This window comes from Ideonella flava (assembly GCF_051857595.1).
Taxonomy (GTDB): Bacteria; Pseudomonadota; Gammaproteobacteria; order Burkholderiales; family Burkholderiaceae_C; genus Ideonella.
Genome location: NZ_JBPZHD010000002.1, coordinates 559,860 through 671,455 on the forward strand (window position 1 = coordinate 559,860; position 111,596 = coordinate 671,455).

Annotated in this window: 106 protein-coding genes (2 of these 106 cut by a window edge); 49 read left to right on the forward strand and 57 right to left on the reverse strand. The window is 68.6% G+C overall.

What is annotated here, in order from left to right:
* Nucleotides 1–437, forward strand: the 3' portion of a protein-coding gene (locus ACS5PM_RS06265; protein ID WP_439386621.1) for a LysE/ArgO family amino acid transporter. It extends 196 nt beyond the left edge of the window; only the last 437 of its 633 coding nucleotides appear in the window; its start codon lies beyond the left edge, outside the window; its stop codon occupies nt 435–437.
* Nucleotides 438–449: 12 nt separating this feature from the next.
* Nucleotides 450–914, forward strand: coding sequence for an SRPBCC family protein (locus ACS5PM_RS06270; RefSeq protein ID WP_439386623.1), 465 nt, complete (start codon nt 450–452; stop codon nt 912–914).
* 7 nt (nt 915–921) lie between these two features.
* Here the strand turns inward: ACS5PM_RS06270 and ACS5PM_RS06275 are convergent, their stop codons facing one another.
* On the reverse strand, nt 922–1,833 hold the full coding sequence (locus ACS5PM_RS06275; RefSeq protein ID WP_439386625.1) for a hypothetical protein: 912 nt from the start codon (nt 1,831–1,833) through the stop codon (nt 922–924).
* 141 nt (nt 1,834–1,974) lie between these two features.
* Between ACS5PM_RS06275 and ACS5PM_RS06280 the strand changes: the two genes are divergently transcribed.
* The gene (locus ACS5PM_RS06280; RefSeq protein WP_439386627.1) at nt 1,975–3,120 is read left to right on the forward strand and encodes an NAD(P)/FAD-dependent oxidoreductase; all 1,146 of its coding nucleotides are present in this window, start codon (nt 1,975–1,977) and stop codon (nt 3,118–3,120) included.
* A 75-nt stretch (nt 3,121–3,195) separates the two neighbouring features.
* Complete coding sequence (locus tag ACS5PM_RS06285) at nt 3,196–4,182, forward strand: NADPH:quinone reductase (protein WP_439386629.1); 987 nt, start codon at nt 3,196–3,198, stop codon at nt 4,180–4,182.
* A gap of 9 nt (nt 4,183–4,191) precedes the next feature.
* Here the strand turns inward: ACS5PM_RS06285 and ACS5PM_RS06290 are convergent, their stop codons facing one another.
* On the reverse strand, nt 4,192–4,401 hold the full coding sequence (locus tag ACS5PM_RS06290) for a DUF3606 domain-containing protein (RefSeq protein ID WP_439386631.1): 210 nt from the start codon (nt 4,399–4,401) through the stop codon (nt 4,192–4,194).
* Between the two features lie 189 nt (nt 4,402–4,590).
* Here ACS5PM_RS06290 and ACS5PM_RS06295 point away from each other — a divergent pair, with 189 nt between their 5' ends.
* Nucleotides 4,591–5,286, forward strand: a complete 696-nt coding sequence (locus ACS5PM_RS06295) for a dienelactone hydrolase family protein (protein ID WP_439386633.1) — start codon at nt 4,591–4,593, stop codon at nt 5,284–5,286.
* A gap of 57 nt (nt 5,287–5,343) precedes the next feature.
* On the opposite strand, the gene ACS5PM_RS06300 is transcribed toward ACS5PM_RS06295, so the two are convergent.
* The 7 genes from ACS5PM_RS06300 to ACS5PM_RS06330 form a co-directional block, all read right to left on the reverse strand.
* On the reverse strand, nt 5,344–7,377 hold the full coding sequence (locus ACS5PM_RS06300; RefSeq protein WP_439386635.1) for a sensor histidine kinase, YfiR-like protein-associated: 2,034 nt from the start codon (nt 7,375–7,377) through the stop codon (nt 5,344–5,346).
* Nucleotides 7,374–7,982, reverse strand: a complete 609-nt coding sequence (locus ACS5PM_RS06305) for a TOL_0243 family YfiR-like periplasmic protein (protein ID WP_439386637.1) — start codon at nt 7,980–7,982, stop codon at nt 7,374–7,376. Before ACS5PM_RS06305 ends, ACS5PM_RS06300 begins: the two co-directional genes overlap by 4 nt.
* 11 nt (nt 7,983–7,993) lie before the next feature.
* Nucleotides 7,994–9,892 (reverse strand): TOL_0244 family TonB-dependent receptor, encoded by a 1,899-nt coding sequence (locus ACS5PM_RS06310; RefSeq protein ID WP_439386639.1) that lies wholly within the window; start codon nt 9,890–9,892, stop codon nt 7,994–7,996.
* A 230-nt stretch (nt 9,893–10,122) separates the two neighbouring features.
* Complete coding sequence (locus ACS5PM_RS06315) at nt 10,123–11,328, reverse strand: M48 family metalloprotease (protein WP_439386641.1); 1,206 nt, start codon at nt 11,326–11,328, stop codon at nt 10,123–10,125.
* Between the two features lie 129 nt (nt 11,329–11,457).
* The gene (locus tag ACS5PM_RS06320) at nt 11,458–11,796 is read right to left on the reverse strand and encodes a PRC-barrel domain-containing protein (RefSeq protein WP_439386643.1); all 339 of its coding nucleotides are present in this window, start codon (nt 11,794–11,796) and stop codon (nt 11,458–11,460) included.
* A gap of 128 nt (nt 11,797–11,924) precedes the next feature.
* Nucleotides 11,925–12,701 (reverse strand): exodeoxyribonuclease III, encoded by a 777-nt coding sequence (gene xth, locus ACS5PM_RS06325; protein ID WP_439386645.1) that lies wholly within the window; start codon nt 12,699–12,701, stop codon nt 11,925–11,927.
* Nucleotides 12,702–12,717: 16 nt separating this feature from the next.
* Nucleotides 12,718–13,602 (reverse strand): LysR family transcriptional regulator, encoded by an 885-nt coding sequence (locus ACS5PM_RS06330; protein ID WP_439386647.1) that lies wholly within the window; start codon nt 13,600–13,602, stop codon nt 12,718–12,720.
* Nucleotides 13,603–13,679: 77 nt separating this feature from the next.
* Here ACS5PM_RS06330 and ACS5PM_RS06335 point away from each other — a divergent pair, with 77 nt between their 5' ends.
* The gene (locus ACS5PM_RS06335) at nt 13,680–14,114 is read left to right on the forward strand and encodes a DoxX family protein (RefSeq protein WP_439386650.1); all 435 of its coding nucleotides are present in this window, start codon (nt 13,680–13,682) and stop codon (nt 14,112–14,114) included.
* 45 nt (nt 14,115–14,159) lie between these two features.
* Nucleotides 14,160–14,768 carry a glutathione transferase GstA gene (gstA, locus tag ACS5PM_RS06340; protein ID WP_439386652.1) on the forward strand — a complete coding sequence of 203 codons (609 nt, stop codon included), beginning with the start codon at nt 14,160–14,162 and terminating at the stop codon, nt 14,766–14,768.
* Nucleotides 14,769–15,506: 738 nt separating this feature from the next.
* Here gstA and ACS5PM_RS06345 read toward each other — a convergent pair.
* From ACS5PM_RS06345 to ACS5PM_RS06395, 11 genes are all read right to left on the reverse strand, one after another.
* Nucleotides 15,507–17,378, reverse strand: coding sequence for a putative bifunctional diguanylate cyclase/phosphodiesterase (locus tag ACS5PM_RS06345; protein WP_439386654.1), 1,872 nt, complete (start codon nt 17,376–17,378; stop codon nt 15,507–15,509).
* A 61-nt stretch (nt 17,379–17,439) separates the two neighbouring features.
* Nucleotides 17,440–17,931 carry an SRPBCC family protein gene (locus ACS5PM_RS06350; RefSeq protein WP_439386656.1) on the reverse strand — a complete coding sequence of 164 codons (492 nt, stop codon included), beginning with the start codon at nt 17,929–17,931 and terminating at the stop codon, nt 17,440–17,442.
* Entirely contained in the window at nt 17,903–18,271 is a 369-nt protein-coding gene (locus ACS5PM_RS06355; RefSeq protein WP_439386658.1) for an ArsR/SmtB family transcription factor, read from the reverse strand. The genes ACS5PM_RS06350 and ACS5PM_RS06355 overlap by 29 nt, the downstream gene beginning before the upstream one ends.
* 32 nt (nt 18,272–18,303) lie before the next feature.
* Nucleotides 18,304–19,953 carry a rhodanese-like domain-containing protein gene (locus ACS5PM_RS06360; protein ID WP_439386661.1) on the reverse strand — a complete coding sequence of 550 codons (1,650 nt, stop codon included), beginning with the start codon at nt 19,951–19,953 and terminating at the stop codon, nt 18,304–18,306.
* Nucleotides 19,954–20,096: 143 nt separating this feature from the next.
* Nucleotides 20,097–21,314, reverse strand: coding sequence for a hypothetical protein (locus tag ACS5PM_RS06365; RefSeq protein ID WP_439386663.1), 1,218 nt, complete (start codon nt 21,312–21,314; stop codon nt 20,097–20,099).
* Between the two features lie 210 nt (nt 21,315–21,524).
* On the reverse strand, nt 21,525–22,079 hold the full coding sequence (locus ACS5PM_RS06370; protein ID WP_439386665.1) for an SRPBCC family protein: 555 nt from the start codon (nt 22,077–22,079) through the stop codon (nt 21,525–21,527).
* A complete protein-coding gene (locus ACS5PM_RS06375; protein WP_439386667.1) occupies nt 22,070–23,272 on the reverse strand; it encodes a vWA domain-containing protein in 1,203 nt (400 codons plus the stop codon). Before ACS5PM_RS06375 ends, ACS5PM_RS06370 begins: the two co-directional genes overlap by 10 nt.
* A 70-nt stretch (nt 23,273–23,342) precedes the next feature.
* Nucleotides 23,343–24,257 (reverse strand): AAA family ATPase, encoded by a 915-nt coding sequence (locus ACS5PM_RS06380; protein ID WP_439386669.1) that lies wholly within the window; start codon nt 24,255–24,257, stop codon nt 23,343–23,345.
* An 836-nt stretch (nt 24,258–25,093) separates the two neighbouring features.
* Nucleotides 25,094–25,882, reverse strand: a complete 789-nt coding sequence (locus ACS5PM_RS06385; protein ID WP_439386671.1) for an FAD binding domain-containing protein — start codon at nt 25,880–25,882, stop codon at nt 25,094–25,096.
* Between the two features lie 13 nt (nt 25,883–25,895).
* The gene (locus ACS5PM_RS06390; protein WP_439386673.1) at nt 25,896–28,247 is read right to left on the reverse strand and encodes a xanthine dehydrogenase family protein molybdopterin-binding subunit; all 2,352 of its coding nucleotides are present in this window, start codon (nt 28,245–28,247) and stop codon (nt 25,896–25,898) included.
* A gap of 13 nt (nt 28,248–28,260) precedes the next feature.
* The gene (locus ACS5PM_RS06395; protein ID WP_439386851.1) at nt 28,261–28,722 is read right to left on the reverse strand and encodes a (2Fe-2S)-binding protein; all 462 of its coding nucleotides are present in this window, start codon (nt 28,720–28,722) and stop codon (nt 28,261–28,263) included.
* A gap of 248 nt (nt 28,723–28,970) precedes the next feature.
* Between ACS5PM_RS06395 and ACS5PM_RS06400 the strand changes: the two genes are divergently transcribed.
* Nucleotides 28,971–29,969 (forward strand): XdhC family protein, encoded by a 999-nt coding sequence (locus ACS5PM_RS06400; RefSeq protein ID WP_439386675.1) that lies wholly within the window; start codon nt 28,971–28,973, stop codon nt 29,967–29,969.
* A gap of 12 nt (nt 29,970–29,981) precedes the next feature.
* On the opposite strand, the gene ACS5PM_RS06405 is transcribed toward ACS5PM_RS06400, so the two are convergent.
* The 4 genes from ACS5PM_RS06405 to ACS5PM_RS06420 all read right to left on the reverse strand — a co-directional run bounded on the left by ACS5PM_RS06405 (nt 29,982) and on the right by ACS5PM_RS06420 (nt 33,358).
* On the reverse strand, nt 29,982–30,674 hold the full coding sequence (locus tag ACS5PM_RS06405) for an alpha/beta fold hydrolase (RefSeq protein ID WP_439386677.1): 693 nt from the start codon (nt 30,672–30,674) through the stop codon (nt 29,982–29,984).
* A 22-nt stretch (nt 30,675–30,696) separates the two neighbouring features.
* Nucleotides 30,697–31,677, reverse strand: a complete 981-nt coding sequence (locus ACS5PM_RS06410) for a hypothetical protein (RefSeq protein WP_439386679.1) — start codon at nt 31,675–31,677, stop codon at nt 30,697–30,699.
* Nucleotides 31,677–32,213, reverse strand: a complete 537-nt coding sequence (locus tag ACS5PM_RS06415) for a GNAT family N-acetyltransferase (protein ID WP_439386681.1) — start codon at nt 32,211–32,213, stop codon at nt 31,677–31,679. Before ACS5PM_RS06415 ends, ACS5PM_RS06410 begins: the two co-directional genes overlap by 1 nt.
* A gap of 626 nt (nt 32,214–32,839) precedes the next feature.
* Nucleotides 32,840–33,358 carry an Lrp/AsnC family transcriptional regulator gene (locus ACS5PM_RS06420; protein WP_439386683.1) on the reverse strand — a complete coding sequence of 173 codons (519 nt, stop codon included), beginning with the start codon at nt 33,356–33,358 and terminating at the stop codon, nt 32,840–32,842.
* Nucleotides 33,359–33,494: 136 nt separating this feature from the next.
* Between ACS5PM_RS06420 and ACS5PM_RS06425 the strand changes: the two genes are divergently transcribed.
* The 4 genes from ACS5PM_RS06425 to ACS5PM_RS06440 are packed head-to-tail and all read left to right on the forward strand — an operon-like array spanning nt 33,495 to nt 39,752.
* A complete protein-coding gene (locus ACS5PM_RS06425) occupies nt 33,495–34,511 on the forward strand; it encodes a 1-aminocyclopropane-1-carboxylate deaminase (RefSeq protein WP_439386685.1) in 1,017 nt (338 codons plus the stop codon).
* Between the two features lie 6 nt (nt 34,512–34,517).
* A complete protein-coding gene (gene mdeB / locus ACS5PM_RS06430) occupies nt 34,518–37,196 on the forward strand; it encodes an alpha-ketoglutarate dehydrogenase (RefSeq protein ID WP_439386687.1) in 2,679 nt (892 codons plus the stop codon).
* Between the two features lie 49 nt (nt 37,197–37,245).
* On the forward strand, nt 37,246–38,226 hold the full coding sequence (locus ACS5PM_RS06435; protein WP_439386689.1) for a Bug family tripartite tricarboxylate transporter substrate binding protein: 981 nt from the start codon (nt 37,246–37,248) through the stop codon (nt 38,224–38,226).
* Between the two features lie 2 nt (nt 38,227–38,228).
* The gene (locus tag ACS5PM_RS06440; RefSeq protein ID WP_439386691.1) at nt 38,229–39,752 is read left to right on the forward strand and encodes an amidase; all 1,524 of its coding nucleotides are present in this window, start codon (nt 38,229–38,231) and stop codon (nt 39,750–39,752) included.
* A gap of 682 nt (nt 39,753–40,434) precedes the next feature.
* Here the strand turns inward: ACS5PM_RS06440 and ACS5PM_RS06445 are convergent.
* The gene (locus ACS5PM_RS06445) at nt 40,435–41,565 is read right to left on the reverse strand and encodes a substrate-binding domain-containing protein (RefSeq protein WP_439386693.1); all 1,131 of its coding nucleotides are present in this window, start codon (nt 41,563–41,565) and stop codon (nt 40,435–40,437) included.
* A 202-nt stretch (nt 41,566–41,767) separates the two neighbouring features.
* Between ACS5PM_RS06445 and ACS5PM_RS06450 the strand changes: the two genes are divergently transcribed.
* The 5 genes from ACS5PM_RS06450 (at nt 41,768) to ACS5PM_RS06470 (ending at nt 46,133) form a co-directional block, all read left to right on the forward strand.
* Nucleotides 41,768–42,244, forward strand: a complete 477-nt coding sequence (locus ACS5PM_RS06450) for a 4Fe-4S dicluster domain-containing protein (protein ID WP_439386695.1) — start codon at nt 41,768–41,770, stop codon at nt 42,242–42,244.
* Between the two features lie 22 nt (nt 42,245–42,266).
* Nucleotides 42,267–44,114 carry an aldehyde ferredoxin oxidoreductase family protein gene (locus tag ACS5PM_RS06455; protein WP_439386697.1) on the forward strand — a complete coding sequence of 616 codons (1,848 nt, stop codon included), beginning with the start codon at nt 42,267–42,269 and terminating at the stop codon, nt 44,112–44,114.
* Nucleotides 44,114–45,391, forward strand: coding sequence for an NAD(P)/FAD-dependent oxidoreductase (locus tag ACS5PM_RS06460; protein WP_439386699.1), 1,278 nt, complete (start codon nt 44,114–44,116; stop codon nt 45,389–45,391). The genes ACS5PM_RS06455 and ACS5PM_RS06460 overlap by 1 nt, the downstream gene beginning before the upstream one ends.
* Before the next feature lie 161 nt (nt 45,392–45,552).
* Complete coding sequence (gene thiS, locus ACS5PM_RS06465) at nt 45,553–45,807, forward strand: sulfur carrier protein ThiS (RefSeq protein ID WP_439386701.1); 255 nt, start codon at nt 45,553–45,555, stop codon at nt 45,805–45,807.
* Between the two features lie 20 nt (nt 45,808–45,827).
* The gene (locus ACS5PM_RS06470) at nt 45,828–46,133 is read left to right on the forward strand and encodes a hypothetical protein (protein ID WP_439386703.1); all 306 of its coding nucleotides are present in this window, start codon (nt 45,828–45,830) and stop codon (nt 46,131–46,133) included.
* 4 nt (nt 46,134–46,137) lie between these two features.
* On the opposite strand, the gene ACS5PM_RS06475 is transcribed toward ACS5PM_RS06470, so the two are convergent.
* Entirely contained in the window at nt 46,138–46,617 is a 480-nt protein-coding gene (locus tag ACS5PM_RS06475; protein WP_439386705.1) for a GNAT family N-acetyltransferase, read from the reverse strand.
* Entirely contained in the window at nt 46,607–47,008 is a 402-nt protein-coding gene (locus ACS5PM_RS06480; RefSeq protein WP_439386707.1) for a VOC family protein, read from the reverse strand. The genes ACS5PM_RS06475 and ACS5PM_RS06480 overlap by 11 nt, the downstream gene beginning before the upstream one ends.
* A gap of 77 nt (nt 47,009–47,085) precedes the next feature.
* On the opposite strand from ACS5PM_RS06480, the gene ACS5PM_RS06485 reads away from it, so the two are divergent.
* Complete coding sequence (locus tag ACS5PM_RS06485) at nt 47,086–47,496, forward strand: nuclear transport factor 2 family protein (protein WP_439386709.1); 411 nt, start codon at nt 47,086–47,088, stop codon at nt 47,494–47,496.
* Nucleotides 47,497–47,509: 13 nt separating this feature from the next.
* On the opposite strand, the gene ACS5PM_RS06490 is transcribed toward ACS5PM_RS06485, so the two are convergent.
* The 10 genes from ACS5PM_RS06490 to ACS5PM_RS06535 all read right to left on the reverse strand — a co-directional run bounded on the left by ACS5PM_RS06490 (nt 47,510) and on the right by ACS5PM_RS06535 (nt 52,431).
* Entirely contained in the window at nt 47,510–47,890 is a 381-nt protein-coding gene (locus ACS5PM_RS06490) for a VOC family protein (protein WP_439386711.1), read from the reverse strand.
* Nucleotides 47,887–48,393, reverse strand: a complete 507-nt coding sequence (locus ACS5PM_RS06495; RefSeq protein ID WP_439386713.1) for a GNAT family N-acetyltransferase — start codon at nt 48,391–48,393, stop codon at nt 47,887–47,889. Before ACS5PM_RS06495 ends, ACS5PM_RS06490 begins: the two co-directional genes overlap by 4 nt.
* A complete protein-coding gene (locus ACS5PM_RS06500) occupies nt 48,390–48,860 on the reverse strand; it encodes a GNAT family N-acetyltransferase (RefSeq protein WP_439386715.1) in 471 nt (156 codons plus the stop codon). The genes ACS5PM_RS06495 and ACS5PM_RS06500 overlap by 4 nt, the downstream gene beginning before the upstream one ends.
* Before the next feature lie 44 nt (nt 48,861–48,904).
* Nucleotides 48,905–49,297 carry a DoxX-like family protein gene (locus tag ACS5PM_RS06505; RefSeq protein WP_439386717.1) on the reverse strand — a complete coding sequence of 131 codons (393 nt, stop codon included), beginning with the start codon at nt 49,295–49,297 and terminating at the stop codon, nt 48,905–48,907.
* Nucleotides 49,298–49,828 (reverse strand): 2'-5' RNA ligase family protein, encoded by a 531-nt coding sequence (locus ACS5PM_RS06510; RefSeq protein ID WP_439386719.1) that lies wholly within the window; start codon nt 49,826–49,828, stop codon nt 49,298–49,300.
* 28 nt (nt 49,829–49,856) lie between these two features.
* The gene (locus ACS5PM_RS06515) at nt 49,857–50,291 is read right to left on the reverse strand and encodes a GNAT family N-acetyltransferase (RefSeq protein ID WP_439386721.1); all 435 of its coding nucleotides are present in this window, start codon (nt 50,289–50,291) and stop codon (nt 49,857–49,859) included.
* 2 nt (nt 50,292–50,293) lie between these two features.
* Nucleotides 50,294–50,749, reverse strand: a complete 456-nt coding sequence (locus ACS5PM_RS06520) for a GNAT family N-acetyltransferase (RefSeq protein WP_439386724.1) — start codon at nt 50,747–50,749, stop codon at nt 50,294–50,296.
* A 15-nt stretch (nt 50,750–50,764) separates the two neighbouring features.
* Nucleotides 50,765–51,265, reverse strand: coding sequence for a DinB family protein (locus ACS5PM_RS06525; RefSeq protein ID WP_439386726.1), 501 nt, complete (start codon nt 51,263–51,265; stop codon nt 50,765–50,767).
* Between the two features lie 207 nt (nt 51,266–51,472).
* Nucleotides 51,473–51,973 carry a DinB family protein gene (locus tag ACS5PM_RS06530; RefSeq protein WP_439386728.1) on the reverse strand — a complete coding sequence of 167 codons (501 nt, stop codon included), beginning with the start codon at nt 51,971–51,973 and terminating at the stop codon, nt 51,473–51,475.
* A gap of 62 nt (nt 51,974–52,035) precedes the next feature.
* Entirely contained in the window at nt 52,036–52,431 is a 396-nt protein-coding gene (locus ACS5PM_RS06535) for a tautomerase family protein (protein ID WP_439386730.1), read from the reverse strand.
* A 229-nt stretch (nt 52,432–52,660) separates the two neighbouring features.
* On the opposite strand from ACS5PM_RS06535, the gene ACS5PM_RS06540 reads away from it, so the two are divergent.
* The 3 genes from ACS5PM_RS06540 (at nt 52,661) to ACS5PM_RS06550 (ending at nt 57,604) form a co-directional block, all read left to right on the forward strand.
* Nucleotides 52,661–55,534 (forward strand): ATP-binding protein, encoded by a 2,874-nt coding sequence (locus tag ACS5PM_RS06540; RefSeq protein WP_439386732.1) that lies wholly within the window; start codon nt 52,661–52,663, stop codon nt 55,532–55,534.
* Between the two features lie 67 nt (nt 55,535–55,601).
* Nucleotides 55,602–57,029 carry a M14 family zinc carboxypeptidase gene (locus tag ACS5PM_RS06545; protein ID WP_439386734.1) on the forward strand — a complete coding sequence of 476 codons (1,428 nt, stop codon included), beginning with the start codon at nt 55,602–55,604 and terminating at the stop codon, nt 57,027–57,029.
* 38 nt (nt 57,030–57,067) lie between these two features.
* Complete coding sequence (locus ACS5PM_RS06550; protein WP_439386736.1) at nt 57,068–57,604, forward strand: hypothetical protein; 537 nt, start codon at nt 57,068–57,070, stop codon at nt 57,602–57,604.
* 108 nt (nt 57,605–57,712) lie between these two features.
* Here ACS5PM_RS06550 and ACS5PM_RS06555 read toward each other — a convergent pair whose 3' ends face one another.
* The 4 genes from ACS5PM_RS06555 to ACS5PM_RS06570 all read right to left on the reverse strand — a co-directional run bounded on the left by ACS5PM_RS06555 (nt 57,713) and on the right by ACS5PM_RS06570 (nt 60,584).
* The gene (locus ACS5PM_RS06555) at nt 57,713–58,087 is read right to left on the reverse strand and encodes a PEP-CTERM sorting domain-containing protein (protein WP_439386738.1); all 375 of its coding nucleotides are present in this window, start codon (nt 58,085–58,087) and stop codon (nt 57,713–57,715) included.
* Between the two features lie 339 nt (nt 58,088–58,426).
* Entirely contained in the window at nt 58,427–58,717 is a 291-nt protein-coding gene (locus ACS5PM_RS06560; protein WP_439386740.1) for a ThuA domain-containing protein, read from the reverse strand.
* 17 nt (nt 58,718–58,734) lie between these two features.
* Nucleotides 58,735–60,105 (reverse strand): GAF domain-containing protein, encoded by a 1,371-nt coding sequence (locus ACS5PM_RS06565; protein ID WP_439386742.1) that lies wholly within the window; start codon nt 60,103–60,105, stop codon nt 58,735–58,737.
* Complete coding sequence (locus ACS5PM_RS06570) at nt 60,102–60,584, reverse strand: pyridoxamine 5'-phosphate oxidase family protein (RefSeq protein ID WP_439386744.1); 483 nt, start codon at nt 60,582–60,584, stop codon at nt 60,102–60,104. The genes ACS5PM_RS06565 and ACS5PM_RS06570 overlap by 4 nt, the downstream gene beginning before the upstream one ends.
* Nucleotides 60,585–60,705: 121 nt before the next feature.
* Here ACS5PM_RS06570 and ACS5PM_RS06575 point away from each other — a divergent pair, with 121 nt between their 5' ends.
* From ACS5PM_RS06575 to ACS5PM_RS06585, 3 genes are all read left to right on the forward strand, one after another.
* Complete coding sequence (locus ACS5PM_RS06575; protein ID WP_439386746.1) at nt 60,706–61,152, forward strand: cupin domain-containing protein; 447 nt, start codon at nt 60,706–60,708, stop codon at nt 61,150–61,152.
* A gap of 55 nt (nt 61,153–61,207) precedes the next feature.
* Nucleotides 61,208–61,642 (forward strand): ester cyclase, encoded by a 435-nt coding sequence (locus ACS5PM_RS06580; RefSeq protein ID WP_439386748.1) that lies wholly within the window; start codon nt 61,208–61,210, stop codon nt 61,640–61,642.
* A gap of 224 nt (nt 61,643–61,866) precedes the next feature.
* Nucleotides 61,867–63,084: an acyl-CoA dehydrogenase family protein gene (locus ACS5PM_RS06585; protein ID WP_439386750.1), complete on the forward strand. Its 1,218-nt coding sequence runs from the start codon at nt 61,867–61,869 to the stop codon at nt 63,082–63,084.
* Between the two features lie 31 nt (nt 63,085–63,115).
* On the opposite strand, the gene ACS5PM_RS06590 is transcribed toward ACS5PM_RS06585, so the two are convergent.
* A complete protein-coding gene (locus ACS5PM_RS06590) occupies nt 63,116–63,481 on the reverse strand; it encodes a YfeK family protein (protein WP_439386752.1) in 366 nt (121 codons plus the stop codon).
* Nucleotides 63,482–63,679: 198 nt separating this feature from the next.
* Nucleotides 63,680–64,675 carry a hypothetical protein gene (locus ACS5PM_RS06595; protein WP_439386754.1) on the reverse strand — a complete coding sequence of 332 codons (996 nt, stop codon included), beginning with the start codon at nt 64,673–64,675 and terminating at the stop codon, nt 63,680–63,682.
* 184 nt (nt 64,676–64,859) lie between these two features.
* On the opposite strand from ACS5PM_RS06595, the gene ACS5PM_RS06600 reads away from it, so the two are divergent.
* Complete coding sequence (locus tag ACS5PM_RS06600; RefSeq protein ID WP_439386756.1) at nt 64,860–65,753, forward strand: LysR family transcriptional regulator; 894 nt, start codon at nt 64,860–64,862, stop codon at nt 65,751–65,753.
* Nucleotides 65,754–65,845: 92 nt separating this feature from the next.
* Nucleotides 65,846–66,253: a RidA family protein gene (locus ACS5PM_RS06605; protein ID WP_439386758.1), complete on the forward strand. Its 408-nt coding sequence runs from the start codon at nt 65,846–65,848 to the stop codon at nt 66,251–66,253.
* Between the two features lie 142 nt (nt 66,254–66,395).
* Here the strand turns inward: ACS5PM_RS06605 and ACS5PM_RS06610 are convergent, their stop codons facing one another.
* Nucleotides 66,396–67,265: an NmrA/HSCARG family protein gene (locus ACS5PM_RS06610; RefSeq protein WP_439386852.1), complete on the reverse strand. Its 870-nt coding sequence runs from the start codon at nt 67,263–67,265 to the stop codon at nt 66,396–66,398.
* 131 nt (nt 67,266–67,396) lie between these two features.
* Here ACS5PM_RS06610 and ACS5PM_RS06615 point away from each other — a divergent pair, with 131 nt between their 5' ends.
* A complete protein-coding gene (locus ACS5PM_RS06615; RefSeq protein WP_439386760.1) occupies nt 67,397–68,272 on the forward strand; it encodes a LysR family transcriptional regulator in 876 nt (291 codons plus the stop codon).
* Between the two features lie 109 nt (nt 68,273–68,381).
* On the opposite strand, the gene ACS5PM_RS06620 is transcribed toward ACS5PM_RS06615, so the two are convergent.
* Together ACS5PM_RS06620 and tuf are read right to left on the reverse strand one after the other, a co-directional pair.
* Nucleotides 68,382–68,894, reverse strand: coding sequence for a hypothetical protein (locus tag ACS5PM_RS06620; RefSeq protein WP_439386762.1), 513 nt, complete (start codon nt 68,892–68,894; stop codon nt 68,382–68,384).
* A gap of 178 nt (nt 68,895–69,072) precedes the next feature.
* The gene (gene tuf, locus ACS5PM_RS06625; RefSeq protein WP_439386853.1) at nt 69,073–70,263 is read right to left on the reverse strand and encodes an elongation factor Tu; all 1,191 of its coding nucleotides are present in this window, start codon (nt 70,261–70,263) and stop codon (nt 69,073–69,075) included.
* Nucleotides 70,264–71,135: 872 nt separating this feature from the next.
* On the opposite strand from tuf, the gene ACS5PM_RS06630 reads away from it, so the two are divergent.
* Nucleotides 71,136–74,261 (forward strand): diguanylate cyclase domain-containing protein, encoded by a 3,126-nt coding sequence (locus tag ACS5PM_RS06630; RefSeq protein WP_439386764.1) that lies wholly within the window; start codon nt 71,136–71,138, stop codon nt 74,259–74,261.
* A 9-nt stretch (nt 74,262–74,270) separates the two neighbouring features.
* On the opposite strand, the gene ACS5PM_RS06635 is transcribed toward ACS5PM_RS06630, so the two are convergent.
* Nucleotides 74,271–75,194, reverse strand: coding sequence for a LysR family transcriptional regulator (locus tag ACS5PM_RS06635; protein ID WP_439386767.1), 924 nt, complete (start codon nt 75,192–75,194; stop codon nt 74,271–74,273).
* Between the two features lie 92 nt (nt 75,195–75,286).
* On the opposite strand from ACS5PM_RS06635, the gene ACS5PM_RS06640 reads away from it, so the two are divergent.
* From ACS5PM_RS06640 to dctA, 5 genes are all read left to right on the forward strand, one after another.
* The gene (locus ACS5PM_RS06640) at nt 75,287–75,958 is read left to right on the forward strand and encodes an RraA family protein (RefSeq protein ID WP_439386769.1); all 672 of its coding nucleotides are present in this window, start codon (nt 75,287–75,289) and stop codon (nt 75,956–75,958) included.
* A 37-nt stretch (nt 75,959–75,995) separates the two neighbouring features.
* The gene (locus ACS5PM_RS06645) at nt 75,996–76,982 is read left to right on the forward strand and encodes a Bug family tripartite tricarboxylate transporter substrate binding protein (RefSeq protein ID WP_439386771.1); all 987 of its coding nucleotides are present in this window, start codon (nt 75,996–75,998) and stop codon (nt 76,980–76,982) included.
* Between the two features lie 12 nt (nt 76,983–76,994).
* Nucleotides 76,995–77,633, forward strand: a complete 639-nt coding sequence (locus ACS5PM_RS06650) for a 4-carboxy-4-hydroxy-2-oxoadipate aldolase/oxaloacetate decarboxylase (protein ID WP_439386773.1) — start codon at nt 76,995–76,997, stop codon at nt 77,631–77,633.
* A gap of 26 nt (nt 77,634–77,659) precedes the next feature.
* Complete coding sequence (locus tag ACS5PM_RS06655) at nt 77,660–78,625, forward strand: Bug family tripartite tricarboxylate transporter substrate binding protein (RefSeq protein ID WP_439386775.1); 966 nt, start codon at nt 77,660–77,662, stop codon at nt 78,623–78,625.
* A 334-nt stretch (nt 78,626–78,959) separates the two neighbouring features.
* Nucleotides 78,960–80,294: a C4-dicarboxylate transporter DctA gene (dctA, locus tag ACS5PM_RS06660; protein WP_439386777.1), complete on the forward strand. Its 1,335-nt coding sequence runs from the start codon at nt 78,960–78,962 to the stop codon at nt 80,292–80,294.
* 279 nt (nt 80,295–80,573) lie between these two features.
* On the opposite strand, the gene ACS5PM_RS06665 is transcribed toward dctA, so the two are convergent.
* The gene (locus ACS5PM_RS06665; protein WP_439386779.1) at nt 80,574–80,999 is read right to left on the reverse strand and encodes a hypothetical protein; all 426 of its coding nucleotides are present in this window, start codon (nt 80,997–80,999) and stop codon (nt 80,574–80,576) included.
* Nucleotides 81,000–81,493: 494 nt separating this feature from the next.
* Between ACS5PM_RS06665 and ACS5PM_RS06670 the strand changes: the two genes are divergently transcribed.
* Nucleotides 81,494–82,663: an SMP-30/gluconolactonase/LRE family protein gene (locus tag ACS5PM_RS06670; protein WP_439386781.1), complete on the forward strand. Its 1,170-nt coding sequence runs from the start codon at nt 81,494–81,496 to the stop codon at nt 82,661–82,663.
* 116 nt (nt 82,664–82,779) lie between these two features.
* Here the strand turns inward: ACS5PM_RS06670 and ACS5PM_RS06675 are convergent, their stop codons facing one another.
* Nucleotides 82,780–83,214 (reverse strand): hypothetical protein, encoded by a 435-nt coding sequence (locus ACS5PM_RS06675; RefSeq protein ID WP_439386783.1) that lies wholly within the window; start codon nt 83,212–83,214, stop codon nt 82,780–82,782.
* A 1,179-nt stretch (nt 83,215–84,393) separates the two neighbouring features.
* On the opposite strand from ACS5PM_RS06675, the gene ACS5PM_RS06680 reads away from it, so the two are divergent.
* Together ACS5PM_RS06680 and ACS5PM_RS06685 are read left to right on the forward strand one after the other, a co-directional pair.
* Nucleotides 84,394–85,143 (forward strand): hypothetical protein, encoded by a 750-nt coding sequence (locus ACS5PM_RS06680; RefSeq protein WP_439386785.1) that lies wholly within the window; start codon nt 84,394–84,396, stop codon nt 85,141–85,143.
* On the forward strand, nt 85,140–86,645 hold the full coding sequence (locus ACS5PM_RS06685; RefSeq protein ID WP_439386787.1) for a hypothetical protein: 1,506 nt from the start codon (nt 85,140–85,142) through the stop codon (nt 86,643–86,645). Before ACS5PM_RS06680 ends, ACS5PM_RS06685 begins: the two co-directional genes overlap by 4 nt.
* Nucleotides 86,646–86,806: 161 nt before the next feature.
* On the opposite strand, the gene ACS5PM_RS06690 is transcribed toward ACS5PM_RS06685, so the two are convergent.
* The 7 genes from ACS5PM_RS06690 to ACS5PM_RS06720 form a co-directional block, all read right to left on the reverse strand.
* Complete coding sequence (locus tag ACS5PM_RS06690) at nt 86,807–88,099, reverse strand: hypothetical protein (RefSeq protein WP_439386789.1); 1,293 nt, start codon at nt 88,097–88,099, stop codon at nt 86,807–86,809.
* 585 nt (nt 88,100–88,684) lie between these two features.
* Nucleotides 88,685–89,500, reverse strand: coding sequence for a DUF2894 domain-containing protein (locus ACS5PM_RS06695; protein ID WP_439386791.1), 816 nt, complete (start codon nt 89,498–89,500; stop codon nt 88,685–88,687).
* Nucleotides 89,493–90,194, reverse strand: coding sequence for an OmpA family protein (locus tag ACS5PM_RS06700; RefSeq protein WP_439386793.1), 702 nt, complete (start codon nt 90,192–90,194; stop codon nt 89,493–89,495). Before ACS5PM_RS06700 ends, ACS5PM_RS06695 begins: the two co-directional genes overlap by 8 nt.
* Before the next feature lies 1 nt (nt 90,195).
* A complete protein-coding gene (locus ACS5PM_RS06705) occupies nt 90,196–92,469 on the reverse strand; it encodes a DUF802 domain-containing protein (RefSeq protein ID WP_439386795.1) in 2,274 nt (757 codons plus the stop codon).
* The gene (locus ACS5PM_RS06710) at nt 92,466–93,179 is read right to left on the reverse strand and encodes a DUF3348 family protein (RefSeq protein WP_439386797.1); all 714 of its coding nucleotides are present in this window, start codon (nt 93,177–93,179) and stop codon (nt 92,466–92,468) included. The genes ACS5PM_RS06705 and ACS5PM_RS06710 overlap by 4 nt, the downstream gene beginning before the upstream one ends.
* Before the next feature lie 142 nt (nt 93,180–93,321).
* A complete protein-coding gene (locus tag ACS5PM_RS06715; protein WP_439386799.1) occupies nt 93,322–94,134 on the reverse strand; it encodes a class I SAM-dependent methyltransferase in 813 nt (270 codons plus the stop codon).
* 80 nt (nt 94,135–94,214) lie between these two features.
* Complete coding sequence (locus ACS5PM_RS06720) at nt 94,215–94,562, reverse strand: hypothetical protein (RefSeq protein ID WP_439386802.1); 348 nt, start codon at nt 94,560–94,562, stop codon at nt 94,215–94,217.
* 424 nt (nt 94,563–94,986) lie between these two features.
* Here ACS5PM_RS06720 and ACS5PM_RS06725 point away from each other — a divergent pair, with 424 nt between their 5' ends.
* Both ACS5PM_RS06725 and ACS5PM_RS06730 read left to right on the forward strand, forming a co-directional pair.
* The gene (locus ACS5PM_RS06725; protein ID WP_439386804.1) at nt 94,987–98,019 is read left to right on the forward strand and encodes a hypothetical protein; all 3,033 of its coding nucleotides are present in this window, start codon (nt 94,987–94,989) and stop codon (nt 98,017–98,019) included.
* Between the two features lie 71 nt (nt 98,020–98,090).
* Entirely contained in the window at nt 98,091–98,450 is a 360-nt protein-coding gene (locus ACS5PM_RS06730; RefSeq protein ID WP_439386806.1) for a hypothetical protein, read from the forward strand.
* On the opposite strand, the gene ACS5PM_RS06735 is transcribed toward ACS5PM_RS06730, so the two are convergent.
* Complete coding sequence (locus ACS5PM_RS06735) at nt 98,437–99,627, reverse strand: helix-turn-helix domain-containing protein (protein ID WP_439386808.1); 1,191 nt, start codon at nt 99,625–99,627, stop codon at nt 98,437–98,439. The two genes, ACS5PM_RS06730 and ACS5PM_RS06735, sit on opposite strands and share 14 nt — an antisense overlap.
* 157 nt (nt 99,628–99,784) lie before the next feature.
* Here ACS5PM_RS06735 and ACS5PM_RS06740 point away from each other — a divergent pair, with 157 nt between their 5' ends.
* The 11 genes from ACS5PM_RS06740 to ACS5PM_RS06790 all read left to right on the forward strand — a co-directional run.
* Nucleotides 99,785–101,491: a PQQ-dependent dehydrogenase, methanol/ethanol family gene (locus tag ACS5PM_RS06740; protein ID WP_439386809.1), complete on the forward strand. Its 1,707-nt coding sequence runs from the start codon at nt 99,785–99,787 to the stop codon at nt 101,489–101,491.
* On the forward strand, nt 101,488–101,817 hold the full coding sequence (locus ACS5PM_RS06745; RefSeq protein ID WP_439386811.1) for a c-type cytochrome: 330 nt from the start codon (nt 101,488–101,490) through the stop codon (nt 101,815–101,817). Before ACS5PM_RS06740 ends, ACS5PM_RS06745 begins: the two co-directional genes overlap by 4 nt.
* Before the next feature lie 137 nt (nt 101,818–101,954).
* A complete protein-coding gene (locus tag ACS5PM_RS06750; RefSeq protein WP_439386813.1) occupies nt 101,955–102,962 on the forward strand; it encodes a transporter in 1,008 nt (335 codons plus the stop codon).
* Nucleotides 102,963–103,106: 144 nt separating this feature from the next.
* Nucleotides 103,107–104,042, forward strand: coding sequence for a non-homologous end joining protein Ku (gene ku / locus ACS5PM_RS06755; protein ID WP_439386816.1), 936 nt, complete (start codon nt 103,107–103,109; stop codon nt 104,040–104,042).
* Nucleotides 104,039–104,899, forward strand: a complete 861-nt coding sequence (locus tag ACS5PM_RS06760) for a tetratricopeptide repeat protein (RefSeq protein WP_439386818.1) — start codon at nt 104,039–104,041, stop codon at nt 104,897–104,899. Before ku ends, ACS5PM_RS06760 begins: the two co-directional genes overlap by 4 nt.
* A 16-nt stretch (nt 104,900–104,915) precedes the next feature.
* Nucleotides 104,916–107,468 (forward strand): DNA ligase D, encoded by a 2,553-nt coding sequence (gene ligD, locus ACS5PM_RS06765; RefSeq protein WP_439386820.1) that lies wholly within the window; start codon nt 104,916–104,918, stop codon nt 107,466–107,468.
* A 9-nt stretch (nt 107,469–107,477) separates the two neighbouring features.
* Nucleotides 107,478–108,164, forward strand: a complete 687-nt coding sequence (locus ACS5PM_RS06770; RefSeq protein WP_439386822.1) for an alpha/beta hydrolase family protein — start codon at nt 107,478–107,480, stop codon at nt 108,162–108,164.
* A 155-nt stretch (nt 108,165–108,319) separates the two neighbouring features.
* Nucleotides 108,320–109,171 (forward strand): alpha/beta fold hydrolase, encoded by an 852-nt coding sequence (locus ACS5PM_RS06775; RefSeq protein ID WP_439386823.1) that lies wholly within the window; start codon nt 108,320–108,322, stop codon nt 109,169–109,171.
* Nucleotides 109,172–109,282: 111 nt separating this feature from the next.
* On the forward strand, nt 109,283–110,215 hold the full coding sequence (locus ACS5PM_RS06780; RefSeq protein WP_439386824.1) for a DedA family protein/thiosulfate sulfurtransferase GlpE: 933 nt from the start codon (nt 109,283–109,285) through the stop codon (nt 110,213–110,215).
* 970 nt (nt 110,216–111,185) lie between these two features.
* On the forward strand, nt 111,186–111,479 hold the full coding sequence (locus tag ACS5PM_RS06785) for a hypothetical protein (protein WP_439386825.1): 294 nt from the start codon (nt 111,186–111,188) through the stop codon (nt 111,477–111,479).
* 4 nt (nt 111,480–111,483) lie between these two features.
* On the forward strand, nt 111,484–111,596 hold the beginning of the coding sequence (locus ACS5PM_RS06790) for a GTP-binding protein (protein ID WP_439386826.1). 442 nt of this gene lie beyond the right edge of the window; only the first 113 of its 555 coding nucleotides appear in the window; it begins with the start codon at nt 111,484–111,486; its stop codon lies off the right edge, out of view.

Consider the following 111,596-nt stretch of genomic DNA (forward strand, 5'->3'; position numbering starts at 1 on the left):
GCGTCACCACCCTGATCACCTGGCTATTGGGCATCAAGGCCTGGCTCGCCGTCTTCGGCGCCGCCTTCCTGCTGTGGCTCGCGTGGCGCATCGCCACCAAGCCGGTGCAGCGGCGCGACGCCGTCCATACGCCGCCGGGGACCCTGCTGCGCTTCGTTTCCACCACCTTCGTGCTGACGCTGTCCAACCCCACCACCATCCTGTCGTTCATGGCGGTGTTCGGGGCGCTGGCCGGTCGCGCGCCGGCCGCGTCGCCCTGGGCGATGGTCTGCGGCGTGCTGGTCGGCTCGGCCCTGTGGTGGCTGATCCTGGCCGGTGTGGTCGGTCTGCTGCGGGACCGGTTCGACGAGCGCTGGCAGCGGGCGGTCAACCTGATGTCGGCAGCCTTGCTCGCCGGGCTCGCGCTGTGGCAGCTGCTGCAGCTGGTCGCCGGCTGAGGCGGGGTCGCCATGCCACGCCACGTGCAGGCCAGCCACCGCATCGTCGTCGATGCGCCGGTGGACCGCTGCTTCATGTTCTTCACGCCGGCGGGCGAGGAGCGGTGGGTCGCGGGCTGGCGGCCGGACTACCTGCATCCCGCCGATGGGCGCACCGAGGCGGGCATGGTGTTCACCACCGGCCAAGGCCAGGAGATGACGATCTGGCTGCTGGCCGACTTCGACCGCAGCGCTCATCGCTCGCGCTACGTGCGTTGCACGCCGGGCTCGCGCACCGGCACGGTAGAGATCCGTTGCCAAGCCTTGGAAGGTGACCGGACCGAAGTCGAGGTGCGCTACACCCTTACCGCCCTCGGTGCCGAGGGCGAGCGCCCGCTCGAAGCCTTCGAAGGCGACGCCTTCGCCGCGATGATCGAAGGATGGGCGCGCGAGATCGAAGCGCGCCGTGGCGAATTGCTCGCCGCCGTCATCCCCTGACGGGCGATCACAGGTCCACGGGCGCGCCCGGCGCCTGCGCCAGGTTCATCTCGCGCCGCTTCATCGCCAGGTACTCCTGCCACGGCAGCTCGTGCAGCTGCTGGGGGTAGAGCTCGGTGGCGGAGAACCAGTGCTTCAGCCGCTGCTCGGCCTGCTGCGGGGCCGGCACCCCGAGCGTGTCGAGGAAGGCGTCGATGGCCAGGAAGTAGCGCATGGTGTTGCGCTCGGCGATGCCCTGCATGCCCTTGACGTACTGCGGGCTCCCGTCGCCGTCGCGGCCCACCACGGTGAATCCGACCTTGTGGCGGCCGGCGGTCGCCAGGTAGGCCTGGGTGGCCAGCCGCGCCGCCAGGCCGTTGGCATAGGAATACGAGAGATGGATGAAGCTGTGGCCCTTGTCCAGCGGCACGGCCTGCAGCGTCAGCCGGTAGTCGCGGGTGCCGAAGGGGCCTTCGTCGGCCTTCATCTGCACCGCCAGGTAGTCGGGCTGCGACACGAGCACGCGGTAGCTGAAGTCCACCGGAAAGGCGTCCTTGGCCGGCTGCTCGGCCTTGCGGCCGATGGCCACGTGCAGCGTCTCCTCCGGGGCGCGGCCGCTGGGCACGCACCGCTTCACGTTGAACTGCAGCAGCAGCATGTCGCACCAGTGATCCGCCGCCTGCAGCGCGCCTGAGAGTGTCGGAAAGCCGTGGTCGACGATCGAATAGACGTCGCCATGTGGTGCGTCGCTGGAGTTGTTGGCCTGCAGCAGCAAGGGCCGCTTGAACGGGCTGGCGGCCAGCGCCGGTTGCAGGCTCGCATGGCGTGCGTGGAGCGTCTGTGCATCCTGCGCCTGGGCGCTGGCGGGGACCAGTGCGCCCGCCATGCCGGCCGCCAGGGCCAGACCCTGGAGGAAGGCGATGAACCGTGGCTGTGTCATGTCGGACCCTCGATGCTCGGTGCTGCTCCAGCATAGGCAGGCGCATGGCCACCTACGGTCGGCCGCCGGCTTTCCTGCCTGTCGGACAAGGCCTCGGCGCCAAGGTTCCGCAGGCATGGCCGCGGCAGGAGAATCGGCGTGATGAACGACGCAGACGCCATCATCATCGGGGCCGGCATCGCGGGGGCCTCGGTGGCTTTCTTCCTGGCCGGACAAGGGACTCGCGTGCTGGTGATCGAGCGCGAGGCCCAGCCCGGCATGCACTCCACCGGCCGCTCGGCGGCGATGTTCTGCGAGGGCTACGGCTCGGCACAGGTGCAGGCGCTGACGCGCGCCAGCCGCTCCTTCCTGGCCGCGCCGCCGCCCGGATTCGCCCAGGCGGCCCTTTTGCGGCAGCGCGGCATGCTGACCCTGGGCACCGCGGCGCAGGCGGATGCCCTGCGGGGCCAGTACGAGGAACTGCGCCGCTTCGTGCCGCAGGCGCGCCTGCTCGATGGCGCGCAGGCTCAGGCCATGGTGCCAGTGCTGCAACCCGCCGCGGCGCAGGCCGGGCTGTTCGACCCCGGTGCCGCCGACATCGAGGTGCACGAGCTTCACCAGGGCTACTTGCGCGGACTGCGCGCGCGAGGCGGCCGGGTGCTGTTCGACGTCCGGTTGGAGGCGATCGAGCGCCGGTCTGGCGGCGGCTGGGAGTTGTCGGCGGGCGAGCAGCGCTTTCGCGCGCCGCTGGTGCTGAACGCGGCGGGTGCCTGGGTCGACCAGGTCGCCGCGATGGCCGGCGTGGCGCCTATCGGCATCCAGCCCCGTCGGCGCTCGGCCTTCCTCTTTCCCGCGCCGGCGGACGTCGCCACGGCCGACTGGCCGCTCGTGATCGGCGCCGACGAGGATTTCTACTTCAAGCCCGATGCCGGCGTGCTGCTCGGCTCCCCTGCCAACGCCGACCCGGTCGAGCCGCAGGACGTTCAGCCCGAAGAACTCGACATTGCGCTGGGCATCCACCGCATAGAGGAGGCGACGACCCTGCGCATCCGGCGGCCCAGCCACACCTGGGCCGGTCTGCGTTCCTTCGTGGCCGATGGCGACCTGGTCGGTGGCTTCGCGCCCGATGCGCCGGGCTTCTTCTGGGTGGCGGCGCAAGGCGGCTATGGCATCCAGACCAGTCCTGCCATGGGCGAGGCCTGCGCGGCGCTGGCGCTGGGCCGCCCGCTGCCGGCGGCGCTGCAGGACCAGGGGCTGGACGAGGCGATGCTGTCGCCGCGGCGCCTGTTTCCCTCCGCGCAGGAGTGAGTTCGCCCGGAGGGCCGCGCCGGGGCCAGGCGGCGGCGGATGATCGCTCCACCCCACGGCGCGAGGAGTCTCGCCATGCAAGCCGCCTACTACGAACGCACCGGCCCGGCGGCCGAGGTCCTGCAACTCGGCGAATGCCAGGATCCCCAACCGGGTCCCGGCGAGGTGCGGGTGCGCCTGCGCTGGTCGGGTGTCAACCCGGCCGATGTCAAGGCTCGGGCCGGGCTGCGCTCGTCGGTGATGGCCTTCCCGCGGATCGTGCCGCACAGCGACGGCATGGGGCTGATCGATGCGGTGGGCGAGGGCGTGCCGGCCGAGCGCCTCGGTGAGCGGGTCTGGGTCTGGAACGGGGCCTGGGGACGGGCATTCGGCACGGCGGCGCAGTACATCGCCCTTCCGGCCACCCAGGCGGTGCCGCTGCCGGCCGGCGTCCCGGATGAAGCTGGTGCCTGCTTCGGTATCCCGGCGCTGACAGCCTTGCATGCATGCCTGGCGCATGGTGGCGTGGCGGGCCGTTCGGTGCTGGTGCACGGCGGAGCGGGCGCGGTCGGTCACTATGCGGTGCAGTTTGCGCGGGCGCTCGGTGCGTGCCAGGTGCTGGCTACGGTGAGCAGCCCGGCCAAGGCGGCGCTGGCCGAGGCAGCCGGGGCCGATGTGCTGATCGACTACCGGCGCGAGGACGTGGCCCAGCGGGTTCGCCAGGCCACCCGCGGAGCTGGAGTGGATCGCATCGTCGAGGTCGACGTGGCTGCCAACGGCAAGCTCGACGCCGAGCTGCTGGGCCCGGGAGGCGAGGTGATGGTGTACGGCAGTGGTGCGCCCCAGTTCGAGCTGCCCTTCTATCCGATGATCCTGAAGAACGCCACGCTGCGCTGCTTCATCGTCTTCAACCTGACGCCGACGGCTCGCCGGCTCGCGGTGGACACGCTCACCGGACTGCTCTGCCGGGGCTTGCTGCGGCATCAGGTCGCCGAACGGCTGCCGCTGTCGGAGATCGCGCGGGCGCACGAACTCATCGAGCGCGGCGAGGCGCTCGGCAACGTGGTGTTGGCGATGGCCTGAGCGGCGTCTTCACGCCCCCGACTGATCGCCGGCCGCGGCGCCGGCTCCCAGGTAATCCTTGACCTTGTCGATGCGCGGCCCGACGGCCTTGACGGCCTGCTGGAGCGCCTCGTCGGTGGTGCCCAGCGCCTTGCTCCAGCGCTCGATGGCGGCCGGCGAACTCAGGTCGACCTGGGCTGTGGATTGAGGGTCTTCGGCGGCTTGGGTGGCGGTGTTCATGCCGGTGGACCGGCAAGGTGCGTTCCCAGGGCGCCGAGGGGTGCCCCGGCATGTCGTTTGCTGCCCAGCCCCATCCGGCGGCCCCGAGACGATGACCGCCTCCGACTCCTCCGGCGCGGTTGCTGGCGGAGGCTTTTCTTGCCGTCGCCTGGGGGCGCGGGAAGGCTTGACTGGAGCACTGAGCGAAGCATGAACGACCACGTCACCACCTTGCGTCCGGTCGCATCCGGCACGGTTCGGATCACGACCGGCCGGGTTCGTCTCGAGGCCGACCTGTGCGTCCCCGAGGGCGCTCACGGCCTGGTGGTGTTCGTCCACGGCAGCGGCAGCAGCCGGCTCAGCCCCCGCAATCGCCAGGTCGCGTCCCGAATGAATGCCGCCGGCCTGGGCACGCTCCTGACCGACCTGCTGACCCGGGACGAAGAATCCGTCGACCTGGACACCGGGGCCTTGCGCTTCGATATCGCGCTGTTGGCGCAACGCCTGATCGGCATCATCGACTGGCTGCAATCCAACGAGGCGACGGCCGGCCTGTCGCTCAGCCTTTTCGGTGCCAGCACCGGCGCTGCCGCGGCGCTGGTGGCCGCTTCGCGCCGGGCTGTCGCGGTGCGTTCTATCGTCTCGCGCGGCGGCCGCCCCGACCTGGCCGCCCACGCGCTGGGGGAGGTCGAGGCACCGACGCTGCTCATCGTCGGCGGCGAAGACGCCCAGGTGATCCTCCACAACCGCCGCGCCATGGCCCTGCTGGGGGGCGAAAAGGAACTCGTCATCATCCCCGGCGCGACCCACCTGTTCGAGGAGCCCGGCGCCCTCGACACTGTCTCGACGCTGGCCCGCGACTGGGTCCTGCGCCACCTGCCGGCTCGGGGCGAGGTGGCTTGCTGAATGGGTTGGGTCGAGGTCTTGTGAGACGCGGCCGATGGCTCACGAGCCCGACCGCCCTCAACGTTCGCGGCGACGCTGGGCGGACAACTCCAGGGCCTCGTCCAGCGCGTGGCCCAGGGCCGTGAGGTCCAGCGGCTTGGTGAGGTAGCGGAAGAAGCCGGCGGCCAGGCCCTTCTCGACAGCATCGGGCATGGCGTTGGCGCTGATCGCGATCACCGGGATGTGGGCGGTGCGCGGGTCCTTGCGCAGCAGGACCTGCGCTTCGGTGCCGCTCAGGACGGGCATGTTGTTGTCCATCAGGATCACGTCGGGCTGCTGCTGGCGGGCCAGGTCCACGCCGCTCTGGCCGTCGCCGGCGGTGAGCAGCCGCACTTCGGGCCGGGTGGACAGCAGGGCGTGGATGAGGTCGACGCTGGCCGGGTTGTCTTCCACGCAGAGCACGGTGGTGGGCTTGCCCGGCGCCTGGGGTGGCCTTTCATCGGGGCCGCCGGCCAACAGGGCCTGCGGCACGGTGATTGCGTCGTCGGCGGGCACCGCCGGCAGGTCGACCCAGAAGACGCTGCCCGCGCCCGGCGTGCTGCTCACGCCCAGCGTGCCGCCCATCATCTGCACCAGGCGTCGCGTGACCACCAGGCCGATGCCGGTGCCCTCTTGCGGGCCGCCCTCCTGGCCCAGGCGGTTGAAGGGCTGGAACAGGGCTTTCAGCTGGTCGGGGCGCATGCCGATGCCGGTGTCCTGCACCGACAGGCGCAGCTTGTCGGGCGGCATGGGGATGATGTCGACCACCACCGACCCGGCTTCGCGGTTGTACTTGACGGCGTTCGACAGCAGGTTCAGCAGCACCTGCTTGATCCGGGTGCGGTCGGCGCTCACCTGGGCGAGGCCGGCGTCGGGGAACAGCAGGCGGATGCCGCGCCGCTCGGCCGATGGCTGGATCAGCGAGTGGCATTCCTCCAGCACCTCGGCCAGGCGGATCGGCTCGATCGACAGCGTCATCTTGCCGGCCTCGATCTGCGCGAGGTTGAGGATGTCGTTGATGAGGCTCAGCAGGTGGTGGCCCGCCTTGACGATGTGCTCGAGGAAGGCCTTGTAGCGCTCCGGCGGCAGCGTGGCCAGGTCGGACACCGACAGCATCTGGCCGAAGCCGATGATGGCGTTGAGCGGCGTCCGCAGCTCGTGGCTCATGTTCGACAGGAATTCCGACTTGGCGCGGTTGGCCGCCTCGGCCGCGTGCGAGGCGAGGGCCAGTTCGGCGTTGGAGCGCTCGAGCGCGGCGGTGCGCTCGCTCACGCGCTGCTCCAGCTGCTCGTTCAGGCGGATCACGTCCTGCTGCGCGGCGCGGCGCTCCTCCACCTCGCGGGCCTTGTCCTGGTTGGAGATCTCCAGTTCGGCGGTGCGGCGCTGGACCTCGCTCATCAGGTCGTTGAAGGCCTCGACCAGGGCGCCGAGCTCGCCATCGTCGTGCTGCTCGACGCGGCGCGAGTAATCCTGCCGCTCGACGACCTCGCGTGCGGCCGCGCCCACCGCGAACACCGGCCGCAGCACCAGCCGGGCCAGGCGGCGCGACAGCAGCGCCGCGATCAGCATCGTCAGGCCGGCGACGAACAGGCCGATGACCGCATAGTTGAGCAGCCGGTCGTAGATCTCGTAGTCGGCCTGCAGGTAGACGGTGCCCAGGATCTCGCCGTGTTCGATGATGCGGCGCAGGACCACCAGACGCCGGCCCTCGACAATCGCTCCTTCGCTGCCCGGCAATGGCGGGAAGTCGTCCGTCGCGCCTTCGGCCAGGTAGCGGGCGAACACCGCGCCTCGCGTGGTGTAGATGGCGGCGGCACGCACCTTGGGCTGCAGGCGCAGCATGCCGAGGTTCTCTTTCGCGACGCGGACATCGTCGAAGGCGAGGGCCGGCGCGACGGTGCGTGCCACCAGCGCGGCCTGCGCATCCACGTCGGCCAGCCAGCTCTTGTGGTAGGCCCGCAGGTCGTAGGCCACCATCGCGCCCAGCGCCAGCAGCACCGCGCCCAGCGTCATCAGCAGGATCGCGAGCAGCACCTTGCGGCGCAGGGAGCCGCCACGCACGCGCCGGCTCATGGCGCCCCCCCGTTGACCTGGCGCGCGACGCCGAGCAGGCGGGCGCTGACGCGAAGGTGGTTGCGCTCGGCCGCCGCGGGCCAGACATCGAACTTGACCTTGTCGTCGACCACGACGAAGTTCACCATGCTGCCGCCGGGCGTCGCTGCGTCCTGCTCCGTCACGACGAGCACCGGCTGGTCCTTCAAGGCCGCCAGCGCCTCCGCCAGGCGCCCCGCATGCGTGCGGGCGACGAAGAGGATGTTCAAGCCTTGCGCAGCCTCCATGCGCTCGACGCGGCGCACCGTGATGGGCCGTCCGTTCACCGCCTGCCCGGCGGCCGCGGCCGCGACGGCGTCCACGACGGGCGCATGGCCCAGCACGCCTATGACGAAGCTGGCGTCGGCGGTGGTCCACGCCGTGTCGGGCCAGTCGACGTAGTTGCCGAACTTGCACAGGAACGCCGCCTTGATCCGGTACTCGGCGTCTTCGGCGCCCCAGCTGCGCTGCATCGAGCTGGACAGCATCAGCGCGAACAGCGCGGCCCAGCGAAGCGCCTGCCACGCCTGCGCTGAAGCCGCCGGCCGGCTGCGGGTGGTGAGGACGTGGAGCGGCGGCTGGTCCATGGGTGCTTGGGTCAGAACCGCCAGGCGGCCTCTATGCCCCACGCGCGGCGCACCTGGGTGCGGGTGGACACTTCGGTGAATTCGCCGTGTCCGCCGCCCAGGAGGTTGCGTCCGGTCAGCGCCAGGTCCAGCCCGGGCCGCGGCCGCCAGCCCACTCGCACGTCCAGGGTGGTGTAGGCCGGCACGTCCGGTGCCGTCAGCGCGCCGGTGTGGCGCAGGGCCAGGTCCAGCTCGACGGCACCGGGCAGGTCGAAGGCGTTGCGCAGGATCCACCAGTCCGGCGGGTTGGCGCCCTGCGCAGCGGCGAGGCCGGGGACGTCGACGCTGCCGGGCTCCAGGCGCAGGTCCTGCCAGAGCCGGCTGTAGCCGGCATGCATGCGCCAGTAGGGTGCGAGCTGCGCGCTGCCCCACAGCTCGACGCCATTCGTGCGGCCGCGCATGCCGTTGGCGAAGTACGCGTAGGGCACGGAAAAGTCGATCTCCTGCGTCCGCAGGCGCTCGTACTCGGCATGCCACAGCGTGGCCGAGACACTGGTTCCGGGCGCCGGCTGCCCGCGGTAGCCGAGCTCGAAGACCCTGGCGATCTCGGACTGGAAGCCCGGGCCGCCTCGCAGCAGGAAAGGCGGCTCGCCGGGCACGAAGGTGTCGTGGTCCAGGCGCGAAGGCGCGCGCACGGTGCGCGTGGCAGCGGCCCACAGCAGCTGCTGTGGCGCCCACTTCCAGGCCAGGCGCAGCGTGGGCAGGAACTCGGTCCCGGTGTAGTCGTTGTGCTCGGCGCGGGCGCCGATGGTCAGGTGCAGCGATTCGCCCAGGCTCAGCTCGTCCTGCGCGAACAGGCTGGCCCAGTCCTGCACCAGGCGGGCCGGCAGGAAGGCCACGTAGGGGCTGTTGTCCACGTGGTCCCACGCGCGCCGGACCTGCAGGCCCCAGACCGGGGCGTGGTCGCCCAGTCCGCCTATCGCGTGCTGCAGCTGCAGGTCGACGGTCGTCAGGCGGTCGGCGAAGGTCGGCACCACTTCGCGTTGTGTGTGGTCGACATAGGCCTGAAGCTGCAGGTTGCCGCCCTGGGCCAGCGGCTGCTCCCAGCGGCCCAACATATGCGCGCCCGACACGGTGATGGGCCCGAGCTCGAAGGCGACGCCGGTGGAAATGGTGCCCGGTGGCGGCTGGCCATAGCGGCCACGGTAGACGTCGGCTTGGAGCGTGAATCGCGCGCCTTCCCGGGCTCCGTCGGCGCGAAAGCCGACCTGCGTCAGGTGGCCCGCGTCGTCCTTGGCCTCGCCGGACTGGATCTCGCTGTGCTTGTCGTCCTGGCGCGTGGCGTAGAGCCGCCAGGCGATGTCATCGTGGGCACGGCCATGGCGTGCCGCCACGCGAGTGCCAGTCTCGCCGGCCTGGGTCGACAGCAGCGAGCCATCACTGGCCCTGGCGTCGCGGGTGATCACGTTAATGACGCCGTTGACCGCGTTGACACCCCACAGGGTGCTGCCGGGCCCGCTGATGACCTCTATCCGTTCGATGTCCTCGAGCATCACCTCCTGCACGTCCCAGAACACGCCGGAGAAGAGCGGCGAGTAGACCGATCGCCCGTCGATCAGGACCAGCAGCTTGTTGGCCGACGAGCTGGCGAAGCCGCGCGCGGTCACCGTGTAGTCGGCTGCGCTCATCTGGGCCACGTGCAGGTTGGGGGCCAGGCGCAGCGCCTCCACCAGGCGAGTGGCGCCGGAGCGGCGGATGTCGTCCGCGGTGATCACGTAGACGGAGGTGGGCGCGTCGGACAACCGCTCCGTTCGCTTCGACACGGAGGTGATCTCGATGTTGCTCAGCTCCTCGAGGCTGAGCGCCGCCAGGGAGCGGTCCGGCGCCGCGTGCGAGATCGCTGCGGTGAACGCTGCCGCGGCGACGGTCAAGCCAAGACGCTGTCTGCGCCCAACGCGCATACGGGGACCCTGCTGCTGTTGTTCGGTGGCGCAGTTCACACTGCGCTGCACCGATGCTACGCCGACGGCGCGAACAGCGTCCAGTGCGACACGGGCGGGAACGAGACGTTTCCGTTCTTGCGGCGCGGCACGTGTGCAAACACGTGCCGCGCGGTCAAAGGTGACCTTCCCGGTCATGGCCGGCATGGCCGGCCGCGGGCTCAGCGTTGTGCCGTCTGAGCCTGCTCGCGACAGGCTGGGGGTGCGTGCTTGGCCGCCAGGCCTTCGCCGGGCTCGCAGGTCCAGCTCACGTGGCCCGCATCGTCGGTGCCCGGGCTGAAGACCAGTTCGCCGTGGGGCGTGGAGACGCTCAGCACCATGTGCTCCGCATCCAGCTGAAGGGTCAGCTGACCGGCCAGCTGCGAAGGGACGCCGGCTTGATCCAGCGACTCGGGGATGGCGTGGTGCTGCTCGTAGTAGCGGCCCAGGGCCATGCGCGCGCCTTCGGTCGCGCTGTAGGCCTGCACCATCTTCGCGCGCACCGTGTAGTCCTGGTAGGCAGGCAACGCCACGGCCGCCAGCACGCCGACGATGTAGACGGTGACCAGGAAGCCGAAGCCCGCACCTAGCCGCCCGGCATAGGGCACGAAGGCGGCGAACACGTAGGCCAGCGGGTTGCGGCCGGGCATGGGGGACGATGTGCTCGACACCCGGGCGGCGCGCTTGGTGAGCCACGGATAGCCGGCGGTCAACTCATGGAACGACATCCAGAAGCCCGAGGACTCGCGGGCCTGCCTCAGGTAGGCGCCGACGTCGATCTTCTCCCAGCGTGACGGGCCCGCCGACAGCGCGGCCAACGCCTGTACGGCGCCGTCCGGCGAGCTGCTGCACGCCAGGCCGTGGCGATCGCAGGTGGATTCGCGCGCACGCGAGTAGGCCGCGCCCAGCAGCGGCAGCCACAGCACCGGCCAGCGCAACAGGTGGCCCTGCAGGTGCTTCATGCGCAGGTGGCCCAGCTCGTGGCCGATGTAGAAGCGCACGCCGTCGGCATGTTTGTCCATCGCGTCGACCACGTCGGACATGAGCACCACGAACTGCGCGCCCAGGAACTTGGTCGCGAAGGCATTGAGGCCGCCGTTGCCGTTGAGCACATAGGCCCGCGGGCGGCTCTTCATGCCCAGCCGATCGCAGCAGGCCACGAACTGGGCATGCAGGTCGGGGAACTGCGCTTCGGACAACTCCACCCCGTTGCCCTTGATGTGGGCGATCAGCGCCGACCGGGCGAACAGGTACAGCACGAAGCCCACGGCCAGCACCAGCAGGGCCACGCCGAAGGTGCCCACGACCAGGCCCAACCAGACCAGCACGCCCAGGACGAGCGTGATCGCGCCGAGCGTGCGCTCGCGCGGATAGACAAGTTCACTCAAGAAAGCCTCCCTCGGTCGATGAAAGAATTTTGAAGCGGCGAAGGTTAGCCGCTGCGGGAGCCGGCACCCCGGCCGGACAACCCGCGGCAGCGTCCTTCGCTCAGCATTTCGTGGAGAAGTCGACGATCGCTACCAGCCCAGGCCGTAGTAGTCGTAGACGGTGCGGCCGTAGTCCTCGCTGTGGTCGGGCGTCTTGTCGGCCGCGTAGCGCGGCGCCTTGTCGAGCTGGCCGGCGTCCAGCGGGACGACGTAGCCGTCCTTCTCGGTGTCGTAGGTCAGCAGGTTCCAGGGCACGGGATAGCGGTCGGTCCCCATGCCCAGGAAGCCCCCGAACTCGAGGGTGGCGTAGCGGACCTGCCCGGAGCGCTTGTCGACCACGATCTCATCGATCGAGCCGAGCTTCTCGCCGTCCGGGTTGTAGACGGCAGTGCCTTCGACGCGCTTGGACGAAATGACGGGGTTGCTCATCGCGGATCTCCTGCGGCGACCGGCGCAAGGGCGACGTGCCCCGCGTTCGCGGCGCCATGCCCTGTTGTCGCGCAGACCGCACGCAGGCGACATCGGACGCGGGCACGCCGGCTTGTAGGAGGATGCGGTCAGCCGAGCTCGACCCACACGGGAGCGTGGTCGCTCGCCTTCTCGACGCCACGCATCTCGCGGTCCACGCCGGCGGCCTTCAGGCGCTTCGCCGCCGCGGGGTTGAGCAGCAGGAAGTCGATGCGCAAGCCGGCGTTGCGCGGCCAGCGCTGGCGGAAGTAGTCCCAGAAGGTGTACATCGGCTGGCCGGGATGCAGCTTGCCGATGGCGTCCGTCCAGCCCTGGGCGAGCAGGGTGCGCCAGGCTGCGCGGGACTCGGGCTGGAGCAGCGCGTCGTCGAGCCAGGATCTGGGGTTGTAGATGTCGGCCAGCTCGTTGGTGGGCACGACGTTGAAGTCACCCGCCAGGATCACCGGCTCGGGCAGCTTGATGAGTTCGGCCGCCCGGCGATGCAGCCGCTCGAACCACGCGAGCTTGTAGTCGAACTTGGGACCCGGCTGGGGATTGCCGTTGGGCAGGTACAGGCAGGCCACCAGGATGCCTTCGACCGCCGCTTCCAGGTAGCGGCTCTGCACATCCTTGCCATCGCCAGGCAGGCCGCGCAGGACCTCCAGTGGCGTGCCTTCTCGCGCCAGGATGGCCACGCCGTTGTAGGCCTTCTCGCCTATCCAGAGGGCGCCGTAGCCGGCCTCCTCCAGCGCCGCGGCGGGAAAGGTCGCCTGCGAGGTCTTGATCTCCTGCAGGCAGACCACGTCGGGCGCGGCTTCGGCCAGCCAGGACTTCAGCACCGGCAGCCGGCCGTTCACGCCGTTGATGTTCCAGGTGGCGATCTTCATGCGCTTCTCCTTCGGGTCAAGGTAGCACGATGGCTTGCGCGAGGTGGGCGTAGACCGCAGAGATGCGGCGCAGATGGCGGGCTTCGGGATGGGTCAGCAGCCACAGCTCGGTCTCGGCATCCTCGAGCGGCTCGCTCAGGCGCCGCAGGTCCGTGCGCCCCTGCGCCAGGAACAGCGGCAGGATGCCGACTCCCAGGCCGAGAGCGACGCATTCGGCGACGGTGATGATGCTGTTGACGCGCAGTTGGGGCACGGCCTTGGGATGGTGGCGCTTGCGCCAGGTCACCGAGGGGTGCTCGGGCAGGGCATCGTCCACCGCGACCCAGTGGGCGCGACCGGCATCGACATCCGCGAGGCTGCGCGGCCCGCCGCGTTTGGCGCCGTACAGCGCGACGCGGAGCACGCCGAGCTGTTTGCCCACGAGATGCTGAGGCGGTCGCTTGGTGGCGCGCACGGCGATGTCCGCATCGCGCCGCGTCAGGCTCGCCAGCTCGTTGCCGGCGTGCAGCTCGTAGGCTAGAAGCGGATGCTGCTGCTGCAGGCCCTTGAGCGCCGGCGCGACGAGGCCATGGAGCACGCTGTCGGTGGTGGTCAGTCGCACGGTGCCGGCCACTTGCGCTGGCTGGGTCGCGATGGCCGAGCGCGCGCCCTCGATGGCCGCCTCGATCTGCTCGGCCTGCGCGGCCAGGGCCAGCGAGAGTTCGTTCGGCAGGTAGCCGGCGCGGGAGCGCTCGAACAAGAGCTGGCCCAGGCCACGCTCCACGCGCTGCAGGGTTCGGAACACCGTGGAGGCATCGACCCCCAGTCGCTCGCCCGCGGCTGCCAGCGTGCCGCCACGCGCCAGGGCCAGCACCGTCTCGAGATCGGCGGCTCCGATTTCGTATTGCGTTCGTGCATTCATGGTGTGCCGAGCTGCCAATTTTCATTTCAACATTGCAATCCTACAGTTCGCCTGCCCCATCCACCAGGAGACCTTCGATGAACACCTCGCCCTCGGATTCCACCCGCCTCGGGATCGCCCTGCTGCGCGTCAGCCTGGGCACGATGTGGATCTCGCACGCGCTGCTCAAGCTGCTCGTGTTCAGCCTGCCGGGGACGGCGGCGTACTTCTCTTCCATCGGGTTTCCCGGCTGGCTGGCATACCCCGTGTTCGCCGCCGAGATCGCCGGCGGTGCCGCTCTGGTGCTGGGCGTGTATGCGCGCCAGGTGGCGCTCGGCCTGGTGCCGATCATGGCCGTCGCGGCCTGGGTCCATGCGCCCAACGGCTGGGTGCACACCAGCGCCGGCGGCGGCTGGGAGTACCCGGCGTTCCTGATCGCCGCCTCGCTGGCGCTGTGGCTGCTGGGCGATGGCGCCGCGGCAGTGCGGCGCAGCACCCGATTCACCTGGACGCCGGCGCTGGACCTCCGCTGATCCCTCCCTCCCTTTTCTTCCACCGACCACTTCCAAGGAGTCACCATGAAGCTCTTCTACGCCCCCGGCGCCTGCTCGCTGGCCGTCCACATCGCCCTGCGCGAACTCGGCCTTTCCTTTGAAACCGTGAAGGTCGACCTCGCGACGCACACCACGGCCGATGGCCGCGATTACTTCGACATCTCGCCGCGCGGCTATGTGCCCATGCTGGAACTCGACGACGGCTCGCGCCACACCGAGGCCGGCGCGTTGCTGCAGTACCTGGCTGACCAGGGGCCCGGCCGCGCGCTGATCGGCGAGCCGGGCACGGCGCGGCGGCTTTCGGTCACAGAGTGGGTGACCTTCGTCGGCACCGAACTGCACAAGACCTTCAGCCCCTGGCTGTGGCACAAGGAAACCGCGGACTCGACCCGCCAGGCCGTGCGCGACAAGCTCGCCACGCGCTTTGCCGAGCTCGATGCGCGGCTCGCGCCACAGGACTACCTGGCCGGCGAATTCAGCATCGCGGATGTGTACGCCTTCACCATCGTCAACTGGTCGAACTTCCTCGGCATCTCGCTGAAGGCCTGGCCGCACCTGCAGGCGTACCTGGCCCGCGTGGCGGCGCGGCCTGCGGTGAAGGGGGCGCTCGTCGCTGAAGGCCTGGCGACGTAGTCACGCGCTGAGCCTGCCAAGAGGCGGCGCATGAGAGGCTTCGACAGGCTCAGCCCGAACGGACTGTGGTGCTCATTCCGAACGAACCCACCCCGTTCACCCTGAGCTTGTCGAAGGGCCGCGCAAAAGAGGCTTCGACAGGCTCAGCCCGAACGGAAGTGTGGTGCTCATCCCGAACGAACCCCCACCCCGTTCACCCTGAGCTTGTCGAAGGGCCGCGCAAAAGAGGCTTCGACAGGCTCAGCCCGAACGGAAGTGTGGTGCTCATCCCGAACGAACCCTACCCCGTTCACCCTGAGCTTGTCGAAGGGCCGCGCAAAAGAGGCTTCGACAGGCTCAGCCCGAACGGAGTGTGGTGCTCATCCCGAACGAACCCCCGCCCCGTTCACCCTGAGCTTGTCGAAGGGCCGCGCAAAAGAGGCTTCGACAGGCTCAGCCCGAACGGGAGTGTGGTGCTCAGCCCGAACGAACCCCCACCCCGTTCACCCTGAGCTTGTCGAAGGGCCGCGCAAAAGAGGCTTCGACAGGCTCAGCCCGAACGGGAGTGCGGTGCTCAGCCCGAACGAACCTCGCTCCGTTCACCCTGAGCCTGTCGAAGGGCCCTTGCGCACACACGCGGCTTCGACAAGCTCAGCCTGAATGGGTGTGTAGTGCTCAGCCCGAACGGGAGTGTGGCGCTCACCCCGAACGGCGTGTGGTGCCGGAACAGTGATCCGACACGCCCCCGACCCGTCAACGTCAGTGCCGATGCCCCGGCGCCTGCCAGTGGCGGAACTCCTCCACCGGGATGGGACGGCTGATGCAGTAGCCCTGGGCCATGTCGCAGCCGAGCGCGGCCAGGCGGTCGAAGGTGGGCTGGTCTTCCACTCCCTCGGCGATCACGCTGAGGTCGAGGTTGTGGGCCAGCTCGATGGTGGAGCGCACGATGGTCGCCGCATCCTTGTTGCGCGTCATGTCGGTGACGAAGGAGCGGTCGATCTTGATCGAGTCCACCGGCAGCTGGCGCAAATAGGACAGCGACGAGTAGCCGGTGCCGTAGTCGTCGATGGTCAGCGAGACGTTCAGGCGCTTGAGCCGGTTCAGCGTCTCCAGCGCGCCGGCCGGATCCTCCATCAGCGCGCTCTCGGTGAGTTCGAAGTCGATCCAGCCCGGCTGCGCGCCCCAGGTGGCCAGGGCGCCGCCGATGCGGTCCAGCAGGCGGGGGTCGCGCAGGTCTCGCACCGAGAGATTGACCGACAAGGGCTGGTGCATCCCATGCTCGCGCCAGGCGTAGCACTGGCGCAGCGCGGCATCGAGCACCCAGTAGGTCAGTGGCGTGATCAGGCCGGTGCTTTCGGCCAGACGGATGAAATCCCCGGGGTTGATCAGGCCCTGCCTGGGATGCTCCCAGCGCACCAGGGCCTCGGCGCCGCAGAGCGCGCCGGTGACCATGTTGAGCTTGGGCTGGCAGTACAGCTGCAACTCGTTGCGCTCGATGGCGCCGCGCAGGTCGCCCATCAGGGCGATGCGCTGCGCGCACTCGGTATCCAGCCCGCCGCGGAACAGCGACACGCTGCTGCCGGCGCGCCGTGCCTGGCCCAGCGCGATGCCAGCGCGGCGCATCAGCGAATCCGCGTCGGTGCCATGGCCCGGGAACAGGCTGATGCCCACGGCAGAGCGCGAATCCAGCAGCAGGCCGGAGACGTCCATCGGCTCGGCCAGGGCCAGCAGCACACGCTGCGCGAGCTGCGTCGCCACTTCGGCGCCGGCCCGCGGGAGCACCAGGCCGAACTCGCCTTCCGCCAGGCGGGCCAGGCGCTCCCGCTCGACGCCCGGCACCTGGGCCAGCCGCTGGGCGGCCGCCGTCACGAAGGCGTCGGCCTGCTGGTCGCCCAGGGCCTCGTTGATCTCGCGCAGGCGCTCCAGCTCGATGCGCAGCAAGGCGACCGGCCGGCGTTCGTCCTTGGCGACCGCGATGTCCTCGGCCAGTTGCTCGCGCAGCCGCACGCGGTTGGCCAGCCCGGTCGCAGCGTCCTGGTAGGCCATGCGCCGGATCGTCTCTTCGGCGGCTGCGGCCCGGGCGCGCATGCGCAAGGTCGCCATGCCGAAGGCGAGGTCCTCGGCGGCGTCCTCGAGCGGCATGCGCTCTTCCTCGTCGAAGGCGTCGGGCTCGGGCGCGCCTATGGTCAGCGCGCCGGTGACCTGGCCATCCACGCGCAGGGGCAGGGACAGCAGCGAGCCTATGCCCTGCCGCACCGAGAACTCGCGCCAGAAGCTGGGGAAGGAATCCTGCCGGACATCGTTGACCACCCAGGGCTCGCCGGTGCGGATGGCGGTGCCGGTGGCGCTGTGGCCTTCTTCGCTGTCGGCCCAGGTCAGCGACTTGAACTCGCCCTGGCCCTGCTCGAACCCCAGCTGGGCCAGCGTGGTGATGCTGCGCGCTTCGTCGTGCTCGGCGCGCACGACCATGGCGGCGCGGTAGCCGGCCACCTCGACGATCACCCGGCAGATCTCGTGCAGAAGGGTGGGTTCATCGTCGGCGCGCAGCAGCGCGCGGTTGGCCGCGCTGAGCGTGCGCAGGGCGCGGCCCAGGCGTTCCAGCTCGCGCGGCTTGGTGCGATGCGGCGTCATGGCGGCCCCCGGGGTAGCGTTCTGCCCAGTATAGGCAGCGCCGCCCGGGCCGCCAGGGGCTTCAGCCCCCTAGGGCCTGCGCGAAGGTTTCGAGCTGTGTGATGCAGGTGTTCCAGCCGTCGAAGAAGCCGAGCTCCTCGTGCCGGTCGCGCGTGGCCTGGTCGGGGTGCATCACCTGGGCGATGTAGCGGGTGCCTTCGCCTTCATCGGCCAGGGTGATGATGGCCGTGAAGGGCATCCAGGGCGTGCCGGGGCGCCAGCCGCCGACGAGCATGGAGCTGATGACGATGCGCTCCTGCGGCACGATCTCCAGGAAGCAGCCGGGGTTGTCGCTGGTGCCGCCGTCGGGGCCCTGCATGAAGGTGTGGAAGGCGCCGCCGGGGCGCAGGTCGAAAGCCTTGACCTCGGTGGTCCAGGGCTGAGGGCACCACCATTCCTTCAGCAGGTTCGGGTCGGTCCAGGCTCGCCAAAGCGCTGCGCGCGGCGCGCGCACGAGGCGGGAGATGACGAGATCCTGCGAGCTTTCAGCGCTGGCGGGGCGGTCGTTGGGCATGGGGGGATTCCTCCTGGTGGAGCCGTTCGGCGAATGCGGCCATGCGGTCGGAGCGGGTCTCCCACACGGCGCGCTGTTCGGCCAACCAGCGCTCGGCCCGGGTCAGGGCCTTGGGCACGAGGGCGCAGGTGCGCACCCGCCCGGCCTTGGCCGTGCGCACGAGACCGCTTCGTTCGAGCACCGACAGATGCTTCATGAACGAAGGCAGCGCCATCTCGAAAGGCGCGGCCAGCGCCGACACCGACGACGGCCCGCGGCCGAGTGCACCGACGATGGCGCGCCGGGTCGGGTCGGCCAGGGCGTTGAAGACCTCGGAGAGAGCGGCCTGTTGGTTAGCCATATGGCTAAGTGTATGCCCTCCTCCGCGAGGCATCAATAGACCCACACCTTCACATCCGGCCAGCCCATCAGGCGGAAGACGTAGTAGTCGACGGCGGCTTCGGCCGGGTCGTCGGCGAAGACCACGAGCCGGGCCTGGCGCGGCACGCCGGCCTTGTCGATCTTCGCCCACAGTTCGGACGCGGGCCGCGGCCGGCCGGCGCTGTCCAGCAGATCGGCGTAGGGCAGCGCCACCGTGCGTCCTTCGGGACGGCGAGACGGTGTGCCGCGGCCGGCGGCCACGTACACCGTGGGGTATTCGCCCGGCGTGGCTCGGGGGTCGCTCAGCACCAGGTCATCTCGCGGGTGAGGCGTGTAGCGGGCCGCAGGCACGGCGAAGTCCTTCGGGCCCGAAGGTGGGCCGACGCGCGTGGGCTCCTTGGCCAGTTCGCCTCCTCGCAGCGCCCATTCGTCCACCGAGTCCATCAGGACGGAGACCCTCGCGTGCCCGGCCTGCTCGAGTGCCAGGAAGGCCAGCGCCGCGCCGGGCGTGAGCCCGTTGTCGGACACCAGCACCACCTCGTGCGCCGGATTGACGCCGGCCGGGCCGAGCGCGGCGGCCAGGGCCTGCGGCTGCGAAAGGTGGCTGCGGAAGACGCTGGCGTCGATGTTGAGTGCGAAGGGCACGTGGCCCGCCGCATACTGCGCTGCAGGTCGCACATCGACGAGGTTGAGCTTGGACACGCCGTAGGCACGCAGCATCGGTGCGTTCCAGCCGACCAGCCACGCCGTGTCGCGCTGCAGCTGCGGCGCGTCGTAGGTCCAGAAGGGCAGGCCGCGGTCGTCGCGCAGCCATTCGAGCTGCGACTCGACGTAGAGCTTGGCGCGCTCATGGCCGCCGATGAAGCGCAGCGCGAACCACGGCACGCTGGCAGCGATGCCGCCGCCACAGTGGCTGTGCACCATCTCGTCGGGCTGGATGCCGAGGTAGCGGGCCATGCGCTGCACCTCGCCGGCCGGCTTGAAAGTCTTGTCGGCGTTGAAGAACTCGTCGCTGGGCATCAGCAGGGCGTTGGGCACGTGGCCGCCGCGCCAGAAGAACTTCTTCGCGCCGTAGTGGTAGTCGGCGTCGAGCGCGTCCACCACGGCCTGGCCGGAGCGGGCATCCGAAGCCGCCATGAACTCCGGCAGGCGCGAGCGCACCTCCTCGCGGACCTGGGTGACGCGGAAGATTCCGGCCGCGGGCGGCGGCGTGGCCTCCTGCGTCACCGCGCCGCCCTCGGCACGCCAGCGCGCCAATCCGCCGTCGAGCACGTACAGGTCGCGTTCCGGCACGCCGTGGTAGTAGAGGTCGTAGAACACGCGGGTGGCCATCGAGTCGCCGCCCTTGTCGTAGACGACGATAGTGCGGCCGGGACTCACGCCCCAGGACTGCAGGCGCTGCTCCATGGCGGCCGGCGTGGGCACGTCGGGGCCGTAGCGGTACAGGTCGACGCTGACAGCGCCAGCGATGTGGCCGGCGCGATGCTGCGGCGTCATCGAGGCATCGAGCAGCAGCACCTCGTCTCGGTGCGCCTGCAGCCAGGCCGGATCGACCAGGCGGCCACGCGGCGCCGGCTCGGCCAAAGCCGGCAAGCTCACCAGCGAGGCGAGCAGGATCAGCAGGCGCGACCAGGCGCGCAAGGGGGAGGCAATGGCCAGCATGAGGGGCTCCTGCGGCGGCCGGGATGGCCGATGCGACGCACTGTGTGCGCCGCAAGGGCCCCGTCGCCACCCTGGCGCGACGAGCCACGGCCCGCGGGCCGCGAGCCACGCTGCCGCGGGACGAAGCGCGGCTCAGCCCCGGCTCAGCATTGGATCAGCGCCGTCACCTCGCGCACCTTGCCTTCCTCGACGCGCGCCTTGGCCAAGCCGGGCGTGCAGCCTTGGCCGCCGGCCACGATCTGGTACCGGCCCACCGGCAGGCCGCCGGTGTCGAAGTCGCCGGACGGATCCGTCTGGCCGCTGCCGTTCTGCGGCCCTAGCCAGCTCACGCTCGCGCCGGAGTAGCCGGTGTGGACGCGGATGCCGCCCTGGCCGATGGCGGGGGCATCGAGCAGCACGGGCTGCCAGCTGGAGTCGATGTATTGCAGGCCGACGGCCCAGCGGTTGCCGCTCGCGTCGGCATCGATCGAGTTCAGGCTGGAGGCCAATTGCACCGGCGTCACTTCGCGCTCGGCGCCTTCGGGCCTCAGGCGCAGCACGCGGCCCTCGAAGGTGCTGGCCCAGGCCTTCTGGCCGACCGCCGTCACGCCGGTGAGCCAGGTGGCCAGGCCGGCGGCTTCCACGGATGTCCAGTCGCGCGCGCCGCTGTCATCGCTCCAGTAGGCGGTGTAGCCGCTGAAGAAGATCCACTCACCGACCTCGCGCGCGACCGTGCCGACGACCCACAGGCGCCCCGCGCCGTGCGCCAGCCCGGACAGCTGCAAGCCACCTTGCGGCGGTGGCACGGGAAGACGAGGAAGGATGTGCCATCCGCGCCCTTCGACGAAGCGCATCACGCGCGTCGTTCCCGCGGCCCACACGCCCTGGGCGTCGTGCACCACGGACGTCAGTTCGCCTATGTCCGGAGATTCTTGCGGCAACCATTCCGTGCCGTTCCATCGCAGCACCAGCGAGCTGCCGGGGACGCCGCCGCTGCTGCCCACCGCCCAGGCCTCGGTGACGGAGACGCTCGTGACCGCGTTCAGCCGATCACCGAGGTCGGGCGGCGAGGGGTTGGGCGTGGGCACGCGGATCCAGCCTTGGCCATCCCAGTGGTAGGCCAGGGTCCGCGCAGCCAGCGAGCCAATGTCATCGACGTGGCCGACGGCCCAGACATCGTGGGCGGCCAGCGCCGACACGCCGGCCAGGCGCGCCGACTGCGACTCGAAGTGCTTGCCCAGCGCCACCGGCGTCTGCAACCAGGCGCCGCCGCTCCAGTGCTGGGCATACGGCCGCGTGAGCACGGCGGTCGGTGGTTCGCCGGGGTTGTACGCGCCCACGGCCCAGACATCGTCCGGCGCGACGACCGCCACGCCGAACATCTGGGCGAGGGTTCCGGCCGGGGCCTCTGGGTGGTGCCCCAGGCGGCTTCGGCATGGACGACCGTGGGTGACGATGCGGCCAGGCCGATCAGACCGGCGGCCACCCAGCAACGCAAGACTTCGCGCATGGTCCCGTCCTTTTCCGCAGGTGCGGTGGTGCTTCGGACCCCGAAGCGATCAAGGCGAGCAAGCCGCGTGCCGGAAGGCGGCTCAGCTCCCGATCAGCCGCTTCAGCCAGGCCATGAAGCGGGCGATCGGGCCGTCGGGCTCGCGCCGCGCCTCGACCGGGGGCGAAACCGGCGCCGGCGCGGGCGCGTACTTCAGGACCAACGCGGCATTGAAGTTGGCGAAGAAGTCGGTCGCCATCTTCTGGGCCGCCATGTCGACCAGGCGCGAGCCGATCTGCGCGATCTTGCCGCCGACGCTGGCCTGCGCGGTGTAGTGCAGCACCGTCTCGCCGGGGCCGTTGGGCTCCAGGCGGACGCTGGCCTGGCCCTTGCCGTGGCCCGCCTGGCCGCCCTGGCCTTCGAAGTAGAGGATGTAGCTGGTGGGTGGCTGCAAGTCTTCGAGCCGAAGCTTGCCCTTGAAGCGGGCCTTGACCGGCCCCACCGTGGCCATGATGACGACGTCGAAGTGGTTGGGCTCCGCGCCCGGCACGATGGACTCGCAACCCGGAATCGCGGCCATCAGCATGGTCGTGTCGTTCAGGGCCTCCCAGGCCTGGTCCTGCGAGACGGGAAGGGCTTGCTGGCTGGTCAGTTCCATGGCGGGGTCCGGGCGGCAGAGGAAGAATGGGTGGACAGCAGGGTGGCCAGCTGTTCGAGGCTCGCCAGATTGTGGGCCGGCAGGAATTGATCCACATGCGGCCGCAGGGCCCGGATGCCGGCCGCCTTGGCCTCGAAGCCGGCGTAGCGCAGCAGCGGGTTGAGCCAGACGAGCCGGCGGCAGCTCTTGCCCAGGCGCTCGGCCTCGAAGCCGAGCTGGGCGACGTCGCCGCGCTCCAGGCCGTCGGTGACCAGCAGCACGGTGGCGCGGCCGCCGCCGAGCACCCGCCGCGCCCACTGGCGGTTGAACACGTGCAGGCTTTCGCCAATGCGCGTGCCGCCGGACCAGTCCTGCACCTGGCGGGCGACGGTGGCGATCGCGGCGTCCGGATCGCGCTGGCGCAGGGCGCGGGTGATGGGCGTGAGGCGGGTGCCGAAGACGAAGCTCTCGACCCGCAGCCCGCCCTGCTGCGAAAGCGCATGGGCGAAGTGCAGGAGCATGCGCGAGTAGCGGCTCATCGAGCCCGAGATGTCGGCCAGCACGACCAGCGGCGGCGGCTGCCGGCGCGGGCGCCGCCAGCGGACCAGGTCGGCCGCGTCACCGCCGCGGCGCGCCATGGCGGCCAGGCTGGCGCGCCAGTCGACGCGGCCCGGCCGATTGGAGCGGGCCTGGCGGCGGGTGGGCAGCGGCTTGATGAAGGTGGCCAGGCGGGCCACGAGGCGCTGCGCTGCGCGCCATTCTTCGGCGCTCATGGTCTCGAAGTCGCGATGGCGCAGCAGCTCGCGCTCGCTGGCGCTGAAGCTGGCGTGGATCTCCGTCTGGGTGGGGGGCGGTTCGGCGGCCGGCGGCGCCGCGCCGGGCGGAAAGAGGGCATCGGCGAGGCGTCGGTTCTCCTGCACCGGGGAGGTGGCGCCGCTGTCGCGCGCCTTCACGCGCGGCAGCAGCATGGCGAGCATGCGGCCGAGCAGGTCGGGGTCGCGCCAGAAGAGCTCGAAGGCGTGGTCGAACAGTTCGCGTTGCTCGGCGCGCGAGACGAAGCAGGCGGAGAGGGCGGCCTTGAAATCGCGCCGGGTCTGCAGCGGGCCGGCGCCGAGCGCCTGCAGCGCGAGCTGGACGCGATCGGTGCCCACCGGCACGCCGGCTTCGCGCAGGACGCGGGCGAAATGCATGACGTTGTCGGCGAGGTGATTCATGCGGGCACCCCGGGGCCTGAGACGGTCCCCGCCCAGCGTGAATGAGCCCTCGCGGGCGGCCGGGCGGGGCTCATCCCGTCCTGGCAGCCTGCTCCACCTCGGCCAGCAAGCGTGCCGCCTCGCCGCCTTGCATGCGGGCGATGTCGTCCTGGTACTTCAGCAGCACGCCGAGGGTGTGCTGCACGGTCTTCGGATCCAGCACGACCGCATCCAGCGCCATCAGGGCGCGCGTCCACTCGATGGTCTCGGCGACGCCGGGCAGCTTGTACAGGTCCAGCGCCCTCAGCCTCTGCACGAAGGCGACGATGGCCGCCGACAGCGCCTCGGGGGCGCCGGGCACGCGCCGCGCGAGGATGGCGCGCTCGCGGGCCGCATCCGGAAAGCCGACCCAGTGATAAAGGCAGCGCCGCTTGACCGCATCGTGGATCTCCCGGGTGCGGTTGGAGGTGATGACCACGATCGGCGGCTCGGGCGCACGCACGGTGCCCAGCTCGGGGATGGTGATCTGGAAGTCCGACAGCACTTCGAGCAGGAAGGCCTCGAAGGGCTCGTCGGCCCGGTCCAGCTCGTCGATCAGCAGCACCGGCGGGACGAGGTTGGTGCTGGCAATGGCCTGCAACAGCGGACGCTGGATGAGGAAGCGCTCGCCGAAAAGCTGCTGGTCCAGCCGGCCATCGGCGGCAGTTCCTTCGGCCTCGGCGATGCGGATCGCCATCATCTGGCGGGCGTAGTTCCACTCGTAGGCGGCGCCAGCCAGGTCCAGCCCCTCGTAGCACTGCAGGCGGATGAGTCGGCGCCCAAGCATTGCGGCGAGGGTCTTGGCGATCTCGGTCTTGCCGGTGCCCGGCTCGCCCTCGAGGAAGAGCGGGCGCTGCAGCTTGAGTGCGAGGAAGACGGTGGTCGCGAGCTCTCGATCGGCCACGTAGTCGTGGGCGAGGAGCTGCTGGGCGGTGGTGTCGATGGAGTCGGGCAGGGACGTACTCATGCTTGTTGACGTTCGCGGATTCGCGGCTTCCACCACTCTCCGTTTGCCCTGAACTTGTCGAAGGGCCTTGGCCCGCCGAAGGGTCCGAGCCTGTCGAAGGGTCGCGTGGTGCCAGGGGGCTTCGACAGGCTCAGCCCGAACGGATCCCCACCCCGTTCGCCCTGAGCCTGTCGAAGGGCCGTGCAGCGCCAAGAGGCTTCGACAAGCTCAGCCCGAACGGAGGGGAGCGGTTCGGGCATGACGGATCTGTGCCGAGTCCCCAAGGACCTGTGGCGCTTGGTACGAACCACCACCACCCATTCACCCTGAGCTTGTCGAAGCGCCATCACCACCAGTCCTATCCCCGGGCTTCGACAGGCTCGGCCCGAACGACTTCCTGTCCCGTTCGCCCTGAGCCTGTCGAAGGGCCATCACCACCAGTCCTATCCCCGGGCTTCGACAGGCTCGGCCCGAACGGCTTCCTGTCCCGTTCGCCCTGAGCCTGTCGAAGAGCCATCACCACCAGTCCTATCCCCGGGCTTCGACAGGCTCGGCCCGAACGACTTCCTGTCCCGTTCACCCTGAGCTTGTCGAAGCGCCATCACCACCAGTCCTATCCCCGGGCTTCGACAGGCTCGGCCCGAACGACTTCCTGTCCCGTTCGCCCTGAGCCTGTCGAAGGGCCATCCGGTGCCAAAAGGCTTCGACAAGCTCAGCCCGAACGGATGTGTGGTGCTCAGCCCGAACGGAACTGCGGTGCTCAACGCGAACGGAACTGCGGTGCTCAACCCGAACGGAAGGGCGGTGCTCATTCCGAACGGAAGCGCGGTGCTCGGCCAGTACGGATGTGTGGCGCTTCAAGAAGCAGCCACCGCCCGCCCCGCCAGCACCGGCACCAGCGCAGCCCTGTATTCCGCGGAGCCGTGCAGGTCGCTGTTCATGTCGTTCGGCGACACGAACACCCCGTTGCACGCCGCGGCATCCCAGTTCGCCTGCAGCTTGGCTTCGAGCGTCGTGACGCGGAAGGCGCAGGCCTTTGCTCCGGTGACCGCCACCCGCACCCCTGCCGGCCCCTTGCTGACGAAGACTCCCACGATGCAAAAGCGCGAGGCCGGCTGCTTGAACTTCTGCCAGCCCGCCCGTTCCGGCACCGGGAACTTCACCGCGGTGATGATTTCCCCGTCCTTCAGGGCCGTCTCGTAAAGCCCCTTGAAGAAGTCGTCGGCCGCGATGCTGCGCTGGTTGGTCTGGATGGTGGCGCCGAGCCCCAGCGCGGCCGCGGGATAGTCGGCCGCCGGGTCGTTGTTGGCCAGGCTGCCGCCGATGGTGCCTCTGTTGCGCACCTGGCGGTCGCCGATTTCCTCGGCCAGGGCGGCCAGGGCGGGGATGGCCTTCTGCACCTCCTTGGATGCGGCGACCTCGGCATGGGTCGTCATCGCGCCAATGGTCACCGTGCCGCCGGCCACCGCGATGCCGCGCAGCTCGGGGATGGCGCCCAGGTCGACCAGCGACTCGGGCGCCGAGAGCCCGAGCTTCATTGCGGCGAGCAGCGATTGCCCGCCCGCGAGAAACTTGGCGCCGCCCGCCGCGCCGGCCCGGGCCGCATCGGCCACCGAGGCGGGGTTCTGATAAGCAAAGCCTTGCATGGTCGCTTCCCTTTCAGCGGTTGTGCTTCATCGACTGCCAGACCTGGAACGGCGTGGCCGGCATGGGCACGTCCTTCACGCCTATCGCATGGCAGATCGCGTTGATCAGCGCCGGTGGCGAGCCGATGGCTCCGGCCTCCCCGCAGCCCTTCACGCCGAGCGGGTTGTGGGTGCAGGGCGTGCCCTTGACCGTCTCCACCGTGAAGGTGGGCAGGTCGTCGGCGCGCGGCATGGCGTAGTCCATGTAGCTGCCGGTGAGCAGCTGGCCCGAGTCCTTGTCGTAGATCCCGTGCTCCAGCATGGCCTGGCCAATGCCCTGTGCCAGCCCGCCGTGCACCTGGCCCTCGACGATCATCGGGTTGACCACGTTGCCGAAGTCGTCGCAGGCGGTGAAGCGGTCGATGCGCGTCACGCCGGTGGCCGGGTCCACCTCCACCTCGCAGATGTAGGTGCCGGCGGGGTAGGTGAAGTTGCTCGGGTCGTAAAAGGCGTTCTCGTTCAGGCCCGGCTCGAGCTTGTCGTGCGGGAAGTTGTGCGGCACGTAAGCCGTGAGCGCCACCTGGGCGAAGGGGATGGCCTTGTCGGTGCCGGCCACCTTGAACTGGCCGCCTTCGAACTCGATGTCGGTGTCGGCCGCCTCCAGCAGGTGGGCGGCGATCTTGCGGCCCTTGGCGATCACCTTGTCGACCGCCTTGACGATGGCGGTGCCGCCCACCGCCAGCGAGCGGGAGCCGTAGGTGCCCATGCCGAACAGCACCTTGCCGGTGTCGCCGTGCTCTATGGTCACGTCGTCCAGCGGGATGCCCAGCTTGTCGGCCACCACCTGGGCGAAGGTCGTCTCGTGGCCCTGGCCGTGGCTGTGGCTGCCGGTGAAGATGGTCACCTTGCCGGTGGGATGCACCCGGACCTCACCCGCCTCGAACAGGCCCGCGCGGGCGCCGAGCGCACCGGCCACGCTGGAGGGCGCGATGCCGCAGGCCTCGATGTAGGCCGAGTAGCCGATGCCACGCTTGAAGCCCATCGCTTCACTGGCCTGGCGGCGCGCCTCGAAACCCTTCACGTCGGCCAGCTGCTGCGCGCGGCTCATCGTCGCCTCGTAGTCGCCGGTGTCGTAGGTCAGGCCGACCGGGGTGGCGTAGGGGAACTCGTGGATGAAGTTGCGCCGGCGGATCTCGGCCGGGTCGAGCTTGAGCTCGCGCGCCGCTGTCTCGACGATGCGCTCGAGCACGTAGGTCGCCTCGGGCCGGCCGGCGCCGCGGTAGGCGTCCACCGGCGCGGTGTTGGTGAACACGGCGCTGACGGTGGCGCTGATCTTGGGCGTGGCGTACTGGCCGGCCAGCAGCGTCGCGTACAGGATGGTCGGCACGCTGGTGGAGAAGGTGGACAGGTACGCGCCGAGGTTGGCGGTGGTGTCCACCTTCAGCGCGAGGAACTTGCCATCCTTGTCCAGCCCGAGCTGGGCGGTGGTGACGTGGTCGCGGCCGTGGGCGTCGGAGAGGAAGGCCTCGCTGCGATCGGCCGTCCACTTGATCGGCCGGCCCAGGCGCTTGCTGGCCCAGACGATTGCGGTCTCTTCGCCGTAGAGGAAGATCTTGGAGCCGAAGCCGCCACCGACGTCCGGCGCGACGACGCGCATCTTGTGCTCGGGGATGCCCAGCACGAAGGCGCACATCAGCAGGCGCTCGACGTGCGGATTCTGATTGGCCACGTAGAGCGTGTAGCTGTCGCCGGCCCGGTCGTAGCTGGCATTGGCCGCGCGCGGCTCGATGGCATTGGGGATGAGCCGGTTGTTGCGGAAGCTCAGGGTGGTGACGTGGGGCGCGCTCTTCAGGGCCGCCTCCACGCCGGCTGCGTCGCCGATCTGCCACTGGTAGCAGCGGTTGTCGGGCGCCTCGTCGTGCACGGCGGCGCTGGCGTTCAACGCCTCGGCCGGGTCGACCACCGGTGGCAGCTCGTGGTACTCGACGTCGATGAGGGCTGCGGCGGCCTTCGCCTGCTCCAGCGTTTCGGCGACCACCAAGGCCACGCGGTCGCCCACGTAGCGCACCTTGCCGTCGGCCAGGATGGGGTGCTTGGGCTCCTTCATCGGCGAGCCGTCGATGGAGTTGATCAGCCAGCCGCAGGGCAGGCCGCCGATCTCCTTGAACTGCTCGCCGGTGAACACGCCCAGCACGCCGGGCGCGGCCTGGGCGGCCGAGGTGTCTATGGGGCCCAGCCTGGCATGTGCATAGGGTGAGCGGAGGAAGTACGCGTAGGTCTGGCCGGGCAGGACGATGTCGTCGGTGTAGCGGCCGGTGCCGGTCAGGAAGCGGGCGTCCTCGCGGCGCTTGACGCTCTGGCCGATGAAACCTTGGGGTGCGTTCATGGAGGGCTCCTGGTCACTTCATGGCCTCGGCGCCCTGACGGACGGCCTTGACGATGTTCTGGTAGCCGGTGCAGCGGCAGAAATTGCCGTCCAGGCCCTCGCGGATGGCCTGGTCGCTGGTGCAGTCGTGGTGCTTCACCAGGTCCACCGCGCTCATCACCATGCCGGGGGTGCAGAAGCCGCATTGCAGGCCGTGGCAGTCGTTGAAGGCGGTCTGCATCGGGTGCAGCGTGCCGTCTTCGGCGGCCAGGCCCTCGATGGTGGTCAGCTCGTGGCCGGCGGCCTGCACGGCCAGCATGTTGCAGCTCTTCACCGCGCGACCGTCGAGGTGGACGGTGCAGGCGCCGCACTGGGCGGTGTCGCAGCCGACGTGGGTGCCGGTGAGCTGCAGCGTCTCGCGGATGAACTGCACCAGCAGGGTCGAAGGCTCGACGTCGCGCGAGACCTCGCGCCCGTTCACCTTCAGCGTCAACATGGTCATGGAGGTCTCCTTGCGTGGGTCGATGGGGGTCCGCCGGCGGCGCTGGCGACCGGGGCGCTGCATCGAGGGTGGACTGCATCTTTGGGCAGCCGGATGCACGCCGCTCGCGGCCCTGGACACGTCCACTGTCCTGCAAGGGTCGGGGGGTGGCATCGGGGTTCACCCGCAGCCGGTGCGAGGCTGTTCCGGATCGGAACAGGCGGCCCCCTGCACAACCCGTTACCCTCGTCGCCATGGATAACGTGGACTTGAACATTCTTCGCCAGGTGGTCGCCTGGCGCGCCGCCGGCCACCGCGTGGTGATGGGTACCGTCACCCGTACCTGGGGCTCGGCCCCGCGGCCGGTGGGCTCGGTGGTGGCGGTGCGTGACGACGGTGCCATTGCCGGCTCCGTGTCGGGCGGCTGCATAGAGGACGACCTGATCGAGCGAACGAAAGCGCATGCCCTGGCGGCGACTGCGCCCCAGGTCGTCAGATATGGGGTCTCGGGCGACGAGGCGGCGCGCTTCGGCCTGCCCTGCGGCGGCACGCTGGAGCTGGTGCTGGAGCCGCTGGCCGAGCACAGCCAGGTCGAGGCGCTGCTCGGCCTGCTGCAGTCCGGAGCCCAGGTGCGGCGCCGGCTGGACCTGGCCACCGGCGCGGCGGTGCTGAGCGAGCCCGAGGGCGCGGACGTGGTGGTGCTGGACGAGCACGCCCTCGTCACCACGCACGGGCCGCACTGGCGGCTGATGATCGTCGGGGCCGGCCAGATGACCCACTACCTGGCCACGATGGCCCAGGCGCTGGACTACCAGGTCACGGTCTGCGACCCGCGCGAGGAGTACCTGCCCGCCGAGCCGCTGCCCGGCGTGAAGTACGTGCGCGACATGCCCGACGACGCCGTGGTCGCGCTGAAGCCCGATGCCCACACCGCCGTCATCGCCCTCACGCACGACCCCAAGCTCGACGACCTGGCGCTGATGGAGGCGCTGAACTCGCCGGCCTTCTACGTCGGCGCCATCGGCTCACGCATCAACCAGGCCCGCCGCAAGGACCGCCTGGCCGAGCACTTCGGCCTGAGCGAGGCCACGCTCGCCCGGCTGCACGGCCCGGTGGGCATCAAGAACGGGGCCCGCACGCCGCCGGAAATCGCGGTGAGCATCCTGGCGGAACTGACGGCGGTGCGCTATGGATGGCGCATCCCGGAGCCGGTGTTCACGGGCAGCAGTGATACGCATCCGCAGGCGGGGTGCGTGGTGTGAGGGGAGGGCTCTTCAGGGGCGCTCGATCGACGCCAGGAAGTCGCCTATGGCGCGCCCGGCGGCGGTCGGGTTGGCTTGCAAGAGGAAGTGCGGTCCATCGATCGACACGACCCGGGTCGACGGGAGTGTCTCGGAGATCAGCTTCGTGGCCGAAAGAGGAACCACGCGATCCTGCGAAGCCCTGAGGTAGAGCACGGGTACGCAGGCACTGGCGAGCGCCGCGGTCGCATCGACCGAAAGCACGGCCCTGAGCCGGCAACGAATCGCGCGTACCGACACTGAAGCCAGAGTGGACGCGATTGCGCAGCGCCAAGCCGCAGACGACATTCGACCGAGCAGGAGCCAGCCCAGCAAGCGGCTCGGCGCCGCACGGATGGGCAAGAAGGGAATCATCCAGCGGAATCCGGCCAGCGACGGAATCGGATTGCGCGCGAAAGTGGCACAAAGGACGAGACCGCGCAGGCCTGCCGGTGGCGATGCGGCGATCGCCATCGCAAGAGGGCCGGAGAACGACTCGGCCAGCAGGACGAATGGTTCTTCTGGAGGCAGCGCCTGACGAACCCACTGTTCCAGTTTGTCGTAGCCCATCGGCTCCTCGGCAGGGTATGCAACGACCTGTGTGGGATGGCCGGGCGCAAGCTCCTGGACCAGGGGCGAAAAAAGTCTTCCGGTGCCGTCGAGGCCGGGCAGCAGGACGATCTTCAAGAGGCTGTGCCGACTGTGGGGGTCATGCGATCTCCAGCTCGGGGCGAAGCGCTCGCGACTCGCGGTCGTGCAGTTCGATGACCTTCCCGATGTCGTCATGAACGACGCCGGAGCCCAGCGACTCGAGGAAGCGGCAGGCTGCAAAACCAGAGGCCGCCTGTTCATACCGGGCGATCCATTCGCGGCGCACAGGCATCCGCTCGGGAGCTACGGGCCATACCCCGGGGCGAGGGCGCATGTGAGCGGGGATGCCGATGCGCCAGGGCTTGGCCGTGAGCCGGGCGCGGAAGCAGTGCTGGTTCAGGCACATGCGGACGTAGACGGGGTCCGCTCCGACCGCGGAGAAGAACTCTTGAACCTCGGTATCCGAAGGATCAAAGGGGCGGTGCGAGGCCAGCAGACGGAAGCCGCTTGGCGTCTTGTAGATCCGCAGGTTCCATTCAGGGTGCTGCGCCAGGAATTCCGAGAACCTCGACCGGGCGATCTGCTCAGGGTCCCCTCTTGTTGCTCTGGAAATCCGAAGCACGGTCGAAGCGACTCGCGAAGCGGCCAGCGCGCAAAGCACGACCAGGCCCAGGACCATGCCCCAGCTTCGCGATTGCCAGGCGAGCAGTCCGGCAAGGAGACACGAGATCCCGAAGATGCGCCATGCCAGCCGCCCGTCTTCGGGATGTGAGAGATCCACATCCGCGAAGAGCGCGCGCGGCGTGTTCAGGCAGTGGGCGCCGTAGGAGTTGCGCGTGATGACCTCATCGCCGTGGCGATGGAGGACCTCTTCCCGGATCGGCACTCCGAAGGCGCCGTTGTAGGGTCGCTTGGGTTCGCGTCGGTTCAGGCGTTCGCCCGAGAGGATTCTTGCCAGCGCCTCTTCGGCCCGGGATTCCGCCATCGCGAGCGCATCGGATGCGCTGGTGGTCGACCAGCCGAAGCGTCGAACGGTGATCTGCCTTCTTCCCTCGCGATGCTGTTTCCGGGCTTCTGCCCAGTGGTCCGGAACGATCATCAAGGGACGGCGTCGCCGGACGGGCGGGACAGGCGATAGATGAAGTCTTCCGTGATCTCGCCATGCAGTTCCGCGCCTTCGCGTCGGAGCCGTTCGAACCCGCACTTCTCCAGCACCCGCACGGACGCCAGGTTGCGCGTGTCCACCGAGGCGAGCACCGGGACGCCCGGGTAGCGGGCCTGCAGTTCGTCGAGGAGCCAGCGCAGGCCATCCGTTCCCACGCCACGTCCCCACCAGGCTGGGACGATCTTGTAGCCCACCCAAAGCTCGCCGCTGGCGAATCGAGTGGCTTGCAAGGTGCCGATGCAGGCGTTGGCCGATCGCTCCCGGATCACCCAGTTGAGCCACACCTCGCCGCTGCCGGCCGGGGCGCCGGCGTGGAACTCACGGAAGGCGGCCTGGAGCCGTTCCAGCGAGCGTGGCGGCTTCTCTGGGATGAAGGGGTACAGGCGTGGATCCAGCAGCGCGTCGTGCAGCGCGACGGCGTGGTGTTCCTGCAGGGTTTCGAACAGCAGGGGCGTCGGGATACCGGGCATGGGTCGATTCTCGTTCGTCCGGGGTCCACCGGCCGCCCGCGCATGGGCTTCGACAGGCTCAGCCCGAACGGAGAGGAGCGCAGGGCCTCCCACCATCCGTCCGCCCTGAGCTTGTCGAAGGGTGCGCATGCACGAGGCTTCGACAGGCTCAGCCAGAACGGATCAGTGGTGCCCAGGCCGAGCCCCCACCCCGTTCACCCTGAGCCTGTCGAAGGGCCGCCTGCACGAGGCTTCGACGGGTTCAGCCCGAACGGAGAGGAGTGCAGGGCCCTCCCACCATCCGTTCACCCTGAGCTTGTCGAAGGCTGCGCCTGCACGAGGCTTCGACGGGCTCAGCCCGAACGGAGAGGAGTGCAGGGCCCTCCCACCATCCGTTCACCCTGAGCTTGTCGAAGGCTGCGCATGCGCGAGGCTTCGACGGGCTCAGCTCGAACGGAGAGGAGTGCAGGGCCCTCCCACCATCCGTTCACCCTGAGCTTGTCGAAGGCTGCGCCTGCACGAGGCTTCGACGGGTTCAGCCCGAACGGAGAGGAGTGCAGGGCCCTCCCACCATCCGTTCACCCTGAGCTTGTCGAAGGGCCCGTGTTCGCGAGGCTTCGACAACTCAGCGCGAACGGCGTGGAGCCTCAAGCAATCGGCAACTCCGTCGTCGAGAACACCTGCTTGAGGACCACGAAGGTGCGGATCTGGCGCACGCCCGGCAGGTAGAGAAGCTCCGCCGCATGCAAGCGGTTGAACGACTCGTTGTCCTGCGTGCGGACGACGACGAAGTAGTCGAACTCGCCGGTCACCACCAGGCATTCCAGGCAGCCCGGCACCTTGTGGACGGCTTTCTCGAAATCGGCAAAGGATTCGGGTGTCGACCGATCCAGCACCACGCCGATGACGACCAGCATGCCCAGGCCCAATTGCGCCGGGTCCAGCAGGGCGACGGTGCGGCGCACGAGGCCGGAGGCCTTGAGGCGCTCGGTGCGGCGCAGGCAAGCGGCGGGGCTGAGGTGGACCTTGGCCGCCAGCGCGACGTTGGACAGCGACGCATCGCGCTGCAGCGAACGCAGGATCGCGCGGTCCACGCGATCGAGCTGATTCACCTCTTCTGGAGTCTCCGTCTTGCGCAGAGAGTTTGTTGTGCGTTTGGTCGCCATCGTGCAATTCCAGGCCGGTATTCGTCGAATGGACCATGCAACAGGGCAGCAATGACCGAAAACATTGCAAGCACATTGCGTGGCGATGTTCCTAGGATAGCGGCACCAGATCACTACAGAGAACCGAGTCACCACCATGAACCTCGCCAAATTCGAGCGCCACCCCCTCACGTTCGGCCCCACGCCCATCCAGCACCTCCAGCGGCTCAGCGCCCATCTCGGCGGCAAGGTCGAGCTGTATGCCAAGCGCGAGGACTGCAACAGCGGCCTGGCGTTCGGCGGCAACAAGACGCGCAAGCTGGAGTACCTCATCCCCGAGGCGATCAAGGGCGGCTACGACACGCTGGTGTCCATCGGCGGCATCCAGTCCAACCAGACGCGCCAGGTGGCCGCGGTCGCGGCGCACCTGGGCATGAAGTGCGTGCTGGTGCAGGAGAACTGGGTCAACTACTCCGACGCCGTCTACGACCGCGTGGGCAACATCGAGATGTCGCGGATCATGGGCGCCGACGTGCGCCTGGACGCCGCCGGCTTCGACATCGGCATCCGCCCCAGCTGGGAGCAGGCGATGGAGGATGTGCGCCGCGGCGGCGGCAAGCCTTTCCCGATCCCCGCCGGCTGCTCGGAGCATCCACTCGGCGGCCTGGGCTTCGTCGGCTTCGCCGAGGAGGTGAGGGCGCAGGAGAAGGAACTCGGCTTCAAGTTCGACTACATCGTCGTGTGCTCGGTCACCGGCAGCACACAGGCCGGCATGGTGGTGGGCTTTGCAGCCGATGGCCGGGCCGACCGGGTGATCGGCATCGACGCCTCGGCCAAGCCGAAGCAGACGCGGGCGCAGATCCTGCGCATTGCGCGCCACACGGCCGAGCTGGTGGAACTGGGCCGCCCCATCACCGAGCAGGACGTCGTGCTCGACGAGCGCTACGGCGGCCCCGAGTACGGCCTGCCCAACGAAGGCACGCTGGAGGCCATCCGCCTGTGCGCGCGCCAGGAGGCCATGCTCACCGACCCGGTCTACGAGGGCAAGTCGGCCCACGGCATGATCGACATGGTGCGCCGCGGCGAATTCCCCGAAGGCTCGCGCGTGCTGTACGCGCACCTCGGCGGCGTGCCGGCGCTGAACGCCTACAGCTTCCTCTTCCGTAACGGCTGAAGCCGCATGGACGCCCGGAGCCCGGATGCCGGCCTTCTCGACGCGGACGAGGCCCGCGAGTGGTGCGACGCGCTCGACGGCATCCTCGCCGCCTGGGGCCCCGAGGCGGGCCCGCTTCAGGCCGGGGCCGTCCTCGACGCCCTGCTGGAGCACGCCCGCCAACGCAGGCTGCCCTGGCGCCCCCACGCCAGCACGCCCTACCTGAACACGGTGGGCCTCGACACGCAGCCACCCTACCCGGGCGACCTGCAGATCGAGCGGCGGCTGTCGGCCATCCTGCGGTGGAACGCGGTCGCGATGGTGGTGCGGGCCAACGCTGCCTATGGCGACTTGGGTGGTCACATCGCGAGCTACGCCTCCGCGGCCGACTTGTTCGAAGTGGGCTTCCACCACTTCTTCCGCGGGCCCGAGGCCCCGGCCGGCGCCGACCTCGTCTACTTCCAGCCGCATTCGGCGCCCGGCGTGTATGCCCGCGCCTTCGTCGAAGGCCGACTGGACGAAGGGGCGCTGCAGCACTACCGGCAGGAGATCACCGCGCGCCGAGGCGGCGGGCAGGGCCTGAGCTCCTACCCGCATCCCTGGTCCATGCCGGACTTCTGGCAGTTCCCGACCGGCTCCATGGGCATAGGGCCGATCAACGCGGTGTACCAGGCGCGCTTCATGCGCTACCTGGAGCATCGCGGCCTGGCGCAGACGGCCGGGCGGCGCGTGTGGGGCTTCTTCGGCGACGGAGAGATGGACGAGCCTGAGTCCATCGCCGCGCTCACGCTGGCCGCGCGCGAGCGTCTCGACAACTGCACCTTCGTCATCAACTGCAACCTGCAGCGCCTGGACGGGCCGGTGCGCGGCAACGGCCGCATCGTCGACGAGCTCGAGTCGCTGTTCCACGGCGCCGGCTGGAACGTCATCAAGTGCCTCTGGGGTTCGGAATGGGATGAGCTGCTGGCACGCGACCACACGCACGCCATCGCGCAAGCCTTCGCGGCCACCGTCGACGGCGAGTTCCAGACGCTGTCGGCCAACGACGGCGCGTTCAACCGCCGCAGCTTCTTTGCCAAGAGCCCGGCGTTGAGCGAGCTGGTCGCGCACCTGTCGGACGACCAGATCGATGCCCTGCGCCGCGGGGGACACGACCCGGTGAAGATCCATGCCGCCTTCGCGCTGGCGACCCAGACCCAGGGGCGCCCGAGCGTGGTGCTGGCCAAGACCATGAAGGGCTTCGGCATGGGCGCGCTCGGCCAGGGCCGCATGACCACGCACCAGCAGAAGAAGCTGGACGCCGACAAGCTGCTCGCGTTCCGTGACCGCTTCCAGCTGCCGCTCGGTGACGAGGAGGCGAGGTCGGCCACGTTCCTGCGGCCCGGCGCCGATTCACCGGAGCAGCGCTACCTGCAGGAGCGTCGCGCGGGGCTCGGTGGGAGCTTGCCGCAGCGCCGAGTCACCGCGGCGCCGCTGCCTGTGCCGGCCATCGCGTCGTATGCCTCCTTCGCGCTCGACGCCGACGGCAAGTCCATGAGCACCACCATGGCCTTCGTGCGCATGCTCGGCAACCTGCTGAAGGATGCGACGCTGGGCCCGCGCATCGTGCCCATCGTCGCCGACGAGGCGCGCACCTTCGGCATGGCGAGCCTGTTCCGCCAGGTCGGCATCTACGCGCCCTTCGGCCAGCTCTACCAGCCCGAGGATGCCAACTCCATGCTTTCGTACCGCGAGGACCGCAGCGGGCAGATGCTGGAGGAGGGCATCTCCGAGGCCGGCGCGGTGTCTTCATGGACGGCCGCCGCCACCAGCTACTCGACCCACGGCCTGGCCATGCTGCCGTTCTACATCTACTACAGCATGTTCGGCTTCCAGCGGGTGGGCGACCTGATCTGGGCGGCGGCCGACCAGCGTTCACGCGGCTTTCTCATCGGCGCCACCTCGGGCCGCACGACGCTCGGTGGCGAAGGCCTGCAACACCAGGACGGCACCAGCCACCTCGCCGCCGCGACCATCCCCAACTGCCGAGCCTACGACCCGGCCTTCGCCGGCGAACTGGCAGTGATCGTCGACCACGGCATGCGCCGAATGGTGGCGGAGCAGGCCGACGAGTTTTTCTACGTCACCGTCACCAACGAGAACGTCGACAACCCGAGCCTGCCGCCTGGCGTGCACGAAGACGTGGTGCGCGGCATGTACCTGTTCAAGCATGGCGGGCCGGGCGCTCGCCGGGTGCAGTTGCTGGGCAGCGGCGCGATCATGGGCGAGGTGCTGAAGGCCGCCGCGCAGCTCGAGGCCGAGCACGATGTCGCGGCCGACGTCTGGAGCGTGACCAGCTACGCCGAGATGGCCCGCGAAGGCATCGCCAGGGAACGTCGCTGGCGCCACGGCGAGGTGGAGCAGGTCGACAGCTGGTTCGAGCAGCGCCTGCGAGGCACCACCGGCCCGATCGTCGCGGCCACCGACTACGCGCGGGCCTTGCCCGAGATGGTGCGGCCCTTCGTGCCGCCTGGGCGCCGCTACCTGACGCTGGGCACCGATGGCTTCGGTTGCAGCGACACGCGTGCCGCGCTGCGTTCGCACTTCGAGGTCGACGCTGCGGCCATCGTGCAGGCCAGCCTGCGCGCCGTCGAGGAGATCGATCGAGAGAACCAGGCGCAGGCGCGAGACGGCCTGTCGCGAATCGCATCCCTGGCCGTGACCTGAGCGGTCGCGGCCAGCATCCTGTCATCGCAGCGAGAAGGTGAGCACCATCATGAGAGCGAAGCGCGTACTGGCCATCGTCCTGGCGGCCTGCGGGGCCTGGTTGGGGTTGATGCAGGAGGCGGCCGCCCAGGCCTATCCCTCGAAGCCCGTCACCCTGGTCATCCCCTTCCCGCCGGGCGGCGCCACCGACATCGTCGGCCGGCTGGTGGGCAAGAAGCTGGGCGACCGGCTGGGCCAGCCGGTGGTGATAGACAACCGGGCCGGGGCCGGCACCATCGTCGGCGCCAGCTTCGTGGCCAACGCGAGCAACGACGGCTACACCTTGCTGATCAGCTCCGGCTCGACGTTCACCGCCAACCCGGCGCTGCACGCGAAGCTCGCGTATGACCCGGTCAAGAGCTTCGAGATGATCGGTGGCGTGGCCCGCGTGTCGCTCGTGTTGCTGGCGACCCGCGACCTGCCCATCGACAACCTGAAGCAATTGGTGGCTACCGCGCAGAAGACGCCGGACAAGTACTTCTACGGCTCCTTCGGCAGCGGCACCACGGCCCACTTCGCCGGCGAGTTGCTGTGGAACGCGGTGGGCGTCAAAGTGCAGCATGTGCCCTACAAGGGCAGCGCCCCCGCCATGACCGACCTGATCGCCGGGCAGATCCCCTTGTCCATCGACACCGTGGCCGCTGCCTTGCCCCAGCTCAAGGCCGGCAAGATCAAGGCGATCGCGGTGACCGGCGCGACGCGGGCGCCTCAACTGCCAGACGTTCCCACCGTCGCGGAGAGCGGCTATCCCGGCTTCACGGCCGATTCCTGGCTGGCGCTGGCGGCACCGCGCGGCCTGCCGCAGGAGGCGCGAGCGAAGCTTCAGGCGGCGTTGGCCGAGGTGATGAGCGATGCCGAGGTCCGCAGCAAGCTGCTGGACAACGGCCTGCAGGCGGCTTACGAGCCCGCGGCCGCTGCGGCGTCGCGTGTCGACGAGGAGCTGCCGCGCATGCGGGCCATCGCGCAGCGGGCCAACATCAAGGCGGAGTGAACATGGCGATCGACGACACCCTGGTGTCCCTGTCCGCGGTCGAGCTTCGACGCCTGATCGGATCGAGGGAGGTCTCGCCCGTCGAACTTCTCGACGCCTGCATCGCCCGCATCGAGGCGGTCAACCCGTATGTCAATGCGGTCACCGCCACCTGCTTCGATCGAGCACGCGAGGAGGCGCGTGCCGCCGAGCGCGCCGTGCTCGATGGGCGCCCGCTGGGCCTGCTGCACGGCCTGCCGATGGGCGTGAAGGACCTGGAGGCGACCGAGGGCCTGCTCACCACGCTGGGGTCGGCGATGTTTCGCGGCCACGTGCCCGAGGCGGACAACACGCTGGTGGCCCGGCTGCGCGCCGCCGGCGCCATCGTCGTCGGCAAGACCAACGTGCCCGAGCTCGGCGCCGGCGCCAACACGCGCAATGCCGTCTGGGGCGCCACCGGCAATCCCTTCGATCCGCGGCTCAACGCGGGCGGATCTTCCGGCGGCTCGGCTGCGGCGCTGGCCTGCGACATGCTGCCCGTGTGCACTGGGTCCGATACAGGCGGCTCACTGCGGATCCCGGCGGCGCTGTGCGGCGTCGTGGGCTTCCGGCCGTCGCCGGGGCTGGTGCCGAGCTCGCGCAGGCTGCTGGGCTGGTCGCCGATCTCGGTCGTCGGGCCCATGGGGCGCACGGTCGCGGAGACCTGCCTGCAGCTGGCCGCATCCGCTGGCGTGTCCGACACCGACCCGCTCAGCTATCCGGTCGACGCGGCCTCGTTCGCGAGTCCACCCGCGCAGGACCTGGGCCGCTTGCGCATCGGCTGGACCGAGGACTTCGGCGTGTGCGACGTGGACGAGGGGATCCGCCAGTCCTTCCGCCGCAAGATCGCCGCGATGAAGCACCTGTTCGCCTGCTGCGACGAGCTGAGCTTCGACCTGGGCGACGCGCACCGCTGCTTCGACGTGCTGCGCGCCGAGGCCTTCGTGGCCAGCACCCGCGACGCCTACGAGCGCGACCCGTCGAGCCTGGGCCCCAACACCCGCGCCAACTTCGAGATCGGCGCCGCGATGAGCCTGCTCGACAGCGCCTGGGCGCAGGCCGAGCAGACGCGAATCCTGGCCCGGTTCCGCCGGACGATGGAGGGCTACGACGTCGTCCTGTCCCCCACGACGCCGGTGTCGCCCTTCCCGTGGACGACGTTGTACGCGGACACCATCGCTGGCAAGGCTCAGGCGAACTACTACCAGTGGCTCGCCCTGACCTATGTCGTCACGCTGACGACCTTGCCTTCGCTCAGCCTGCCGTGCGGCGTGGATCACGCAGGCATGCCTTTCGGGCTGCAGATGGTGGGCCGCTTCCGCGGGGACCTGGAAGTGCTGTCGGCCGCTGCGGCGATGGAGCGGGCATTCGCGCCGTCCGACGAACTCCGCCGCCCGCGTCCGGTTCTCGATCGGCTGGGGCCGGTGGTTCCGTCGTTGACCTCCATCGTCACCTCGCCTCCCGTGTGGGGCGGCGGGCCGAGCGCGGGAGCGGTGGCGGCTGCTTGATGGCCTCATCGGATGAATGAGCCTTCGACAGGCTCAGGCCGAACGGGAGGGTGCGTTCGGCCGGACCACCTCCACCCCGTTCGCCCTGAGCCTGTCGAAGGGGGACGCGCCGTGTCGACCCCCGTTGAACAAGAAGCCTTCGACAGGCTCAGGCCGAACGGATGGGAAGTGTTCGGCGGGCCGAGCGGATGGATGAGCCTTCGACAGGCTCAGGCCGAACGGGGAGGGTGCGTTCGGCCGGATCACCTCCATCCCGTTCGCCCTGAGCCTGTCGAAGGGGAACGCGCCGTGTCGACCACCGTGGAACAAGAAGCCTTCGACGGGCTCAGGCCGAACGGATGGGAAGTGCTCGGCGGGCCGAGCGGATGAATGAGCCTTCGACAGGCTCAGGCCGAACGGATGGGACGTGCTCGGCGGGCCGAGCCTTCGACAGGCTCAGGCCGAACGGGGAAGGTGCGTTCGGTCGGATCACCTCCACCCCGTTCGCCCTGAGCCTGTCGAACGGGAACGCGCGGCGCCAAGTCCGTTGGACAAGAAGCCTTCGACAGGCTCAGGCCGACGGATGGGAGAGGTGTTCGGCGGAGTGGCGCGCGAGGGCGGCAATCTCTACCCCGTTCACCCTGAGCCTGTCGAAGGGCCCAGCGCGCAAGGTTTCGACAAGCTCGGCGCCCAACGGAGTCCGTCAGCGTCCCGACACCGCCCGCGCCCTCTTCGCCGTCCTGTAGTGCCACCACGGCAGTGCGCGAGTGAGTGAGAGCACCTCGCCCGGCCGATCGGCCGGCTCGTACCCCGGCAGATCCGCCAGGAGCGAAGGCCAGGCGCGAGCGGCGAGCGCCCCGCGCAGCTTGGCCACGGCCGGGTGGTCGAGAGCGTCTTTCAGGCACACGAGGAAGTAGTCCTCCTCGATCAGCGGGACGAAGCCCAGCCCGTAGGCCGCGGCGGCCGCTTCCAGCCCCAAGCCGGCATCGGCGTCGCCGCTGGCGACGACGGCTGCCACGGCGTTGTGGCTGTCCTCGGTCGTGCCTGCCACGGCGTTCAAGGCGCCCTCCGACAGATCGTCCCGCGCCATCAGGTAGTCGCACAGCAGGCGCGTGCCGGAGCCCGGCTGGCGCTGGACGAACCGGGCCTTCAGCGCTGCCACGCCCGCCAGGTCGCGCAAGCTCAGCGGATTGCCGGCGGCCACGATCAGGCCCTGCGTGCGACGGCTGCAGCCGATCAGCTTGTGGCGGCCCGGCTTGAGCAGTGTCTTCAGGGCCGAGGCGAAGAGCTGGTGCCCTTCGGGCAGTCGCGGCACGTGAAACCCGGCCACCAGGCAGCGCCCCTCGGCCAGGGCCCGCAGCGCGTCCAGGCTGCCCGCGAAACGCAGGTCGATGTGCAGGCGCTCGGTGGCGCTGGCGTGGTCGCGAAGCAGCGGCAGCGCGAGGTCGTGGCTGGCGTAGACGGTGAGCACCTGCTGGCTGCCGTCCAGCGCCTCGCCCAGCACCCGCTCCAGCTCGGCGCGCAGGGCCTCGATGTGCGGGGTCAGACGCGCGCGGGCGCGGGCCTCGGCCCAGAGCAGGCGCTCGGCGAAGGGCGTCAGGCGCGCGGGCTGGCCGCGGTTCCAGTGCACCAGGGGCTGGCCGAGGACCGTCTCCCAGTGCTTGAGCGAACCCCACACATGGCGGTAGGACGCGCCCGTCGCCCGGGCGGCATGCTGGATGGAGCCGTGCTCGTGGATGGCGCCGAGCAGGTCGAACAGCGGGTTCTGCAGCGCGGCGCCGCGCTGGTCCCGGGATTCGAAGCTGTACTGGAGGTGGACGCCGCGGGTGCGCATCGCAGGGGCCGGAAAAGGCCGGTCGGACGGGGGAGGGCCGACCATAACCGATGGCTTCGAGCGTCGCTTTGTCCCATCCTGGAACAAGCCGGCGCCCGGTGGCGCCCTTGTGCGGGTTAGGCCTAGGTTTCCCGACGGCACGGCTATGAAGATGATTGCATAGGTGGGTGCCACCACAGCCACGCCAAAGGAGGCGGACGCCATGCAGAAGAGTCTTCACATCAACCCCGACAAGTGCACGGGGTGCCTGCAGTGCGAGATGGCGTGTTCGTACGAGAACTACGCCGTCTTCGCCCCCGCCAAGTCGCGGATCAAGGTGTTCGACTTCCACGAGACGGGGCGCAAGGTGCCCTACACCTGCACGCAGTGCGACGAGGCCTGGTGCCTGCACGCCTGCCCGGTGGAGGCCATCACCATCAACGCGCTCACCGGCGCCAAGGTGGTCAACGAGACGACCTGCGTCGGCTGCAAGGTCTGCACCATCAGCTGCCCGTTCGGCACCATCAACTACGTGCAGGAGACCGGCAAGGTGCAGAAGTGCGATCTGTGCGGCGGCGAGCCGGCCTGCGCCAATGCCTGCCCGACGGGCGCCATCACCTACGTCGATGCCAACTGGACGGGCCTGGACCGCATGCAGGCCTGGGCCGACAAGCTCGGCAACCAGCCGTCGGCGTCCTGAACCCGGCGAAGGAGAAAACATCATGTCCTGGGCTGGAAAGATCCTCCGCGTCAACCTGACCGATGGCACCGTCAAGAGCGAGCCGCTCCGCATGGACTGGGCCAAGCTCTACCTCGGCTCGCGTGGCCTGGCCACCAAGTACTTCGTCGACGAGGTTGACGCACAGGTCGACCCGCTGTCGGCCGCCAACAAGATCATCTGGGCGACCGGCCCGTTGACCGGCACCATGGCCTCCACCGGCGGCCGCTACACCGTGGTCACCAAGGGCCCGCTGACGGGCGCGATCGCCTGCAGCAACTCCGGCGGCTACTGGGGCGCCGAGCTCAAGTGCGCCGGCTGGGACATGGTCATCTTCGAGGGCGCCTCGCCCAAGCCCGTCTACCTCTACGTGAACGACGACGTGGCCGAGCTGCGCGATGCCTCGGCGCTGTGGGGCCACAGCGTCTGGGAGACGGAGGAGACGCTGAAGAAGCTGCACCAGGATCCGCTGCTGCGCATCTCCAGCATCGGCCTGGCGGGCGAGAACGGCGTGCTCTTCGCCGCGGTGGTGAACGACCTGCACCGTGCCGCCGGCCGCTCCGGCGTGGGCGCGGTGATGGGCAGCAAGAACCTCAAGGCCGTCGCCGTGCGCGGCACCAAGGGCGTCGGCAACATCGCCAACCCGATGGAGTTCATGAAGGTCACGGCCGAGAAGAAGAAGATCCTGGCCGAGAACGGCGTCACCGGCCAGGGCCTGCCGGCCTACGGCACGCAGGTGCTGATGAACGTGATCAACGAGATCGGCGCGCTGCCCACCCGCAACCACCGCGACGTGCAGTTCGAAGGCGCCAAGGACATCTCCGCCGAGGCCATGGCCGCGCCGCGCGCCAGCGACGGCAAGAAGCACCTGGTGACCAACCAGGCCTGCTTCGGCTGCACCATCGCCTGCGGCCGCATCAGCAAGATCGACAAGACCCACTTCACGGTCGAGAACAAGCCGCAGTACTGGGGCGCCTCGGGCGGCCTGGAGTACGAAGCGGCCTGGGCGCTGGGCGCCGCCAACGGGGTGAACGACCTCGAGGCGCTGCAGTACGCCAACGTGCTGTGCAACGAGCAGGGCATGGATCCGATCAGCTTCGGCGCCACCATAGGCGCGGTGATGGAGCTGTTCGACATGGGCGTGCTCACCAAGGAACAGCTGGGTGTGGAGGCGCCGTTCGGCTCGGCGCAGGCGCTGGCGCAGTTCGCCGAGATGACGGCCCGGGGCGAGGGCTTCGGCAAGGAGATAGGCCAGGGAAGCAAGCGGCTGACCGCCAAGTACGGCCATCCGGACCTGAGCATGAGCGTCAAGGGCCAGGAGTTCCCGGCCTACGACTCGCGCGGCATCCAGGGCATGGGCCTGGCCTACGCCACCAGCAACCGCGGCGCCTGCCACCTTCGCGGCTACACCGTGGCCAGCGAGGTGCTGGGCATCCCGGTCAAGACCGACCCGCTGAGCGCCGAGGGCAAGCCCGAGCTGGTCAAGGCCTTCCAGGATGCGACGGCCGCCTTCGACTCCGCCGGCATCTGCATCTTCACCAGCTTCGCCTGGACGCTGGCCGACGTGGCGCCCCAGGTGGCCGCCGCCTGCGGCGACGAGTTCACGCTGGAGAACATGGAGAAGATCGGCGAGCGCATCTGGAACATGGAGCGCGACTTCAACAACCGCGCCGGCTTCACCGCCAAGGACGATTCGCTGCCGCCGAGGCTGCTGAACGAGCCGGCCAAGACCGGCCCCGCCAAGGGCCTGGTCAACAAGCTGCCGGAGATGCTGCCCAAGTACTACGCCGCGCGCGGCTGGACGCCTGAAGGCGAGCTGACGGAGCAGACGCGCACCCGGCTGGGCCTGTGATGAAGCACGTCATCCTCGGCGCCGGCCCGGCCGGCGTGATCGCGGCCGAGACGATCCGCAAGCACGCGCCGCAGGACGAGATCGTCGTCATCGGCGACGAGCCCGAGCTGCCGTACTCGCGCATGGCCATCCCCTACCTGCTGATGGGCCAGATCGGCGAAGAGGGCACGCACCTGCGCCGCGGCGGTGCGGCCCACTTCGACCGGCTCTACGTCACGCTCAAGCAGGGCCGGGCGACGCAGGTGGACACCGCCGGCCGCCAGGTGATCCTGGACGATGGCAGCGGCGTGCCCTACGACCGCCTGCTGATAGCCACCGGCTCCTCGCCGGCCACGCCGCCCATCCCGGGCATCGACGGGCCCGGCGTGCACCCCTGCTGGACGCTGGAGGATGCGCGCGCCATCGCGGCGGCGGCCACCCCGGGTGCGCGCGTGCTGCAGCTCGGCGCCGGCTTCATCGGCTGCATCATCATGGAGGCGCTGGCGGCGCGCGGCGTGAAGCTCAGCGTGGTCGAGATGGGCGACCGCATGGTGCCCCGCATGATGGGCCCGACGGCCGGCGGCATGATCAAGCAGTGGTGCGAGGCCAAGGGCGTGGCCGTGCACACCGGCGCGCGGGTGGAGGCGGTCGAGCGCCCCGGCCCCGACGGCGCGCCCATGGGCGTGCGCCTGTCGACGGGCCAGCTGCTGGCGGCCGACCTCGTCATCAGCGCCACCGGCGTCAAACCCAACATCGGGTTCCTGGAGGGCTCGGGCGTGCGTTGCCTGGTGGGCGTGCTGACCGACGAGCACCTGCAGACCAGCGTGCCGGGCATCTACGCGGCCGGCGACTGCGCCGAGGCTTTCGACAAGGTGAGCGGCAAGACGATCGTGAGTGCCATCCAGCCGAACGCGGCCGAGCAGGCGCGGGTGGCGGCGGCCAACATGGTCGGCAAGCCGGCCCCGCTCAAGGGCGTCACCCAGATCAACGTGCTCGACACCCTGGGCCTGATCTCGGCCAGCTTCGGCCACTGGGAGGGCGTGCCGGGCGGGCAGCAGGCGGAGCTCACCGATGAAGCGGCGGGGCGGCACCTGAGCCTGCAGTTCGACGGCGACCGGCTGGTGGGCTGCAACTCGGTGGGCTGGACGCAGCACGTGGGCGTGATGCGCGGCCTGGTCGAGGGGCAGGTCCCGCTCGGGCCCTGGAAGGACAGGCTGATCGAGGATCCAACGCTGTTGATGCAGGCCTACCTCGCCTGCGCGCAGGCGCAGGCCGAGCGCGGCCACCTGAAGGCATGAGAGCCTGAGAGTCCTTCGCTCATGCCCGCTCATCACGCCAAACGGCACCTGCTCGTTGTTGCAAATGCTCGCCATAGCCCAAGCTATGGCGAGCATTTGCGCCTAGACCAGGCACCGTTTGACGCGCTGCTCGGACACGCCCGAAGAACTCTCAGGCTCTGATGCACATCACCTTCAAGCTCTACGCCAGCCTGACCGACTACCTGCCGCCGGACCGCCGGCCCGGCAACGTCATCGAGCTCGATGTGGCCGAGGGCGCGAGCGTGGCCGAGGTCATCGCGCCCTTCAGCCTGCCCGTCAAGATGGTGCACCTGGTGCTCATCAACGGCCTGTTCGTGCCGCCCGAGGAGCGCACCAGCCGCGCGCTGAAGGAAGGCGACGTGCTGGCGATCTGGCCCCCGATAGCTGGCGGCTGACGCGGGTCCATGAGGGCTCGATGGCCGAGGTCCACCCGAGCTTCGAGCGCGAACACGGCTGCACCGAGGCCGACTGGCTGCGCGATCTGCCGGGCGCGGTCGGCCTTCACCGTCTGCTGCTCCCCTGCCCCGGCGAGGCCGAGGTGGTGCTGGAGGACGGCGGCACCCTGAGCTTGCGATGGCAGCCGCTGCCCGATCGCCGCATCGCGCTCATCCGGCTGCCGCGGATGCAGGTGCGCTACGCCTTCAGCGATGCGGTGCCGGCCGAGGCGCGCGCAGCCTTCATGCGACTTTTCGACCTGCACATGCGCCGCGGAGGCGGCTGAGGGCTCAGGCCGCGGCCTGAAGCGCCTTGCCGAGGCAGATCGCCTCGGGCCGTCCCACGTAGCGCCCGAAATTCGGGATGGGCCGATAGCCGTGCCGCTCATAGAAGGCGACGGCCCGCTCGTTCACCTTGCGGGTCTCCAGCCAGACCTCGCGGTAGCCGAAGTTCATCGCCTGCAGCTCCAGGAAAGCCAGGACGGTGCTGCCCACGCTCTGGCTGCCGGGCACCGCGAACATGCGCTTCAGCTCGGCGATCCCAGGCTCCAGCGGCCGGAGGGCCCCGCAGCCTACGGGCGTGCCATCGGCCGACCGCGCGATGGCGAAGCAGGCCCTGTCGACCTGCACGTCCTGCACATCGAACGAGGCTTTGCCATCGCTGCCCGTGATCTGCTGGAGGGTGGAGGACAGGGCCGTGAGAAGCTGCCGGGCTTCAGGCGATGCCGGGTCGGCGATCGAGACGCGGCAGGTGGAATGGTCAGGGTTCATGGGGCGGTGAATGGCAGGCGACGCAGAGCTTGTTGCCGTCGGGATCGCGGAAGTAGGCGCCGTAGTAGTGCTCGTGGTACTCGGGCCTGGGGCCAGGCGCACCTTCTGTCTTGCCCCCGTGCGCCAGGGCCACTTCGTAGGCGCGGTCGACCATGGAGCGGTCCGCGGCCAGGAAGGCGACCATCTGGCCGTGGCCCGGGTGGTGCGGCTGGCCGTCGTACGGCTTGCCCACGAGCAGCAGGGGGCGGGGATCCGGACTGGACTGCCAGCCGGCCCAGGGCCGCTGTCGCTCGCAAAAGCGCAGCTTGATGCCCAATGACTCCATCACGGGCCCATAGAACGCCAGCGCGCGGTCGAAATCGCTGACGCCCAGGAAGACGTGCGAGAACAAGGCCGACTCCTTTTCGAAATCCGAGGGGAACGACGATTGCTGCTCCCGGGTTTCTTCACCCCACGAAGGAGCAGAACATGCAACGACAGAAGACCGATGGCCTGGAACACGAGATCCTGGCGCTCGAAATGCGCTTCTGGGACGCGGTGCAGTCGCGCGACTCGGAAACCGCCGCCAGCCTGAGCGACGATCCCTGCATCGTCGTCGGCTCGCACGGGGTCGGCGAGATCGGCCACGAGACCTTCTCCCAGCTGATGAAACAGGACAAGTGGACCATAGCCGGCTACACGCTGAAGGACGTGCACGTGCGCCAGATCAGCGAAGACGTGGTCGCCGTGGCCTACACCGTCGAAGAGGAAGGCCGGCTCGAAGGCAAGGACCTGAAGCTCAAGGCCTACGACTGCAGCGTGTGGAAGAAGGTCGGCGACCGCTGGATCTGCGTGGTCCACACCGAGACCCCGCACGGCGATCCCCTGGGCGCGCACTGAGCGTCGCCGGCATTCACTCGCCATCCGGCCCCGGCGTGTTCTGCGCGATGCGCCAGAGCACGCCGCTGGGGTCGAACAGCGGGAAGTCCCTCATGCCCCAGGGCTGGTCGGCCGGCGCATCGACGCGCACGCCGAACTCCTCGATGACGCCGGAAGCGACGACCTTCGCATGCCAATCGTCGACGCACTCGACCAGCAGGTGCATCTGGAAGTTCTGGACGAACTCCGGATGGTTGAAGGCCTGCAGCAGAAAGCTGCAGTCGCCATGGCGGACGTAGGCGAGGTCGTCCGAGGACCAGGGGATCTCGAAGCCCAACGCCGCGTAGAAACGCTTGGATCGCTCGAAGTCCAGGGCGGGCACGAAGGCCTTGATCTCGACGGTGGCGAGGTTCACGCGATCTCCTTGCACATGTGGACCTTGGCCTTGTAGCCCGACGGCGTGCGAATGGCCATGGGCTCGACGCCGAAAGTCCGAAATCCCGCGGCCTCGTACAACGCGATGGCTGGGGCATTGCCTTCGGTCGCGGTGAGCGTGACGATCGAGATGCCTGGACGCTGCGCGGCATGCTTCATCGCCGCGGCGACGAGCTCGCGCCCCACGCCGTGGCCACGCCAGGCTTCCAGGACGTACATGCCGATCAGGTGAGCCTTGTGCCGCGTCTTCGGCTTGGAAGAGAACTCCAGCGCGACGGTGCCCACCAGCGTGTCCCCATCCATGGCGCCGAACGCGACGCCCAGGCCCGTCGGATCAGCAATCCGCAGCGCCCACCAGGACAGCGGCATCGCGGCCCGCTCCTGCGGCGTCGAGGTGAAGGCGTCCGGCGCGTGCTCGTAGCCGTGCAGCATGAGATCGCGGTAGGGCGCGGCGTGCTCGGTGGTCAGCGCAATGATGTTCATCCTGTCGGCCCTTCACGTTGCAAGTGCACGAGTTCAAGCGGTGGATGCTGGACCCATGATCGCCCCGCCTCGCCGAAGCCCGCCTGGCGGTAGAGCCCGAGCGCCGGCCCGTTGAGGGCTGCTGTCGACACCCGGACGGGGCGCTGGCCGGCGGCGGTGATGACCTCGTCCAGCATCGCGCGGGCCACTCGCTGGCGATGGAAGGGCGGGTCAACCACCAGGGAGGAAATCTCGAGGCGAACGCCTGAAGCCCAAGCGACTACGCCGACGAGGCGCCCTTGCAGACGCGCGCCAACGAACTGTTCGCCTGAACGAGCGAGGTCCTGGGCCGTGCGCTCGAGCGGAGGAAACGAGTCGACCCCAAGAAGCGCTGCCTCGACTCGGTAGGCCGCGATGTGGAGGGCGTGAACCATCTCCGCCATGCCGCCAGCGGTGATGTCGAGCTGGACGATCTCGGGACGGTTCACGGGGCACACGATTGAACGGTGGGGCGTGCCATGGTGAACCGTACCTAGGTCCTTGCCCGGGTGCGATCCTGAAGGGTCAGGACAGCCACCAGCGAGATCGCAGCCAACGGCACGTTGCTCGCCACGGGATTGAAAGCTGCGCCGAGGTACCCAGGCGCGAACATCACGACGAAGGCCAGCAAGCCAGCCAAGGCGAGGATGCTGAGCGCATGCGGCCAGACCCGGCGATGGAAGACCAGGATGCACAGGCCGAGGGTCAACTCGATCCAGCCGGCGCACACTGCCACGGCGGGAATCCTTTCATGGCTCACACCGAGCGACGCGATCATGGCGAGTTCATCGGCGTGCGGACCCAGCAGCTTGGGGACGATCCCTTGGTAGAGCCAGATGGCCGAAGAGGCGAACCTGGCGATCTGGAGAATGAGCGAATTCGACATTCAGGCCGAAAGAGGGAATGTCCTCAAGGTCTGAAGCGCTCCGTCACGAAGCACACCCGTTGTCAAGGAGCTGATTCGCCCCTGGACCAGGACGCCTGATCGGTTGAGCTGATCGCACATCAGTTTGGCTTGCATGAAGTCCTTCGTCGAGGCGATCGTGATGTGCGGAATGTAGGGAAACTTGAGCCGGTGATAGGGTTCGAGGACGCCGCGATAGAGATCGTCGTGCAACAGCGAAATCTCGGCATTGCCTTCGTTGGGGACCAGGAATACATAGGCGGTGTCGTCCATGTCATCCGCTCCCAACATGGCGTATCGACAGCGAAACTCAATCGTCCTCGAAGCGCGGGCGACGGCCTCGATGTGCGACAGATAGACGCCCTCGTCCAGATCCCCGACCCCGAACACCATCGTGAAGTGCGGCTCCACCACGCGATGACGCGGATCGTTCTGCTGCCGAAACTGCTGAATCCACTGCATCTGCGAAGCGGGGATTTCAAGATTGCCAACGGTGTAGAGCGGCGATCTCATGGTTCCTGCAAGTGGGCGGCCGGAGAAGTCAGGAGCCGAGATCAACGGCGTAGAACCACTCGGACGAGCCATCCTTGTTGACGCCCGCGATCTCGCCGACCTTCTGCCAGCCCAGGTGTTCGAAGATCCGTTGCGTACCCGCGCACCAGTCCTCCGTCGACGACAAAAGCTTGCGCCCCGATGCCTGCGATTGCACGAGACTGACCAGCGATGTCGCTATGCCCTGCCTTCGAAACTCGTCGCACACGCAGAGGTAGGTCAGCAGCGGCTGCCCAAGCAAGCCACGTGGCTCGTAGCTGGCGTACGCGATCACCTTGCCCGCGCTGACGGCGACGAAGCAGGTGCCGGCCTCCACTTCGCGAAGCCGATCGCCATTGAACTCGTCGAACTCCTGGATCTCGGCGATGTCCGACGGCTGTGCGGGGCGGAGCCGGATCGGCATCGATGGATCGGCCATGTCCATGGCTAGCTTTCGATGGGCTTTCTCATGAACACGCTCAGCGGATCGTCCCGGTACTCGCCGTACGGCCCGGTGCGGCTGAATCCGCGGCTTTCGTAGAAGGCCAGTGCTTCGGGCTGCCTCGGTCCCGTCTCCAGCGTCAGCATCGCGCAGCCCTTCGCCTTCGCGTGGGCTTCGAGCAGATCGAGCAGGCGGCGGGCGATGCCCTGGCCGCGGCCATCCGGGCGGACGTACATCCGCTTGACCTCGCCATACTCCGCGCCCAGCACGACCGCGCCACAACCGATGGCGCGCGCGGAGGCATCGCGCGCCACGGCGAAGAGCACGTGGGGTTGCTTCAACGATGCCAGGTCGAGCGCATGCCGGCTTTCCGGCGGGTAGAGCGTGTCCTGATAGGCATCCAGCTCGGCGATGAGCTGGATGACATCGGCCTGGTCGGGTGATTCGAGAGTGACCTGCATCCGGGACCTGGCCGATCAGGCCGCTCGCCGCGCCGGTTCGCTGACGTGCAGGAACTTGGTGTACAGGTCGCGGGGCGGTGCGACCGAGATGGACTTGAGGACCTGGCCGACGTTGCCGCGGTGGTAGCCGCCGTGGGTGATGACGTGCAGCAGGATCTCCTCCCGCGTCATTCGCCCGGAGTCGCCATCGGTGAAAGTGAACGACAGGGCCTCCAACAGCGCAGGCTCGATCAGTCCGTCGACATACTTCACGTACCACGCATCCGTGGCCTCGACGTCGCTGCGAAGCTCGTCGAGCGACGGCGTGCTCTTGGTGTTGGTGGCATCGAACGGCCTCGGCTCGCCGCTCAGGTGCGCGCGGAAAATTCGATCGACCACGTAGATGTGGTTGAGCGTCCTGATGCAGGTGTGGAGCTGCTCGGCGTGCTCGGGCGTCAAGGTGGCGAGCTTCGAGAACAGCTCCGAGTTGGCCCAGGCCTTGTAGGCGAAGAGTGACTTGAGGGTGGTGAGGGACACGGGTCCTCCTGGCGATGTTGTGCGTTGCTCCGGCAAGAAGTCAGGCCGCCGGCGTGTCCTGGCTGAACACGTTCAGCCAGCCCGCAGGGGACCTGCGCCAAAGCGAAGAAATGTACATGCGGGCCCTGCCGGCAGTGCCCGCGGCAGGTGCCCTTCGGCCGTGGAATGGTCCCGTGCTCACGGAAGTCCCCGACAGTTCATGACGGCTCACCACCCGGCAAACCCGCGAAGGATCGCGGCCACCCGCCAGCGGTGATCCTGGTCGTGCGCGGCGAGCTGCTCGATCACGCCGAACACGGTGATCTCCGAGCCGTCGGCACGCAGGCCGACCCGAATCAGCTGCTCGGGCCCGAGCGCCTTGAGCTCGCCGATCAGGGCGGCACGCTCGCGCTCGAAGGCCTCGATCGCGTCATCCCCTTCGCGGGTTTCGTAGGCGTGGTCGACCAGCCAGGCGCCGACGTCCACCGGCTCCAGCGACGGCCTGTCCTCGGCCAGGATGCGGCGGATGCGCAGGCCGTACAGGTCGCTGTCGCAATCCTTGGTGTGCCACAGGTGCTCGAGCAGATGGGACCGGTCGTTCCCGGGCATCCGCAGCAGCGCCTCGCGCGGCAGGCCGGCCAGCGTGCGCCGGAGAAAGACCGGCATCTCCGCCAGTTGATCGATGAGGGTCGCGTAGAGCCGTTCGTCCATGGGCAGGGCAGGGGGCACGCGGCAACCGCGTGCCGAAAGTGGCAGACGCGGGATGGTAGCGACCGCCTTTGCCTGCGCGCTCAGCCGGGATGGTGGAAACGGAACTCCTGCGTCTTGCCGCCGTAGCCGTAGGCGGTGGCCCGGACGTCCTCCACGTGGATGTAGCTCTCCTCGTGGAGGTTGCCGAGCAGCTCGGCCATGGCCGCAAACGCTTCGGCGATGTACTGCAGCTTCTCGGCCTTGGTGTTGGTCTCGTCGACGACCTTCACGTCGAAGTAGAAGCTGCGCTTGTCCAGGGCAGCCAGCGACTCGCCACCGATGAACCAGTCCTGCGGATCCACGTAGTCGATGACGACGGCGGTCAGCTTGCGGTTCTTCCTGAGGATGCGCTCGGTGAGGTCGAGCAGGGTGTTGGTGATCTGCTGCGACAGGGCCTGGCTGCGGTGGGCGGATACCTTGACGTTCAGGATCGGCATGTCGTTTTCCTCGTGAGTGGTTGGGGATGTCGGTGAGGCCACTGTAGGAGCCGGGCCGGAGAACGGAAACCCGACGGGCCGGGAATCGGCCTTGCATTTCGCGCAAAGGCGGGAGGGCGGCCGGCTGGCGCGTGGATGGCCCGCATGGGTCGTTGTGGCGGGCCGGGATGGGGGCGGCGGTGGCAAACTCGCTGGCACCTGCCGCCCACGCCATTGGCGTCGCGAACGCATGCCGCACTCCTTCGCACTCGTGGTCACCGACCTCGTGGAAAGTACCCGGTTGAACGAACAGCTGGGCGATGGCCGCATGAGCTTGTGGTGGGGCATGCACGACCAGGCCGCACGAGACCTTCTCAGGCGCCTGGGTGGGCGGGAGGTGGGCCGAAGCGATGGCTTCCTGGCGCTGTTCGGTTCCGTGGACCAGGCCATCGAGTTCACCGAGGCCTACCACCGGACGATGAGCGGGTTGCCGGAGTCCGCCATGGCCCGCGCGGCCATCCATTTCGGCCCTGTCCGTCTTCGGGTCAACTCGGCCGAAGATGTGGCGCAGGGCTCCTTGGCGTTCGACATCGACGGTCTGGTGCTGCCGGTGGCGATGCGGCTGCTGTCCATGGCAGGTCCTGGTCATACTCTTCTGAGCGAAGAGGCTCGCGCGGCGATGGCTGAGGGGCAGAGACAGGTCTGCTTCCTCGGCCACTGGATGCTCAAAGGGGTGTCGATACCGGTCAAGGTCCACGGCGTCGTCCCGGGCGACGGCCGCCCCCCGCTGCCGCTCGAGGGCGAGAAGGCCTATCGCGTGATCCCGGTGGAAGGCGGATGGGCGCCGGCTCGCGCCATCCCGAGCAACATCGGCCCGGACCTGAACGCGTTCGTCGGCCGGCAAGCCATCCTCGCGGATCTCGCTGCACGCTTCGCCGGGGCGGCCTGGCTGGTGTGTGCCTGCGGCATCGGTGGCGTGGGGAAGACGCGGCTGGCAAGGCGCTTCGCCCGGTCTTGGCTGGGCGAGTTCCCGGGCGGTGCATGGTTCTGCGACATCGCCCCGGCGAGCGAGCGGAATGGTGTGATGCACTGCGTGGCCCACAGCCTGGGAGTGGCCCTGGGGCGCGAACCGGACCGCCAATTGGCGGCGGCGGTAGCCTCGCGTGGCCGCTGCCTGCTCGTGCTGGACAACTGCGAGCATCTCACCTCGGAGCTCGCACCTCTCTTGCTCGACTGGCGGAGCTCGGCGCCCGAGGCCCGGTTCCTGGTCACCAGCCGCCATCCTCTGGATGTGGAAGGGGAGGAGGTCCTGTGGGTGCATCCGCTGGAGGAGGCAGACGCGGTGCAACTGTTCGAGGAACGGGCACGCGCTCTGGGCGTGGCGCAGGGCGATGCCGAGGAGAGCGGGCGGAGCATCGCAGCGCTGGTTCAACTGCTGGACTGCCTGCCGCTGGCCATCGAGCTGGCGGCTGCGCGCAGTCGCCTGATGACGCCGGCGAAACTGCTCGAACAGGCCGGCGAGCGCCTGAACTGGCCGGACCCGCGGCGCGGACGGCCCGCCCGTCAGGCCACGCTGTGGGCGACGCTGGAGTGGTCATGGAGCCTGCTGTCCAAGGCAGAGCAAGCGGCGCTGGGACAGTTGTCGGCCTTCGAGGGAGGCTTCTCGCTGGAGGCGGCCGAAGCCATCGTCGTCACGGCCGATCCGCGCGGCGATCCGGCGGTGGTCAACCTCACGCAGGCGCTTGTGGAGAAGTCCCTGGTGTGCGCGCCAGTGTCCGGGCGCATGGAATTGCTGGGGGCGGTCAAGGACTTCGCCGGCGAAATGGCCAGTCGTGCCCCGGCGGACCAGGCCGCGGCCCTGCGTCGCCATGCCACGTTCTTCGCCGGTCAGGCGGACCGCCACCATGCGGGGCCGAACGAAATGGCGAACCTGGCGGCGGCGGCGCGGCGCATGGCACAGGCAGGTGAAGTCGACCTGGCGCTGGCCAACCTCGAAGGCGCGTGGGAGCTGCTGAAACTGCGCGGACCTTTCGGCAGCGTGCTCGCCCTCGCGACGGAAGTGGCCGCCATCCCGATGCCTGCCTCCGCCCGTGGTCGGGTGGAGCGCATCCTGGCCTGGGCATGCAAGGCCTGCGGCAGGAGCGCCGACGCGCGGGCCCACTTCGAGGCCGCGATCGACCACGCCCGCCAGGCCGGCGACGTTCGGACGGCGTCATACGCCTTGAGCTTGCTGGGCGACCTGCTGGTCAACCAGGGGCACATGGAGTCCGCCCGCGCTGTTCTCGAGCAGGCATTGGCGGCCGCCTTGGCCACCGCAGATGCCACGCTCGAATGCGAGGCCCACACGCCGCTGGGCAACCTGCATCGCAGCCTGGGCGACTACGCCGGCGCGCGTGCTCACTATGAATCGGCCCTGGCCGCGGCTCGACGCGGGGGATTGCGTCGCTGGGAGGGCGGCACGCTGGGCAACCTGGGAATGCTCGCGGCGGAGCAGGGCCGCCTGGGCGAGGCGCATGAGTTGTGCACCAGCGCGCTGTCGATCGCGCGTGAGCTCGGCGACCGTCAGTGGGAAGCCAACACCCTGTGCAACCTGGGCCTGCTGCATCACACGGAACATCGCAGCCTGCTGGCGGTCGAGGAGTTGGAGATGGCCTTGGTCGCCGCGCGGCAGCTGGGCCATGTGCGTCTTCAGGCGATCGTGCTGTGCAACCTGGGCCTGGCAGCCGAGGAGCTGGGACAGGCCGCGGCAGCCGGCGGCCACTACGAATCGGCCCTGGAAGTTGCTCGAGCCCTGCAGGACAGAAGAACCGAAGGCCAGGTGTTGGGCTACCTGGGGGCGCTGCACGGTCGGGCCGGGCGCTTCGCGCAGGCGGACAGGTGCCTGCGCGACGGGCAGGCCCACCTGGAGGATATTGGCGACAAGATGAGTCTGGGGCTGCTGCTGTGCGCGCGCGCGGAGTGCGCCTGGAGGGCCGGCAAGCGGGACGAGATGGACACCTCGCTCGCGTCGGCCGAGGCCCTGGCGGTCGCCGTCGGGGCCGGCGAGGGCAGTGAGCTGCTCGAGGCGCTCGGCCGGGTCAGGCACCTGGTTTCGACGGCCGGGCCATCCGGCGGACCGGCCTGACGGCCGGGGTCGTGGCCGATGCCCCATCCGGCCCGGTCGGCACGACGGTGTTTCCTCATCCCTGGGGATGCGCGATTTGACGATTGCGCGGCCAATGGCGTCCTCACGCAGACGAAAGTGCCGACACATGCCAACTCGTACCGGACAGGTCTTTGTGCAGGTCGAAGGAGCGCCTTCCTCGGTCGCCAAATGGCTGGGGAAGTCAACGGCGGAGCTGCACGGCGTGCAGATCCGTGGCGAAGACCTGGTCGGCACGGCCTTGGTGCCGGCCGACCTTGTCGCCAACGTTGCCAGGTTCGGCTTGAAGGTCTTGCGCAGTGAGCCCGAGCTTGCCCGGACTGCCGAAGCGCTGCGGGCATGGGTCCCTTCGACGAACCGGTTTCGCAACGGCCAGCCGCCACCCAGCCTGGGCGCCGGTCAGTCTCGGGAGGGCTACGAGCCCTACTACAACGACGAGGAGTTCAACGAGGCACTCGTGAACCTCGAAGCGACGTACCCGGACCAGGCCCAACTGATCGACCTGCCGCATCGGACCTGGCAGAACCGGAACGTGAAGGCATTGCGCCTCGGACGACCGTCTTCGAAGAAGCCGGCCATCGTCATGCTCGGCTGCATGCATGCCGACGAGTGGGGGGGCTGCGAGATCCTGTTGCACCTCGCGTCCGATCTGCTGTATTCGGTCGTGCATGACGTGCCGTTGAACTACGGCGGCCTCGAGATTTCGCCTTTGGAGGTCGCGCAACTGCTTGCCGAGCGCGACCTCATCCTGGTGCCGGTGGTCAACCCCGACGGCCGCCATGCGACCCAGACGGACCCCACGAGGGCGGGCATGCGCCGCAACGCGCGCCCGAAGAACGGACTGGATTTCGCGGCAGGCGTCGATCTCAACCGCAACTTCGATTTCCTTTTCGACGTCGCCGAGTTCGATCCTGCGGTCGCCCCCTGGGACCTCGATGACACCGACTCCGGCAACTACCACGGACCGTCCGCTGCGTCCGAACCAGAGACGAAGAACATCCGCGCGCTGCTCGACAGCTATCCGGCACGCTGGCTCATCGACCTTCATCGGCCCGGCCTGACCATTCGACATCCCTGGGCTGTCGACGAGTCGCAAGCCACGAACTCGGCCATGAACTTCAGGCAGGCGGGCTACCGCGGCCGGCGGGGCTTGAGGGGCGATGCCTACAGCGAGTTCATGTGCTCGCAGGACCAGGCATTGTTCGAACGGCTGGCGTCGCGCTTCGTGGCCGATGTGGTGGGCGCTGGTGGTCCGCAGTTCAGCACGAGCGCCTGGTACGTCGACAGGCCGATGCCGGGTTCCTGCCTGGACTACGCCTACGCCAGGCATCTGGTCGACGGGCAGTGCGGGAAGACTCTTTCATTCCTCGTGGAGTGGGATGACAACTACAACCAACCCGACCCCGACAGGATGACGACCGTGCTCGGGTACGCGGCGGCCGGGTTGATCGGGTTCAGCCTGGAGACATTGCGTTGAAGTCAATTGGCCAGTTCACTCATCGAAGAAGGGCAATCATGCGAATCGAACTTCTTGTGCCGGCCCTCGTGTCGGCCCTCTGCCTGTCCGGCTGCGGGACGAAGGGGGTGGGAGAAACCGTGGCTCCGCTCTATTCTTCCTGCACGCATGTGACGGAGTCCCTGCCGACGTGCACGCAGATCAACAGCCAATGGGTGTGCCCGGTGAGCTTGAGCAAGAACACGGTGACGAACGTGCCGGGAGTGGATCCGTTCGAGCTGAGAGCCAAGGGCAACGCCAGCGTCGTGGTGGTGTGGCGCATCAGCGGTGATGCGGCGGCGAGGTTCCATGTCGACGACGGACCCACGTGGATCAATGTCTCGCCGGCCGATATGGCGGCGATCACTGACGCAGGCCCGACCTCGGACTCGAACGGCCTGGGAAGCGCCAGTTCGTCGGCCGAGCCGTACTATCGAATTCGCCTGGCCACACAGCCCGGCACGTCATCGCAAAACTTGAAGTACTCGATCAAGTACCACGACGGCAGTGGCAACGCCGTCGTGTGCGATCCCTATATCAACAACAGCGGCGGTTGACCGCGCGCCTGTGCAGCCCGGGCGGATGAGAACTCATCGACCCGGCTGCGAACATCCCTTCACCGTGACGCGGCAGTGGCTGCGCTGCGCCCGGCACGGTCGGGCTCCTCATTGGCGGCGAGAAATCACCACCGCAAGCGCCCCCAGGCCGGCCATCAGCATCAGCAGGGTGGGCGGCTCGGGCACGGGCCGGGCGTCTGCGCGGCCGCCGGGGGCTGTTTCTTCCTCCGGGAAGGCGGCGACCTTGACGCCCTTTTCTGCGGCAAGCGGTGGCTCGGCCGGGATGTCCAGAGGCCGTGCGGGAACCTGGCCGAAGGACAGGCTGCCCAGCGGCGATGGGGCCGTCCGGATCTCTATGCCACTCGCAGATGCGAACGAGACATCGGTTGCAAGCGGTTTCGTGTCTTCGCGCCCGATCTCCTGCGCCATCGCATTGGCGCCGCAGAGGACCAGCGTGGTCGCTGCCAGACGGACGTGTTTCATAGCCCCTCCTGCGGTGTCATAGTGAGACCCGCCTTGCGCAACTTCAGGCAAACCCCGATCCTCGAGCGGATCCCGCGGGCCCCCTGATCGAGGGATGCAAGTTGAGCGAAATGGCGCAGGGCCGGCAGCCGGCGCCCGGCACCTCCCGTAGGGCCCCCTTCAGGGGGATGGGGCGGGCGGGCACGGGACGGGACACTGCCTTCACCCCGCCAGCACCGCGCCCCTGACCGCGGGCCGGCTCCTCCTACCCCCATCCACGCGGTTGCAGATCGGCCACCGCCTTGGGAGCCGGCGGCGGGGCTTCTTTGCGCAGGATGGCCGCTGTCCAGCTCCCGCTGGTCACCGGCAACGGTTCCTGCGGCCGGCCCCCTGACTCATGCGCCAGCCCGATGCCGAGATGATGGCCCGGTGCACCACCACCGCGTTGCCGCCGCCGCGCATGTACTGCTCCACCTGCTGCCGCTGCTTCTCGTTCAACTCCTCTCCCGAGCTGTTCGGGAAGACGATGGCCGCGTACTTCGAGAGATCACCCTCCATCGCCTGCGCCTGCAGCGCCCACGTCACTCGAACGAATGTGGTGGGGCAGAGGAGGGTGGCGGTGAGGGCGGCCAGGGTCAGAGCTTTGTTCATCGGACAGAGCGATACGTTCAAAGCAGGTCGAGTGGTCGGCCGACGACGAACCTGAAGCGGCCGCGGCCGGTCTTCTCGATCTGCAGAGGGCCGCCGCGTTCCGCCAGTCGCCGCTGCAACAGAACGAGACGCACCTCGAGGTTGTCGTCGACCTCGGGCAGGCGCAACTCGCTGGCCGATGCGCGCAGCTCGCGGTTGCTGAACTCGACGCGGCCGCTTTGCACATGCTCGCGCGCGAGCTTCCACAAGATGGCCCCGGCGACACCCCGGATCAGGTACTCGTCGTCGGCGAACACGCTGTTGTCCTTTGCGTGCAGCCGCAGACGCAGCGCCGGCGCACCCGCAGCCTGGGGCGCCGGGCTGGCCGGGGCTGCGGCGGCAGCAGGGCGCAGCGACGCGTCGTTGGCGTGCAGGCCGGCCAGCAATGCGCCGAGTTGCCCGGCCAGCAGCATGAGCGCGTCTTCGTCGTCGTAGCTGAAGAACTGGTCGTGCTGGCTTTCGACGAACAATGCACCGACGATGCGCGAGCGGGCGCGCAGGGGCACCGCCAGCTGGCTGCGCGGCGCAGGCAAGCCGGGCAAGGGAATCTCGGCCGAGACGGCCTGCGCCAGCCCCAGTTCGTCGATGACGCCGCGTGCCGCGCGGCCGTAAACCATCGACAGGCTCATGTGGCCGATGCGGATGGGCACGCCTTCGCGAACCGCCGTGCCGACCAGGCCAACGCCGACCTGCAGTTCCGCGCCGATTCGATGAGCGCCGTAGCCGTGGCTGGCCACCAAGGTGAGCGCCGGGCGATCGGTCTCCAGCATCCACAGCATCGAATGTTCGATCAGGAGTTCTCGCGCGAGGCCGTCCATCAGCGTGTCCAGCATTTCGGCGGCGTCGTCGCAGCGTGCCAGCGCCTCGGACACCCGCCGCGCGCCGGCAGCGACATCGCAGCGCGGCGCCATCGACGGCATGTCCAGGCGGCCCGGCACGCGGCGCAACTCGAGGACTCGATAGACGTCGGCGCCGCGCAGGTGGAACACGCCGTCCATGCCGCTGTGCGAGGCAATGCCGGCGAGCTTGGCGCGCAGGCGCTCGAACAGCGGCCCCTCGGTTTCCGTTCGGAGGTACTCGATCTGCATCACGAAACCGGTGCCGCTGGCCGGATCGTCGAACGAAAGACAGGCCCGGCGCGTGGCCAGGATGTTGGCCCGGCTGGCGTTCTGGAACTGCCAGGTCAGCGCGACATGGTTCTCGTCCACATACTCGGCGTGCGAGACGTGATTGACGTGCGGCATGCCGTCGGGCGTGACCGTGGTCATCGAAGGCGGCATCAGGCCCTCGAGCAGGCGGCGGATGCTCTTGAGCGACACGCTCAGGTCGCCATGCCCGGACGCGCTCATGAATTCAAGTCCAAGGCATGGCCGGCCCCCGGGCCGGGGGTCTGGCTCCAGGCGCCTTCAGGGGTGAAGGTGATGGCGACGAGGGCACCCGGCGGCACTGCATACAACGCCTCGGCGTAGCCCGGCGGGAAGCCGAAGGGGGCGAGTTGGGCGGCAAACCTGCGCAGCCGCTCGGCCACCAGCGCACGCTCACGCGGCCCGTCGGCTGCGCTCACCTGCGCATCCCGGCCCTTGAGGTGTACGGCTCGGTAGTCGCCCGGCGCGACGAGGCACAAGGCGATGCGACCGTTGATGCGGATCGCTTCGAGCAGCTCGAATCCCTGCACGCCCGACATCAGCACACGCAGCCTGCCGTCGTCCAAGGCCTGGGCGGCGAGGGCGCGGCAGATCAGCGGGCGGCCTTCGGCGGTGCAGCCGCCGACCTGGTGTGCCACACCGGTGGCGAGGAAACCGAGCATTTCGTCGGTGAGGCGGGCCATGGGGCGAATTCTCGGCTCTTAAGGAGAACTTCAGATCAGCTTCGGCGCTTGTTCAGAACGCGGGCGCGACCACGCGACCAGACTGAAGGCCTTGTTCAACCGCTTCAACGAGGAGCATGCCATGACAGACACCGAAGCCTTCGTCACCACGCCCGACCAGCGCCCTTCGCCGCTGGACGTCGTGGGCGTTGCCATCACCGTGCTGGCGCCTAACACGCGCACTGGTTCGTACGAGATCACACTGCAGGAGGGGCCAGAAGGGGCCGGGCCGCCGCCGCACTCGCATCCCTGGGACGAGAGTTTCTACGTCACCCGCGGCTCGGTGCGGTTCTCCGCGGGCGGTTCCGACCACTCGGCCGGCCCGGGCACGCTGGTGCATGTGCCGGCGGGCACGGTGCATGCATTCAGCTTCGGCCCCGGCGGCGGCGGCATGGTCGAGTTCAGCGGCGCCGGCGGGCAGGCGACTCGCCTGTTCAGTTCGCTCGCCAGCGAAGTTCCGGAAGGGGCAGCCAACCTGCCGAAGTTGCTGGGAGTGATGCACCGCCATGGCGTGGTGGTGGCCGCATAGATCGCCAGCATCGGCGCCTGCCCACGTCCCACGTCTGCTTCACAAGGACACGACCATGAACACACCGCAACCCCTCGTGCACCCTACCCCCAGGGGGACCGTGATGGCCTTCTACGAGGCCTTCGATCAGGGCGAGCTGCGACGCTTTGGCGGCATCGGCGCGCCTTTCGAGGCCCGGGTCTTCGGTGCGAAGGTGCTCGACTGGCCGGGCTTCCTGGCCTTCGGCGAGGCTTTCCGCGAGGGCTTCCCCGATGGCCGGCATGTTTTCGACTTCGTCATCGCCGAAGGCAACAGCGTGGCCACCATCGGGTGCTACCGCGGCCGCCATACACGCGCCTTCATGGGCGTGGCGGCCACCCACCGGCCAGTCGACTTCACGGTCATGCATGTCGACCGGGTGCAAGACGGCTGCATCGTCGAGCACCGAGGCATCGGCGACATCAACACCCTGTGGAGCCAACTCGGCGTCGAGCGGCCACCGTCGGCCTGAATCGAGGTCTCGACCGGCCGACCCGCTCTGCGCCTGTTCCGCGCTCGCCTCAAGCGTAAGCCGCCGTTCAACTGCGTTGGCTGCGGCGCAGGGGTTGGCGCGGCTCGGCCCTGTTCCGTGGCCCCACGCCAGTGCCTCGGCGCAACCCACTTGTGGTGTATCAAGCCCGGCATCAGCCCCGGCGAATAAGGTAGGCGTCTCGTCATCCCGTGGAAGGCCCTGCCGTGAATCTCGTCGTCAAGCCCGTTGCTCCCGCCTCGCCCGCCGGCCCGGAGCAGGCGGCTTCGGCCCGTGTCGAACGGGTGCGCCAGATCGCCCGCGAGGTGGCCGGCCCGGCAGCGCAAGCGGTGGACCGCGACGCGCGCTTCCCCCGAGAAGCCATCGATGCGCTGAAGACCGAGCAGTTGCTTTCCGCGCACGTGCCGCAGCGCTTCGGCGGCCTCGGGCTGGGCATCGCGGAGCTGGGCCAGATGTGCGAGGCGCTGGGCCAGCGCTGCGCCTCGGCCGCGATGGTGTTCGCCATGCACCAGGTGCAGGTGGCCTGCCTGGTCCGCCATGGCAGCACCCCGTTCTTCGAAGGCCATCTGCACGAGCTGGTGCGTGACCAGCGGCTGATCGCGTCCGTGACCAGCGAGGCGGGCGTGGGAGGATCGGTGCGCACCAGCATCTGCCCGGTCGAGACCCAGCCGGACGGCAGCTGCCTCGTGCGCAAGGAGGGCACCGTCGTGTCGTACGGCGACGCGGCGGACGACTTGCTGATCACCGTCCGGCGCCACGTCGAATCGGTGGCCGGGGACCAGGCCATGGTGCTGGCCCGCAAGCCCCAGTGCGAGATGCAGCAGGCGGGCACGTGGGATGCGATGGGCATGCGAGGCACCTGCAGCCCGGGCTACACCATCACCGCCCGCTTCGGCCCGGAGCAGATCGTGCCGGCGCCCTTCGCCGACATCAACGCCCAAACCATGGTGCCGTGGGCGCACATCCTGTGGAGCTCCGCCTGGCTCGGCATCGCGACCGACGCGGTGGCCCGCGCCCGCGCCTTCGTGCGCGACACCGGCCGCAAGATGTCCGCCACGCCCCCCACTGCCGCGCGCCTCAGCGACGTGTCGGCCCAGCTGCAGCTCATGCGCGTCCAGGTGCGCGAATGGGCCAGCCGCTACGACCGCATGACGGCAGCCCCGGACGGCGGCGCGCAAGAGCTGTCTTCGGTGGCCTGCGCAGTCCAGCTCAACCACCTCAAGCTCGCCAGCTCCGAGCTGGTGGCCGACATCTGCGCCAAGGCGCTACGCATCACCGGCACCACTGGCTACCGCAACGACTCGCCCTACAGCATCGCCCGCCACCTGCGCGACGCCCACTCGGCGGCGCTCATGATCGGCAACGAGCGCATCCATGCGGCCAATGGCGCGCTGCAGATGGTGTATCGGGACGAGGCGCTTTAGGCGCTTGCCAGCCCGCTGAAGGCCTCAGGCATCACGGTTTGCCTTTGCCGGCCGGAACACGCAGGGCTGCCAACTGCTCCGTGAGCCAGACCTTGCTCTCGACGGCCGGTTGCCCGCCGCATTTGACCTGATAGGCCTTGCCCGAGGAACTGCTCCTGGAAGCCGCCAGCTCGATGAACTGCTCGGCACTCTGGACGGTGCCTTTGCCTTCCAGGTACTCCAGCTTGCGAAGCAGGTGATCTCTGGCCTGCAACCCGGTGTACCAGGAACCGTTGCGGCTGAACTCGCAGCCGGATGCTTGCAGCCTGGCCATCAACGCCTCGACCTCGGCTCGTACGGACGCCGGCGTCGGAGCCGCAGATGCAAGAAGGCACCAGAGGCTTGTGGCGATGACCATGAATGGGCGCTTCATGAGAAATGGTGCGATCTAACGTTGGAAATACAAGGACTCGGCGGCCGCACCGGGCTAGACGGCAAATGAGATGGCGAAGGCGATGTCGAGCACGCCAGCGATGGAGCCCCCCAGGAGCACGGCGGAAGATAAGCGTTCATGAGGGAGGCCTGGGCACTGGCCACAGCCTGGCGCGGACTGCGATCAATCCAGCGGTGTCAGGATCGCCGAATGCGGCGCGGAGTCTCCAGGCGCCGTGCCGCGCACCAGGATCTGGCCCGACTTGTTGATGCTGAGGGCACGATCCAGCGACCAGCCGGCGCCGCTCGCGTCGAGCATGGTCGAGAGGTCCTGCATCCGGGAGCCATCGGCGCGCATGTCGCGGACGAAGGGATGCCACTGACCCTTGCGCGTCTGCGCGGAGCCGACGACGACATCGGAGTTGTTGACCGCCGTCGCCTCCGAGCGCGCGCCGCCGAGCGTCCCCACCTTCTGGATCTTCCGGCCGTTCCAGAAGAAGCCTTCGCGCAGGTCGTAGGCTGCATCAGCCGCCGTGCCGACGACATGGGCGTGGCCGTTCAGGTCGCTGGCGAGGCTTTGCGTGTACCCGGCGAGCACTCCCAGGTCCGTGAACGTGCCGGCGCTGTACAGGTAGGCTCGCTGCTGGTGGCTGAATGAAATGTCGGTGAAGGCGATCTGGTCATTGGCGTTGATGGCGACGCCTTGGGCGTAGGCGCTTATCTGCACCAGCTTCGAGCCATCGCATCCGGGCGCGAAGTACATGACGAGGGTCTCGGCGTCCACCGCGCCGTTGAGGACGCAATTGCCCTTGTCGTTGATCGAGGTGACATAGCTGCCGGCGAAGCCCTGGCCGAGATCCACGAACATGCCGGAGCTGGTCCAGATCGCCGCATCGGGATAGCCGGCGCTCCCCACGACGACCCCTGCGGCATTGATCCCGTACGCATCCCCCACGGTGTAGGGGTTGTCGAGCCTTTGCATCTCGCCGTCCGTCCAGACGGCGGCATACCGTTGACCGGTGCTGGTGTCGGTGCCCGCCGCCTGGCCCTTGGCATTGATGTGGACGGCCTCGCTGCTCGCGCCGAGATCCTGCAGGTGATATTGGGTGGGCAACGCCCACAGCGCGGGTGCGGTGACGCAGCAGGCGGCGCCAAGAGCAAGACGAAGGAACCGATGCATGTTGATGTCCTCTCTGAAGATTGTGGGCCGGAGCATATTTCAGTTCGCGTCGACTTCGGCAGCGTGACAGGCCGTTCTCGCGGCCCCTGCCGATGACGGCTATCCTCGGCAACCCATTGCCATCTTCGCGGCAGATTGCGCTCGCGACCATGGCATTCGCAGATCGCCCCCACGGTGGCCGTCCATGATCGAGAAGCTGGAACTCAACCACCTGCGCATGCTCAGCGCCCTCTATGAGCAGGGCACGGTGTCGGCGGCCGCCGAGGCGCTCGACGTCTCGCAACAAGCCGTGAGCCTGCAGCTCAAGCGGACCCGTGAGATTCTTGGCGATCCCCTGTTCGTGCGCACCGGCCACGGCATGGTGCCGACGGCCTATGGCCAGCTGATACAGCCCCATGTCCGCCAGTTGCTGGCGCTGGTTCACGCCATGCCGCTGCCGGCGTCGATCCCGCTGGTGGAGGTCGAGCGCACCTTGAGCATCTCGGCCACCGACCATGCCCAACGCCTCGTCGTCGGCGACTTGATCAGCGAGCTGCGCCGCGCGGCCCCGCGGGTCCGTGTGAAGGTCTCGAACATCGAGAGCGCCGCCCTGGTCCGCCGGATGCAGGAGGGTGAAATCGGCGTGGCCTTCACCACCAGCGGCTATGTGCCCGAAGGCCTGCTGACGATCCCGCTCTTCACGGAAAGGTATGTGTGCGTAGCCGGCAGGCCGCTGATCGAAGGGCCAGGCTCGCTGCCTCTGCAGGCGCTCGTGGCCCATGACTTTCTGGTGGTGTCTCCGGCGGTGCCGACCTTCGACGGCTCAGCGGGCCAATGGTTCGAGCAGCAGGGGCTGCGGCGCCGCGTCGTGGCGTCGGTGCCCTCGTTCTTCATGGCAGCCGAGTACCTGCGCCAGTCCGACATGGTGGCCTTCATGCCGTCGCGGCTGCTGCCCTGCGAAGGGCTGTTCGAGGTGCCGCTCGAGAAGTACCCGCCGGGCTTCGAGGTGGTCGCGGCTTGCCACCCCTCGGCGATGTCCGACCCGCTGCTGAGCTGGGTCCTCGGCCACGTACGGGCCCGGTTCGCTCCCGCGAGATAGCACCGCTTGTGACGGCTACAAGCCCGGCGGCATGGCGCGCGGTGCAGGCCTTTCCTAAGCTGTGGCCCATGGCAAACCACATGGAACGACGCATGAGCACGAAGCTGATCAACCCCGCAGGCCTCTACGACGGCGCACCCGTCGGCATGTCGCAGGCCAAGGTGGACCTGGAATCCCGATTCGTCTTCGTTTCGGGCCAGGTCGACTGGGACCGTGAGTCCCGCGTCCGCCACGCCACGCTGGAAGGACAGGCCGAAGGTGCCGTCGAGCACCTGGCCACGGTGCTGAACCAAGCCGGCTCGTCGCTGGACGACGTGCTTCAGCTGCGGGTGTACGTGCGCGGCGAATTGGCGGATGGCATGTCACAGCTCGTGCCGGTGCTGGCCCGCCACTTCGGTGCCGTTCGTCCGGCGTTGACGGGCATCGGCGTGGCTTCCCTCGCATCGCGCGACACGCTCATCGAGATCGAGGCGTTGGCGAAGTTGGCGTCAGGCGGGTGACGGGGGATCCCTGAAGTCCAGCAGCCTCGCCACGGGGATCCTCGTCGCATGGGCGTTCAGCCGATGGCCTCTTGCGCTTCTTGGCAATCACGTCGGGCAAATCGCCTGGAGCTTCGCGCCATGGCGATCGGGGAAGGATCGGCTACGCCGCGGCCACGGACTCGTTGACGAAGTCGGCGTACTTGCGCAGAGGACGGCCGAGGATGGCCTCCAGCCGATCCGCCGCGCCGTGGGAACCGTGCATGCCGAACTTCTGAATCCCGGCCATCATCAGGCGCATGTCGTAGGCAAGCCAGGACGGCGACGACGAGGCGATCTGCCCTTCGAAAGCCGCGACGTCGTCCCCACCGTAGCGCACATCGCGTCCGAGCGCGGCACTCCAGATCCCGGCGGCCGATGCTCCGGTCAACAGCTCGGGCCCGACCAATTCCAGGGTCACGCGCGGCAGCGGTGCGGGCGCGCGGTTGCGCCGCTGCAGTTCGGCGACGGCGATGTCCGCGATGTCTCGCGCATCGATCATGGCGACGCCCGTCGAGCCGATCGGCATCGGGTACACGCCGTAGCCCTGGATCACCTGCTGGACCATGCGCTCGTTCTGCATGAAGTAGGCGGGGCGAAGGATGGTGGCCGGAATGTCGAGGCTCTCGATCATTCGCTCGACCGTGTGCTTGCCGGTGAAGTGCGGCACGTTGGTGAACTTGTCCGCATGGATGACCGACAGGTAGACCACGCGCTCGATGCCGGCCTCGCGAGCCAGGTTCAGCGCGACGAGGGCTTGCGTCACTTCGTCGGGCGTGACGGCATTCAGCAGGAACAGCGTGCGCACCGACGACAGTGCCGCGCGCAATGAGGGTACGTCGGTCAGGTCGCCGACGACTTCCTTGACGCCTGCTGGAAAGGCCTGCTTTCCGGGCGTGCGAACGAAGGCGCTGACTTCGGCGCCGGCGGCGGCGAGGCCCTGGACGACGAGGGAACCGACGGTGCCGGTGGCACCGGTGACGAGAATGCTCATGGAAGTCTCCTGGGGGTGGTGGGAGGTGGTCATTTCAGCGGTCTGAGAGTGGCGATGGCGAGAAGATAGTTCGTTGCATCGGCAAAACGAAGACGCCAGAATGTGGACAGACCGTTTCATATTTGGAACCAATGGATCTGAACGCACTGACCGACTTCGCGCTCGTCGCATCGCACGGAGGACTGGGCAAGGCGAGCCGTGCCAGCGGGAGATCCAAGGCCACCTTGTCACGCCGCATCACGGACCTGGAAGAGCAGCTCGGCGTGCGACTCATAGAGCGCAGTGCCCGCGGGCTCAAGCTCACCGAAGCCGGCCAGATGCTGATGGAACGCACGGAGGGGCCCATGCACGAGGTGGCTGAAGCCATGACTGCCGCCCGCGAAGGCTTGTCGGCACCGCGTGGACGCTTGCGTGTCGCTTCGCCGGTGCTGTTCTCCCAGCTGGCGATGGGTCGCCTCTCCGCCGAGTTCTGCGCGGCCTACCCCGAAGTCACGTGCGAGGTGGTGGCCGAGGATCGCATGGTCGACCTTGTCGAGGAACAGTTCGACGCGGTGATCCGCGTCAATCCGAGCCCGGACAGCGGCCTCGTCGGCCGGTGCTTCGCCAAGGACCGGCTGGTGGTGGTGGCCGCGCCCTGCGTGCCTGTGCCAAAACGCGGCAAGGTCAGACCCGTTCCCAGCATCGTGTCCTCGACTTTTCAAGCCACGACTTGGACGCTCGACGACGGACGCCTTGTTCTGGAGCCGATCCCGAGGCTGAGACTTTCTTCTTTCCTGATGATTCGCGACGCTGCCATCGCCGGGGCCGGTGCTGCCCTGATACCGCAGTCCATCGCATGGAACCCATTGACCCGTGGCGAGCTGGTTCAGTGGGGCACGGTTTCGGGCGCAGAGGTCGCGCTCTGGGTCTTGCATACGTCGCGACGACTCCCGGCGCCGAAGGTTCGGGCCTTCGTCGACTTCATGTGCGAGCAGTATCCCGAGGCGTCCCTCGTGCTGAATGGCTAGAAGACGGCGCGTTCGAATTCGCGAAGGGTCGCCCGCGGTCTTTCCGGGGCAGCGTCATGGCCTGCCAGCACCGTGGCCGTCGGCCCGTGAATCAAGTGCAGGCTGGTCTTCAGCGCATCGTGAACGGGGGAGAGTACTTTCCAGTGATGTCGATGGGCTCGCCCACGGGCGCTGCCCAGCCGTTGTACTGGCCCGCTTTGCAATTAAGCCTCTTGTCGCGTTCTGACTGGACCACGATGTTCCTGTTGATGTCGCTGACGACATAGACCAGGGTGCGCCCGTCATTAGGATGGACGACCGTGGCGAGCGACACGCCAATCAGCTGAAAGTCGTACTTGAGGTACGCCGGTCCGGAGCAATCGGTCGTCTCGTAGACGAGAGGAATCGACTCGAAATTCGCCTTGGTGAAGTCAGGGCCGGTAACGCCCATCCGCAGCGCGAACAGTTTCTTGTCCTCGCGCATGACAACGTACGAACCTCCGGACCACAGAACCCGCCCGACAGTCTTGCCATTGGCGTCCTTGAATCCGAGCGGCAGCTGGTTGCGCTGGTCTGCCACAACCGCGGATGACCCCAGGAGAGCGCTGACAAAAGCAGCCAGCGCCAAGGCTTTTTGCACCATTTCAGATCCCTCCAAGTGCCCGGTGGGCGTAGCTTTTACTCCTGCAGGGGAGCTCGTTCAAGGCGCTGACCTTTGGGGGAACAGGGCGGCGTCTGGGCCGGCCGCGTGACCTCGAGGCAAGAAGAAGCCCCTGGCGCCCGACAAGCAGGCGACAGGGGCCGGTTGCGGCGTCAGCCTTTCAGCCGAGCACCTCGGTCACGATGCCTGCGCCGACGGTCTTGCCGCCTTCGCGCATCGCGAACCGCATGCCGTTCTCGATGGCCACAGGCTTGCTCAGCTCGAAGCTGATCTGCGCCTGGGCGCCCGGCTCGACGACCCCGGTCTGGGTGTCGACACGAATCACGCCGGTCACATCGGTCGGCCCGAAGAAGAACTGCGGCTGGTAGCCGGATCCGAACGGGGTATGCCGCCCGCCTTCGTCCTTGCTGAGGACAAAGATCTGCGCACGGCCCGTCCGGTACGGCTTCACCGCGCCCGGCTTCACGACGACCTGGCCTCGCACGACGTCGTCGCGCTTGACACCGCGCAGCAGCAGGCCGACGTTCATACCCGCCCGGGCTTCCGCAACGTCCTTGTGGAACGACTGGACGCCCGTGACGACCACCTGCCCGTCCTCGGCCGCGAAGCCGACGATCTCCAGGCTGTCGCCAACGCGGATCACGCCACGTTCCACGCGGCCGCTGACCACGGTGCCTCGGCCCGCGATGGTGTGCACGCCCTCGACCGGCATCATGAACGCGCCGTCGTAGTCGCGCACCGGATCAGGAATGCGCGAGTCCAACGCGTTCACGAGATCGATCACGCATTGCACGTCCGGGCCTTCGAGGTCGCCGCGCTCGGCCGCCGCCAGTGCCTTCAGTGCGCTGCCGAAAACGAACGCGACATCGTGGTAGCCGTGGGCAGCCAGCAGCGCGCCGATCTCCATTTCGATCAGCTGCTCGATCTCCGCCCTGTCACTGTCGGCCACGAGGTCCATCTTGTTCACGAACACCACCATGTGGCCGACGTTGACCTGGCGCGCCAGCAGCACGTGCTCGATGGTCTGCCGAGCGGCGCCTTCGGTGCCGTCCACCAGCAGGATCGCTCCGTCCATCTGAGAGGCACCGGTGATCATGTTCTTGATGTAGTCGGCGTGCCCCGGGCAATCGATGTGCGCGTAGTGGCGGCGCTCCGATTCGTACTCGACATGCGAGGTGTTGATCGTGATGCCGCGCTCACGCTCCTCCTTCGCGTTGTCGATCTGCCCGTAGGACAGCGCGCGGCCGCCGGTGCGTGCGGCCTGCACGAAGGTGAGGGCGGCCGTCAGCGTCGTCTTGCCGTGATCGACGTGGCCGATGGTTCCCACGTTGACATGAACCTTGTTCATCATGATTTCTCCAGTTTGAGTAAAGAGCCGACCGGCTTCGCTGGCCAGGCGAGGCTGTCGGCGGGTTGTCGGCGCGCGCGCCGGACTGGGGGTGCCCGCCATGCGGGCGAAAAAAAACCTGCGGGGTGGACCACCCGGCAGGCTTTCTGGCCTGAAGGGTGGACCTCCAGGCGCACAAGGACCTGGACGCTCTACACGAACGAATCCACGGAGTCGAGCCACTGCACTGCGCTGGCGGCGCATGCAGTGCAAGACAGTTCTCGTTCGTGGCTCATGTCCAGGGCTCCAGCTGTGCAGGCAAAAAACAAAAGACCCGGTGGCTCATGGCCTGCCGGGTCTTGCGGGACTCAGGAGGCCGAGCCTCCGGGTGTGCGAAAGGCTCTAGGGAAGCAGCTCTGCGCCAAAGCGGCGCGACGCATCCGCCGCTGCTGCGGTGCGGGTGGTCGACGACATGCTTTGCGAGGTGAAGAGATGCTTCATCGAATTTCTGGTGGGCGGGTGTCTCGTGCGTCTGGCCGCTGGCATGGCGCAACGGCAAATTTGCGAGGGCGGCAGACTATCACCGCGATGTCGATCCAGCAATGATGGCGTTGCGCCTGCGCAGCAGCGAACGATCTCGTGGCCTTCCGCCCGTTGACCCCGCAGGCAGCTTCAAGGCGCCCGCCGGCATGTCTCTGCGCGTTGCCGAGGGAGGGGTCCAGCTCGCGTCTCAGCCTGCGTGGCTTGGCCGTCCGCAACGTCACCCGCAGAAACCCGCCCCCTTCATCCGCTCCTTCGCACCCAACCTGCCCAATCCTCCGCGCGCCGCGATTAAATTCCACCTGCCCAGCGCCGAAGAGACTCGTACCTGGCGCCACCGCGCCCGGATGGCCGGCATGCGACGAGCTTCTCTCATTCACCTTCTCTACCGTTGGCTTTGGGCGGTCCTGTGCATTGCTGCACACGGCGGCGCCCTGGCCGCCGAGGCCGGTGAAGGGGATGCCTGGGCCGGGCGTTCGGATGCCGTGTTCAGCCGGGTCCTCTCGGAGGCGCTCTCGGTCACCGACCTCGTCCAGGACAAGGACGGGTTTCTCTGGGTCGCCACGCAAAGCGGCCTGGGTCGCTGGGACGGCTACCAGCTGCGCCGGTACGCGGGCGACATAGGCACGCCGGGCGCACTGCCTGACAGCTACGTGCTCACGCTGGCCGTCGATGGCAGTGGCGGCCTGTGGGTCGGCACCAGCGCCGGCGGCCTGGTGCGCTACGACGCTGCGACGGATCGCTTCGTGTCGCCGCTGGCAGGCGACGCTGCGCTCACGCGCAACAGCGTCTTCGCCATGCTGGACGATGGCCAGGGCGGCCTGTGGGTCGGCACGGGGGGCGGCCTCGATCATCTCGATCCCCTGCGTGGCACCGTGGTGCGGCATGCGGCTGGGGCCCGCACGCGCGGCTTGCCCGACCGCTCGGTGCAAGCCCTGCTGCGTGACGCCGGGGGTGCCCTTTGGGTCGGGACGGACCAGGGCCTGTTCCGGCTGGCCGCCGGCGCCGAGAGGTTCGAGCGGGTGTCCCTGCCGAGCAGCGAAGCGGGCGAGCCCTTCGTGGCCTATCTGCGGCTGGACGATGGCCAGAGGGTGTGGGCGGGCACGCGCTCGCATGGGGCCTTCGTGCTGGAGCCGGGTTCGGTCGACGCCGTGCCGCTGCATCGGCTGGTCGGCGGCGCCCGGGCCGGCTTGGCCCGGGCGGCGATCCGCGGGATGACGCTGGGCGCGCCGGGCGAGGTCTGGCTGGGCACGGATGGCGAAGGCATCGACCGTGTGGACACGCGACAGTGGCAACTGCGGCACGTGCGCCACCAGGCGCGCGGCGCCGCCAGCCTGCCTGACGACGACGTCAGCGCGCTGTACCGCGATCGCAGCGGCCTCGTCTGGGTGGGCACCGACAGCGGATTGAGCTACCACGACGTCCGGCAGGCCGGGATCAGCACCTGGCTGGGCGGGACGGGCGACGAGCGGGGCATCCATCACCCCAACGTGCCTTTCGTGCTGCCCCGGCCCGATGGCCGCGTGTGGCTGAGCGTCGGCGACGGCGGCATCGACGTGGTGCAGCCGGAGCTCGGCGTGGTGGCGCGCCTGCGGCCCGAGGCCTCGTCCCCTCAGTCGGCGCTGCCGCCCGGGCGCGTGCTGTGCATGGTCTCGGCGCCTTCGGGCGAGGTCTACATCGGCACCCAGCGCGGGCTGTACAAGGCCGACGCAGACGGCCGCGTCGTCCGCCGGCTGGAGGTGCCGGGCCGCGCGCCCACGGCGTCGATCTGGGCCATGGCGATGCAGGGCACGAGGTTGTGGTTCGGCGGTCTCGATGGCCTGTGGGGCGTCGACCCCGTGGGTACGGCGGGCCTGCAGGTGGCCGTCCGCGAGGACGGCACGCGTCTGGGCGAGCAGCGCATCACCGCCTTGCTGCAGGCCGACGCAGGCACCTTGTGGGTGGGCACCCGCTCAGGAGTCGTCCGGCTGGACACCGCCACGCTGTCGGTGAGCCGGCCGTTCGCGCCGGGCGCCGGGGCGAACGGCCTGCCCACCGGGTATGTGTCGTCCATGCTGCTGGACCGGCGCGGGCGGCTGTGGGCGTCCTTCTTCGGCGCCGGCGTTCGGGTGGTGGAACTCTCTGCGTCCACGTCGGCATCCGCATCCGCCGTGCACCGCCTCACCCGGGCGCAGGGCCTGCCGCACGACGGGGTGAATGCGCTGGTGATGGACGCCGGCGGCGACGTCTGGGCCAGCACCGACGCGGGTCTGGCCCGCATCGCGGCCGGCACCCTGGAGGTCAGGGCCTTCGACGCCTCCGACGGCGTGGGCGTGCCCACTTACTGGACGAGCGCGGGCGCCGCCATGCCCGACGGCCACCTGCTGTTCGGCGGTGGCGGCGGCCTGACCATCGTCGACCCGAGACGTGTCGACGCCGAACGCCCCTCGGCGCCGTTGGTGGTGACCGAGCTGCGATTGGGCGAGGAGGCGGCGCTGCCGGGGTATCTCACGTCCGGCTCGGCCCGCGCCCCGTTGGCGATCGGTTCGGGTCGACGCAGCGTGCTGGCCGAGTTCGCCGTCCTGGACTACACCTCACCCGGGCGCAACCGCTACCAGTACCGCTTGCGCGGCATCGATCGTGACTGGATCGGCACCGACCCCAAGCGCCGGATCGCCGCCTACACCAACCTGCCCGTGGGCGACTACGTCCTCGAGCTTCGGGGCGCCGGCGCTCACGGCTCCTGGTCCCGCACGCTGGAGCTGCCGCTGCGCGTGCTCCCCGCCTGGCACGAGACCGTGTGGTTCCGCGCTGCCGCGGCCTTGGCCGCGGTCGGGCTGCTGGCCGCCCTGGTGCAGGGCCGCACCGTTTACCTGCGGCGACGCCAGCGTGCGCTCGAGGCGCTGGTGGCCGAACGGACGACCGCGCTGGAGCAACGCACCCTCGAGCTTCAGCAAAGTCAGCAGCAGCTGGAGAAGATCGCCTACTTCGACGGCCTGACGGGCCTGGCGAACCGGCGCATGTTCAACGACGAGGCGCGGCGGATGCTGGCGCAGGCCCGCCGAGACGGCAGTGGCCTGTGCCTGCTGTTGATCGACCTGGACCACTTCAAGCAGATCAACGACACCCTGGGCCACCAGACGGGTGACGCGGTGCTGGCGGCCATCGGCAACCGGCTCGGCACCGCGGTGCGCGAATCCGATCGGGTGGCGCGGCTGGGCGGCGACGAGTTTGCCGTGCTGTTGCCCGGCACGACGAGCAACGCCGGGGTGCGGCAGGTCTGCGATCGCATCCTTGCCCGGATCGCCGCCCCGCCATCCGACGAGGCCGTCCCGCTGCTGCCCGGCATCAGCATCGGCGCCGCCTGCTTCCCTCGTGATGCGGCCGACGTGGATGGCCTGTACAAGGCGGCCGACATCGCCCTGTACGACGCCAAGCACGCAGGGCGCGGCCGATGCAGCTTCTACTCCGAGACGCAGCCCGTCCCGGTCGAAGCCGGCTGACGCGCTGCGCTACCGGGCCGTGCGCTTCGGCACACGCGCAGCCCTTGCCGTCGTCGCCACGAGCGTCTCGACGAAGTCCAGGGCCACCTTGCTCTGCTCGCCGGTCTTCGTGACGGCGAACACCGCCGCCTTGTCAGCCAGCCTGGACATCGGCACGAAGGCCAGGTCGCGTCGGCTGCCGAACTCCACCGAGCGCCCCACCAGGCAGAAGCCGAGGTGGGAGGCCACCATCCCGAGGGCAGTGTGGATGTCGCTGGCTTCGTGCGCGACGGGCGACTGGCCGCCGGCCTCGCGCAGCAGGGCGATGGTGTGTTCCGCGAAGCGACTCTGCGGGTCCTTCGGGTAGGTGATCAGGCCGGTCTGGCTCAGGTCCGCCGGGTGCAGGAGCTTGCGTCTGGCCAAGGGGTTGGTCGCAGGCAGGGCCACGACGAACGGATCATCCAGCAGCCGCTTGAACTCCAGCTCGTCGATCGAGGGCACCGGCCCCACGTAGCGCGAAACACCCACCTGGATGCGTCCGGTCTGCAACTCCGCGTGCTGGTGTTCCGACAGCAGGCTCATGAGCTCGACCTTGACGTTCGGGTGGCTGGAGCGGAACGCCTGGATGGCGTTGGGCAGGATCGAGAAGATGGTCGAGCGTGTATAGCCGATGGCCAGCACGCCACTGCGGCCGGCAGCCACGCTGCTCGCCTCCTGCTGCAGGTGTGCTGCGTCGGCCAGCAGCGCCTTGGCACGAGGATGGAAGTAGCGGCCCAGTGCCGTGAGGTCCATCGGCCGGCGAGAGCGGTCGAACAGCTCCCCGCCGAGCTCCTCCTCGAGTTGCCCCAGCTGCATGCTCAATGCCGTCGGCGCCACATGCAGCCGGCTCGCTGCAGCCACCGCACTGCCCGCCTCGACGATTTCGCAGAAGTAGCGCAGTTGCCGTAGGTTCATTAAAACTGATCCTACGCTCAGAAATCGATGCTGGCTATCGGTCATGCTGGATTCGATACTGGGCTCACCGAACACCAGCCCAGGACCCCCTCATGAACGCTTCTGTCGAATCGATCGCCATACCGGCCGGCGCCCGCGAACTGAGCACCGCAGAGGTCTCCGACGCCCTCGACGCGCTGCGCCTACCGGGCAGCGTGCTGGGCATCGGGCACGTGGCTGGGCGCGCCCGCGTGTTCGGGCCGGCGTTCACGGTCCGCTATGCGCCCGTGGACGTGGCGCAGCCGGGGACCGTGGGCGACTACCTGGACGACACGCCCGAAGGATCCGTCGTCGTGCTGGACAACGGCGGGCGCGTCGACTGCACGGTGTGGGGCGGGATCCTCAGCCAGCTGGCCGCCCACCGCGGCATCGCGGGCACCGTCATCCACGGCGTGTGCCGCGACACGGCCGAAGCCGAGCAGGTGGCCTATCCGCTGTACGCCTGCGGCCGCTTCATGCGCACCGGCAAGGACCGAGTTCAGGTCGAAGCGGTCGGCGAGACGGTCAGCCTGGGCGACGTGCGCGTCTCGGCCGGCGATTTCATCGTGGGCGACGAAGACGGCGTCGTCGTCGTGCCCAGGGCCCGGGTCACCGAGGTGTTCGAGCGGGCGCTCGCCCTGCGCGGGGCCGAGCAGCGCATCGTCGCCGCCACGCTGGCCGGCGCGTCGCTCACCGAGGCGCGTCGCCAGGCGGCGTACCACACGCTGCAGCGCGCCGCCTACTGATCGAACGTCGACGGCCCAGACACCCAGGAGACAGTCCATGAACATCCGTTTCACGTGCCGCGCGGCCACCATCCCGCTGCTGGCCGCGACCCTCGGCGCGGTCATGCCCGCGGCGAACGCTGCTGACGCCTTCCCTTGCCAGGTGCTGAAGATCGTGTCGCCCTACCCGGCAGGCGGCACCACCGACATCCTGGCCCGCCTGATCGCGCCGGGCCTGGCCAAAGGCCTGGGCGTGCCGGTGATCGTCGACAACAAGGCCGGCGCCAGCAGCAACATCGGCACAGAGTCGGTCGTGCGCTCCGCACCCGACGGTTGCACGGCCTTGCTGGGCAACAACACCGGCATCGCGATCAACCGGAACCTCTACCCGTTGAAGTACGACCCGACGCGCGACCTGACCGCCGTCGGACTGGTGGCGTCGACGCCGCTGCTGCTCTACGTGAACGCCGAACTGCCCGCCAGGAACGTGGCGGAGCTGGTCGACCTGCTGAAGAAGTCGCCCGGAAAGTACAGCTACGCGTCGGGCGGCAGCGGCAGCCCGCAGCACCTGCTGGGCGAGATGATCAAGATGCAGAAGAACGCGTTCATGGTCCACATTCCCTATCGTGGCCAGGGCCCGGCGCTGCAGGACGTCCTGGGCGGGACGGTGCCGATCGCGTTCGAGACGGTCACTGCGCTGACGCCGCAGTTGAAGTCACCGCGCATCCGCATCCTGGCGATCACCTCGGCCCAGCGCTTTGCGAAGCTGCCCGATGTGCCGACGATGAACGAGTCGGGCTTCAAGGACTTCGCCTTCGAGAACTGGTACGGACTTTTCGTGCCCGCCAGGACGCCGGCGAACCAGGTCGAGCGCCTGTCGCAGGAACTGCAGAAGGTGCTCAAGTCCCCGGAGGTGACCGCCAAGCTCGCCGACCTGGGCTCGCGTGACGTGGGCGGCACGTCGGAGCAGGCCACCCGCTTCATTGCCAAGGAAGTCCCGCTCTGGGAAGCGGTCGTGAAGCGCTCGGGCGCCACGGTCGATTGAACAGGGGCGCAGATGGACTGGCAAGCAATCTACGAAGAGCTGCGCGCATTGGGCGCGGCGACGGTGTACGAGGCGCAGGGCGCCAAAGGGGCCCTGGACAGCGGGATCAAGCCCATCGACCCGCGTTCGCGGCTCGTGGGCCCGGCACTGACCGTGGACACACGACCCGCTGACAACCTAATGCTGCACCACGCCTTGCTGAAGGCGCGACCTGGCGACGTGCTCGTGGTCGACGCCAAGGGCTTCCTGGAGGCCGGGCCGTGGGGCGACGTGCTGACCGCGGCGGCCATGAAGCTGGGCATCGCCGGGCTCGTGATCCACGGTGCCGTCCGCGATTCGAGCACCATCGAGCAGCTGGGCTTCCCGGTGTTCTGTCGCGGGCTGTCGATCAAGAGCACGGGCAAGGCACAGGCCGGCAGGGTGAACGTGCCGGTGTGCATCGGCGACGTCGAGATCCACCCCGGGGACATCGTCGTGGGCGACCGCGACGGCGTGGTGGTCGTGTCGCCGGACGAGGTCGCGTCGGTGCTCGAAAGCGCACACGCCCGTGAAGCCAAGGAGAGCGGCTTCCGCGCCGCCATCGAGCACGGCGCCAACACCTGCGAGTTGCTCGGGTTGATGCCCACGCTCGAGCGGCTGGGGCTGCGTTGATGTCATCCACCGCCGGAGAACGACCCATGAAGCTGATGCTCAAGCTCCTTTCTTTGCTGGTGACCAGCGCCGTGCTCCTGCCCGGCGTCAAGGCGCAGTCGTATCCCGAGAAGTCGGTCCGCCTGATCGTGCCCTGGCCGGCCGGTGGCGCGGCCGATGCGGTCGGGCGCGCGGTGGCGGCATCGCTGACCTCCGACCTCGGCAAGACCGTGTATGTCGAGAACATCGCCGGGGCCGGCGGCAACATCGGCACCCAGCAATTCATCCGCTCCGCGCCCGATGGCTACACGCTGCTGCTGGCCACCAGCTCGACGAACTCCGCCAATCCGTACCTCTACAAGAAGACCGGCTTCGACCCGGTCAAGGACTTCACCCCGGTGGCTTCACTGGGCGTGATTCCCAGCGTGCTGGTCGTGCCGGCCGCATCGCCGTTCAAGACACCGCGCGATGTGATCTCCGCCGCCAAGGCGGCACCCGGCAAGCTGGCCTACGGCTCGGGTGGCATTGGCAACTCGGCCCACCTGGCGGGCGAGTTGTTCAAATCGGTGGCCAAGGTCGACCTCACCCATGTGCCTTACAAGGGCAGCGGCCCGGCCCTCACGGACGTGATGGGTGGTCAGCTCGACCTGATGTTCGACACCGGCGCATTCCCGTACGTCAAAGGCGGCAAGATCCGCGCGCTGGCGGTCGCGGCCGAGAAGCGCAACCCGTTGATCCCGGACGTGCCGACCTTCGAAGAGCTGGGCATCAAGGGAATGATCATGAACGCCTGGTATGGCGTAGCCGCCCCAGCGGGCACCCCGGCGCCGGTCGTCACCAAGCTGAATGCTGCAGTCAACGAGGCATTGAAGTCCGGGGTCCTGGCCAAGCGCCTGGTCGATATCGGCGCGGAGGTGAGAGCAGGCTCGCCAGAGGACTTCTCGAAATTCTGGCGCGCCGAACTTGCTCGCTACGACGGACTGGTCAAGCTGACTGGGGCGACATTGGATTGACTCGGCGCTCGGCGAACGGGATTGCACCCAGAACCCGCAATCGTCCACCATCGACAAGTCGGGTTGGCTGGCCATTCTGAGCCCTCTTCATTGATGCCGGAACCGGATCAGTTGATCTTGAAGATGCAATTCTCTTTTGCAATGAGGGCGCCCATCATCGCGCTCCATGAACCGAGTCATTCCCTGCGTCCGGGTGCGGGTCGGCATCTCCCTCGGCCCTGAGCCCATTCGGGCGTGATGGTGGACACCTGCGCCAAGGCACGCCCGCACGACCCGTTTCCACGAGCCGACGCAGATCGGCCGAGCGCCGCTCCCCACTTCCGGAGACAGAACCATGAAGCCCAGCAAGCTGATCAAGCTTCTCTACGTCCAGGTCCTGATCGGCCTGGTCCTCGGCATCACGGTGGGCCACTTCTGGCCGGACATCGGCGCTGCCCTGAAACCGCTCGGCGACGGCTTCGTGAAGCTCGTGAAGATGATGATCGCGCCCATCGTCTTCTGCACCATCGTCAGCGGCATCACATCCTTGAACGACTCGCGGGAGATCGGCAAGACCCTGCTGAAATCGATGGGGCTGTTCTACGCGCTGACCGTGCTGGCCCTGCTCACCGGGCTCGCGGCCGTGTTCCTGCTGCAGCCGGGCGCCGGCATGCACATCGACCCCAAGCTTCTCGATGCCTCGGTGGCGGCCAAGTACTCGGCCCAGGTGCCGCCTCGCGGCTTCACCGAATTCGTCCTGCACATCATCCCGGCGTCGTTCTTCGGTGCCTTCGCGGAGGGCGAGGTGCTGCCGGTGCTCCTGCTGTCCGTGCTGTGCGGGTTCGGCCTGGCCCGGATCGGTGCCGGTGGGCGCGCGGTGCTCGACGGCATCGACGGCATGGCCCACATGCTGTTCGCGGCTTTCGGCTTCATCATGCGGCTGGCGCCGCTCGGCGCCTTCGGTGCGATGGCGTTCACCGTCGGGCGTTATGGCATCAAGTCCATCGGTTCGCTGGGCATGTTGATCGGTACCTTCTACGTCGCGTGTGTCTTCTTCGTGGTCGTCGTGCTGGGCCTGCTGGCGAGGATGCATGGCATCAAGCTGTGGCAACTGTTGCGCTACATCCGCGAAGAGCTGCTGGTCGTGCTGGGCACCTCGTCGAGCGAGCCGGTGCTGCCGCGGCTGTTGATGAAGCTCGAGCGCCTGGGTTGCAAGAAGGGCATCGTCGGGCTTGTCCTGCCGACCGGCTATTCGTTCAACCTCGACGGCACGGCGATCTACCTCACGCTGGCGTCGATGTTCATCGCCCAGGCCTGCGACATCCACCTCACCTGGACGCAGATCGGCGCGATGCTGGGGCTGATGCTGTTGACTTCCAAGGGCGCAGCCGGCGTCACCGGCAGCGGCTTCGTGGCCCTGGTCGCCACGCTCACCGTCATGCCGGACCTGCCCGTCGCCGGGGTCGCGCTGATCGTGGGGATCGATCGCTTCATGTCGGAGGCGCGCGCGCTGACCAGCACGATCAGCAACGCGCTGGCCTGCATCGTCGTTTCGATCTGGGAGAAGGCGTGTGACCGGGAGGTCCTCACCCGCGAACTGGCGCAGGACTTCGCCAACAGCGAACTGGCGTTGGAGGAGGAAGCCAACCTGGTCAGCCCGCCGAGCTCAGGAGCGCTCCATTCGGTCTGAGTGCCAAGGTGGATGCGGCACAGGCACAGACCATGTACCGCGTGACGCGCCTTGCTTCACCCTCCTGCTACGCGTACGCCGCTCAATGCGAGCGGCAAGGTCCTCGCGCTGGGCTGGAACGGGGACTCGCACCACGACCAGCGATCGGGGAGCGCGCTGCTTCTTGACCTGATTTCGGGGGCGCAAGCATGTCGCTCTGAGCAGGTCAAGACCATGACCATCATTCACCCTTTCACGCGTGCAAGCGAAACCCTGACACTGCCATGCAAACAGGTTCGGTCAAGGTTTCGGCGTTGCCGACTTGCGGTGCAGGAAGGTCAACACCGGCGAGCGGCCACCCTGCGTCGGAAAGGCGGTGTTGACCGAGTCGAAGACGTCGGCCAGCGATTCCTTGTACAGATCGTCAACGGCCTCCACCCATGCGCGATGGCCGTCCTCGCCGTAGGCGAAGGCTTGGATCGCGCACAAGGTCCGACGGCAGTCGATGGCGATGACTTCGAAATCGCCGGCGCCGCCATGCCGCCCAAGCTCATCGCGGATCAGCCGCTCGGATTCGGTTGCCCAGGCATCCTCGCGCGGCTCGCGCTCGAGCAGTTCATGGTCGGCAGCGGCTAGCAGGGTTTCATGGATCAGGGTCTGGTGATCGCTCGACAGCGCGAACGATGACTGCACCGGGCTTGCCTCCGTTCGCGCGGGCAGCGTCACCGCCGGTGTTGACGATGCAGGCGACGCCGAGCCGGGAGACGGAGCGGCCGGCACGGGCGTCTGCAACCGACCGCTCGACGCTGGGGCGGCGGCGCCGGCGGGCGCCGGCGACAGAGATGCCGGTTGCGTCTCGCGAAGTCCGGCGGTGGGGCCTGGAGTCGCGACGACAGGCGGGAGTCGGGCCTCTCGAGATTCGCCGCCCCCTCGAAAGGCGAGCAGCGCCGCGGCAGCAGCGCTGCCACACAACAGGGCAATCAGGAGTGCGCGCATGGACGGCAGCGGCTTGAAACTCAACAGCACCCAGTATGGGCCTGACCACAGGCGCTGACCCGGTCGCGGCGGCGCTCGCCCGGTAGCGACCGTGGCCGAACTTCGGCCTTGGTCCGAGCAGTCGTTGACTTGCCGCCGCTGTTTTGATCTACCCCCTAGCTGGACGCTTGGAGCCGAGTGGGTCGCTGCGCAGAATCCAGCGTGGCAACGCATCGGAGGCCTTCATGAACCCCAGTCGCCGGTCACTGGTCTATGCCGCGCTCGGCCTGACGGTCGGCCTCCCCTCTGCCGCCTTGGCCAGCTTTCGGCGGTCCATCGCGACGCAGATCGAGTTCACGGTGATCCGGGACATGGACGCCAGCGTTCCCGACGCCATCGGCCCCTTGGTGTTCGGTCCCGACGGCAACTTGTATGGAGTCAGCGAGGACAGCGGTCGCCGCCATGCCGGGCTCATCTTCCGCGTCGAACCGGAGGGCGGCGGGCTGACCGTCCTGTATGAATTCGACCATTCGCCAGGCCGCTTCCCCGCGGGCCTGACCCTCGGGTCGGACGGCTTGTTGTACGGCGTGTTGCGTTGGGGCCCTGAGGACCACAGCTTCGGATTCGTCTACCGCATGACGCTGGACGGCGAAGTCACCATGTTGCAGGGACCGCTGCCGTGGTCGCCTGACGGCCCGCTGCTAGAGGCCAGCGACGGGCGGTGGTACGGCACCGCCGGCGAGGAATGGGACGGTTGGCCCCACAAGATCTACCGGATGCCATTCGACTGCAGCAGCGTCGAAGTGGTGCACGAGTTTTCCGGGCTGGAGGGGAATCATCCGGGTGGGCTGATCGAGGCGCGCAACGGCCTGATCTACGGCAGCGCCACCTATGGAGGCACGCAAGGCAAGGGCACCGTGTTCAGCATGACGCCGGATGGGCAACTGACCCGGCTGTACTCGTTCGAGGCCCACGGGCGATACCCTGCCGGACTCGTCCTTGGCCCGGCCGGCCAGTTGTTGGGCACCACCGAGGCAACCAAACCCAAGAACCGGTATCGCAACGGCACCATCTTCAGCATCCATCGCCAGTCCGGCAAGCTGAAGACGCTGTTCGACTTCCCGAAGCCGCTGGTGGACGGCAAAGGTCCTGTGCCGCTGGTGCGCGGCCGGGACGGCCTCTACTACGGCGCGACCACCGGCGATGGCAAGAACAGCAACGGCACGCTGCTGCGCATGACGCCCGAGGGGGTGGTGCAGACGCTGTTCCAGTTCAACCGGTTCGGCGACACCTCTCAAGGCGGCGCGCCCTATGTTCGCCTGACGGAGGGCGCCAACGGCGAGTTCTACGGATTGACGAAGAGGGGCGGAGCAAACGAATACGGCACGCTCTTTCGAATGCAGGTGATGGCGTAGCTTCTCGTGCGGCCGGCGGGAAGCTGGCTCTCAGCCATCCACCGCTCCAGCCCGGAACATTGTTCCCATACCGGGTCCCGCTGTCGGTTAAGCAGATCTGCTGGACTCCGGCGACTTCATGCTGGCCCGTCCTGGCCGTGGACACGAGCATCGGGCTCATCAGGGCGACCGCCAGGCAGCTGCGAACGAGCTTCATGCTGGGCTTCTGTTCGGCTTGAGGCCCTCCCCGCCGGTGTGCTGGTTTCCAGCCTGGGGATCGGAACCCCGGTGATCGACTCCAGATAGGCCCGCACCAGATTCGACTGCTCCGTGGTCACGGGATCCACATCTGCCTCTGGTAGCGCGAACAGCTCGGCCCATGATTCCTTGGTGATCCTGGCCAGCGCGGCGGGCGGGCTGATGTTGCGGTTCACGTAGATTTCGTAACGCCATCGGCCTATGGGGGCAATGTGATCCAGCGCCTGGCGCCCGGCGTCGACTTCCTGTTTGAGCGCAGTTCGTGAGTCCATCGCGTTCACTCCGAATGTGGCCAGGATGGGGGCGAGAAACATCGTTAGATACCTCATGACCACCTCCTTGCGCAGCAAAACTCCGCGCCGGAGAGCATAGGTTATTGCCCCACCGCGGGCCAGTCTCCCCACGGCACGATAGCCAACACGCAGTGGCGTCAGGTCTTGCAACCTGCGCGACGCCACTGTCACCCAACCTAGCTCGTTAGCAGAGTTTCCAGGGCCGAGCGCTCCTTCAGATTGCAGGCCCTGGTCCCCGGGCTTCCCGACGCTTGATGCATTGCTGACGGTCGCCAAGCGACTGGCGTGCATTGAGCGCGAGCGCAGTTGGTCACGCAGTTGCGGTCAGGTCATGCAATCAGCGCGACGCAACGCTCACCCGACCCAGCTCGTTGGAGAGCTTCCATGGCAGAGCGCTCTTTCAAAGTGCAAGACCTGCGCCCGGGTTCCTGCGGAATCGGCTGCGAGCGGCGACGGCGATGAGCAGGGGCCTTGGGGTTGCGATTGACAGGCTGCGGCGGGCTCGGTGGGCTCAAGGGTCGGGTCTCGCATGCAAGGTGCGGGACCTGACCGCACTCGTAGAGCACCGAGGCATCGGCGACATCAACACCTTTGGAGCCGGCTTGGCGTCGAGCGGCCACTGGCGGGCTGAATCGGGGTCTCAACGGGCCGACTCGGCGTGCGCCTCCTTCGCACTCCGCGCGGCGGAACGGCAGTCGAATGAGAGCATTGCAGCGTTAGGAGCCGGTCGCTATCGCCGAGTGCATTCGCGGTGAGCGCCATCGAGCCGCCCTTCGGCTCGACCGCCAGCGCTCGCCCCGAGTGGCAGGCATCCGAGGTGCCGTAGATTGCGCGCGTAAGCTCGGGCGCGCGCGTAGCCGTTGTCGGAGCCGATGGCGCCGCCGCGACTACGCTGAGGCGATGTGGTCCTGGATCAGCCTCGGCGACATGCTGCCGAGGCACCCGGCGACGAGGCAGTCCGGCCTTCGCAAGAGATGGGTTCCCTCGCTTCATCAACCCAGCCTTTAGGCTTGGCGCACTTGTGCATGCCTTCGTCAGAACATTTTTCCAGTGTCGAGTGGAGGTTTGCGGCACTAGACTCGCGATGATGCAAGTCTGTTCATTCAAGAAATGCGGGCTCCAACCTTACGCCCCCTCTGCCAAGCGATTGCGCGTTGGCTCCGACGTGAATCGGTCGAGCCTCGACTCGAGGCTCCGCGTATGACCGGCCTTGCGCCATTGCTGTGTGGTGGAAACAACTGCCAAGGTACAGCTAAGGTCGCGCTCGACCAACTATCCACCTCGGTGGAAGGCTTCTCAGGCAGGGCGATCAGCTATTTGACTGAAGAGTTCAGTCAGGATGCGCTAACGTTCGGGCCATTCTGCGCACGCGTTCTTCTCGAGAATGCATGCGCGGCCCTGGTTGGCAGGTTGGACTCTTTCCGCATGTTGTACTTGAGCGAGTTTCAGGCGCAGCCTGAGTACGAGCATGGCAAGCGTGCCCGCTCGGCATTTTCATGGTCAGGGGATGTAATGCCTGACGACAAGGCGGCCCAGCAGTTGTGGAGCCTTGACAACGAATTGCCCAGGATCAGCCGCGCTCTTCTGTCAAAGCACATGGAGCACGTCTACTGGAAGCCAGCGGTTGAAAGGATGCTCGATATCGTTTCGACGCTGCCGTCGGACCCGGCATTGGCTGAACTCTTGACACTCGACGCCGACACATTCGTCAGCGAGACAAGGGGCCGGGGAGCGCAGTTGTACTCGACGCTTTCCAAGGGAGTCCACTGGGAGTTCTTTACCAGCGCACTGCTGTTCGATGAACTCACGGTCAAGACTGCTATCCGGGACACCTGTCTACTCGTAAGTCGTCTCGGGCTTATCTCGCACTTTGTGCCAACTGCCTACGGCTCGCTTTCTGAGAGAGAAGCGATTGCCGGCTATGTCTCGTTCAGAAGGCTGCTACCTTGAACATCATGTTTAACAGCGATACTGACTCTGGTTTGATCCTCGCGGCGGAAGAGTGTCCTCCTGAGAAGTTCAGCGAGTATCACAACTTCTCGTCTTACGACGAAGTCATCATTCGAAAGCTGAGTGCTCACGGTCCAGTGCTTGTGCGAGGTGGGCGGGGCAGTGGAAAGAGTGCTCTCCTAATTGAAGCGCATAGGCGCATGCGGATGCTTCCAAACGTCTTCCCGGTATACGTGAGCCTCAGATACCTTCCACTTCTTCAATCAGATGGGCAAGAGTACATCGGCCACTTCTGCGAATTGCTCTCGCAATCGATTCAGCGGGAGTTGAGCGAGCGTGGCTTGGCACACGACTTCTCCAGCGTCGCGGATCAGGCCGGCTTGCAGCAGGAGCTAACTGCACTTGCCAAGTCTTTGAGCATGCGCGTGGTCCTGCTCTTCGACGACGCGGCACATATTGGTCGGGAGAAGCCCCTTGAGGTCTTCTTTGATCTCTTCCGAACAATCTCGAGCAGCCTCACATCCTGTAAGGCGTCCATCTATCCGGGTGTGACGAAGTTTGGCATAAGGTTCGACGTCTTCAACGATTCGACGATCATCGACATTGTTCGATCGGACGTTTCCGCAGTGCCTGACTTCTTCCCCGATGTTGTGCGCGCTCGATATCCGAGGCTCGCGGAACGAGCGATCTTCTCGGATCGCCTCGCACCAGCACAGTTCGCGAACTTGCTGGGTCGGTCAGTCGTCGGAAACCTGCGTGGATTCATCCTCGCCTGCAATCGGTTCGACGACAAGGAGAAGATTGGAATCCCTGAGGTCACGCAGTGCCTTTTGGACATGGCGTCTGACTATTTTTGGCCACTCATGGATGAAGTAGCGCCGAAACTCGGTGTGTACGAGGCACTAGTCGAACCTGCAAGAGAAGTGGTAGAAGCGATTGTCGAACACGCTACAAAGTCCGTTAGAGAACGCACGCGCGGAGTGGCGCAGGACAGGGTGTTGATCCATCGGCAGATCGTCAGTCACTACATGAAGATCTTTGAGATCCTCGAGTATCTCGGCTTTGTTGCTAGGCGAGAAGCATCGCGTGCGCTTAAGTCGGGCGGCAGAGGCCCGATTTTCGCCATTAACCTTTGCAGCCTCCTCGATTCAGTCCCGTCGAAGCGCTTGACCTTTGAGATGATCGAAGAGTGGTTGCAGGGCTCCGCTGAACCTGCGGAACTGCACGCCTCTGGCCCTACCTTTGGTCACATAAAGCTGCCATCCTTGCCTGAGGAGCACGGCTTGGCCATTCTCGAGAAGCCCGTGTCGGTGCTCGCGAAGTCGACAGCATATCCATACGGTCTTACAACGAATATCATCGAGCGATTGACGGGTGCAGGAATGACTACCGTTGGCAAATTGGCCAACAGTTCCGACAGGGAGCTAGACCGAATCGACTACATCGGTACGGCCAAGATCAAGACGATCCGGGATGTGGTGTATCAGGCGATTTGGATGTGAGCGCGCTTTTTGCCGGGGTCGAGCTTGCTAGAAACAGCAGCGGAGCGCTGCGCTGACTCGAAACAGTCTCGACTTGACTTCAAAGTCAGCCGCATGCTTGCGCGCGTGGTCACGCGCGGATTACTGGTCTCTCGAATGGATATCAGTGAGCTTGATGCTGCCTACAGTTCCCCTGGGTCGTCCTCCGCGCAACTTGCTAGCTTATGGGTACTCAGTAACGAGTCGAGATGCCCGGCCGGCAGTCGCACGTTCTTGCGGCACGCATCGAGGAGGCTAGAAAGCTGATCACACTCTCTAACGTTCTTATTATTGGCCGCGTTTTCAACAAGTACATTGATCTGTTCCAACGAGAAGGTGGTGGCATGGGCTACGAGTTCGCCCGCAATGCCGTTCGCATCGGCAAATGATTCTGCTCCCCGGAGCAACGCAATCGCGCGATCGGCTAAAGGCGCCGGAAGTTCAACGGCGGACGTGACGGCTTCCATTATGTTTGCCCAGGAAGTGTCAGCGATTCGAGCCGTGGCCGCATCTCGCAATGGTGGACAGTCGAGCAGGGAACCCACGCTCTTCAGATCTTCATCAGGCAAATGCTCCACATATGCGATGAGGCGTAGGTGCTGATCTCGCTCTAGGTATTGCCAACAATCGCCGACCAGTTGAAGGAACCTGGCGCAACGTGCTAGGCGACTATGATCGACGCCGCGAAATATGGCAGTTAGCTTTTCGCGCATAACTGAGTCGTATTGCGCATGGTGTAGTACGCCGACTGCCTGCAATGCCGCAGCATAGCGTCGGGCCGCTTTTCCGACTGGCCCCTCACAAAGCAAATGCTTCAACATTAGTACAACGAAGTTCCTGGTGAGCGATGCTCGCGGCTTCTTAAGGGGTCCTGATCCCAACACTATGCAAGCAGCTTTCACGTCGGTTGGGAAATAGTCTGACCCAACTTCCATGCAGAGGCGCTCTAGGGCAAACTTCCCCTGGACAGGTGGGTGCCGCAATAGATGCGAGACTGCAGCGTGTATGTGGGTTCGAACAAGCTCCGCTGATGGTATATAGGCTTGTTCATCTGAGATGAGTGACGGGTGAGCACATCTATTGCGATCGTCACGTAGGCGCGCAAGATCTACGTGTTCCAAATGCGAAATCAATTCAAACTGATCGCGAGCCAGATCCAACAACTCCCTTTCAAACTTCAGCGCTCTCAAGAAGTCATTAGTCTGTCTTGTCTTGTCAAGCTCTTCAATATGCTTTTCAGCTGTTTTGTCACCTGCAAGCGCAAGTTCGCGCAACTTATCAATTAGGTCAAAGCAAACTGCAATCCATGTCGCGACGATGGAAGCCCTCAATGCGCCCGCCCTGTAGCTGTTCACTGCCTCGGCCAGACAGGTTTTCGCCCGTGGATCGCGGCATTCCAGTATCAGTTCATCTAGATCAACCAACGGTGACGGCATAGGCTCCTCTCTGTCCTCCGTGCGCAGCTTATCTCGTCTTGCAACTAGCACCTAGTTGCGCTGCCAAGGTACCGGGACATGGCGAGATGCTGGACACGCCACGGTCCCGAGCGGGACCTTTAGCGCAGGGCAGCACTTGGTGAGGCCGGACCGTGGCCGTAGTTAGCTGCCGCGAGCGGACGCCGATTTAAACGGCTCTTTCATCATGCTCTGGGTCCCCGGGGGGCGACCCGGGTCTGGCATGGCAATGTTGACTTTGCAGCCTTGGACGCGATGTCCCGCCCGGTGGCGTAATCGTCTGCCCGGGCAGGCTGGATTCCACTAGCTCAGTGTGGCACTGCCGACAGCCGAGTCGGGACGGTTCGCTGACGGTCTGCATGACTGGGGCGTCGAAGACGAATGTCTCCTAACCGTCCCCATCGACAGATACGTGCCGACAGCGAATAACCGTCCCCAGTTCTTAAGCAACCAGACGTCAGGCTGGACGCGCAGTTCGAGCGACTGTCTCGCTCATCTGGGATGTTGTGAAGCGCCGGGTGGCCGCAACGCATTGCGGAGGCACCGCCCTGAAGGTTCAGATGTCGATCAAGGAGTTGTGCGTTCGAGCCACATGAGGGCATCGACGTGGGCCATGAAGCGCTGCAGGTATTCCGGCGAGACGTCGCGCATCAGCGTGAGGGTGCGCAGGACGAGGTGGTACGAGTTGAGCGGCCCGGCATTGGCGGGAACCTGGGCGAGGGCTTGTTCGAGGCGTTGCTCGGCGTCCAGGCGGGCCCAGGTGTTGCGCACCTCGTCGAGGGCCTTGAGTTCGGGGGGGAACGGGGGCGCGGCGGGGAAGGAGGGGGCGAGTACGGCGGTGGCCGTGTCGGCAGCGGGGGTGGGACCCCGCTGGTTGATGAGGTCGGCGAGGGTACCGAGCGGGCCGCGGGGCGCGGCGGGGCGTGCTGGGGCTGGCGCGGGTGCCCGTGCAGATACGTGCGCAGATACGCGAGCAGGCGCAGGGGCGGTCGCACGCATGGGCGCGGACACAGGTGCTTGCGCAGGCGCAGGCGAGGGAACGGGAGCGCGAGTGTGCGGGGGCGCGACAGGCGCGTGCGCACCCACAGGCGCGAGCGAAGGGGCAGGTGAGGATACCGGCGCCGGCGCCGGTGCAGGCGCGGGAGCGCTCACGGCCGCGCTGGCGGCCACGGGCGAGCGCGCCGCAGCCTCCTCGTAACTCGCCATCAGCCCGGCAATCTTTTCGTCCAGCAACCGCCGCGCCGCGCCGCTCTGCGCCCCCGCCCGTCGCACCAGCCCTTCGATGAAGCCGAAGCGCACCGGATCCACTTGATCCGCACCGCGTTCGCGCCAGGCGCGCAGCGTGGTGGCGGGGTCGGCGGAAGAGGCGTGCCCCTCACTCATGCTTCGCTACAGGAGTGGCCCGCGTAGGTCGCGGTGTAGGCGCCATCTCCACGCGGCGGTTGAGCGCGCGGCCCTCCGCGTTGTCGTTGGAGGCCACCGGCTGCTCAGCACCAAACGCAGCCGCGAAGACGGTGGAAGAGGGCACGCCTTCTTCGATGAGCGACCGGGTCACGGTCAGCGCCCGCTGGGCGGAGAGTTCCCAGTTGTCGGCGAAGCTGGCCTTGGGAGCGGGCGAGCCTTTGGCGTTGGGCTTGGGCGGCGCGGGCTTGACGGGGTTGCGCACCTGGCGGTCGTCGGTGAAGCCGCTGACCATCAGGATCTCGTCGCGCGATTGCAGGTAGGTCGCCAGCGGCGTGGCCAGGCTCTTGAGCAGTTGGCGGCCTTCGGGTTGCAGCTCGGCGGAGTTGAAGGCGAAGAGCACGCTGCCGCTGATGCCGATGCGGCCGTTGTCCAGGGTGACGCGGCCGGCGGCGAGCGGGCCGGCCAGGGCCTTCTCCAAGGCCTCTCGTCGCTGGGCTTCGGCCTGGCGTTGCCTGACTTCTGCCTCCAGCCGGTTGGCGAGGTCGAACTGGATGCCGAGCGCGCACACGAGGATGAGCACGAAGGCGCCGAGCAGGCCGGCCATCAAGTCGCCGAAGACGGCCCAGATCGGGACTTCGGCGGCGCCGTCGATCTCGTCGATAGTGGTGCTCACGTCAAGCAGGCTCGCTCGCGATGGCGCGGCGGCTCGTGGCCAGCTGCTGCAGGTCGTCGATGATCTGCTTCTGCGACATCACGCTCAGGTCGATGAGCTCGCGGGCCTGGGCGACGTAGTAGGCGAGTTGTTCGTCGCTGCGGCTGATGCTCTGGGTGAGCGAGGCTTCGACGCGGCGCAGCTGCTCCATCAGCTTGTCGCTGGATTGGCTGAAGAGCTGCACGGCCACGCCGAACGCGTCGCCCAGGCTGGCGACTTCCACCGCGCTGCCGGTCACTTGCGCGGCGACGGCGGCGAGCTTGTCGGTCTCGGCCGCGGCCTTGTCGGTGAACTGGGTGCCGACGCGGTCGAGCACGCTGGCGGTGGATTCGATGAGCGCGTCGATGGCGCCGCGCTGTTCGTGCGAGGCCTTGTTGACAGCGTCGAGCAGGGTGCTCAGCGTCTCCATCAGGCGGTTGCGTTCGTCAAGCGAAGCGGTGTCGCGCGCCACGCTGTCGGAGACCTTCTGCCGCATCTCGGCGATGACCTCGGCGGCCACGCGCGGCGCTTCGCCCGCGGCCTGCATGAGGCGCGTGATCTCGGCGATGGTTTCGCGGGCGTGGGCGTCGGCCTGGGTGGTCATGGCGCTGGCCGTCTTCTCCAGGGTCTCGACGATGGCGCGCTGCTGCGCCAGCGCCTGGGAGCCGGCCTGCTGCCATTGCTGCTGCAGGGCTTCGTGCGTCTCGCGCTGCCGGGCCAGGGTCTGCGTGCTGGCCTCGCGCCATTGCTGCTGGATGGCGTCGTGGGTCTCGTGCTGGCGAGCCAGGGTGTCGGCGGTGGCCTCGCGCCAGTGCTGCTGGAGGGCTTCGTGCGTCTCGCGCTGGCGCGCGAGGTGGTCCGCATGGGATTCGCTCCATTGCTGCTGCATGGCATCGAGGGCCTCGCGCTGGCGGACGAGCGTCTCGGCGTTGGCGGCTTGCCATTGCTGCTGCATGGCGTCGTGGATCTCGCGCTGGCGTTCGACCGCCTCGGCATGGCTGCCCTGCCATTGCTCTTGCAGCGCGCCGGCCGTGGCGGCGAGCGCTTGCTGCCAGGTGGCCAGGCGCTGGGCCTCTTGCTGCGCCAGCTCCTCGCGCAGGCGGCCGTGGGCGGCGTCGACGTTGCTGACCAGCGTGCCGGCCTGCTGCCCGAAGGCGGTGGCGGCGGAGCCCAGCGCCTCACGCGTGTCCAAGGCCAAGGTGCGGCTGGTCTGCTGGTGTTCGGCGAGCGCGGCCTGCCAGCCGGTCGTCAGGCTCGTCGCGACGCTGTGGGTGGTGGCCTCGAAACGCTGGGCCAGGCCGTCGAGCTGCTGCTGCGCCGCGCCGGCCACGGCCTGGTGCAGCGAGGCGGTCTCGCGGGTGATGTGGGCCATGGTGGTTTCGACCAGCGGGCGCAGGGTCTCGGCGGCGAGCCGGGTGCTTTCCGCCAGGCTGTTCTGCAGCGTGCGGTCGACGGACGCCGCCAGTCCGGTGTAGGCGGTCTGAGCTTCGCGATGGAAACCGGCCTGCTGCTCGGCCAGCTGCGTGCCGAGCGACTGGCCTTGCTGCTCCAGCCGGTCCATCAGGCTTTGCAGCTTGTCGACCAGCGCGGGCATCAGGCCGGCCTGCTGCTGCAGCAGCTTGAAGGCCTCTTCGCGGTGCTGCGCGGGCGAGAAGGCGCGCAGGGTGGTGGCGATGGCGGCATCGAGGGCCTGGGCGCTGCGCAGGCGCTCGCGCCGGCGCAGGGCGGACATCAGGCCCAGCATGGCCGAGGCCGCCACGCCCGCCACCGAGGTTCCGAAGGCCAGGCCCAGCCCGCGCACCGGCGCGGCCAGGGTGGCGCGAACGGCCTGCACGTCGGTGGCGCTGTCCAGCGCCGCGCCGGTGCCGTTGAGCGTGGCCACCATACCGAGAAAGGTGCCCAGCATGCCCAGCAGCACCAGCAGGCCGGCCAGATAGGGCGTGAGGCCGGGGCCGGGCAGGGCGATGCGCTCGCCTTCGACACGCAGGCGCACGGTGGTGCGCAGCGAAGGGTGCAGCTTGTCCAGCCAAGGGCCCAGGGCGGCCAGGGGCGTGGGAATGTCCTTGAGCGCGGTGTCGAGGCTGGCCGTGGCCTGGCCGAAGCGATGCAGTTCCACGGCGCCCATCAGGTAGAACGCGGCGACGAGGCCCGTCATGCCGAGGGCAAGCGCATGGGCGGCGCCCAGGTAGCCGTAGCCTATCCAGCCGAGCATGGCCAGGCCGGCCGCGAAGGCGGCGTTGTAGAGGATCTTGTTCATGGGTGCGAGGGGGCCGATCGCAGGGCTGCCAGCAGCCCCTCGACCGGTTGCATGCGGGTGTCGAGCTCCGCCAGCAGCACGGTGTGCATGTCCTGGCGGAAGGTGTCGAGCCAGGGGCCGGCGGCGGCGTCATCGCCGGCGGGCTTGAGGCTCTGGAAGCGTTTTTCCAGCCGCTGGCTGGCGATGCCGTGCATCAGCAGTTGCTCGCGCGCGGCCAGCACCTGCTCCATCACCGCATCGACGGCCGCCAGGCGGGCGCCATCGGCCCACGCGCCGGCGAGCTGTGCGCGCAGGCGCTGGCGCAGGGGCTCGATGCGTTCTTCCATTGCCTGTTGCATGGATTGGTACCGCTGGCGGTAGTGGGCGTAGTCGGTCGGCGCCTCGGGGGCGGGCTCGGGCGGCGTGGCGCCAGGCCGCCGCGATCCGCGCACGGGCTGGCTGGGCGCGGCGCAGGCCTCGGCGATGGCCCGTGCCAGGCCGACCTTGATGCGCTCGACGTCCTCGGCCGCGCTGCGGGCCGAGACCGGGGCGGCGGGGCTGGCCGGTGTCGCGCCGAGGGCGGCCGACAGCGAGATCGCGTCCGTCCAGCCGAGCCAGTGGCTCAGCGCCTCGGCAAAGCCGTGCTTGGGTGCGGGGGCGTCAACGCCCGTCAGGCGGGTCAGCTGGCGGGCCAGGGCCGAGCTGGTGTAGCGGGTGCGCCGCGAGTCCATGGCGCCAGTCGGAGTGCCGGAAAAAAGGGCGCAGTCTACTACCTGGGCCCCGGCCGGGCCCTGCCGCCCGGGGCTCAGGGCACCGGGAGGTCGAAATGCATCACGACCTGGCGTGCGCGGGCCGCCAGGTCCCTGTGCCGCCTCAGCCGGGCACGCGGCCCCTGACGGCCCAGGCGATGGCGGCGTAGGAACGCGGGCCGTCCGGCTCGCCATCGAGGTAGGCCGCGCGCACCGCCTCGCGCAGCTTCTCACGCGGCTCGGTGGCCAAGGTGGCCACGTACTGAGCCGGCGGGCCGTCCCGGCCTTCGAAGGGGCGCCAGTAGTCGGCAAAGTCATCGAACTCCATCCGGATGGCCAGCGCGGTCTCGGCCACGTCCACGAGGCCGCCATCGCGCCAGGCGCCGCCGAGCTCGCCCGGCCGGGTCATCGGGCGCGTGAAGCTGCGCTGGCGCAGTTCGCCGGCCTGGGGGTCGAGCATGGCGGCCGTGTCGAGGAACATGCGGTTGGCCACGAGGCCTCCGCGGGCGTCCCACGTGGCCGCTGCCACCACCGCGCCGGGCCGGGCCACGCGCCGCATTTGCGCGATGGCGCGCTGCGGCTCGGGCACGAAGTGCAGGACCAGCAGCGAAAGCACGCGGTCGAAGCTGGCGGCCGGGAAAGGCACGTCGCAGGCATCGCCCAGGCTGAAGGTGATCCTCGGGTCCTGGTTGCGGCGGCGAGCCTGCTCGATGTACGGCGCGGACAGGTCGATCGCCTGGATCTCGGCGGGCAGGCCGGTGGCCGCGAGCGCGTTCGCGAGGGACCCTGTGCCGCAGCCCACGTCGAGCACGCGCTCGCCCTCGCCCAGGCCGGCGAAGTCGATCAGCAAGGGCGCCAGCCGCCGGCTCCAGCGGCCCATCATCCGTTCGTAGTCCTCGCCGCTGTGCGAGATGAAGGTGGTCGACGGGCTGGTCATGGATACGTCCTTCGAGCGTGGCGTGAGGTTGTAGCCCGGGCCTGCGCCGCCGCGTATCCCTCGAAGCCGGGCGAGCGCCGCTAGCGGGACGTGCCCGAGGCGGCCAGGGCCGGGCCACGCGGCTTCAGCTCGAAGCGAACGACCGCTGGCACGATGTTCTGGGCATCCAGCGGTGTGCGCTCGCGGAACTCGACGACGGCTGGCTCGTAGCCCGGCAGCGTCGCGGTGAAGGAATAGATGCTGAACCAGCCGAAGTCGTCCGTGATGGTGGCGTCGAACGGCGTGGTGCCCAGCACCAGTTTGCGTTGCTCGTAGTCGACTCGCGCGCCCGGCGGTGACGATTCGAACCGGACGTGGGTGGCGCAGCCGCCGAGCGCGGCCAGGGCGGCAGCGATCGCGGCGGTGGAGGAAAGGCGGTGCTTCAGCATGGGGAGGACTGCGGTGGGGTTGATGGACCTCCGCAGGTCGGCAAGAACCAAGCCGCCCACCACCGCCGCGCTGGAGGGTTGTTGCAGCTGCTCACATCGAGACGAGCGTGTGGACCTCCGCCGGGCGATCGCCGGTGCGCCGCTTCGGCCGATGGGCCCGGGCTTCGCATGTCGGCACACGACCGCACGGGTGCCGGCGTAGCGTGGGCAGCCACTCGCCATCCGCCTGACCATGCACGTTCGTGATACGGCTCCACGGCCCCCCGCCCGGTCGGAGGGAGCCGGACCGTCGCGGCCGGCGTCCGCCGCGTCGCCGGCTCCGACATCCGGCAGCGACTCCGACGACGCGCTGCCGCTCGCCGCGATGCTGCGTCGGCCCGCGGCCGCGGCCGGCGCGATGCGACCGCGATCGAGCTTGCCCCCGGTGGCCGCACGGCCCGCTGCGTCGTCCTCGGCCCGCATCGAATCGGCCATCCCGTCCGCGAGCCAGCCCGGGGGCAGCAAGCGCGCCTACACGCCGGAGCAGCAGTTCCGCAACCGGCTGCGCAAGGCCTGGACCCGCCTGGCCACCGACCATGGTCGCCTGCTGGCGAGCTACCAGCGCGCATTCGGCGCCAAGAAGAACGGCCCCGACCTGCTACAGGCTCTCATCGACGCCACCCGCGAGCCCGGCGCCCGCGCGCTGGTCACCGGGGTGCCGCAAGTGGCCCACTTCGTGATCAAGCTGGGCGCCCAGATCCCGGCCGCGCAGGTGCTGTGCTGGACGGACGCCGACGGCACCGTCGCCGACGTCAAGCTCGCCCGCAGCGACCAGCCCGGCCATGTCGAGCAGGCGGCGCGCGAGCTGCTTGCCGCGGCCCGCAACCGCCACAGCGTCAACTCCGCGACCGAGGAAGGCGGGGCCACGCGAACCCACCTGCGCCAGCTCTGGCAACGCCGATCCGGCCAGGAGCTGGACCCGATCACCGAAGCCTGGCATCGCCTGCCCGGCAACGCGCTGACCGCCGACTTCCACGTCCTCGAGTACCTGCACGGACTGACCAAGGAAGCCGGTGCGCGCGCCTTGCCGACCGACGGGGCGGGCATCCAGCGCTTCATCGTGAAGGTGCCGGGCATCGCCGAGCCGGTCGACATCCTGCTGCGCGAGCAGCCGGATGGGACGCTGGGCGACCTCCGCTTCGCGCCCGAGAAGAAGGAAAAGCTTCCGTGGCTGGTGCGCCTGATGGAGCAGGGCGAGGCGACTTCCATCCAGCGCAAGACCGCCGCGCCCAGGCAGGGCCCACGCAACGCGAACAGCTTGTGGGCGCCGCTGAAGAACCGCCTGGCCGCCGCGTTCGAGGCCTGCCGCGAGGCCAGGCGCGAGAAGAACGAGCGGGTCCCGGCGGCCGGGGCCTTCGTCAAGCACCTGGATGAGCTGTGCCTGGCGACGGGAGAGGGCGTCCTGGTCGATGCGGATCTCGACGTGAGACGCTTCGTCGTCACGCCCGAGGGCAGCAACCACCCCATCACGCTGCTCAGGCGCGCCGACGAGCGCGGCGTCGCGGCCTTGCGCGTGGTCGAGCCGGATCTGTCCGACCAGGCGGCGATGCTCAAGGACATCTGGCGCCACGCCCGCAAGACGCCTGCCGGTGCAGCGCCAGCATCGTCCGCGTCCGCGATGGCCGCCGACGCTCCGGGCCCCGCGGCAGCACCCTCCGGCTCGGGCCGCGCGATGAAGGATGCCTGGCAGCTCAAGCAGGTGCTGGAAGTGGCGGTGGCGAACCAGGGCCGCGGGGGCGACCTGCTGGCGGGCGCGGCCGAGGCGAGCGGCGTGCCCGACCGCGAACTGCGGCGCTGGGTGGGCCCGGACGGCGCTCTGCTCCTGACCCCCGGCGCGCTGCTCAAGCTGAAGGACTACTACGACCTGCGCGACGACTTCGAGATCCTGTTCACCCAGCTCGGGCAGCCGCAAAGCGTGGCCAAGCTGCCGGGCGAGCTCACCGCCGAGATGACGCTGCGCATGCTGAAGGCCCGGCAGGAGCTGCCCGACGCGCCCACGTCCAGGCTGGCGCGAAGGGCCGATATCCACCCCGAGGTGGCCAAGCGCTACTTCGACGCCCACCACGAGGTCTTCTTCAAGGCGTCGAACGAGCGGCTCATGCGCATGCCGGACTACGCCCGGCACCGTGCGGCGATGCAGGCCGCGCTGGCCGCGATCGGCCACACCGAGCGCGCGGCGAACCTGCCCGCGCCCGAGACGCCGGCCGAGACCTTCCTGCGCCAGTTCGAGGAGCGCCTGTACCCGCTGCGGATGGCCATCGGGCAGATGCGGCGCGACCCGGCGCTGTCCGCGACGCAGGCGGCCCGGCTGGTGAACGCCTGGCCCGAGATGCCGGCCTTGCTCGATCGGCTGGTGCTACCGGGCGGCCAGCTGCGCGCTGTCGGCGACATCGCGCGCGACCTGCCAGCCTTCGAGGCGGATCAGCGGCCGTTGTTGGAGCAGCTTCTGGCGCGGATCGCCCCGGGGGCGGCCGGCGCCGGGATGACGGAGGAGCTGATGCCCGCCAAGGGCCTCGCCCCGGGCAAGGTCTTCATCGTGAGAGACCCCTCCGGCGCGGCAGATGGGCGCGCGGGCTCTCGCGAGGGCAAGGCGGCGCGCGGGCGCCGGCTGGAGCAGATCTACGCCAACAGCCCGGCCCAGGTGGTGCCGCCGCGGTCCTACCGTGCCGAACGTCCGAAGCAATGCCTGCGCTGGCTTTCCACCTTCCTCAAGGCCCGTTTCGACAAGGCGACCGAGGTCCAGGCCTACTGGGACGCGCCGCGCGGCGAGCTGTGGGTCTCTTCCAACCACACCGCGGCCAATGCCGACATCAAGGCCTTCCTCGAGCAGGGCGGCCTGGCGCGAGCCCTGGAGGATCTCGTCGAGGACACCCACGCCAGCCGCGAGGTGCGGCACGCCTCGCGGCTGCGCCAGATGATGAAGGACGAGTCGGCGCGGCCGGTGCAGGCCGGCCCGCTGCTCGCAGCCTTGTTCGACGGCCAGGTGCGCGTGCCGACGGACGCCATCATCGACAACCGCACGGGGCACCGCATCGAGCTGCATGCCGAGCGGCACCTCAAGCACGCCTTCGAGAAGCTGCACGGCGAGGGATCGCTCGACCGCCGGCTGGTGGCCGGCACGATGCGCCCCTGCGGCATCTGTGCCAAGGACCTGAAGCTGCCGGCCTCCGCGCGGCGGGGGCCGTTCTGGATGTCCCGCGCGGCGACGCAGGGCCACGACCTGGTGGCGCATGCCGAGCACGACCGCGATGCGGGCATCGGCACCTACGCTACTCGCACGCGCGACGGCAAGCTCACCGTGGCCTACGACACCGACAGTGACGACGGGACCGACATCGAGGACAGCGCGCTCGGCAAGCGTCACGCGGAGGATCGCGCTGGCGACGCGGGCAAGGCGCCGCGCGTCAAGCGCCGCTGACCCATCGCCGGGCTGGCGCCCCGGGCGCCGCCCCACTACATTCGGGCCAGGCTCGTTGTTCGGAGGTGATCATGAAGTTTGCAGCCATCGCCCTGTGTGCCGCCCTGGTCGTGACGACCGCCCACGCCGCCGACGCCACGTGCGTCGCGCAGGCCACCGAGAAGAACCTGGCCGGCGCGGCCAAGGCCTCCTTCCTCGGCAAATGCATGCGAGATGCGGTCGCCGCCTCGCGCACCACCTGCGATGCCCAGGCCGCCGAGAAAAAGCTCGCCGGCGCGGCCAAGACCAGCTTCACCCGCAAGTGCGTGGCCGATTCCACGCCCGACGTGCAGGCCAGCTGCGACTACATGGCGGATGACAAGAAGCTCGCCGGCGCGGCCCGCACGAGCTACGTCACCAAGTGCGTGTCGGACTCGGTCAAGCAGCCGTGAAGTCCTCGCCGCCGTCGGGCCGCGAGGCCCGGGCGGTGGCGCGCTCCTTCAGCCGCCGGTAGAGCAGCCCGCGCGAGACGCCCAGCATCCGCGCGGCGGCCGAGATGTTGCCGCGGCTGCGGATGAGCGTGGCATCGATGGCTTGCTGGCTGAGTGAACGCAGCGAGGCCTCGGCCAGCAGGGCGGCCTGCACGGCGGCGGCGCCCATGGGCGCCTGCGTCGACGCGGGGGAGGGCGGTGCCGCCTCGCCCAGGCTCGCCCGCAGGTGGATCTGCAGCCCGCTGGGCAGGCGATGTGGTGTCGCGCTGCCGTCGCGCGTGTGCGCCAGCAGGGCCGTCAGCGTCATCCCGAACAGCGCTTCGAGTTCATCGCCCGCCTGACCTTCGGCCGGCCGCCTCAGCAGGGCCAGCCCGGCAGGGTTGACCCAGGCGACGCGGCCGCGTTCGTCCACCGCGGCCAGGCCTTCGAGCGGCGTGCCCAACAGTTGCGGACTGGCCTGGAAGCGCAGCAGCACGTGGCCGCGCGCCTGGCGCGTGAAGAGGCGGTTCTCTATGCCCACGGCGGCCAGGCGGACGAGCGACAGCGCATCGAAGGCGAAGCCCTGGCCCTCGGTGGACACGTCCAGCACGCCGAGGAGGTGGCCGCTGCCATCGCGTATCGGGGCCGAGGCGCAGTGGACCTCGTGCAGGGCGCCATAGAAATGCTCGCCGCCGCAGACGGTGACCAGCGCGCCCGAGGCGGCGGTGATGCCGGGCGCGGTGCAGCCGAGGTTGTCCTCGCCCAGGTTCACGCCTACGCGGCCGGCCGTGTCGAGGATGCCGCGGCCGCCCGCGCTGGTGGCCGGGCTGGCGCGCACGACGATGCCGTGGCGGTCGGTCAGCACGGTCTTGCAGGCGGTGCCGCTGAGCATGGTGTCGAGCTGGTCGATCTCGGGCGCGGCGGCCTGCAGCAGCGCGTGGTGGCGGTCCAGGGTGGCGCGCAGCTGGCCCTTGGTGACGGGGTCGAAGGCCGGCACCGCCTCGGGGCGGTGGCCGGCGACGAGGCTGCGGTGCCAGGACTGCAGCACCGGCTCGCTCACCAGCCCCAGCGGCCGCTCGCCGCGCTCGAAGAAGCGCTCGCGGGCCAGCGCGGTGCGCTGCGCCGGCGTCGCGAAGAACAGATTGGCGGCCATCGTCATCGGCATCGACTCCTGTGGGGGCCCGCCACCTTGTGCCAAAGCGGAACAACCGGCAGCTAGGGAAAGCACGCGGATGGTTCGGCGGGGAAGGGCGCCCTACAGTCCATCGCGCCGTGGCCCTGGATCGCCTCGCCACGCCCCGAAGGAGACACAAGCCATGCTCATCCGCATCCGCACTGCGGCGCTTGCCGCCGGCCTCCTGGCCGCCCTGCTGCTGCCCGCCGTCCAGGCGCAATCGCTGGCCGACCTGCGCAACGACGCCGCCACGCCCGGCGACGTCACCACCTACGGCATGGGCTGGTCGCAGAACCGGCATGCGCCGGGCAAGCAGATCACGCCGGGCAACGCGAAGAACCTGGTGCCGGTGTGGAGCCTGAGCCTGGACAACAGCGCCAACGCCTCCAGCCAGCCGCTGCTGATCGGCGACACGATGTACGTCGCCACGCACACCCACACCCTGGCCATCGATCCGCTGACCGGCCGCCAGAAGTGGAAGACCGCGATCGACGTGCCGGCCGACGTGGCCGCGTACCTGTGCTGCGGCATCCACAGCCGCGGCCTGGCGGCGCTCGACGGCGTGCTCTACCGCACCACCATCGACGCCCACGTGATGGCCATCGGCATGGCCGACGGCAAGACGCTGTGGAAGAGCCAGGCCGCCAACTACAAGGACGGCTACAGCATGACCCACGCGCCGCTGGTGGCCGGCGACACGCTCATCACCGGCATCAGCGGCGGCGAGTACGGCACGCGCGGCTTCCTCATCGGCTGGGACCTGAAGACGGGTCAGCAGAAGTGGAAGCGTTACACCACGGCCGCCCCTGGCGAGCCCGGCGCGGACACCTGGAAGCCCGGCCGCTACGAGACCGGCGGCGGCCCCACCTGGCTCACCGGCACCTACGACCCCGACCTCGGCCTCGTCTACTGGGGCGTGGGCAACGGCGCGCCGTGGAACCCGGCCACGCGGGGCGGCGATGCGCTGTACATCGGCTCGGTGCTGGCGCTGCGGCCGGCCACCGGCGAGATCGCCTGGCACTACCAGTTCTCGCCCGGCGACCCGTACGACTACGACGGCACCAACGAGCTCGTGCTGGCCGATCTGCCTCTCCAAGGGACACAGGGCAAGCCCACCAAGGTCTTGATGCAGGCCAACCGCAACGGCTACTTCTACGTGATCGACCGCAGCAGCGGCAAGCTGCTTTCGGCCGAGCGTTTCGCCAAGCGCGTCAATTGGGCCTCCGGCATCGACATGGCCACCGGCCGGCCCATCGACACGCCCCTGACGACCATGCTGCGGCAGACCGAGGCGCCCACCGATTTCGTCGAGGTCTGGCCCAGCGCCTTCGGCGGCAAGAACTGGATGCCGATGAGCTACGACCCCGGCCGCAAGCTCGCCTTCTTCAACACCATCAACGTGGGCATGAAGGTCAAGTACGTCAAGCAGGACAAGCCCGGCGCGCCCAACTGGTGGCTGGGGCTGGAGCTGGGTGGCTTTGTCGGCCCGGAGGACGGCAACCGCGGCGCGCTCGTCGCCTGGGATCCGGTCGCCAACAAGCGGGTGTGGGAGGTGCCCTCCAGGTCACCGAACTGGAGCGGCGTGCTCTCGACCGGCGGCGGCGTGGTCTTCACCGGCTCGCAGACGGGGGCCTTCATGGCCTTCGACGCGAAGAGCGGCAAGAAGCTCTGGCAGTTCCAGACGGGCTCGGGGATCTCGGGCCTGCCGATCGCCTGGGAGCGTGATGGCAGGCAGTACGTCACCGTCCTTTCCGGGTCGGCCACGGTGTACGCCGCATTGGCCGGCGATCCCGAAGTGACCAACGTGCCCGCCGGCGGCTCGGTCTGGACCTTCGCCCTGAAGCAGTGAGGAGGCTGGCGATCGTCGGGTGGCTGGTCGCTTTCGCGGCGCCGACCTGCGCACAGGACGCGGCTGCGTCCGCCCCGGACGGGGCGGCCCTGGCGGACCAGGGGCGCCGCGTCTACATGAGCCTGTGCGTGCGCTGCCACGGCCTGAACCTGGTCTCCAACGGCATCGGCTTCGATCTGCGCCAGTTCCCGAAGGACAACCCCGAGCGCTTCCGCAACAGCGTCAGCAAGGGCCTGCGCGCCATGCCCGCCTGGGAAGGCGTGCTCAAGCCGGGCGAGCTGGACGCGCTGTGGGCCTACATCGGGTCGGTGAACCACTGGCAGTAGCCGTCGCCGGGCCTCCTCGCCCGCTGATCTGGCGTTCCTGAAAGCGCTTCACATCGTCGTGCCATCATCGCCCGCCCGCCGGCGAGGCCTCTCGCAGAAAGGCCTCGGCGCGGGGTCCTCAAGAGCGAGCACAGAGCATGGCGATTTCCTACGGTGCCCACCCCTTCGGCCACTTGTGCGGCTTCCTGTTCCGCGCTGGCGAGGCGGGCCAGCCGGTGGACCTGGAGCAGGCCAGGCAATGGCTGGGCACGCCGCCGGCAGAGGACGACGCGTCCTTCGTCTGGCTGCACTTCGACCTGGCCGATGCATCCGCGACGCCGTGGATGCAAAGCCATCTGCCCTTGCCGCCGGAGTACTTCGAGGCGCTGCGCGAGGGCTCGCGCTCCACCCGCCTCGAGATGGCCGACGACACGCTCATCGCGGTGGTGAACGACGTGGCCTACGACTTCTCCTTCGACCCGTCGGAGATCGCCACGCTGTGGGTGGCTGCCGGCCCTCGCCTTGCCGTCAGTGCCCGCGTCCATCCGCTGCGCTCCATCGACCGCCTGCGCGAGGAGGCGAAGAAGGGCGTGCGGTTCGGCTCGCCGGTGGGCCTGCTGAACCGCCTGCTGCGCGACCAGGGCGACGTGCTCATGCGCATCGTGCGCCAGGCCACACTGGACGTCGACGCGATCGAGGACAAGCTGCTGGTCGGCCGCCTGCAGCGCCAGCGGATGGACCTCGGCAAGGTGCGCCGGTTGCTCGTGCGCCTGCAGCGCCTGCTGGCGCCCGAGCCGGCGGCGCTGTTCCGACTGCTGCGCCAGCCGCCGCCCTGGGCCGCCGCGCCGGACCTGGACGAGCTGCGCCAGTCGACGGAAGAGTTCTCGTTCGTCATCCGTGACATGTCCGACCTGCAGGAGCGCATCAAGCTGCTGCAGGAGGAGATCGCGGCCCAGGTCAGCGAGCAGACCAACCGCAGCCTGTTCACCCTGACGATGGTGACGGTGCTGGCGCTGCCCATCAACATCACCACCGGCTTCTTCGGGATGAACGTGGGCGGCATTCCGCTGGGCGACGACGCGCACGGGTTCGCGCTCGTGGTCTTCCTGGTCGCGCTGTTCACCTTGCTGGCGGCCTGGTGGGCCTTCCGGCGGCGCCGGGACTGAAGATCGCCGAGGCGCCAGGGCCCGTGGCTGCACGCGTCCGCCCCAGGCGTTGCTGCCACGCCGCGGCCGGCTTGGCGATTCGCCAGGGGCGGGCATACCATTCGCCCCTCCTGTCGACGTGGTACCGCTTCCAAGGAGCATGGCATGGCTGCGCGTTCGATTGCCTCGCTGACCCTCGGCTTCGGCCTGGTCTCCATCCCGGTCAAGCTCTACTCGGCCACCGAGAGTTCGTCGACCATCCGCTTCAACCTGCTGACCAAGGACGGCTCGCGCGTCAAGCAGCAGTACGTGTCGGAGAAGGACCAGTCGCTGGTGCCGCGCGCGGAGATGGTCAAGGGCTACGAGTTCGAGAAGGACCGCTTCGTTCTCTTCTCGCCCGAGGAGCTGAAGGCCCTGGAGGAGAGCTCCAGCCACATGGTCGAGATCATGGCCTTCATCCCCGAGAAGTCGGTCGACCCGCTGTACTACGACAAGGCCTACCTGCTGGCACCCGACAAGCGCGGCGCCAAGCCCTACACCCTGCTGAAGGAGGCGCTGCGCGAAAGCGGCAAGTGCGCCCTGGCCAAGTGGGCCTGGAAGGCCAAGCAGTACGTGGTGCAGATCCGTCCGCACGAGGACGGCCTGGTGCTGCAACAGTTGCTGTATGCCGGCGAGGTGCGCTCGCTGAAGGATCTCGACATCGAGCAGGTCAACGTCACGCCGGCCGAGCTGCAGCTCGCGCTGCAGCTGATCGAGCAGTCGTCCGAAGAGGCCTACGTGCCCGAGAAGTACGAGGACGAGGAGAAGAAACGCATCCTCGCCGCCATCGACGAGAAGATCGCCGGCCGGCAGATCGTCGATGCCGTCCGTGCCGAGGAGGCGCCGCTGGGTGGCCAGGTCATCGACCTGATGGCCGCGCTGCAGGCCAGCCTCGGGAAGAAGACCAAGGAGCCGGCCCCTGCCAAGCCCAAGGCCAAGGTGGCCGTGGCGGTCGAGGAGGCGGCCGAGGCCGCCGCGCCGCGCAAGGGTGTCAAGCGTGCGGCCAAGGTGGCCGAGGTGGTTGAAGCCCCGGCGCCGGCCAAGGCCAGAGCGAGGAAGTGACGACGTCTCTCGCCCATGCCACCTACACCCTGAAGCGCGTCCAGGAGCTGCTCGATCTGCCGCGCTCGGTGGTGACCGGGCTGGTCGCGGACGGCTTCGTTCGACCCGCCCGCGGGCCGCGCAACGAGTACCGCTTCTCCTTCCAGGACCTGCTGCTGCTGCGCACCGCGCACGCGCTGAGCCAAGCCAACATCGCGCCGCGCAAGATCCTGCGGGCCTTGGCGCGGCTGCGTGGCGAGCTGCCGTCCGACCTGCCGCTCACCGGGCTGCGTGTCTCAGCCGTGGGGGCCGACGTGGTGGTGCATGACGGCCACGGCGCGCGCAAGGTCGATTCGGGCCAGCGGGTGCTGGATTTCGAGGTCAACCCCGCGCCGCGCACGGGCGAGGTCGCCTTCATCGACCGCCGGCCGGAGCCGACCGTCGCACCTCTGCGCGCCGCGGACAAGCGGGCGCAGGCGCAGGCCTGGTTCCAGCAGGGCGAGCGCCAGGAAGCGAGCAATCCCAAGGCCGCCGAGGCGGCCTATCGCGAGGCCATCGCCCTGGTGCCCACCTACGTGGATGCCTACCTCAACCTCGGCGCGCTGCTGTGCGAGGCCAGCCGCTGCATCGAGGCGGCCGATCTCTACGAACACGCGTTGCAGCTCGGCGCGGTCGATGCGCTGATCCACTTCAACCACGCCATCGCACTGGAGGATCAACGCGACCTCGGCGGTGCCATCCTCAGCTACCGCCGCGCCCTGGCGCTGGACCCCGACCTGGCCGACGCCCACTACAACATCGGGCGGCTGCTGGAGAAGCAGGGCGACGCGCAAGGCGCGCTGCGGCACTTCAGTGCCTACCGGCGGCTGGCGCGCTGACACAGGGGCTGCCGCCATGCCGGCCCGAGCCGCGAAAGACCAGGACAACCCGCTCGCCCGCTACTGGGCCAAGCGCGACTTCTCGGTCACGGCGGAGCCGCGCGGCGAGCCGGCGGCCAGGAAGCGCGGCAAGGCGCTGAGCTTCGTCGTGCAGAAGCACGCGGCCTCGCGCCTGCACTACGACTTCCGCCTCGAGCTCGACGGCGTGCTGCTGTCCTGGGCCGTGCCCAAGGGGCCGAGCTTCGACCCGGCGAAGAAGCAGATCGCCATCCACGTCGAGGATCATCCGCTGAGCTACGGCGGCTTCGAAGGCACGATCCCCAAGGGCCACTACGGCGCCGGCACGGTGATCGTTTGGGACCGCGGGACCTGGGAGCCGGTGAACGACCCGCACGAGGGCCTGAAGGCCGGCAAGCTGTACTTCCGCCTGCGTGGCCAGAAGCTCGTCGGGCTGTGGGAGCTGGTCAAGATCGCCAAGCCGGGCGAGAAGCAGGAGCCGTGGATCCTGTTCAAGAAGCGCGACGAGCACGCCCGGCCCACGGCCGAGTACGACGTGGTGTCGGCGCTGCCCGACAGCGTCATCGCCAAGCCGTTGCGCTCCACCGAGCCTGTGGAGCCGCGTCCGCGCGCGAAGGCTGGCGGTGACTCGGAGCTGCCGGGCGCGGTGAAGGCGCCGTTGCCCGCGCAGATCGGCCCGCAGCTGGCGACGCTGGCCACCGGCGTGCCGCCCAAGGGGCGGTGGGTCTTCGAGATCAAGTTCGACGGCTACCGGCTGATGGCGCGCATCGACGGCAAGGGCCGCGCCGCGCTCATCACGCGGGGCGGCCACGACTGGACCGATCGCATGCCGGCGCTGGCCCGCGGCATCGAGGCGATGGGCTTGCGCAACACCTGGCTCGACGGCGAGATCGTCGCCTTCGGGCCCGAGGGCAAGCCCGAGTTCAACGCCCTGCAGAAAGCGCTCGACAAGCGTCCCGGCAGCAGCGATGCCATCGTCTACTTCGTCTTCGACCTGCCCTTCTTCGAGGGTCACGACCTGCGCGGCGTGGCGCTGAGCGACCGGCGCACGGTGCTCAAGGCGCTGATGGACGAGAAGGCGGAGGATCCGGTGCGCTTCAGCGCCGACTTCGAGGTCGACCCGGCCACCATCCTGGCCTCGGCCAAGCGCCTGCAGCTGGAGGGCGTGATTGCCAAGCGGGCGGACGCGCCCTACGTCTCCCACCGCAGCGACACCTGGCTCAAGTTGAAGGTGAAGATGCGGCAGGAGTTCGTCGTCTGCGGCTTCACCGACCGCACCGGGGAACCTTCACAGGTGGGCAGCCTGATCCTGGGCGTGTACGACAAGCCCGGCGGCGAGTTGTTGTCCGTCGGCAGCGTGGGCACCGGCTGGGACACGGCGGAGGCGAAGAAGCTGAAGGACACCGTCGCGCCGCTGGAGATCCCGAAGCCGCCCTTCGGTGCCGGCACCGCGGCCGACAAGCCAAAGCCCGGCCGCTGGTCGCGGCGTGCGCCCGGCAGCGAGCGCTGGGTGAAGCCGACGCTGGTGGCCGAGGTCGAGTTCGGCGAGTGGACGCCCGACGGCCAGATCCGCCATGCTGTCTACGCCGGCCTGCGGGCCGACAAGCCGGCGACCGCCGTGCTGCGCGAGCGGCCCCAGGACATCCAGGGCTCCAAACCGGCCCGTCCCGCCGGCAGCGTGCGGGTGAGCCACGGCGAGCGCGTCATCGACGAGAGCACGGGGCTGACCAAGCTCGACCTCGTGCGCTACTACGAGTCGGTCGCCGAATGGATCCTGCCGCACCTGAAGAACCGCCCCGTGTCGCTGGTGCGCGGGCCCACGGGCATAGGCGGCGAGCTGTTCTTCCAGAAGCACGGTGAGAAGCTCGGCATCCCGGGCATCAAGGAGCTGCCGGAAGCGCTCTGGCCCGGCCACCCGGCCTTGCTGGAGATCGCGACTGCCGAGGCCCTGGCCGGCGCCGCGCAGATGAACGTGATCGAGCTGCACACCTGGAACTCGACGAAGCAGCACATCGACCAGCCGGACCGCATCGTCTTCGACCTGGACCCTGGCGAGGGCACGCCCTGGCAGCACGTGCAGGAGGCCGCGCTGCTGGTGCGCGCGATGTTGACGGAGCTGGGCCTCGAAGCCTGGCTCAAGACCTCGGGCGGCAAGGGCCTGCACCTGGTGGTGCCCATCACGCCCAAGCTGGACTACGACACGGTGAAGGATTTTTCGCAGGCGGTCGTGCAGCACCTGGCCCGCACCATCCCTTCGCGCTTCGTCGCCAAGAGCGGTGCTTCCAACCGCGTGGGCAAGCTCTTCGTCGACTACCTGCGCAACGGCTTCGGCGCGACGACCGCGGCGGCCTTCTCGGCCCGCTCGCGGCCGGGGCTCGGCGTGTCGATGCCGGTGCACTGGGAGCAGTTGCCCGAGCTCAAGAGCGGCGCCCAGTGGACCATCGCCACGGCACGCGAGTACCTGTCGTTCCAGAGCGAGGATCCATGGGCCGGCTACTGGAAGAAGCGGCAGCAGGTCACCAAGGGGATGAAGGCCCTCGGCATGGCGTAAGGTGCGGCGATGGACTCCAGCACACCCTCCACCGAAGAACTCCGCATCGCCCTCGATCCCGACACGCAGGTCGGCGGCCTGCTCACTCGGCCGGCGTCTCCCACCGCGGCCTTCGTCTTCGGCCACGGGGCCGGGGCGGGCATGGCGCACCACTTCATGGCCGACCTGGCGGGCAGCCTCGCCGAGCGCGGCATCGCCACCTTGCGCTACAACTTTCCCTACATGGACAAGGGCTCGCGCCGGCCCGACGTGCCGAAGGTGGGGCATGCGGCGGTGCGTGCCGCGGTCGCCGAGGCGGCGCGCCGGCTGCCGGGGGTGCCGCTGTTCGCCGGTGGCAAGTCGTTCGGCGGCCGGATGACGTCGCAGGCGCAAGCGGCGCAGGCGCTGCCCGGCGTGAAGGGCCTGGTCTTCGTCGGCTTTCCCCTGCATCCCGCGGGCGAGCCCTCGATCGAGCGGGCCAGGCACCTGGCGCAGGTCGGGCTGCCGATGCTGTTCCTGCAGGGCACGCGCGATGAACTGGCCGATCTCGAGCTCATCCGCTCGGTCACCTCGGATTTGGGCGACCAGGCCACGCTGAAGACCTTCGAGGATGCGGACCACTCGTTCCACGTCCGCGCCAAGAGCGGCTGGAACGATGCGCAGGTCAGGGATGCGCTGGCCGATGCCGCGGCCGAGTGGATGCGGCAGCGGGCCTGAAGGCTCAGCGGCCCGGTGGACCACGCCGTTGAGCACGAACACGCGCTGACCGCCGCTGGCCCTCGGCGCCACCCATTGGCCCCGTGCCGTCGAGGCCGCACCGGCGGAACGACGTTTGCTGCCCTCGACGGACACACGCGTCAAGGGAGCAACGAATGAAAGTCCTGCGCATCGAGCACGAAGGCCTGGTCCTGGGCGGATTGAGCAGCGGACAGGCGGGTCGTCCCGGCTTGCTTCTGCTGCACGGCTGGCCGCAATCGAGTCGGGTGTACGACCAGGTGTTGGACGAGCTCGCGCAGGATCACTTCGTGCTCGCCCTGGACCTGCCCGGCATCGGCGAGTCGCACGGCGCTCTGCCCTCGGCCGAGAAGGCCGTGCTCGCCGATCTGCTGGTCGGTGCCGCCGAGCGGGCCGGGGCGCGCTCGCCGCTGGTCGTGGGCTTCGACGTCGGCGGCATGATCGCCTACGCCGCAGCGCGAGACCTCGGAGCCCGCATCGCCGGGGCCATCGTGATGAACACCGTGATCCCCGGCCTGAGCCCCTGGGGCCAGGTGCTGAGCGATCCGCGCATCTGGCACTTCGCCTTCCATGCCCTTCCCGAGTTGCCGGAGCTGCTCGTGCAAGGCCACCAGCAGGCCTACTTCGACTTCTTCGTGAACGCGCTGGCGGGCCGGCGGGAGGCGGTGGGCGAGGTTTACCGCGAGGCCTTTGCCAGCGCCTACGAGCGGCCCGAGTCGCTCAAGGCCGGCTTCGACTGGTACCGCGCCATGCCGGCCGACGTGAGCCACAACAGCCGGCCGAAGAACTTCGACACGCCCGTGCTGTACCTGCGGGGCGATGCCGACGGGCGCACGCCGGACGACTACGTGGCCGGCATGCGGGCCATGGGAGCGCAGCACGTGGGCGGCGGCGTCCTGCGCGGCAGCGGCGAGTTCTCGCCGCTGGAGGTGCCGGCGGAGTTCGTCCGCGCGGTGCGCGACTTCGCCCGCCGCTGCCAGCGTCCATAGGCCCGGCCCGCATCATCTCAAGTCGCCGCAAGCGTCTCCTCGAGGCGTTCGAAGGACGCCAGGATGCGGGGATGGCACCATCGCGCTTCCTGTGCGAAGGGACAGTCGACAGTGGAAGACCTGGTGGCGTTGTTGGTGCGGCATGGCGTGGCCATCGTGTTTGGTGCGACGCTGGCGGCGCGCGTGGGCGCGCCGGTGCCCGCGGGGCCGTTGCTGGTGGTCGCCGGCGGCCTGTCGGCGGGCGGGCAGCTCTCGATGTGGGCCGTCTTCTTCGCCGCCCTGCTGGCGAACCTGGCCGGCGATGCGCTGTGGTTCGCCGGTGGCCGCCGCTGGGGCCAGCGGATGATGCGGCTGCTGTGCCGCATCTCGCTGTCGCCCGACATCTGCGTCCAGCAGAGCGAATCGCTGATCCTGCGCTGGGGCGGCGGCTCGCTCATCGCGGCCAAGTTCGTGCCGGGGGTGTCGGTGGTGGCCGCGCCCATGGCCGGCGCGATGCGGATGTCCTGGCGCACCTTCGTGGCCTACGGGCTTGTCGCCGCCGTGCTGTGGACCGGCCTGTTCCTGGGGCTGGGCCTGCTGTTTCGCCACCAGATCGCCGAGGTGCTCGACGTGATGAGCAGCACCGGCAGCGCGGCGGTCGTCCTCGTGCTGGGCATCGTGCTGGTGATGGTGGCCTGGCGCTGGTGGCGCCGCCGCCGGGCGCGCATCGCGCTCGGTGTGCCGCGCGTGCATATCGACGAGCTGCGCGAGCTGCTGCAGCAGGGCCGCGAGCCGCTGATCCTGGACGTTCGGGCGCCGGCCAGCGTCGAGGCCGACGGCCGGGTCATCCCGGGCGCGGTGGTCGTCTCGCTCAAGGACCTTCCCACTGTGGCCAGTGGCTGGCAGCGAGAGCGCGAGATCGTCGTCTACTGCAATTGCCCGAACGAGGCCTCGGCAGCGGTGGCGGCCCAGCGCCTGATGGACCAGGGCTTCCACCGGGCGCGGCCGTTGGCCGGCGGGCTGGATGCATGGTTTGCGGCGTCGCCTGCCCCGGACGAGGCCTGAGGCGTGCTGCCCGGTGGCCCGAATACATTTGTGACGAAGATATAACGGGTTCCGTCGGGGAGGCATTCCCTGAGGAATATTCCCGCAAATTCCCGGGGTTCCCCGGGCCTCAGGACCCGTCACCCCATGATCACGTTTCGGTCATGACTCGCCCCCTGTGCGTTGCTGAAATGCGCCTCGGTTTCGAGTCATACTTGTGGATAAGCCGAACTATCAAGTTTCATCAATCGACTTGTCCGAGGCGGACGAGCGCGCGCTCAAGGTATTCCTGAGGTTTGTCGGGAATACCGAGGCGGCGCGCTGGGACTGGTCGACATGCGACGCTTGCGATCTGCTGCTCATGGGGGGCGGCGCGCGCCCGCCCCGCCCTGTAGAAAACTCCGCACGGCCGGTCTTGGCCGGCGTCGAAGATGGCGGTGGCACGGAGGCTTCCCCATTTGCTCAGGTATTGCGCCGGCCGTTGCAGATGGATGATTTCTCCGATTTGCTCCGGCGCGTCGAGCTTGGTTTGAAGGCGGGGGCAGGGGAAATAGAGGAGGTCGCGCCAGAGTATTCTGCGGAGCGTGCCGAGGATTCGGCGCCGATTCCTCCGCCAGCCCCCGCGGCGAAACCTGCGCCTGCGACGGCATCTGTCAAGCCACCGGTTCCTTCGCCCGTCCCGGCATCCGGTCCTGCTCCGGCACCCGTTCCGGCTCCCGCTCCCGCTCCCGCCCCGGCTGCGGCTGCGGCTGCGGCTCCGGCTCCGGCTCCGGGTCCGGCTCCGGCTCCGGCTCCGGCTCCGGCTGCGGCTCCCGCTCCCGCTCCCGCTCCGGTCATTCAGGACCCGCCTCCCGTCCAGCGCCCGGAAAGGACCGGGCGCTACCGCCTGGCGCGCTGGCCGAAGGCGGAGTTCCTGCGCGGCCGCGCCCGAGCCACGCGTTTCCTGAGCTTCCTGGCATCCGGTCCGCTGACCGTCGAGCAGTTGTGCACCTTGAGCGGGGCCGACCGATCGACCTGCACTGCGCTGCTCGATGCGCTGGACTCTGCGGGCTACCTGGAGGCACGTCCTGCCCAGGCCGCCGTGATGGTCCCGGGCGCCGCCCTGGGCCAGGCCAGTGCGAGGGCTACCTCGAGCGCCCACGCCGCGCCCATGGCGCGCTCGGTCAATGTCCGTCCCGGGACGGGTTCGAACGCGGCGGCGAGCCGCCGGCCTGCGGTCGCGGTGGCGCCGCCGCCCGACGTCGGGATCTTCGGGCGGCTGCGCCGCCACCTGGGTCTGGGGTGATGCCATGTCGATAGAACCGAAGATCGTCTTCACGGGCCCGCCGGGCGCCGGCAAGACCACCGCCATCTGCGCGCTGAGCGACGTCGCGCCGGTGAGCACCGACGTGGCGAACCACGA

Excerpts from the sequence above, each read along its gene's own strand:
- ACS5PM_RS06355 (WP_439386658.1), bottom strand. The coding sequence starts at position 18,271 with ATGGCTAACCAACAGGCCGCTCTCTCCGAGGTCTTCAACGCCCTGGCC.
- ACS5PM_RS06295 (WP_439386633.1), top strand. The coding sequence starts at position 4,591 with ATGAACGACCACGTCACCACCTTGCGTCCGGTCGCATCCGGCACGGTT.
- ACS5PM_RS06515 (WP_439386721.1), bottom strand. The coding sequence starts at position 50,291 with ATGGACATGGCCGATCCATCGATGCCGATCCGGCTCCGCCCCGCACAG.
- ACS5PM_RS06470 (WP_439386703.1), top strand. The coding sequence starts at position 45,828 with ATGGCCGAGGTCCACCCGAGCTTCGAGCGCGAACACGGCTGCACCGAG.
- ACS5PM_RS06600 (WP_439386756.1), top strand. The coding sequence starts at position 64,860 with ATGATCGAGAAGCTGGAACTCAACCACCTGCGCATGCTCAGCGCCCTC.
- ACS5PM_RS06300 (WP_439386635.1), bottom strand. The coding sequence starts at position 7,377 with ATGAGCCGGCGCGTGCGTGGCGGCTCCCTGCGCCGCAAGGTGCTGCTC.
- ACS5PM_RS06350 (WP_439386656.1), bottom strand. The coding sequence starts at position 17,931 with ATGCCCAACGACCGCCCCGCCAGCGCTGAAAGCTCGCAGGATCTCGTC.
- ACS5PM_RS06570 (WP_439386744.1), bottom strand. The coding sequence starts at position 60,584 with ATGGCCCGCCTCACCGACGAAATGCTCGGTTTCCTCGCCACCGGTGTG.
- ACS5PM_RS06495 (WP_439386713.1), bottom strand. The coding sequence starts at position 48,393 with ATGAACATCATTGCGCTGACCACCGAGCACGCCGCGCCCTACCGCGAT.
- ACS5PM_RS06635 (WP_439386767.1), bottom strand. The coding sequence starts at position 75,194 with ATGAACCTACGGCAACTGCGCTACTTCTGCGAAATCGTCGAGGCGGGC.
- xth (WP_439386645.1), bottom strand. The coding sequence starts at position 12,701 with ATGAAGATCGCCACCTGGAACATCAACGGCGTGAACGGCCGGCTGCCG.
- ACS5PM_RS06375 (WP_439386667.1), bottom strand. The coding sequence starts at position 23,272 with ATGAATCACCTCGCCGACAACGTCATGCATTTCGCCCGCGTCCTGCGC.
- ACS5PM_RS06640 (WP_439386769.1), top strand. The coding sequence starts at position 75,287 with ATGAACGCTTCTGTCGAATCGATCGCCATACCGGCCGGCGCCCGCGAA.
- ACS5PM_RS06275 (WP_439386625.1), bottom strand. The coding sequence starts at position 1,833 with ATGACACAGCCACGGTTCATCGCCTTCCTCCAGGGTCTGGCCCTGGCG.
- ACS5PM_RS06360 (WP_439386661.1), bottom strand. The coding sequence starts at position 19,953 with ATGCTGGCCATTGCCTCCCCCTTGCGCGCCTGGTCGCGCCTGCTGATC.
- ACS5PM_RS06540 (WP_439386732.1), top strand. The coding sequence starts at position 52,661 with ATGCCGCACTCCTTCGCACTCGTGGTCACCGACCTCGTGGAAAGTACC.
- ACS5PM_RS06680 (WP_439386785.1), top strand. The coding sequence starts at position 84,394 with ATGACCGGCCTTGCGCCATTGCTGTGTGGTGGAAACAACTGCCAAGGT.
- ACS5PM_RS06460 (WP_439386699.1), top strand. The coding sequence starts at position 44,114 with ATGAAGCACGTCATCCTCGGCGCCGGCCCGGCCGGCGTGATCGCGGCC.
- ACS5PM_RS06285 (WP_439386629.1), top strand. The coding sequence starts at position 3,196 with ATGCAAGCCGCCTACTACGAACGCACCGGCCCGGCGGCCGAGGTCCTG.
- ACS5PM_RS06410 (WP_439386679.1), bottom strand. The coding sequence starts at position 31,677 with ATGATCGTTCCGGACCACTGGGCAGAAGCCCGGAAACAGCATCGCGAG.
- ACS5PM_RS06395 (WP_439386851.1), bottom strand. The coding sequence starts at position 28,722 with ATGTTGACGCTGAAGGTGAACGGGCGCGAGGTCTCGCGCGACGTCGAG.
- ACS5PM_RS06305 (WP_439386637.1), bottom strand. The coding sequence starts at position 7,982 with ATGGACCAGCCGCCGCTCCACGTCCTCACCACCCGCAGCCGGCCGGCG.
- ACS5PM_RS06595 (WP_439386754.1), bottom strand. The coding sequence starts at position 64,675 with ATGCATCGGTTCCTTCGTCTTGCTCTTGGCGCCGCCTGCTGCGTCACC.
- dctA (WP_439386777.1), top strand. The coding sequence starts at position 78,960 with ATGAAGCCCAGCAAGCTGATCAAGCTTCTCTACGTCCAGGTCCTGATC.
- ACS5PM_RS06620 (WP_439386762.1), bottom strand. The coding sequence starts at position 68,894 with ATGGTGCAAAAAGCCTTGGCGCTGGCTGCTTTTGTCAGCGCTCTCCTG.
- ACS5PM_RS06735 (WP_439386808.1), bottom strand. The coding sequence starts at position 99,627 with ATGACGATGGCCGCCAATCTGTTCTTCGCGACGCCGGCGCAGCGCACC.
- ACS5PM_RS06385 (WP_439386671.1), bottom strand. The coding sequence starts at position 25,882 with ATGCAAGGCTTTGCTTATCAGAACCCCGCCTCGGTGGCCGATGCGGCC.
- ku (WP_439386816.1), top strand. The coding sequence starts at position 103,107 with ATGGCTGCGCGTTCGATTGCCTCGCTGACCCTCGGCTTCGGCCTGGTC.
- ACS5PM_RS06380 (WP_439386669.1), bottom strand. The coding sequence starts at position 24,257 with ATGAGTACGTCCCTGCCCGACTCCATCGACACCACCGCCCAGCAGCTC.
- ACS5PM_RS06510 (WP_439386719.1), bottom strand. The coding sequence starts at position 49,828 with ATGAGATCGCCGCTCTACACCGTTGGCAATCTTGAAATCCCCGCTTCG.
- ACS5PM_RS06550 (WP_439386736.1), top strand. The coding sequence starts at position 57,068 with ATGCGAATCGAACTTCTTGTGCCGGCCCTCGTGTCGGCCCTCTGCCTG.
- mdeB (WP_439386687.1), top strand. The coding sequence starts at position 34,518 with ATGGACGCCCGGAGCCCGGATGCCGGCCTTCTCGACGCGGACGAGGCC.
- ACS5PM_RS06440 (WP_439386691.1), top strand. The coding sequence starts at position 38,229 with ATGGCGATCGACGACACCCTGGTGTCCCTGTCCGCGGTCGAGCTTCGA.
- ACS5PM_RS06545 (WP_439386734.1), top strand. The coding sequence starts at position 55,602 with ATGCGCGATTTGACGATTGCGCGGCCAATGGCGTCCTCACGCAGACGA.
- ACS5PM_RS06720 (WP_439386802.1), bottom strand. The coding sequence starts at position 94,562 with ATGCTGAAGCACCGCCTTTCCTCCACCGCCGCGATCGCTGCCGCCCTG.
- ACS5PM_RS06455 (WP_439386697.1), top strand. The coding sequence starts at position 42,267 with ATGTCCTGGGCTGGAAAGATCCTCCGCGTCAACCTGACCGATGGCACC.
- ACS5PM_RS06330 (WP_439386647.1), bottom strand. The coding sequence starts at position 13,602 with ATGAATGCACGAACGCAATACGAAATCGGAGCCGCCGATCTCGAGACG.
- ACS5PM_RS06485 (WP_439386709.1), top strand. The coding sequence starts at position 47,086 with ATGCAACGACAGAAGACCGATGGCCTGGAACACGAGATCCTGGCGCTC.
- ACS5PM_RS06740 (WP_439386809.1), top strand. The coding sequence starts at position 99,785 with ATGCTCATCCGCATCCGCACTGCGGCGCTTGCCGCCGGCCTCCTGGCC.
- ACS5PM_RS06280 (WP_439386627.1), top strand. The coding sequence starts at position 1,975 with ATGAACGACGCAGACGCCATCATCATCGGGGCCGGCATCGCGGGGGCC.
- ACS5PM_RS06520 (WP_439386724.1), bottom strand. The coding sequence starts at position 50,749 with ATGCAGGTCACTCTCGAATCACCCGACCAGGCCGATGTCATCCAGCTC.
- ACS5PM_RS06575 (WP_439386746.1), top strand. The coding sequence starts at position 60,706 with ATGACAGACACCGAAGCCTTCGTCACCACGCCCGACCAGCGCCCTTCG.
- ACS5PM_RS06335 (WP_439386650.1), top strand. The coding sequence starts at position 13,680 with ATGAACACCTCGCCCTCGGATTCCACCCGCCTCGGGATCGCCCTGCTG.
- ACS5PM_RS06695 (WP_439386791.1), bottom strand. The coding sequence starts at position 89,500 with ATGAGTGAGGGGCACGCCTCTTCCGCCGACCCCGCCACCACGCTGCGC.
- ACS5PM_RS06580 (WP_439386748.1), top strand. The coding sequence starts at position 61,208 with ATGAACACACCGCAACCCCTCGTGCACCCTACCCCCAGGGGGACCGTG.
- ACS5PM_RS06675 (WP_439386783.1), bottom strand. The coding sequence starts at position 83,214 with ATGTTTCTCGCCCCCATCCTGGCCACATTCGGAGTGAACGCGATGGAC.
- gstA (WP_439386652.1), top strand. The coding sequence starts at position 14,160 with ATGAAGCTCTTCTACGCCCCCGGCGCCTGCTCGCTGGCCGTCCACATC.
- ACS5PM_RS06670 (WP_439386781.1), top strand. The coding sequence starts at position 81,494 with ATGAACCCCAGTCGCCGGTCACTGGTCTATGCCGCGCTCGGCCTGACG.
- tuf (WP_439386853.1), bottom strand. The coding sequence starts at position 70,263 with ATGATGAACAAGGTTCATGTCAACGTGGGAACCATCGGCCACGTCGAT.
- ACS5PM_RS06425 (WP_439386685.1), top strand. The coding sequence starts at position 33,495 with ATGAACCTCGCCAAATTCGAGCGCCACCCCCTCACGTTCGGCCCCACG.
- ACS5PM_RS06775 (WP_439386823.1), top strand. The coding sequence starts at position 108,320 with ATGAAAGTCCTGCGCATCGAGCACGAAGGCCTGGTCCTGGGCGGATTG.
- ACS5PM_RS06715 (WP_439386799.1), bottom strand. The coding sequence starts at position 94,134 with ATGACCAGCCCGTCGACCACCTTCATCTCGCACAGCGGCGAGGACTAC.
- ACS5PM_RS06690 (WP_439386789.1), bottom strand. The coding sequence starts at position 88,099 with ATGCCGTCACCGTTGGTTGATCTAGATGAACTGATACTGGAATGCCGC.
- ACS5PM_RS06645 (WP_439386771.1), top strand. The coding sequence starts at position 75,996 with ATGAACATCCGTTTCACGTGCCGCGCGGCCACCATCCCGCTGCTGGCC.
- ACS5PM_RS06730 (WP_439386806.1), top strand. The coding sequence starts at position 98,091 with ATGAAGTTTGCAGCCATCGCCCTGTGTGCCGCCCTGGTCGTGACGACC.
- ACS5PM_RS06555 (WP_439386738.1), bottom strand. The coding sequence starts at position 58,087 with ATGAAACACGTCCGTCTGGCAGCGACCACGCTGGTCCTCTGCGGCGCC.
- ACS5PM_RS06750 (WP_439386813.1), top strand. The coding sequence starts at position 101,955 with ATGGCGATTTCCTACGGTGCCCACCCCTTCGGCCACTTGTGCGGCTTC.
- ACS5PM_RS06565 (WP_439386742.1), bottom strand. The coding sequence starts at position 60,105 with ATGAGCGCGTCCGGGCATGGCGACCTGAGCGTGTCGCTCAAGAGCATC.
- ACS5PM_RS06435 (WP_439386689.1), top strand. The coding sequence starts at position 37,246 with ATGAGAGCGAAGCGCGTACTGGCCATCGTCCTGGCGGCCTGCGGGGCC.
- ACS5PM_RS06630 (WP_439386764.1), top strand. The coding sequence starts at position 71,136 with ATGCGACGAGCTTCTCTCATTCACCTTCTCTACCGTTGGCTTTGGGCG.
- ACS5PM_RS06290 (WP_439386631.1), bottom strand. The coding sequence starts at position 4,401 with ATGAACACCGCCACCCAAGCCGCCGAAGACCCTCAATCCACAGCCCAG.
- ACS5PM_RS06415 (WP_439386681.1), bottom strand. The coding sequence starts at position 32,213 with ATGCCCGGTATCCCGACGCCCCTGCTGTTCGAAACCCTGCAGGAACAC.
- ACS5PM_RS06655 (WP_439386775.1), top strand. The coding sequence starts at position 77,660 with ATGAAGCTGATGCTCAAGCTCCTTTCTTTGCTGGTGACCAGCGCCGTG.
- ACS5PM_RS06615 (WP_439386760.1), top strand. The coding sequence starts at position 67,397 with ATGGATCTGAACGCACTGACCGACTTCGCGCTCGTCGCATCGCACGGA.
- ACS5PM_RS06505 (WP_439386717.1), bottom strand. The coding sequence starts at position 49,297 with ATGTCGAATTCGCTCATTCTCCAGATCGCCAGGTTCGCCTCTTCGGCC.
- ACS5PM_RS06605 (WP_439386758.1), top strand. The coding sequence starts at position 65,846 with ATGAGCACGAAGCTGATCAACCCCGCAGGCCTCTACGACGGCGCACCC.
- ACS5PM_RS06710 (WP_439386797.1), bottom strand. The coding sequence starts at position 93,179 with ATGGACTCGCGGCGCACCCGCTACACCAGCTCGGCCCTGGCCCGCCAG.
- ACS5PM_RS06370 (WP_439386665.1), bottom strand. The coding sequence starts at position 22,079 with ATGGAACTGACCAGCCAGCAAGCCCTTCCCGTCTCGCAGGACCAGGCC.
- ligD (WP_439386820.1), top strand. The coding sequence starts at position 104,916 with ATGCCGGCCCGAGCCGCGAAAGACCAGGACAACCCGCTCGCCCGCTAC.
- ACS5PM_RS06770 (WP_439386822.1), top strand. The coding sequence starts at position 107,478 with ATGGACTCCAGCACACCCTCCACCGAAGAACTCCGCATCGCCCTCGAT.
- ACS5PM_RS06590 (WP_439386752.1), bottom strand. The coding sequence starts at position 63,481 with ATGGTCATCGCCACAAGCCTCTGGTGCCTTCTTGCATCTGCGGCTCCG.
- ACS5PM_RS06705 (WP_439386795.1), bottom strand. The coding sequence starts at position 92,469 with ATGAACAAGATCCTCTACAACGCCGCCTTCGCGGCCGGCCTGGCCATG.
- ACS5PM_RS06610 (WP_439386852.1), bottom strand. The coding sequence starts at position 67,265 with ATGAGCATTCTCGTCACCGGTGCCACCGGCACCGTCGGTTCCCTCGTC.
- ACS5PM_RS06320 (WP_439386643.1), bottom strand. The coding sequence starts at position 11,796 with ATGAGCAACCCCGTCATTTCGTCCAAGCGCGTCGAAGGCACTGCCGTC.
- ACS5PM_RS06450 (WP_439386695.1), top strand. The coding sequence starts at position 41,768 with ATGCAGAAGAGTCTTCACATCAACCCCGACAAGTGCACGGGGTGCCTG.
- ACS5PM_RS06650 (WP_439386773.1), top strand. The coding sequence starts at position 76,995 with ATGGACTGGCAAGCAATCTACGAAGAGCTGCGCGCATTGGGCGCGGCG.
- thiS (WP_439386701.1), top strand. The coding sequence starts at position 45,553 with ATGCACATCACCTTCAAGCTCTACGCCAGCCTGACCGACTACCTGCCG.
- ACS5PM_RS06560 (WP_439386740.1), bottom strand. The coding sequence starts at position 58,717 with ATGAACAAAGCTCTGACCCTGGCCGCCCTCACCGCCACCCTCCTCTGC.
- ACS5PM_RS06475 (WP_439386705.1), bottom strand. The coding sequence starts at position 46,617 with ATGAACCCTGACCATTCCACCTGCCGCGTCTCGATCGCCGACCCGGCA.
- ACS5PM_RS06535 (WP_439386730.1), bottom strand. The coding sequence starts at position 52,431 with ATGCCGATCCTGAACGTCAAGGTATCCGCCCACCGCAGCCAGGCCCTG.
- ACS5PM_RS06420 (WP_439386683.1), bottom strand. The coding sequence starts at position 33,358 with ATGGCGACCAAACGCACAACAAACTCTCTGCGCAAGACGGAGACTCCA.
- ACS5PM_RS06345 (WP_439386654.1), bottom strand. The coding sequence starts at position 17,378 with ATGACGCCGCATCGCACCAAGCCGCGCGAGCTGGAACGCCTGGGCCGC.
- ACS5PM_RS06270 (WP_439386623.1), top strand. The coding sequence starts at position 450 with ATGCCACGCCACGTGCAGGCCAGCCACCGCATCGTCGTCGATGCGCCG.
- ACS5PM_RS06390 (WP_439386673.1), bottom strand. The coding sequence starts at position 28,247 with ATGAACGCACCCCAAGGTTTCATCGGCCAGAGCGTCAAGCGCCGCGAG.
- ACS5PM_RS06445 (WP_439386693.1), bottom strand. The coding sequence starts at position 41,565 with ATGCGCACCCGCGGCGTCCACCTCCAGTACAGCTTCGAATCCCGGGAC.
- ACS5PM_RS06365 (WP_439386663.1), bottom strand. The coding sequence starts at position 21,314 with ATGTTCGGCGTGGCGGTCGTCGCGCCGGACGATGTCTGGGCCGTGGGC.